93 protein-coding genes and 7 tRNA genes are annotated in these 94,566 nt (G+C 72.5%); 20 read left to right on the top strand and 80 right to left on the bottom strand.

Annotation, left to right across the window (positions count from 1 at the left end):
- The 13 genes from AB0H53_RS21285 to pyrR form a co-directional block, all read right to left on the bottom strand.
- On the bottom strand, window positions 1–95 hold a 95-nt coding region (locus AB0H53_RS21285; protein ID WP_352332740.1), incomplete at its 3' end, for an S-adenosylmethionine synthetase N-terminal domain-containing protein.
- 261 nt (window positions 96–356) lie between these two features.
- Window positions 357–1,559 carry a bifunctional phosphopantothenoylcysteine decarboxylase/phosphopantothenate--cysteine ligase CoaBC gene (gene coaBC / locus AB0H53_RS21280; RefSeq protein WP_362115430.1) on the bottom strand — a complete coding sequence of 401 codons (1,203 nt, stop codon included), beginning with the start codon at window positions 1,557–1,559 and terminating at the stop codon, window positions 357–359.
- 98 nt (window positions 1,560–1,657) lie between these two features.
- Window positions 1,658–1,930: a DNA-directed RNA polymerase subunit omega gene (gene rpoZ, locus AB0H53_RS21275; protein WP_005319902.1), complete on the bottom strand. Its 273-nt coding sequence runs from the start codon at window positions 1,928–1,930 to the stop codon at window positions 1,658–1,660.
- A gap of 29 nt (window positions 1,931–1,959) precedes the next feature.
- Window positions 1,960–2,580 (bottom strand): guanylate kinase, encoded by a 621-nt coding sequence (gene gmk / locus AB0H53_RS21270; RefSeq protein WP_362115427.1) that lies wholly within the window; start codon window positions 2,578–2,580, stop codon window positions 1,960–1,962.
- Window positions 2,581–2,617: 37 nt separating this feature from the next.
- Complete coding sequence (locus tag AB0H53_RS21265) at window positions 2,618–2,941, bottom strand: integration host factor (protein WP_362115424.1); 324 nt, start codon at window positions 2,939–2,941, stop codon at window positions 2,618–2,620.
- A 460-nt stretch (window positions 2,942–3,401) separates the two neighbouring features.
- Window positions 3,402–4,244, bottom strand: coding sequence for an orotidine-5'-phosphate decarboxylase (gene pyrF, locus AB0H53_RS21260; protein ID WP_362115421.1), 843 nt, complete (start codon window positions 4,242–4,244; stop codon window positions 3,402–3,404).
- Entirely contained in the window at window positions 4,241–5,344 is a 1,104-nt protein-coding gene (locus AB0H53_RS21255) for a quinone-dependent dihydroorotate dehydrogenase (protein WP_362115442.1), read from the bottom strand. The genes pyrF and AB0H53_RS21255 overlap by 4 nt, the downstream gene beginning before the upstream one ends.
- Window positions 5,345–5,399: 55 nt before the next feature.
- Window positions 5,400–8,711 (bottom strand): carbamoyl-phosphate synthase large subunit, encoded by a 3,312-nt coding sequence (carB, locus tag AB0H53_RS21250; protein WP_362115418.1) that lies wholly within the window; start codon window positions 8,709–8,711, stop codon window positions 5,400–5,402.
- Window positions 8,704–9,843 (bottom strand): glutamine-hydrolyzing carbamoyl-phosphate synthase small subunit, encoded by a 1,140-nt coding sequence (carA, locus tag AB0H53_RS21245; RefSeq protein ID WP_362115415.1) that lies wholly within the window; start codon window positions 9,841–9,843, stop codon window positions 8,704–8,706. Before carA ends, carB begins: the two co-directional genes overlap by 8 nt.
- Entirely contained in the window at window positions 9,840–10,421 is a 582-nt protein-coding gene (locus AB0H53_RS21240; RefSeq protein ID WP_362115412.1) for a hypothetical protein, read from the bottom strand. Before AB0H53_RS21240 ends, carA begins: the two co-directional genes overlap by 4 nt.
- Window positions 10,418–11,704: a dihydroorotase gene (locus AB0H53_RS21235; RefSeq protein ID WP_362115409.1), complete on the bottom strand. Its 1,287-nt coding sequence runs from the start codon at window positions 11,702–11,704 to the stop codon at window positions 10,418–10,420. The genes AB0H53_RS21240 and AB0H53_RS21235 overlap by 4 nt, the downstream gene beginning before the upstream one ends.
- A gap of 5 nt (window positions 11,705–11,709) precedes the next feature.
- Complete coding sequence (locus AB0H53_RS21230) at window positions 11,710–12,687, bottom strand: aspartate carbamoyltransferase catalytic subunit (RefSeq protein ID WP_362115406.1); 978 nt, start codon at window positions 12,685–12,687, stop codon at window positions 11,710–11,712.
- Between the two features lie 125 nt (window positions 12,688–12,812).
- Complete coding sequence (pyrR, locus tag AB0H53_RS21225; protein WP_362115403.1) at window positions 12,813–13,391, bottom strand: bifunctional pyr operon transcriptional regulator/uracil phosphoribosyltransferase PyrR; 579 nt, start codon at window positions 13,389–13,391, stop codon at window positions 12,813–12,815.
- A gap of 198 nt (window positions 13,392–13,589) precedes the next feature.
- Here pyrR and bldD point away from each other — a divergent pair, with 198 nt between their 5' ends.
- Window positions 13,590–14,090 (top strand): transcriptional regulator BldD, encoded by a 501-nt coding sequence (gene bldD, locus AB0H53_RS21220; protein WP_064068023.1) that lies wholly within the window; start codon window positions 13,590–13,592, stop codon window positions 14,088–14,090.
- Between the two features lie 229 nt (window positions 14,091–14,319).
- Here bldD and nusB read toward each other — a convergent pair whose 3' ends face one another.
- The 14 genes from nusB to AB0H53_RS21150 all read right to left on the bottom strand — a co-directional run bounded on the left by nusB (window position 14,320) and on the right by AB0H53_RS21150 (window position 27,575).
- A complete protein-coding gene (gene nusB / locus AB0H53_RS21215; protein WP_362115400.1) occupies window positions 14,320–14,748 on the bottom strand; it encodes a transcription antitermination factor NusB in 429 nt (142 codons plus the stop codon).
- 2 nt (window positions 14,749–14,750) lie between these two features.
- A complete protein-coding gene (gene efp / locus AB0H53_RS21210; RefSeq protein ID WP_362115397.1) occupies window positions 14,751–15,317 on the bottom strand; it encodes an elongation factor P in 567 nt (188 codons plus the stop codon).
- A 59-nt stretch (window positions 15,318–15,376) separates the two neighbouring features.
- Window positions 15,377–16,483 (bottom strand): aminopeptidase P family protein, encoded by a 1,107-nt coding sequence (locus AB0H53_RS21205; RefSeq protein WP_362115394.1) that lies wholly within the window; start codon window positions 16,481–16,483, stop codon window positions 15,377–15,379.
- A 289-nt stretch (window positions 16,484–16,772) separates the two neighbouring features.
- Complete coding sequence (locus AB0H53_RS21200) at window positions 16,773–17,588, bottom strand: Pro-rich N-terminal domain-containing protein (protein ID WP_362115392.1); 816 nt, start codon at window positions 17,586–17,588, stop codon at window positions 16,773–16,775.
- Between the two features lie 131 nt (window positions 17,589–17,719).
- Window positions 17,720–18,160: a type II 3-dehydroquinate dehydratase gene (gene aroQ, locus AB0H53_RS21195; protein WP_362115389.1), complete on the bottom strand. Its 441-nt coding sequence runs from the start codon at window positions 18,158–18,160 to the stop codon at window positions 17,720–17,722.
- Window positions 18,157–19,251 (bottom strand): 3-dehydroquinate synthase, encoded by a 1,095-nt coding sequence (aroB, locus tag AB0H53_RS21190; protein ID WP_362115386.1) that lies wholly within the window; start codon window positions 19,249–19,251, stop codon window positions 18,157–18,159. The genes aroQ and aroB overlap by 4 nt, the downstream gene beginning before the upstream one ends.
- Complete coding sequence (locus tag AB0H53_RS21185) at window positions 19,248–19,763, bottom strand: shikimate kinase (RefSeq protein ID WP_362115383.1); 516 nt, start codon at window positions 19,761–19,763, stop codon at window positions 19,248–19,250. Before AB0H53_RS21185 ends, aroB begins: the two co-directional genes overlap by 4 nt.
- Before the next feature lie 4 nt (window positions 19,764–19,767).
- A complete protein-coding gene (gene aroC / locus AB0H53_RS21180; RefSeq protein ID WP_362115380.1) occupies window positions 19,768–20,952 on the bottom strand; it encodes a chorismate synthase in 1,185 nt (394 codons plus the stop codon).
- 126 nt (window positions 20,953–21,078) lie between these two features.
- Window positions 21,079–21,921 carry a shikimate dehydrogenase gene (locus AB0H53_RS21175; protein WP_362115377.1) on the bottom strand — a complete coding sequence of 281 codons (843 nt, stop codon included), beginning with the start codon at window positions 21,919–21,921 and terminating at the stop codon, window positions 21,079–21,081.
- Window positions 21,899–23,563 carry an endolytic transglycosylase MltG gene (gene mltG, locus AB0H53_RS21170; protein WP_362115374.1) on the bottom strand — a complete coding sequence of 555 codons (1,665 nt, stop codon included), beginning with the start codon at window positions 23,561–23,563 and terminating at the stop codon, window positions 21,899–21,901. Before mltG ends, AB0H53_RS21175 begins: the two co-directional genes overlap by 23 nt.
- 101 nt (window positions 23,564–23,664) lie before the next feature.
- The gene (ruvX, locus tag AB0H53_RS21165) at window positions 23,665–24,129 is read right to left on the bottom strand and encodes a Holliday junction resolvase RuvX (RefSeq protein ID WP_362115371.1); all 465 of its coding nucleotides are present in this window, start codon (window positions 24,127–24,129) and stop codon (window positions 23,665–23,667) included.
- Window positions 24,129–26,798 carry an alanine--tRNA ligase gene (gene alaS, locus AB0H53_RS21160; RefSeq protein WP_362115368.1) on the bottom strand — a complete coding sequence of 890 codons (2,670 nt, stop codon included), beginning with the start codon at window positions 26,796–26,798 and terminating at the stop codon, window positions 24,129–24,131. The genes ruvX and alaS overlap by 1 nt, the downstream gene beginning before the upstream one ends.
- Window positions 26,798–27,130 (bottom strand): DUF6167 family protein, encoded by a 333-nt coding sequence (locus tag AB0H53_RS21155; protein ID WP_362115365.1) that lies wholly within the window; start codon window positions 27,128–27,130, stop codon window positions 26,798–26,800. Before AB0H53_RS21155 ends, alaS begins: the two co-directional genes overlap by 1 nt.
- Window positions 27,131–27,137: 7 nt before the next feature.
- Window positions 27,138–27,575 carry a DUF948 domain-containing protein gene (locus AB0H53_RS21150; RefSeq protein WP_362115362.1) on the bottom strand — a complete coding sequence of 146 codons (438 nt, stop codon included), beginning with the start codon at window positions 27,573–27,575 and terminating at the stop codon, window positions 27,138–27,140.
- A gap of 201 nt (window positions 27,576–27,776) precedes the next feature.
- On the opposite strand from AB0H53_RS21150, the gene AB0H53_RS21145 reads away from it, so the two are divergent.
- Entirely contained in the window at window positions 27,777–29,945 is a 2,169-nt protein-coding gene (locus tag AB0H53_RS21145) for an NACHT domain-containing protein (protein WP_362115359.1), read from the top strand.
- Window positions 29,946–29,969: 24 nt separating this feature from the next.
- Here AB0H53_RS21145 and rpsD read toward each other — a convergent pair whose 3' ends face one another.
- Complete coding sequence (rpsD, locus tag AB0H53_RS21140; RefSeq protein ID WP_362115356.1) at window positions 29,970–30,584, bottom strand: 30S ribosomal protein S4; 615 nt, start codon at window positions 30,582–30,584, stop codon at window positions 29,970–29,972.
- Between the two features lie 194 nt (window positions 30,585–30,778).
- On the opposite strand from rpsD, the gene AB0H53_RS21135 reads away from it, so the two are divergent.
- On the top strand, window positions 30,779–31,477 hold the full coding sequence (locus AB0H53_RS21135; protein WP_362115353.1) for a DUF2470 domain-containing protein: 699 nt from the start codon (window positions 30,779–30,781) through the stop codon (window positions 31,475–31,477).
- Window positions 31,478–31,500: 23 nt separating this feature from the next.
- Here AB0H53_RS21135 and AB0H53_RS21130 read toward each other — a convergent pair whose 3' ends face one another.
- The 4 genes from AB0H53_RS21130 to AB0H53_RS21115 all read right to left on the bottom strand — a co-directional run bounded on the left by AB0H53_RS21130 (window position 31,501) and on the right by AB0H53_RS21115 (window position 35,676).
- Window positions 31,501–32,868 carry a replication-associated recombination protein A gene (locus tag AB0H53_RS21130; protein WP_362115350.1) on the bottom strand — a complete coding sequence of 456 codons (1,368 nt, stop codon included), beginning with the start codon at window positions 32,866–32,868 and terminating at the stop codon, window positions 31,501–31,503.
- A gap of 44 nt (window positions 32,869–32,912) precedes the next feature.
- A complete protein-coding gene (locus tag AB0H53_RS21125) occupies window positions 32,913–33,533 on the bottom strand; it encodes a vitamin K epoxide reductase family protein (RefSeq protein ID WP_362115347.1) in 621 nt (206 codons plus the stop codon).
- Window positions 33,534–33,695: 162 nt separating this feature from the next.
- Window positions 33,696–34,958 (bottom strand): histidine--tRNA ligase, encoded by a 1,263-nt coding sequence (gene hisS / locus AB0H53_RS21120; RefSeq protein ID WP_362115344.1) that lies wholly within the window; start codon window positions 34,956–34,958, stop codon window positions 33,696–33,698.
- Between the two features lie 10 nt (window positions 34,959–34,968).
- On the bottom strand, window positions 34,969–35,676 hold the full coding sequence (locus tag AB0H53_RS21115) for an MBL fold metallo-hydrolase (RefSeq protein WP_362115341.1): 708 nt from the start codon (window positions 35,674–35,676) through the stop codon (window positions 34,969–34,971).
- Window positions 35,677–35,836: 160 nt separating this feature from the next.
- On the opposite strand from AB0H53_RS21115, the gene AB0H53_RS21110 reads away from it, so the two are divergent.
- Together AB0H53_RS21110 and AB0H53_RS21105 are read left to right on the top strand one after the other, a co-directional pair.
- Entirely contained in the window at window positions 35,837–36,619 is a 783-nt protein-coding gene (locus AB0H53_RS21110; RefSeq protein WP_362115338.1) for a peptidylprolyl isomerase, read from the top strand.
- Window positions 36,620–36,782: 163 nt separating this feature from the next.
- On the top strand, window positions 36,783–38,012 hold the full coding sequence (locus tag AB0H53_RS21105) for a DUF349 domain-containing protein (protein ID WP_362115335.1): 1,230 nt from the start codon (window positions 36,783–36,785) through the stop codon (window positions 38,010–38,012).
- A 107-nt stretch (window positions 38,013–38,119) separates the two neighbouring features.
- Here the strand turns inward: AB0H53_RS21105 and AB0H53_RS21100 are convergent, their stop codons facing one another.
- The 17 genes from AB0H53_RS21100 to pgsA all read right to left on the bottom strand — a co-directional run bounded on the left by AB0H53_RS21100 (window position 38,120) and on the right by pgsA (window position 54,586).
- Window positions 38,120–40,606 carry a bifunctional (p)ppGpp synthetase/guanosine-3',5'-bis(diphosphate) 3'-pyrophosphohydrolase gene (locus AB0H53_RS21100; protein ID WP_362115332.1) on the bottom strand — a complete coding sequence of 829 codons (2,487 nt, stop codon included), beginning with the start codon at window positions 40,604–40,606 and terminating at the stop codon, window positions 38,120–38,122.
- Window positions 40,607–40,828: 222 nt separating this feature from the next.
- A complete protein-coding gene (locus AB0H53_RS21095) occupies window positions 40,829–41,242 on the bottom strand; it encodes a hypothetical protein (protein WP_362115329.1) in 414 nt (137 codons plus the stop codon).
- Window positions 41,243–41,458: 216 nt separating this feature from the next.
- Complete coding sequence (locus AB0H53_RS21090) at window positions 41,459–42,004, bottom strand: adenine phosphoribosyltransferase (RefSeq protein ID WP_362115326.1); 546 nt, start codon at window positions 42,002–42,004, stop codon at window positions 41,459–41,461.
- On the bottom strand, window positions 42,001–43,086 hold the full coding sequence (secF, locus tag AB0H53_RS21085) for a protein translocase subunit SecF (protein WP_362115323.1): 1,086 nt from the start codon (window positions 43,084–43,086) through the stop codon (window positions 42,001–42,003). Before secF ends, AB0H53_RS21090 begins: the two co-directional genes overlap by 4 nt.
- A 1-nt stretch (window position 43,087) precedes the next feature.
- On the bottom strand, window positions 43,088–44,836 hold the full coding sequence (gene secD / locus AB0H53_RS21080; protein ID WP_362115320.1) for a protein translocase subunit SecD: 1,749 nt from the start codon (window positions 44,834–44,836) through the stop codon (window positions 43,088–43,090).
- Window positions 44,837–44,979: 143 nt separating this feature from the next.
- Complete coding sequence (yajC, locus tag AB0H53_RS21075; protein ID WP_362115318.1) at window positions 44,980–45,489, bottom strand: preprotein translocase subunit YajC; 510 nt, start codon at window positions 45,487–45,489, stop codon at window positions 44,980–44,982.
- 165 nt (window positions 45,490–45,654) lie between these two features.
- Entirely contained in the window at window positions 45,655–46,782 is a 1,128-nt protein-coding gene (gene ruvB / locus AB0H53_RS21070; RefSeq protein ID WP_362115439.1) for a Holliday junction branch migration DNA helicase RuvB, read from the bottom strand.
- A gap of 32 nt (window positions 46,783–46,814) precedes the next feature.
- A complete protein-coding gene (ruvA, locus tag AB0H53_RS21065) occupies window positions 46,815–47,429 on the bottom strand; it encodes a Holliday junction branch migration protein RuvA (protein ID WP_362115315.1) in 615 nt (204 codons plus the stop codon).
- Window positions 47,426–47,959: a crossover junction endodeoxyribonuclease RuvC gene (gene ruvC, locus AB0H53_RS21060; RefSeq protein ID WP_362115312.1), complete on the bottom strand. Its 534-nt coding sequence runs from the start codon at window positions 47,957–47,959 to the stop codon at window positions 47,426–47,428. The genes ruvA and ruvC overlap by 4 nt, the downstream gene beginning before the upstream one ends.
- Before the next feature lie 124 nt (window positions 47,960–48,083).
- Window positions 48,084–48,836, bottom strand: a complete 753-nt coding sequence (locus AB0H53_RS21055; RefSeq protein WP_362115309.1) for a YebC/PmpR family DNA-binding transcriptional regulator — start codon at window positions 48,834–48,836, stop codon at window positions 48,084–48,086.
- A gap of 62 nt (window positions 48,837–48,898) precedes the next feature.
- Window positions 48,899–49,489: a pyridoxal 5'-phosphate synthase glutaminase subunit PdxT gene (gene pdxT / locus AB0H53_RS21050; protein ID WP_362115306.1), complete on the bottom strand. Its 591-nt coding sequence runs from the start codon at window positions 49,487–49,489 to the stop codon at window positions 48,899–48,901.
- Between the two features lie 3 nt (window positions 49,490–49,492).
- Window positions 49,493–50,407 (bottom strand): pyridoxal 5'-phosphate synthase lyase subunit PdxS, encoded by a 915-nt coding sequence (gene pdxS, locus AB0H53_RS21045; RefSeq protein WP_362115303.1) that lies wholly within the window; start codon window positions 50,405–50,407, stop codon window positions 49,493–49,495.
- 114 nt (window positions 50,408–50,521) lie between these two features.
- The gene (locus tag AB0H53_RS21040; protein ID WP_362115300.1) at window positions 50,522–51,070 is read right to left on the bottom strand and encodes a hypothetical protein; all 549 of its coding nucleotides are present in this window, start codon (window positions 51,068–51,070) and stop codon (window positions 50,522–50,524) included.
- 11 nt (window positions 51,071–51,081) lie between these two features.
- Window positions 51,082–51,795, bottom strand: coding sequence for an N-acyl homoserine lactonase family protein (locus AB0H53_RS21035; protein WP_362115297.1), 714 nt, complete (start codon window positions 51,793–51,795; stop codon window positions 51,082–51,084).
- Between the two features lie 51 nt (window positions 51,796–51,846).
- Window positions 51,847–53,019: a glycosyltransferase family 4 protein gene (locus AB0H53_RS21030; RefSeq protein WP_362115294.1), complete on the bottom strand. Its 1,173-nt coding sequence runs from the start codon at window positions 53,017–53,019 to the stop codon at window positions 51,847–51,849.
- A complete protein-coding gene (locus AB0H53_RS21025) occupies window positions 53,016–53,927 on the bottom strand; it encodes a phosphatidylinositol mannoside acyltransferase (RefSeq protein ID WP_362115291.1) in 912 nt (303 codons plus the stop codon). Before AB0H53_RS21025 ends, AB0H53_RS21030 begins: the two co-directional genes overlap by 4 nt.
- Complete coding sequence (gene pgsA / locus AB0H53_RS21020; RefSeq protein WP_362115288.1) at window positions 53,924–54,586, bottom strand: phosphatidylinositol phosphate synthase; 663 nt, start codon at window positions 54,584–54,586, stop codon at window positions 53,924–53,926. Before pgsA ends, AB0H53_RS21025 begins: the two co-directional genes overlap by 4 nt.
- Window positions 54,587–54,813: 227 nt before the next feature.
- Here pgsA and AB0H53_RS21015 point away from each other — a divergent pair, with 227 nt between their 5' ends.
- Entirely contained in the window at window positions 54,814–57,015 is a 2,202-nt protein-coding gene (locus AB0H53_RS21015; RefSeq protein ID WP_362115285.1) for an elongation factor G-like protein EF-G2, read from the top strand.
- 207 nt (window positions 57,016–57,222) lie between these two features.
- Complete coding sequence (locus AB0H53_RS21010; protein WP_362115436.1) at window positions 57,223–58,860, top strand: hypothetical protein; 1,638 nt, start codon at window positions 57,223–57,225, stop codon at window positions 58,858–58,860.
- Here the strand turns inward: AB0H53_RS21010 and AB0H53_RS21005 are convergent, their stop codons facing one another.
- The 4 genes from AB0H53_RS21005 to AB0H53_RS20990 all read right to left on the bottom strand — a co-directional run bounded on the left by AB0H53_RS21005 (window position 58,861) and on the right by AB0H53_RS20990 (window position 63,361).
- Window positions 58,861–59,427 carry an HIT domain-containing protein gene (locus tag AB0H53_RS21005; protein ID WP_362115282.1) on the bottom strand — a complete coding sequence of 189 codons (567 nt, stop codon included), beginning with the start codon at window positions 59,425–59,427 and terminating at the stop codon, window positions 58,861–58,863.
- 82 nt (window positions 59,428–59,509) lie between these two features.
- Complete coding sequence (thrS, locus tag AB0H53_RS21000; protein WP_362115279.1) at window positions 59,510–61,492, bottom strand: threonine--tRNA ligase; 1,983 nt, start codon at window positions 61,490–61,492, stop codon at window positions 59,510–59,512.
- Between the two features lie 97 nt (window positions 61,493–61,589).
- Window positions 61,590–62,795: a hypothetical protein gene (locus AB0H53_RS20995; protein WP_362115276.1), complete on the bottom strand. Its 1,206-nt coding sequence runs from the start codon at window positions 62,793–62,795 to the stop codon at window positions 61,590–61,592.
- Window positions 62,795–63,361 (bottom strand): DUF4365 domain-containing protein, encoded by a 567-nt coding sequence (locus AB0H53_RS20990; protein ID WP_362115273.1) that lies wholly within the window; start codon window positions 63,359–63,361, stop codon window positions 62,795–62,797. Before AB0H53_RS20990 ends, AB0H53_RS20995 begins: the two co-directional genes overlap by 1 nt.
- 170 nt (window positions 63,362–63,531) lie before the next feature.
- Between AB0H53_RS20990 and AB0H53_RS20985 the strand changes: the two genes are divergently transcribed.
- Window positions 63,532–64,257, top strand: coding sequence for a 3'-5' exonuclease (locus AB0H53_RS20985; RefSeq protein WP_362115270.1), 726 nt, complete (start codon window positions 63,532–63,534; stop codon window positions 64,255–64,257).
- Between the two features lie 136 nt (window positions 64,258–64,393).
- On the opposite strand, the gene AB0H53_RS20980 is transcribed toward AB0H53_RS20985, so the two are convergent.
- The 4 genes from AB0H53_RS20980 to AB0H53_RS20965 all read right to left on the bottom strand — a co-directional run bounded on the left by AB0H53_RS20980 (window position 64,394) and on the right by AB0H53_RS20965 (window position 65,665).
- Window positions 64,394–64,465: transfer RNA gene (locus AB0H53_RS20980), tRNA-Val, on the bottom strand.
- 16 nt (window positions 64,466–64,481) lie between these two features.
- Window positions 64,482–64,955, bottom strand: a complete 474-nt coding sequence (locus AB0H53_RS20975; RefSeq protein WP_362115267.1) for an SRPBCC family protein — start codon at window positions 64,953–64,955, stop codon at window positions 64,482–64,484.
- 77 nt (window positions 64,956–65,032) lie between these two features.
- Window positions 65,033–65,107, bottom strand: a tRNA-Val gene (locus AB0H53_RS20970).
- Window positions 65,108–65,194: 87 nt separating this feature from the next.
- Window positions 65,195–65,665 (bottom strand): TIGR02611 family protein, encoded by a 471-nt coding sequence (locus AB0H53_RS20965; RefSeq protein WP_362115264.1) that lies wholly within the window; start codon window positions 65,663–65,665, stop codon window positions 65,195–65,197.
- 190 nt (window positions 65,666–65,855) lie between these two features.
- On the opposite strand from AB0H53_RS20965, the gene AB0H53_RS20960 reads away from it, so the two are divergent.
- The gene (locus AB0H53_RS20960) at window positions 65,856–66,269 is read left to right on the top strand and encodes an SsgA family sporulation/cell division regulator (RefSeq protein ID WP_003959770.1); all 414 of its coding nucleotides are present in this window, start codon (window positions 65,856–65,858) and stop codon (window positions 66,267–66,269) included.
- A gap of 247 nt (window positions 66,270–66,516) precedes the next feature.
- Window positions 66,517–67,077 carry a CGNR zinc finger domain-containing protein gene (locus AB0H53_RS20955; RefSeq protein ID WP_362115261.1) on the top strand — a complete coding sequence of 187 codons (561 nt, stop codon included), beginning with the start codon at window positions 66,517–66,519 and terminating at the stop codon, window positions 67,075–67,077.
- 20 nt (window positions 67,078–67,097) lie between these two features.
- Here the strand turns inward: AB0H53_RS20955 and AB0H53_RS20950 are convergent, their stop codons facing one another.
- Both AB0H53_RS20950 and AB0H53_RS20945 read right to left on the bottom strand, forming a co-directional pair.
- Window positions 67,098–67,250: a hypothetical protein gene (locus tag AB0H53_RS20950; protein WP_362115258.1), complete on the bottom strand. Its 153-nt coding sequence runs from the start codon at window positions 67,248–67,250 to the stop codon at window positions 67,098–67,100.
- A gap of 131 nt (window positions 67,251–67,381) precedes the next feature.
- Complete coding sequence (locus AB0H53_RS20945) at window positions 67,382–67,822, bottom strand: hypothetical protein (protein ID WP_362115255.1); 441 nt, start codon at window positions 67,820–67,822, stop codon at window positions 67,382–67,384.
- Between the two features lie 171 nt (window positions 67,823–67,993).
- Here AB0H53_RS20945 and AB0H53_RS20940 point away from each other — a divergent pair, with 171 nt between their 5' ends.
- The gene (locus tag AB0H53_RS20940; RefSeq protein ID WP_362115252.1) at window positions 67,994–68,533 is read left to right on the top strand and encodes a DsbA family protein; all 540 of its coding nucleotides are present in this window, start codon (window positions 67,994–67,996) and stop codon (window positions 68,531–68,533) included.
- Here the strand turns inward: AB0H53_RS20940 and AB0H53_RS20935 are convergent.
- Genes AB0H53_RS20935 through AB0H53_RS20925 form a run of 3 tightly spaced genes read right to left on the bottom strand, consistent with a single transcriptional unit; the run spans window position 68,530 to window position 71,286 of the window.
- On the bottom strand, window positions 68,530–69,378 hold the full coding sequence (locus tag AB0H53_RS20935) for a GNAT family N-acetyltransferase (protein WP_362115249.1): 849 nt from the start codon (window positions 69,376–69,378) through the stop codon (window positions 68,530–68,532). The genes AB0H53_RS20940 and AB0H53_RS20935 overlap by 4 nt on opposite strands.
- 43 nt (window positions 69,379–69,421) lie before the next feature.
- Window positions 69,422–70,234: an aminodeoxychorismate lyase gene (locus AB0H53_RS20930; RefSeq protein WP_362115246.1), complete on the bottom strand. Its 813-nt coding sequence runs from the start codon at window positions 70,232–70,234 to the stop codon at window positions 69,422–69,424.
- Entirely contained in the window at window positions 70,231–71,286 is a 1,056-nt protein-coding gene (locus tag AB0H53_RS20925; RefSeq protein ID WP_362115243.1) for a chorismate-binding protein, read from the bottom strand. The genes AB0H53_RS20930 and AB0H53_RS20925 overlap by 4 nt, the downstream gene beginning before the upstream one ends.
- A gap of 145 nt (window positions 71,287–71,431) precedes the next feature.
- On the opposite strand from AB0H53_RS20925, the gene AB0H53_RS20920 reads away from it, so the two are divergent.
- From AB0H53_RS20920 to AB0H53_RS20900, 5 genes are all read left to right on the top strand, one after another.
- Window positions 71,432–71,504, top strand: a tRNA-Gly gene (locus AB0H53_RS20920).
- A gap of 34 nt (window positions 71,505–71,538) precedes the next feature.
- Window positions 71,539–71,612, top strand: a tRNA-Cys gene (locus AB0H53_RS20915).
- A 1-nt stretch (window position 71,613) separates the two neighbouring features.
- A tRNA-Val gene (locus AB0H53_RS20910) sits at window positions 71,614–71,685 on the top strand.
- A 36-nt stretch (window positions 71,686–71,721) separates the two neighbouring features.
- Window positions 71,722–71,793 (top strand) — tRNA-Val (locus AB0H53_RS20905).
- Window positions 71,794–71,844: 51 nt separating this feature from the next.
- Window positions 71,845–71,916, top strand: a tRNA-Val gene (locus tag AB0H53_RS20900).
- A gap of 55 nt (window positions 71,917–71,971) precedes the next feature.
- Here the strand turns inward: AB0H53_RS20900 and AB0H53_RS20895 are convergent.
- From AB0H53_RS20895 to AB0H53_RS20880, 4 genes are all read right to left on the bottom strand, one after another.
- Window positions 71,972–72,262, bottom strand: coding sequence for a zf-TFIIB domain-containing protein (locus tag AB0H53_RS20895; protein WP_362115241.1), 291 nt, complete (start codon window positions 72,260–72,262; stop codon window positions 71,972–71,974).
- Between the two features lie 55 nt (window positions 72,263–72,317).
- Window positions 72,318–73,283: an aminoglycoside phosphotransferase family protein gene (locus AB0H53_RS20890; protein WP_362115238.1), complete on the bottom strand. Its 966-nt coding sequence runs from the start codon at window positions 73,281–73,283 to the stop codon at window positions 72,318–72,320.
- Between the two features lie 359 nt (window positions 73,284–73,642).
- A complete protein-coding gene (locus AB0H53_RS20885; RefSeq protein WP_362115236.1) occupies window positions 73,643–73,849 on the bottom strand; it encodes a hypothetical protein in 207 nt (68 codons plus the stop codon).
- Between the two features lie 110 nt (window positions 73,850–73,959).
- Window positions 73,960–74,298, bottom strand: a complete 339-nt coding sequence (locus AB0H53_RS20880) for a hypothetical protein (protein WP_362115233.1) — start codon at window positions 74,296–74,298, stop codon at window positions 73,960–73,962.
- 233 nt (window positions 74,299–74,531) lie between these two features.
- On the opposite strand from AB0H53_RS20880, the gene AB0H53_RS20875 reads away from it, so the two are divergent.
- Entirely contained in the window at window positions 74,532–75,713 is a 1,182-nt protein-coding gene (locus AB0H53_RS20875; protein WP_362115230.1) for a serine/threonine-protein kinase, read from the top strand.
- Window positions 75,714–75,833: 120 nt separating this feature from the next.
- Here AB0H53_RS20875 and AB0H53_RS20870 read toward each other — a convergent pair whose 3' ends face one another.
- The 9 genes from AB0H53_RS20870 to AB0H53_RS20830 form a co-directional block, all read right to left on the bottom strand.
- The gene (locus tag AB0H53_RS20870; RefSeq protein WP_362115227.1) at window positions 75,834–76,652 is read right to left on the bottom strand and encodes an RNA methyltransferase; all 819 of its coding nucleotides are present in this window, start codon (window positions 76,650–76,652) and stop codon (window positions 75,834–75,836) included.
- A 59-nt stretch (window positions 76,653–76,711) separates the two neighbouring features.
- Window positions 76,712–77,941 carry a uroporphyrinogen-III C-methyltransferase gene (gene cobA / locus AB0H53_RS20865; RefSeq protein WP_362115224.1) on the bottom strand — a complete coding sequence of 410 codons (1,230 nt, stop codon included), beginning with the start codon at window positions 77,939–77,941 and terminating at the stop codon, window positions 76,712–76,714.
- 444 nt (window positions 77,942–78,385) lie between these two features.
- Window positions 78,386–81,733 carry a nicotinate-nucleotide--dimethylbenzimidazole phosphoribosyltransferase gene (gene cobT, locus AB0H53_RS20860; RefSeq protein ID WP_362115221.1) on the bottom strand — a complete coding sequence of 1,116 codons (3,348 nt, stop codon included), beginning with the start codon at window positions 81,731–81,733 and terminating at the stop codon, window positions 78,386–78,388.
- Window positions 81,734–82,039: 306 nt separating this feature from the next.
- Window positions 82,040–83,254 carry a precorrin-6y C5,15-methyltransferase (decarboxylating) subunit CbiE gene (cbiE, locus tag AB0H53_RS20855; RefSeq protein ID WP_362115219.1) on the bottom strand — a complete coding sequence of 405 codons (1,215 nt, stop codon included), beginning with the start codon at window positions 83,252–83,254 and terminating at the stop codon, window positions 82,040–82,042.
- A 57-nt stretch (window positions 83,255–83,311) separates the two neighbouring features.
- Window positions 83,312–83,962, bottom strand: a complete 651-nt coding sequence (locus AB0H53_RS20850; protein ID WP_362115216.1) for a GNAT family N-acetyltransferase — start codon at window positions 83,960–83,962, stop codon at window positions 83,312–83,314.
- A 152-nt stretch (window positions 83,963–84,114) separates the two neighbouring features.
- Window positions 84,115–84,972 (bottom strand): MetQ/NlpA family ABC transporter substrate-binding protein, encoded by an 858-nt coding sequence (locus AB0H53_RS20845; protein WP_362115213.1) that lies wholly within the window; start codon window positions 84,970–84,972, stop codon window positions 84,115–84,117.
- A 78-nt stretch (window positions 84,973–85,050) separates the two neighbouring features.
- Entirely contained in the window at window positions 85,051–85,722 is a 672-nt protein-coding gene (locus tag AB0H53_RS20840) for a methionine ABC transporter permease (RefSeq protein WP_362115210.1), read from the bottom strand.
- Complete coding sequence (locus AB0H53_RS20835; RefSeq protein WP_362115207.1) at window positions 85,719–86,825, bottom strand: ATP-binding cassette domain-containing protein; 1,107 nt, start codon at window positions 86,823–86,825, stop codon at window positions 85,719–85,721. The genes AB0H53_RS20840 and AB0H53_RS20835 overlap by 4 nt, the downstream gene beginning before the upstream one ends.
- Window positions 86,826–87,145: 320 nt before the next feature.
- The gene (locus tag AB0H53_RS20830; protein WP_362115204.1) at window positions 87,146–87,805 is read right to left on the bottom strand and encodes an HAD-IA family hydrolase; all 660 of its coding nucleotides are present in this window, start codon (window positions 87,803–87,805) and stop codon (window positions 87,146–87,148) included.
- 73 nt (window positions 87,806–87,878) lie between these two features.
- Between AB0H53_RS20830 and AB0H53_RS20825 the strand changes: the two genes are divergently transcribed.
- A complete protein-coding gene (locus AB0H53_RS20825; RefSeq protein WP_362115201.1) occupies window positions 87,879–88,238 on the top strand; it encodes a hypothetical protein in 360 nt (119 codons plus the stop codon).
- A 1-nt stretch (window position 88,239) separates the two neighbouring features.
- Entirely contained in the window at window positions 88,240–88,662 is a 423-nt protein-coding gene (locus AB0H53_RS20820; RefSeq protein WP_362115198.1) for a hypothetical protein, read from the top strand.
- Window positions 88,663–88,668: 6 nt separating this feature from the next.
- On the opposite strand, the gene AB0H53_RS20815 is transcribed toward AB0H53_RS20820, so the two are convergent.
- From AB0H53_RS20815 to AB0H53_RS20805, 3 genes are all read right to left on the bottom strand, one after another.
- Complete coding sequence (locus AB0H53_RS20815) at window positions 88,669–89,145, bottom strand: GNAT family N-acetyltransferase (RefSeq protein WP_362115195.1); 477 nt, start codon at window positions 89,143–89,145, stop codon at window positions 88,669–88,671.
- Window positions 89,146–89,184: 39 nt separating this feature from the next.
- A complete protein-coding gene (locus AB0H53_RS20810; RefSeq protein WP_362115192.1) occupies window positions 89,185–89,763 on the bottom strand; it encodes a sigma-70 family RNA polymerase sigma factor in 579 nt (192 codons plus the stop codon).
- A 143-nt stretch (window positions 89,764–89,906) separates the two neighbouring features.
- Window positions 89,907–91,079 carry a glycerophosphodiester phosphodiesterase gene (locus AB0H53_RS20805; protein WP_362115190.1) on the bottom strand — a complete coding sequence of 391 codons (1,173 nt, stop codon included), beginning with the start codon at window positions 91,077–91,079 and terminating at the stop codon, window positions 89,907–89,909.
- Window positions 91,080–91,331: 252 nt separating this feature from the next.
- Between AB0H53_RS20805 and AB0H53_RS20800 the strand changes: the two genes are divergently transcribed.
- The gene (locus AB0H53_RS20800) at window positions 91,332–91,961 is read left to right on the top strand and encodes a lysophospholipid acyltransferase family protein (protein ID WP_362115433.1); all 630 of its coding nucleotides are present in this window, start codon (window positions 91,332–91,334) and stop codon (window positions 91,959–91,961) included.
- A 75-nt stretch (window positions 91,962–92,036) separates the two neighbouring features.
- On the opposite strand, the gene AB0H53_RS20795 is transcribed toward AB0H53_RS20800, so the two are convergent.
- Both AB0H53_RS20795 and AB0H53_RS20790 read right to left on the bottom strand, forming a co-directional pair.
- Window positions 92,037–93,581 (bottom strand): MFS transporter, encoded by a 1,545-nt coding sequence (locus AB0H53_RS20795; RefSeq protein ID WP_362115187.1) that lies wholly within the window; start codon window positions 93,579–93,581, stop codon window positions 92,037–92,039.
- Entirely contained in the window at window positions 93,578–94,129 is a 552-nt protein-coding gene (locus AB0H53_RS20790; RefSeq protein ID WP_362115184.1) for a helix-turn-helix domain-containing protein, read from the bottom strand. The genes AB0H53_RS20795 and AB0H53_RS20790 overlap by 4 nt, the downstream gene beginning before the upstream one ends.
- Window positions 94,130–94,566: the final 437 nt, after the last annotated feature.

Here is a 94,566-nt window from a genome sequence, read left to right as displayed (position 1 = left end):
AGCAACGCGTCGAGAATCGTGTCGCTGATCTGATCAGCGATCTTGTCGGGGTGACCCTCGGTCACCGACTCCGAGGTGAAAAGACGACGGGACACAACGCTCCCTGTGTTTGCAGCGGCTGCTGGCTGATCATTTGCGGACCGGCAGGGGGCTGCGCCCCGCGTCGTTCCGAGGACAGTTTATCGGGCACTCTCGGCGGCCGGACCAGGTGTCTCGCAACGTGGGAGTCGGATTGGCCACGGAAGCAGCCACCACCATACGGAGCCCGGCCCCGCCGAACCATTGATACACCCCATTTCTTGGGGTTTCGTCCACGTGCCGGGGCGGAACCGGGAGTGCCGGGCCCCGGCCGCACCTCAGCGCAGCCGGGGAGCGACGAGGTCCCAGACGGTGTCCGCCAAGGCCTCCTTGGGCCCGTGGGGCACCGGCGTCTCGGCCCCGTCCGACGCCAGGACCACGGCTTCGTTCTCCTCCGAGCCGAAGGTCTTGCGCTCGCCCACCTCGTTCACCACCAGGAGGTCGCAGCCCTTGCGGCGGAGCTTCTGCCAACCATTGGCCAAAACATCGTGGGTTTCCGCGGCGAAACCCACGACGACTTGGTCCGGACGGGCCCGCTCCGCGGCGATCTCGGCCAGGATGTCGGGGTTGCGGACCAGCGCGACGGGGGCCGGCTCCTCGCCGTCCCGCTTCTTGATCTTGCTCTCGGTGTACGCGGCGGGCCGGAAGTCCGCCACCGCCGCGGCCATCACCACGGCGTCCGCGTCCGCCGCCGCCTTGAGCACGGCCTCCCGCAGCTGCACCGCGGTGCGCACATGGACGACGTCGACGCCGGCCGGATCGGGCATGCCGGTATTGGCCTCGATCAGCGTGACCCGGGCGCCCCGGGCCGCCGCGGTACGGGCCAGCGCGTACCCCTGCTTCCCGGAGGAACGGTTCCCCAGGTAGCGCACCGGGTCCAGCGGCTCACGCGTACCGCCGGCGCTGACCACCACGTGGCGGCCGGCGAGGTCGGGGGCGGCGGCGCCGCGCGCCAGCACCCGGCGGCAGACCTCGAAGATCTCGCCGGGGTCCGGCAGCCGGCCCTTGCCGGTGTCCACGCCGGTCAGGCGGCCGACGGCCGGCTCGACGACCACGGCGCCGCGGCGCCGCAGGGTGGCGACGTTCTCCTGGGTGGCGGGGTGCTCCCACATCTCGGTGTGCATCGCGGGCGCGAAGACCACCGGGCACCGGGCGGTGAGCAGGGTGTTGGTGAGCAGGTCGTCGGCGAGGCCGTGGGCCGCCCTGGCCAGCAGGTCGGCGGTGGCGGGGGCGACCACCACCAGCTCGGCCTCCTGTCCGATGCGGACATGCGGCACTTCCTGGACGTCCGACCAGACCTCGGTCGAGACCGGGTTCCCGGACAGGGCGGACCAGGTGGCGGCGCCCACGAAGTGCAGCGCCGAGGCGGTCGGCACCACCCGTACGTCATGGCCCGACTCGGTCAGCCGCCGCAGCAGCTCGCACGCCTTGTAGGCGGCGATGCCGCCACTGACGCCCAGGACCACCTTCGGCTTGTGCACGCGCGTCTCCCGCTCTGCAGATTCGTACGACTACCCATCACACACCACAGGCCCGGCGGAAGTCCCGCCGGGCCTGCGAATGACGTGCTGAAGCGCGTTTACTGAGCCGGGCCCTCGATGGCCTCGGAGGTCAGCAGACCCGCGTTGATCTCCCGCAGAGCGATCGAGAGCGGCTTCTCGTGGACGTGGGTGTCCACCAGCGGGCCGACGTACTCAAGCAGGCCCTCACCGAGCTGCGAGTAGTACGCGTTGATCTGCCGCGCACGCTTGGCCGCGTAGATCACGAGGCTGTACTTCGAGTCAGTGGCCTCGAGCAGCTCGTCGATCGGCGGGTTGATGATGCCCTCGGGCGCGGTGATGGAAGAGGACACGCTCTACCTTCCGAAAAAGTGGACAAAGATCATGCAACTTGCATCAAGGCTAGCAGCTCGCGCGCCACGTCCTCGACGGAGGTGTTGACCAGGGTGGTGTCGAACTCCGACTCGGCGGCGAGCTCGATCCTCGCGGCCGCGAGCCGGCGCTCGATGACCTCCGGCGGCTCGGTGCCGCGCCCGGTCAGCCGGCGGACCAGTTCGTCCCAGCTCGGCGGCGCGAGGAAGACCAGCTGGGCCTCCGGCATCGACTCGCGGACCAGGCGTGCGCCCTGGAGGTCGATCTCCAGCAGGACGGGCTCCCCCGCCTCCAGCCGCTCCAGCACGGCACGGCGGGGCGTGCCGTAGCGGTTGCCCGCGAACTCAGCCCACTCCAGCAGCTCGCCGTTGGCGATCAGCTTGTCGAACTCGTCGTCGCCGACGAAGTGGTACTGCACACCGTCCCGCTCGCCGGGGCGCGGCTTGCGGGTCGTGGCGGACACCGACAGCCAGACCTCGGGGTGGACCGTGCGCATATGCGCGACGACCGTGCTCTTGCCGACCCCCGAGGGGCCGGAGAGCACGGTCAGCCGCGGACGTACGTCCGGGGGCTCTGGGGCTTCCCCCAGTGAAGCGAGGGGGAGGGTCGTCCCCCGGGATGTTGCAGCCATGGGGCGATTATTCCAGCTTTACGGAGTGCCCAGGACGTCAGGCTCCGGCGCTGGGGAACTCCCGCTCCAGGGACGCGATCTGGTTGGACCCGAGGCCGCGCACCCGGCGGCTCTCGGAGATGCCCAGCCGCTCCATGATCTGCTTGGCCCGGACCTTGCCCACGCCCGGCAGGGACTCCAGCAGGGCGGAGACCTTCATCTTGCCGATGACGTCGTTCTTCTGACCCTGCTGGATGACGTCGTGGAGGGAGGCACCGGAGTGCTTGAGTCGATTCTTGACCTCGGCCCGCTCCCGGCGAGCCGCGGCGGCCTTTTCGAGCGCGGCTGCGCGCTGTTCAGGGGTAAGGGGCGGAAGAGCCACGCCTACGTCACCTCGGATGTCGAACTGTCGGATACGGACCGGTGTGGGCCCTGTACGGCCCACACCAGGGGAGCAACGAGCAACGCAACGCACGTTGGCTCTGCGACGGAGACTAGCGGCCATGGCCGCCGGAGTCAGCGAGAACAGACGAAAAGTCCTGGTCAGCATCGATCCACCCCGGCATTTAGGACAAAACAACTGGGTTTCGGCTCCGAAACGCCACCCGGGGCACGGCGGGCGGCCAACACGTGAGGGACGTCACACCGGGTGAAGGGTGAACCCGCCGTCACCAGCAGGTGACGGCGGGTTCACCGGCGGGTGCGCGGCGGCGGCCGGACCGGCCGTCGCCGGTCCCCGGGTCGGTCCCCAGCGCGGCCGGTGACCGGGACGGTTCCGGACGCCGCCGCCTCCCGCGCCGGCCGCCGGGCCACCGCGGGCCGACGGACCAGCCGCCGTTCGGTCAGCCGCCGACCGCGGCCCGTACCTCGTCCGCGTACCGCAGCGCCGACTCGCGCAGCGCCGGCGTGTCCGGGCCGTGCCGCAGCACGCCCCGGCTGACGCTCGGCACCACGTTGCGCACCGCCGCGCCGAAGACGGCCGGCAGGTCGGCCGGGGTGGCACCCTGCGCGCCGATGCCGGGCGCGAGCAGCGGTCCGTTGATGTCCAGGTCGTACGAGGACAGGTCGCCCAGCGTGGCGCCGACGACCGCGCCGAAGGAGCCCATCGGGGCCGCGCCCGTGTTGTCCTCGGCGAGGTGGGCCAGCATGGTGGCGCCGACGCTGCGGCCGTCCTCGCGCCGTGCCCGCTGGACCTCGGCGCCCTCCGGGTTGGAGGTGAGCGCCAGGACGAACAGGCCGGCGCCGCTCTCGCGCGCCAGGTCGACGGCCGGCTTCAGCGAGCCGTAGCCGAGGTACGGGGAGACGGTGAGCGCGTCGGAGAACAGCGGGGAGCCCTCGCGCAGGTACGTCTCGGCGTACGCCGCCATGGTGGAGCCGATGTCGCCGCGCTTGGCGTCCATGACGACCAGCGCGCCCGCGTCCCGCAGGTCGGCGACGGCCTTCTCCAGGACGGCGACGCCCCGCGAGCCGAAGCGCTCGAAGAAGGCGCTCTGCGGCTTGAAGACGGCGACCCGGTCGGCGAGCGCGTCCACGACCGTCCCGGTGAACGCCTCCAGGCCCTGGACGTCGTCGTTCAGGCCCCAGTCGGACAGCAGGGAGGTGTGCGGGTCGATGCCGACGCAGAGCGGGCCACGGGCGTCCATGGCACGGCGCAGACGGGCACCGAACGGTTCGAGCGGGCTCACGCGGTGGCCTTCCGGGTGTCGGCGCCGACGGCCTCGGCGAGGGTGGCGTACGGGGAGGCGTTCAGCCGGGCGGCGAGGCCCTTGTGGATCGCGCGGGCGTAGCAGGGGCCCTCGTAGACGAAGGCGCTGTAGCCCTGGATCAGGGTGGCGCCGGCGAGGATGCGCTGCCAGGCGTCCTCGGCGTTCTCGATGCCGCCGACGCCGACGAGGGTGATGCGGTCGCCCACGCGGGCGTAGAGGCGGCGCAGCACCTCCAGGGAGCGCTGCTTCAGCGGCGCCCCGGACAGGCCACCGGTCTCCCGGACCAGGGCGGCCGGGGACTTCAGGCCCTCGCGGGCGATGGTGGTGTTGGTGGCGATGATGCCGTCCAGACCGAGCTCGACGGCCAGGTCGGCGACCGCGTCGACGTCCTCGTCGGCCAGGTCGGGCGCGATCTTGACCAGGAGGGGGACGCGGCGGTCGGTGACCGTACGGTCGGCGGCCTCGCGCACGGCCGTCAGGAGGGGCCTCAGGGACTCCGTGGCCTGGAGGTTGCGCAGGCCGGGGGTGTTCGGCGAGGAGACGTTGACGACCAGGTAGTCGGCGTGAGCGGCCAGCCGCTCGGTGGACTTCACATAGTCGGCGGCGGCCTCGGCCTCCGGGACGACCTTGGTCTTGCCGATGTTGACGCCGACGACCGTGCGGAAGGCTGGCACGCGGGCGCGCAGCCGGTCCGCGACGGCCGCGGAGCCCTCGTTGTTGAAGCCCATGCGGTTGATCAGGGCGCGGTCCGGCACGAGGCGGAAGAGCCGCTTCCTTGGGTTGCCGGGCTGGGCCTCGCCGGTGACCGTGCCGATCTCGACGTGGTCGAAGCCCAGCATCGCCATGCCGTCGATGGCCAGGGCGTTCTTGTCGAAGCCGGCCGCGAGGCCGAACGGGCCGTGCATGCGCAGACCCAGCGCCTCCGTGCGCAGCTCCTCGTGGCGCGGGGCGAGTACGGCGGCGACGAACGTGCGCAGCACGGGCACCCGGGCGATCAGGCGGATCCAGCGGAAGGCCAGGTGGTGGGCCCGCTCGGGGTCCATGCGCTGGAAGACGACGGTGAAGAAGAACTTGTACATGGGTGTCCTCATGAAGAGGGGGACACCGGTGTGGTGTCCCCCTCGTGGGTGGCTGCTAGTCCTCGCGGGCCGCGATCAGGTGCTGTGCGTGTTCCTGGAGGGAGCGGACGCCCACCCCGCCGTGGTTGAGGGCGTCGATGCCCTGGACCGCGGCGGCCAGCGCCTGGACGGTCGTCAGGCACGGGACGCCGCGCGACACGGCCGCCGTACGGATCTCGTAGCCGTCGAGACGCCCGCCGGTGCCGTAGGGGGTGTTGACGATGAGGTCGACCTCGCCGTCGTGGATGAGGCCGACGATGGTCCTCTCACCGTCCGGCCCCTCGCCCTCGGACTGCTTGCGCACCACCGTGGCGTTGATGCCGTTGCGCTTGAGCACCTCGGCCGTGCCGGAGGTGGCGAGCAGCTCGAAACCGTGCGCGACCAGCTCCCTGGCCGGGAAGATCATCGAGCGCTTGTCGCGGTTGGCGACCGAGATGAAGGCGCGGCCCTTGGTGGGCAGCGGGCCGTAGGCGCCGGCCTGCGACTTGGCGTACGCGGTGCCGAAGACGGCGTCGATGCCCATGACCTCGCCCGTGGAGCGCATCTCCGGGCCGAGGACGGTGTCCACACCGCGGCCGTGGACGTCGCGGAAGCGGCTCCAGGGCATCACGGCCTCCTTGACGGAGATCGGCGCGTCCAGCGGCAGGGTGCCGCCGTCGCCGTTCCTGGGCAGCAGGCCCTCCTCGCGCAGCTCGGAGATGGTCGCGCCGAGCGAGATCCGGGCGGCGGCCTTGGCGAGCGGTACCGCGGTGGCCTTGGAGGTGAAGGGGACGGTGCGGGAGGCGCGCGGGTTGGCCTCCAGGACGTACAGGATGTCGCCGGCCATCGCGAACTGGATGTTGATCAGGCCGCGGACCCCCACGCCCCTGGCGATCGCCTCGGTGGAGGCGCGCAGGCGCTTGATGTCGAAGCCGCCGAGGGTGATCGGGGGCAGGGCGCACGCCGAGTCGCCGGAGTGGATGCCGGCCTCCTCGATGTGCTCCATGACGCCGCCGAGGTACAGCTCCTCGCCGTCGTAGAGCGCGTCGACGTCGATCTCGATGGCGTCGTCGAGGAAGCGGTCGACCAGGACCGGCCGGTCCGGCGAGATCTCGGTGGACTCGGCGATGTACGCCTCCAGGCGCGCCTCGTCGTACACGATCTCCATGCCGCGTCCGCCGAGCACGTACGACGGGCGGACGAGGACGGGGTAGCCGATCTCGTCGGCGATGGCCTTGGCGCCGGCGAAGGTGGTCGCGGTGCCGTGCTTGGGGGCGGGCAGGCCGGCCTCGGCGAGCACCCGGCCGAAGGCGCCGCGGTCCTCGGCGGCGTGGATGGCCTCCGGCGGGGTGCCGACGACCGGGACGCCGTTGTCCTTGAGCGCCTGGGCGAGGCCGAGCGGGGTCTGGCCGCCGAGCTGGACGACGACGCCCGCGATGGGACCGGCCTGCGCCTCGGCGTGGACGATCTCCAGTACGTCCTCCAGGGTGAGCGGCTCGAAGTACAGCCGGTCGGAGGTGTCGTAGTCGGTGGAGACGGTCTCGGGGTTGCAGTTGACCATCACGGTCTCGTAGCCGGCCTCGCTGAGCGCGAAGGAGGCGTGGACGCAGGAGTAGTCGAACTCGATGCCCTGGCCGATGCGGTTGGGCCCGGAGCCCAGGATGATCACGGCGGGCTTGTCGCGCGGAGCGACCTCGCTCTCCTCGTCGTAGGAGGAGTAGAAGTACGGGGTCCTGGCGGCGAACTCGGCGGCGCAGGTGTCGACCGTCTTGTAGACCGGGCGGACCCCGAGGGCGTGGCGGACCTCGCGGACGACGTCCTCGCGCAGGCCGCGGATCCCGGCGATCTGGGCGTCCGAGAAGCCGTGGCGCTTGGCCTCGGCCAGCAGGTCGGCGTCCAGGCGCTCGGCGGCGGCCAGGTCGTCGGCGATCTCCTTGATCAGGAAGAGCTGGTCGACGAACCACGGGTCGATCTTCGTGAAGTCGAAGACCTCCTCCCGGGTGGCGCCGGCGCGGATGGCCTGCATGACGGTGTTGACGCGCCCGTCGGTGGGGCGGACGGCCTCTTGGAGCAGGGTCGCCTTGTCGCCGGGCTCACCGGTGAAGGCGAACTGGCTGCCCTTCTTCTCCAGCGAGCGCAGCGCCTTCTGCAGGGCCTCGGTGAAGTTCCGGCCGATGGCCATCGCCTCGCCGACCGACTTCATGGTGGTGGTGAGCGTGGAGTCGGCGGACGGGAACTTCTCGAACGCGAACCGCGGAGCCTTGACCACCACGTAGTCGAGCGTGGGCTCGAAGGACGCCGGGGTCTTCTCCGTGATGTCGTTGGGGATCTCGTCCAGCGTGTAACCGACAGCGAGCCGGGCGGCGATCTTCGCGATGGGGAATCCAGTGGCCTTGGACGCGAGCGCCGAGGAGCGGGAGACGCGCGGGTTCATCTCGATGACGATGACCCGGCCGTCCTCGGGGTTGACCGCGAACTGGATGTTGCAGCCGCCGGTGTCGACGCCGACCTCGCGGATGATCGCGATGCCGACGTCGCGGAGGATCTGGTACTCGCGGTCGGTCAGCGTCATCGCCGGGGCGACGGTGATCGAGTCACCGGTGTGCACGCCCATCGGGTCGAAGTTCTCGATGGAGCAGACGACCACGACGTTGTCGTTCCTGTCGCGCATCAGCTCCAGCTCGTACTCCTTCCAGCCGAGGATGGACTCCTCCAGGAGCACCTCCGTGGTCGGGGAGAGCGTGAGGCCCTGGCCGGCGATGCGGCGCAGCTCCTCCTCGTCGTGGGCGAAGCCGGAGCCGGCGCCGCCCATGGTGAAGGAGGGGCGGACGACGACGGGGTATCCGCCGAGCGTCTCGACGCCCTTGAGGACGTCGTCCATGGAGTGGCAGATCACCGAACGGGCGGACTCGCCGTGCCCGATCTTGGCGCGGACGGCCTCCACGACGCCCTTGAACAGGTCGCGGTCCTCGCCCTTGTGGATGGCCTCGACGTTGGCGCCGATGAGCTCCACGCCGTACTTCTCCAGCACACCCTGCTCGTGCATGGAGATGGCGGTGTTGAGCGCGGTCTGGCCGCCGAGGGTGGGCAGGAGCGCGTCGGGGCGCTCCTTGGCGATGATCTTCTCCACGAACTCCGGGGTGATCGGCTCGACGTAGGTGGCGTCGGCGATCTCCGGGTCCGTCATGATCGTCGCCGGGTTGGAGTTGACCAGGATGACGCGCAGGCCCTCGGACTTGAGGACCCGGCAGGCCTGGGTGCCTGAGTAGTCGAACTCGGCGGCCTGGCCGATGACGATCGGGCCGGAGCCGATGACCAGGACGGACTGGATATCGGTGCGCTTAGGCACGCTCGGCCTCCATCAGGGATACGAAGCGGTCGAAGAGGTACGCGGCGTCGTGCGGGCCGGCGGCCGCCTCGGGGTGGTACTGGACGCTGAAGGCCGGCTGGTCGAGCAGCTGGAGGCCCTCCACCACGTTGTCGTTGAGGCAGACGTGGGAGACCTCGGCGCGGCCGAAGGGGGTGTCGGACACCTTGTCCAGGGGGGCGTCGACGGCGAAGCCGTGGTTGTGCGCGGTGACCTCGACCTTGCCGGTCGTACGGTCCTGCACGGGCTGGTTGATGCCGCGGTGGCCGTACTTCAGCTTGTACGTGCCGAAGCCGAGCGCGCGGCCCAGGATCTGGTTGCCGAAGCAGATGCCGAACAGCGGTGTGCGGCGCTCCAGGACGGCCCGCATGACGGAGACGGGGCCGTCGGCGGTGGCGGGGTCGCCGGGGCCGTTGGAGAAGAACACGCCGTCGGGGCCGACGGCGAAGACGTCCTCCGCGGTGGCGGTCGCGGGCAGGACGTGCACCTCGATGCCGCGCTCGGCCATCCGGTGCGGGGTCATGCCCTTGATGCCCAGGTCGACGGCGGCGACGGTGTACTTCTTCTCGCCGATGGCCGGGACGACGTACGGCTCCTCGGTGGCGACCTCGGCGGCCAGGTCGGCCCCCGTCATCTGCGGGGCGGCCTTCACCTTGGCCAGCAGGGCCGCCCCGTCGGCGATCGCCTCGCCGGAGAAGATGCCGACGCGCATGGCGCCGCGCTCGCGCAGGTGGCGGGTGAGCGCCCGGGTGTCGATGCCGCTGATGCCGACGACGCCCTGCGCGGCGAGCTCGTCGTCCAGGGTGCGGCGGGAGCGCCAGTTCGACGGGACGCGGGCGGGGTCGCGTACGACGTAGCCGGAGACCCAGATCTTCCGGGACTCGGGGTCCTCGTCGTTCACGCCGGTGTTGCCGACGTGGGGGGCGGTCATCACGACGACCTGGCGGTGGTACGACGGGTCGGTGAGGGTTTCCTGGTAGCCGGTCATGCCGGTGGAGAACACCGCCTCGCCGAAGGTCTCCCCCACGGCCCCGTAGGCACGGCCGCGGAAGGTGCGGCCGTCCTCCAGGACGAGTACGGCGGGAACCCTGGTTCCCCGGGTGGAGGTCGTCATCGCGCGGTGCCTTCCGTCGTGTGTGTCGTCGTACGTGTCTGGTTCAAGGAGTTGATGGCCTCGACCCAGGCGGTGTGCTCGGCCGCCCGGTCGGAGCGGAAGCCCGAGTCGAGCAGCTTGTCGCCGTGCGCCCAGGTGACGATCAGCAGACCGCCCTCGGCGAGGACCTTGCCGGCGATGCCCTTGTCGAGCCGGGCCCCGCGGAGCCGGTCGGCCGGGATGAAGAAGTCGTTCGCCCCGGGGCGTACGACCGCCAGGCCGGCGTCGCTGAGCGTCAGCTCGGCGCGGCTGCGGGCGCCGAGGCCGTGGGCCACGATCCGGTCGAGCCACTGCCCGGCGGTGGTGGATCCGTGGTACCGCCCGCTGAGGGTCAGTCCCGCCCGTCCCGGTTCCTCCGGTACGGCGGGCAGCTCCGGCAGGTCGGACTGGAGGTTGCCGCGCCAGGTCCATCCCTGGCGCATCAGCCAGTAGACGAAGGCGATGAAGAGCACCAGTCCGGCGACCCAGCCGAGCCGCGCGGCCCAGTCGGTCACCTCCGCCGACTTCGGTTCGGCTGCGAGTTCGATCAGAGTTGTCACGCCAGCTTCCCGTCCACGACCGTCGCCCGGCCCCGCAGGAAGGTGTGGGTGACGCGACCCGGCAGCTCACGGCCCCGGTAGGGGGTGTTGCGGCTGCGGGAGGCGAAGCCCGCGGGGTCCACCACTCCACGGTATGCCGGATCGACCAGGGTCAGGTTGGCCGGTTCGCCTGCCGAGACGGGCCGGCCGTGGCCGTCGAGGCGGCCGATGTGCGCCGGGCGGAAGGACATCCGGTCGGCGACGCCGGCCCAGTCGAGCAGGCCGGTCTCGACCATCGTCTGCTGCACGACCGACAGCGCGGTCTCCAGGCCCACCATGCCCATGGCGGCCGCGGCCCACTCGCAGTCCTTGTCCTCGTGCGGGTGCGGGGCGTGGTCGGTGGCGACGCAGTCGATGGTGCCGTCGGCGAGCGCCTCGCGCAGGGCCATGACGTCGGCCTCGGTGCGCAGCGGCGGGTTGACCTTGTAGACCGGGTCGTAGGTGCGCACCAGTTCGTCGGTCAGCAGCAGGTGGTGCGGGGTGACCTCGGCGGTGACGTCCCAGCCCTTGGACTTGGCCCAGCGGACGATCTCCACCGAGCCGGCGGTGGACAGGTGGCAGATGTGCACCCGGGAGCCGACGTGCGCGGCGAGCAGGACGTCCCGGGCGATGATCGACTCCTCGGCGACGGCGGGCCAGCCGCCCAGTCCCAGCTCGGCGGAGACGACGCCCTCGTTCATCTGGGCGCCCTCGGTGAGGCGGGGCTCCTGGGCGTGCTGGGCGACGACGCCGTCGAACGCCTTCACGTACTCCAGCGCGCGGCGCATGATCACCGCGTCGTCCACGCACTTGCCGTCGTCGGAGAACACCTTCACCCCGGCGGCGGAGTCGTGCATGGCGCCCAGCTCGGCGAGCTGCTTGCCCTCCAGGCCGACGGTCACGGCGCCGACGGGCTGGACGTCGCAGTAGCCGGACTGCCGGCCGAGCCGCCAGACCTGCTCGACCACACCGGCGGTGTCGGCGACCGGGAAGGTGTTGGCCATGGCGTGGACGGCGGTGAAGCCGCCGACGGCGGCGGCCCTGGTGCCGGTGAGGACGGTCTCGGAGTCCTCCCGGCCGGGCTCGCGCAGGTGGGTGTGGAGGTCGACCAGGCCGGGCAGCAGGATCTGCCCCTCGGCCTCGACGACGGTGGCGCCCTCGGCGCCCAGGCCGGTGCCGACCGCCGCGACGGTCTCCCCGTCGATCAGGACGTCCCGGGCCTCGCCGCCGAGCACCTTCGCACCACGGATCAGGATCTTGCTCATGGGTCTTACTTCTCCTCGGTACGGGGGTGGGTGGCGGCGGGCTCGTTGCCGCCCAGCAGCAGGTACAGGACGGCCATCCGGATGGAGACGCCGTTGGCGACCTGTTCGACCACGGTGCAGCGGTCGGAGTCGGCGACCTCGGCGGTGATCTCCATGCCGCGGACCATGGGTCCGGGGTGCATGACGATGGCGTGTTCCGGCATCTTGGCCATGCGCTCGGCGTCCAGCCCGTAGCGCCGGGAGTACTCGCGCTCGGTGGGGAAGAAGGCGGCGTTCATCCGCTCGCGCTGGACGCGCAGCATCATCACCGCGTCCGACTTGGGCAGCACGCCGTCCAGGTCGTAGGCGACGTCGGCGGGCCAGCTCCCGACGCCGATCGGCAGCAGGGTGGGCGGGGCGACGAGGGTGACCTGGGCGCCGAGGGTGTGCAGCAGGTCGACGTTGGAGCGGGCGACCCGGCTGTGCAGGACGTCGCCCACGAGGGTGATGCGCTTGCCGGCCAGGTCCTGGCCGATGCCGGCGTCCCGGCCGACCAGGCGGCGGCGCATGGTGAAGGCGTCGAGGAGGGCCTGGGTGGGGTGCTGGTGGGTGCCGTCGCCCGCGTTGATGACGGTGGCGTCGATCCAGCCGGAGGTGGCCAGCCGGTACGGGGCGCCGGAGGCGCCGTGCCGGATGACGACGGCGTCGACGCCCATGGCCTCCAGGGTCTGGGCGGTGTCCTTGAGGGACTCGCCCTTGGAGACCGAGGAGCCCTTGGCGGTGAAGTTGATGACGTCGGCGGACAGTCGCTTCTCGGCCGCTTCGAAGGAGATCCGGGTGCGGGTCGAGTCCTCGAAGAAGAGGTTGACGACGGTGCGGCCGCGCAGGGTGGGCAGCTTCTTGATCGGCCGGTCGGCGACCCGGGCCATCTCCTCGGCGGTGTCGAGAATGAGGACGGCGTCGTCGCGGGTGAGGTCTGCGGCCGAGATGAGGTGGCGCATCATCGGGGGGTTCTCCGGGTGTGTGGAGGTCTGGGGTCCGGGGGTGCCCCCGGAGGGGCCCGGCAGGCACGCGGGCGTGCGGCGCGACCGCCGTACGGACGGGGCGATCGGTGCCGTACGGAGGTGCGCTAACGCTCGCCGGCCGGGGTGGTCTCCCGCACCCCGAGCAGCACGGTGTCGCGACCGTCCTCCTCGGCGAGCTGGACCTTGACCGTCTCCCGCAGCGACGTGGGGAGGTTCTTGCCGACGTAGTCGGCGCGGATGGGGAGCTCGCGGTGGCCCCGGTCGACCAGGACGGCGAGCTGGACGGCGCGCGGCCGGCCGATGTCGCCGAGCGCGTCGAGGGCGGCGCGGATGGTGCGGCCGGAGAAGAGCACGTCGTCGACGAGGACGACCAGACGGCCGTCGACGCCGTCACCGGGGATCTCGGTGCGGGCCAGGGCGCGGGCGGGGCGCATCCGCAGGTCGTCGCGGTACATGGTGATGTCGAGCGAGCCGACGGGGATGGCGCGGCCGGTGATCTGCTCGAGCTTGTCGGCGAGCCGGCGGGCGAGGAAGACGCCGCGCGTGGGAATGCCGAGGAGAACCACGTCGTCGGCGCCCTTGGCGCGCTCGACGATCTCGTGGGCGATCCGGGTCAGTACCCGGGCGATGTCGGGAGCCTCGAGAACGGGGCGTGCCGCATCGGACTGCTGGCTGGTGTCCATAGGAAACGGACCTCCTTCTCCGCCTCACGGGACGGACCTTAAAGGACGTCGGAATTGCGCCATCCACCCTACCAGGGCCGGGGACCCGCTCCGCCACCCGCCCACCGAAGAGGGTCGGTACGGACCGTTCGGCTTGACGCAGCCAAGTAACGCTGCGTAACCTCACAGTGAGTTACCAGTCTTCGTCCCGGGAGCTATATGTCCAGCGAATACGCAAAACAGCTCGGGGCCAAGCTCCGCGCCATCCGCACCCAGCAGGGCCTCTCCCTCCACGGGGTGGAGGAGAAGTCCCAGGGTCGCTGGAAGGCCGTTGTGGTCGGCTCGTACGAGCGCGGCGACCGTGCCGTGACCGTGCAGCGCCTGGCCGAGCTGGCCGACTTCTACGGCGTCCCGGTTCAGGAGCTGTTGCCGGGCACCACGCCGGGCGGGGCCGCCGAGCCGCCGCCGAAGCTCGTCCTGGACCTGGAGCGCCTGGCTCACGTTCCCGCGGAGAAGGCGGGCCCGCTGCAGCGCTACGCCGCGACGATCCAGTCGCAGCGCGGTGACTACAACGGCAAGGTGCTGTCCATCCGCCAGGACGACCTGCGCACGCTCGCGGTCATCTACGACCAGTCGCCCTCGGTGCTGACCGAGCAGCTCATCAGCTGGGGCGTGCTGGACGCGGACGCCCGGCGTGCGGTGGCCCACGAAGAGGCCTGAGGGGCATTCGCGCCCTGAGGGCCCACCCTCCAGCAGAAACGTTGCCGCCGGGTGCGGCGGAAGCCTTCGGGCGTTCCGCCGCACCCGGCGGTCTTTCGCGCGCCCTCCCGGCTCGGGTACGCGTCCTCCCGGCTCGGGTACGCCGAAGGGCCCGCCGCGCACGAGGCGCTGCGGGCCCTTCGCAGAGGTACCGGCTGGGTGGGGAGCCCGGAGCGGCCCCGCGCCCGGCTCAGTCCCGGCGGAGGCTGGGCTTGAGGTCCTTGAAGCGGCCCAGGAGCCCGTTGACGAACGACGGGGACTCGTCGGTCGAGAACTCCTTGGCGAGCTGCACCGCCTCGTCGATCACCACCGCGTCCGGAGTGCCGTCCACCCACACCAGCTCGTAGGCGCCGAGCCGCAGGATGTTCCGGTCGACGACCGGCATCCGGTCGAGCGTCCAGCCGACCGCGTAGGTGGAGATGAGGTCGTCGATGCGGCCCGCGTACTGCGCGTACCCCTCGACCAGCTCCATCGTGTACTCGTTGACCGGCGGCTGCCGGTCGTCGGACCGGGCGTGCCGGACCCAGTCCGCGAGGACCTGCTGCACGGGCGCACCGCGCTGGTCGGCCTCGAAAAGGATCTGGAAGGCGCGCTTGCGGGCCTTGTTGCGGGCAGCCACGGTTAGCTGTTCACCCGGCCGAGGTAGTCGCCGGAACGGGTGTCGACCTTGATCTTCTCGCCGGTGGTGATGAAGAGCGGCACCTGGATGGTGTAGCCGGTCTCCAGGGTGGCGGGCTTGGTGCCACCGGTGGAGCGGTCGCCCTGGACACCGGGCTCGGTCTCCTGGATGGTCAGCTCGACGGCGGCCGGGAGCTCGACGTAGAGCACCTCGCCCTCGTGCTGCGCGACGCTGGCGGTGAAGCCCTCGATGAGGTAGTTGGCGGCGTCGCCGACCGTCTTGCGGTCGATCATGAGCTGGTCGTACGTCTGCATGTCCATGAAGACGTAGTACTCGCCGTCCATGTACGAGAACTGCATGTCGCGGCGGTCGACGGTGGCCGTCTCGACCTTCACGCCGGCGTTGAAGGTCTTGTCGACGACCTTGCCGGAGAGCACGTTCTTGAGCTTGGTGCGCACGAAGGCCGGGCCCTTGCCGGGCTTGACGTGCTGGAACTCGACGACGGACCAGAGCTGGCCTCCGTCGAGCTTGAGCACCATGCCGTTCTTGAGGTCGTTCGTGGAAGCCACGGTTGCGGAATCTCCTGGACTGACGCTGGTGGACGACCGAGGCGTGGTGCTTGACGCGCCTACAGCGCGAGCAGCTCCTTGGTCGTGATGGTGAGTAGCTCGGGTCCGCCGTCCGCCTCCTGGCGTACGACGAGCGTGTCATCGATCCGGACGCCGCCCCGACCCGGGAGGTGGACCCCCGGTTCGACGGTGACCGGCACACAAGCGTCCAGTTTACCCATGGCGGCGGGTGCCAGCTCCGGGTCCTCCTGGATTTCCAGCCCCACCCCGTGGCCCAGGAAGGGCGCCAGGCCCTCGCCGTATCCGGCCGAGTGGAGGATGTGGCGGGCCGCGTGGTCCACGTCGCGGTAGGCCGTGCCGGGGGTCAGCGCCTCGCGGGCGGCCCGCTGAGCGGCGAAGACCAGGTCGTACAGCTCGATCTGCCAGTCCGCCGGAGCGGTCCCGATGACGAAGGTGCGGCCGATCTCGCAGCGGTATCCGCGGTAGTTGGCGCCCAGGCAGACGGAGAGGAAATCCCCCTCCTCCACGCGCCGGTCGGAGGGCCGGTGGCCGCCCCGCCCGGAGTGGGGCCCGGTGGCGACGGAGGTCGGGAAGGCGGGCCCGTCCGCCCCGTGGTCGACCAGCCGCCGTTCCAGCTCCAGCGCGAGGTGCCGCTCGGTGCGCCCGACGAGGATCGACTCCAGGAGCTCGCCGAGCGCCTGGTCGGTGATCTCGGCCGCGATACGGAGGCAGGTGATCTCGTCCTCGTCCTTGACGACGCGTTCCTGCTCGACGGCGGCGCCCAGGTCGGCGAGGCGCAGGCCGGCGGCGACCGACTCCATCGCCCGGTAGCGGGCGACGCTCAGGTGGTGTTCCTCGACGGCGAGCGCGTCCGCACCGGCCTCGCGGGCGAACCCGGCGGCGGCGACGACCGGATCACCTCCCCGCTCCGGGAGGACCACCAGCCGCAGCCGCTCGTCGACGCGGCCTTCGGAGAGGTCGCCGGAGGGTGCGCGGGGACACAGCAGTACGTCCGGTCCGGCACCGATCAGCAGGACCGCGCCGGCCGGGGAGCCGCCGGCGAGGTAGCGGACGTTGGCCGGTCCGGAGACCAGGGCCGCGGCGGCACCGGCCACCGCGCACCGGTCGCGCAGCCGTTCGCGGCGGTCCGCGTACACCTCTGACATGTTTCGAGCGTACGAGCGGCCGGGCCACCCGGCAGTTCGAGCGGGTCCGGACGTGTCCGCGCGGCCCGCACCCCGCGGGCACCCCGCGCCTGCCCGGCCGTGCCGACCGTCCCGGCTCACCCGGGCCGCCCTCCCCACGCCGGCTCGCACCGGGGCCCGGCGAGTGGGCCGAAGGGGCGCGTCGGCACCGGAAGGGAGAACACGCGGAGGTCGTGAGGAACGAGCGACCGAGCACGATCGACCGCCGGCACCGGCTCGCAGCGTCCCGGAGGCGAACCGAGCCCCGACCTCAGAAGGCCGGTGGGCTGGCGATGGCGCGGGCCAGGACGTCGTCGAGGACGCGGGCGGTGGTCTCCACGTCGTAGGTGGAGTTGTCGATGATCGGCAGGCCGGAGCCGTACCAGCCGGCCATCCGGCCGTGGATGCCGGCGACTTCCTCGTCGGAGAGCCTGCGGTTTCCGCTGCGCTCGGCGTTGCGCTCGAGGACGATCTCCAGGCCGGGCAGCAGGACGACGGGGAGCAGTCCCGGGCCGACGTGGCGTTTCCAGCCCCCGAGGCCGACGACCGGGCGGTCGGGGAAGACGGCGTCGTCGAGGATGCAGGAGATGCCGTTGGCGAGGAAGTTGCGGGCGGCGAAGCCGCAGGTGCGGCGGGCCAGGCGGTACTGCGCCTCGGACTGGTCGTTCCAGCCGGACCTGGGGTCGGCGAATCCGGCGCAGACCCATTCGCGTACGTCGTCCAGGCTGATGTGGGCGGTGGGTACGCGGCGGTGCGAGGCCCAGTACCGGGCGACGGTGGTCTTGCCGGCGCCGGCGGGCCCGATCAGCAGGACGGCGAGGGTCGCGTTGCCGGTGCCGGTGCCGGTGCCGGTGGTGTGGTCGGCGGGTGGCGGGACCGGCGCGGTGACCGGTGCGCCGGGCGGCAGCTGCATGTGGCCGGTGGTGTCGCGGGAGGGCGGCGGGGGCGCGTGGTGGGGCGCGGGCCCTGCCCAGCCGGGTGCGGCGGGCTGGGGGTGGGGTGGATGAGGGGCCTGGTTCGTCCACCCGGCCGCTGCGTGCCCCGGTCGGTGGGGCTGCGGCAGCGGAGCCCCCACTGCGTGCTGCATCCGGTGCCACTCCGTCTCGTGCGACTGACGCTGTCGGGCGCCCGTTCGGGTCGCCCGTTACCGAACCGTACCCTCCCCGGTGGGCAGTTCGGGAACGGCCGGGGAGGGCCGGGGGTGCGGGGTGGCCGGGGTCAGCCGTCCAGCTCTTCGGCGAGGGCGCGCAGGGCGAGCCGGTAGGAGCCGATGCCGAAGCCCGCGACGGTGCCGCTGGCGACCGCGGCGACGACCGAGGTGTGGCGGAATTCCTCGCGGGCGTAGGGGTTGGAGATGTGCACTTCGACGAGCGGGGCGGTGCGCTGGGCGGCGGCGTCCCGCATGGCGTACGAGTAGTGGGTGAAGGCGCCCGGGTTGAGGACGACCGGGAGGGAGCCGTCCGCCGCCTCGTGGAGCCAGCGGACCAGTTCCCCCTCGTCGTTGGTCTCGCGCACCTCGACGTCCAGGCCGAGTTCGTCGCCGAGCGTGCGGCACGCGTCGACCAGTCCGGCGTAGGTGGTGGCGCCGTACACGTCGGGCTCCCGGGAGCCGAGCCGGCCGAGGTTGGGGCCGTTCAGGACGAGGACGCGCCGGGTCACGCGGCGACCTCCCCGTAGGCGGCGACGAGCACCGCGGGGTCGGGGCCCTCGAGCACGGTGGGCCGGGCGAGGCCGTCGAGGACGATGAAGCGCAGCAGGTCGCCGCGGGACTTCTTGTCGACCCTCATGGTCTCCAGGAGCTTGGGCCACTGGTCGCCCCGGTAGGTCAGTGGCAGGCCGACGGACTCCAGGACGGTGCGGTGCCGGTCGGCGGTGGCGTCGTCGAGGCGTCCGGCGAGCCGGCCCAGTTCGGCGGCGAAGACCATGCCCACGGAGACGGCGGCGCCGTGACGCCACTTGTAGCGCTCGTTCTTCTCGATGGCGTGCGCGAGGGTGTGGCCGTAGTTGAGGATCTCGCGCAGTCCGGATTCCTTCAGGTCGGCGGAGACCACGTCGGCCTTGACCCGGATGGAGCGTTCGATCAGTTCGCGGGTGTGCGGGCCGGCGGGGGTCCGCGCGCCCTGCGGGTCGGCCTCGACCAGGTCGAGGATGGCCGGGTCGGCGATGAAACCGGCCTTGATGATCTCGGCCATCCCGCTGACGTAGTCGTGGACCGGCAGCGAGTCCAGCGCGGCGAGGTCGCAGAGGACCCCGGCGGGCGGGTGGAAGGCGCCGACGAGGTTCTTGCCCTCGGCGGTGTTGATGCCGGTCTTGCCGCCGACGGCCGCGTCGACCATGGCGAGCACGGTGGTGGGTACGGCGATCCAGCGCACCCCGCGCAGCCAGGTGGCCGCCACGAACCCGGCCAGGTCGGTGGTGGCGCCGCCGCCGACGCCGACGATGACGTCGCTGCGGGTGAAGCCGGTCTGGCCGAGCGCCTTCCAGCAGTAGGCGGCGACTTCGGCGGTCTTGGCCTCCTCGGCGTTGGGCACCTGGATGGCGACCGCCTCGTACCCCTGGCCGGCGAGGTCGGCGCGCAGTGCCTCACCGGTCTCGGCGAGCGCCTCGGGGTGGATCACGGCGACGCGCTTGGCCGAGGGTCCGAGCAGGCCGGCGAGCTCGCCGAGCAGCTGCCGGCCCACCAGCACCTCGTACGGGTCGGTGCCCGCCGTGCCGCCGACCTGGATACGGGTCACTGCCTGGTCAGTCACTTCTTCAGCTCCAGTGCGTCGAGGACCGCCTCGGCGACCTCTTCGGGGGTCCTGTCGTCGGTGGCCACGACCACCCGGGCGACTTCGGTGTACAGGTGGCGCCGGGCCTCCATCAGCTCGCGCCACTGGCGGCGCGGGTTGACGGCCAGCAACGGGCGGGCGGTGTTGAGGCCGACGCGCCGGACGGCCTCGTCCACCTCCATCGAGAGGTAGACCACGGGCAGCCCGGCGAGCAGCGCGCGGGTACCGGCGTCGAGGACGGCGCCGCCGCCGAGGGCGAGGACACCCGGGTGCTCGGCGACGGCGGCCCGTACGGCGGCGCGTTCCAGCTCCCGGAAGCGGTCCTCGCCGTCCTCGACGAAGATGTCCGAGATCTCGCGTCCCTCGGCGGCGACGATGTCGGCGTCGGTGTCCCGGTAGGCGCAGCCGAGCCGTTCGGCGAGGAGTGCGCCGACGGTGGACTTGCCGGATCCCATGGGTCCGATCAGGACGAGCAACGGGCTGTGGCTCACCGGATCACCGGATCCGGAGGTTGTCGAGGTACGAGCGGACGTTGCGGCGGGTCTCCGGCACGGAGTCGCCGCCGAACTTCTCGGCCACGGCGTCGGCGAGCACCAGGGCGACCATGGCCTCGGCGACGATGCCGGCGGCCGGTACGGCGCACACGTCGGAGCGCTGGTGGTGGGCCTTGGCGGGCTCGCCGGTGGCGACGTCGATGGTGGCCAGCGCGCGCGGCACGGTGGCGATGGGCTTCATCGCGGCCCGCACCCGCAGCAGCTCGCCGGTGGTCAGGCCGCCCTCGGTGCCGCCGGAGCGGCCGGAGGCGCGCTTGACGCCCTGGTCGGTGGCGAGGATCTCGTCGTGCGCCTGGGAGCCGGGCACGCGGGCCAGGTCGAACCCGTCACCGACCTCCACGCCCTTGATGGCCTGGATGCCCATCAGGGCGGCGGCGAGCCGGGCGTCAAGCCGCCGGTCCCAGTGCACGTGCGAGCCGAGTCCCACGGGTACGCCGTAGGCCAGGACCTCGACCACACCGCCGAGGGTGTCGCCGTCCTTGTGGGCCTGGTCGATCTCGGCGACCATCGCCTCGGACGCGTCGGCGTCCAGGCAGCGCACCGGGTCGGCGTCCAGCCGCTCGACGTCCGCGGGGGTGGGGTACACGCCGTAGGGGGCCTTCGCCGACGCCAGTTCCACGACGTGGCTGACGATCTCGATGCCCGCGGTCTCCTTGAGGTACGAGCGGGCCACCGCGCCCAGGGCGACACGTGCCGCGGTCTCCCGGGCGCTGGCGCGCTCCAGGAGGGGCCGGGCCTCGTCGAAGCCGTACTTCTGCATGCCGGCGAGGTCGGCGTGGCCGGGGCGGGGCCGGGTCAGGGGGGCGTTGCGGGCCACGTCGGCGAGCTCGGCCGGGTCGACCGGGTCGGCCGACATGACCTTCTCCCACTTGGGCCACTCGGTGTTGCCCACCATGACGGCGACGGGCGAGCCCATGGTCAGGCCGTGGCGCACACCGCCGAGGAAGGTGACCTCGTCACGCTCGAACTTCATCCGGGCGCCCCGTCCATAGCCGAGGCGCCGCCGGGCCAGGTGGTCCGCCACCATCTCGGTGGTGATCGGGACACCGGCGGGAAGACCCTCCAGCGTCGCCACCAGTGCGGGGCCGTGCGACTCCCCCGCGGTCAGCCAGCGCAACCTGCTCAACGGTGCTCCTCATGCTCGCGCCTGGAACTGCGACGGCGCGACCGGGTGCGCGGCCCTGGCCCGCCACCCACGATCCTCCCACGTCCCGGCGGCCGGGCTGATCGCCGGTCCAGCAGGCGGACGGGTTCAGGCGCCGGCCAGGGCCGATTCGCCGGCCGCGCGCATCGCCGCGAGCGGCGCCGGGGTGAGGCCGGTCATCTGTTCCACCTGGAGGACGGCCTGGTGCACCAGCAGGTCGAGGCCGCCGAGGACCGCGCCGCCGCGCCGGGCCCAGGCCGCCGCCAGGGCGGTGGGCCACGGTTCGTACAGCACGTCGAAGAGGGTGCCGGGCCGGTCGGGGACGAAGGAGGCGAGAGCGTCGGTGGTGCCGGCGGGTGTGGTGGCGATGACGAGCGGGGCGGTGAGGGCCTCGGCGGCGTCGGCCCATTCGGCGATGCGCACCGGTGTTCCCAGCCGTTCGGCCCAGCCGCGCATCTCGGCGGCGCGGGTCTCGCTGCGTACGTAGGCGGTCACCGGCCCGGTGCAGACGCGGGACAGCGCGGCGAGCGCCGAGGAGGCGGTCGCTCCGGCACCGAGGACGGCGGCTGCCTCCACCCGCTCCACGCCTCGCTCCCGCAGCGCGGCGATCATGCCGGGGATGTCGGTGTTGTCACCGATCCGGTGGCCGTCCTCGGTGAGGACCACGGTGTTGACGGCCTCCACGGAGGCGGCCGTGTCGCTGATCCGGTCGAGCAGCGGGATGACGGCCCGCTTGAGCGGCATGGTCAGCGACAGCCCGGCCCAGGTCCCGTCCAGTCCCTTGAGGAACCCGGGGAGGTGGGCCTCGTCCACTTCGAACCGGTCGTAGGACCAGTGGGTGAGGCCCAGCTCCGCGTAGGCCGCCCGGTGCAGCAGGGGCGACAGGGAGTGGTCGATGGGCGATCCGAGGACGGCGGCCCTACGGGCTTCACTCGCTGCCCTGGTTGTCATTGAACTTGTCCTTCAGCTCCAGGAACTCGGCGTGCGTCTTGGCGAATTCCGTCTTGTGCATGCCGTCCGTCGCCACGAAGTACATCCAGCCGTCCTTGGTCGGATTCAGCGCGGCGGCCAGGGCCTCGGCCCCGGGGTTGCTGATCGGGCCGGGGGTGAGCCCCTTCTGGGTGTACGTGTTGTACGGGTCCTTGTTGCTGTTGATCTCGGACTCGCTGATCTCGATCTCGCTCTGGCCCTTGAGGTAGTTGAAGGCCGAGTCGAATTGGAGCAGCTGGTTGGTCTCGGTGTTGGTGGGCTTGAGACGGTTGTACACGACCTCGCTCATCTTGCGGAAGTCGTCCTCCGTCTTGCCCTCGACCTGGACGAGGCTGGCGACGGTGAGGAGCTGCCACGGCCCTTCGAGGTCGAGCGACTGCGCCTTCGCCTCCAGGTTGAGCTTGCCGTACTCCTCGTTGGCGCGGGCGACCATCTTTTTGAGGACGTCCTGCGGCTTGCTGCCCTTGGCGACCGGATAACTGGCCGGGAAGAGGAACCCTTCGAGCGGGTCCTTCACGTCCGGGTGGCGGGTGGCCCAGTCGGGCAGGCCGAGGCTCCCGGCCTGTTCCCCGGCGACGGTCCTGGTGGTTCCGGCCGGGAGTTCGAGGCGCTTGTCGATCGCCGCGTACACCCAGGCGTTGCGCTTGCCCTCGGGAACGGTGAGGGAATTGCGGCTGGCCGGGCTGAGCATCAGTTCGATCGCGCTCGCCGCCGACATGCCCTTCTTGAGGGTGTAGGCGCCTTCCTGGATGGGCTTGTTCTTCGCGATCTTCTCCTGGGCGGAGACGAAGGCGCCCGTGCTCTTGACGACGCCGTTCTTGACGAGGATGCCGCCGATCTCGTAACCGCCGGCGCCCGGCGGGATCACGACCTCGACGGTCTCGCTGGTGCCGGCCCCCACGAAGTCGGGGGCCTCGCCGAACTGGCCCTGCCAGAACTGGTAGCCGAAGTAGCCGACGCCGCCCGCGCCGCCCGCCAGGACCAGGGTGACGATCAGGCAGGCGAGGCCGTTGCGGCTCTTCTTCTTCTGCTTGCCGCGCCGCTCGCGGGCGCCGCGGCGCCCGCCGTCCGGGGCGCCACCGGGTTCCTCGTCGTCGCCGCTGCCGCTGCCGCCGCCGTCGCGGTCGTCCCCTCCGTCACCGTCGGAGAGGAACGCGGGGCTCGGCTCCGGCTCCTGAGGCCGTGGCTCGTGCTCGGTCCGGTGCTGCGGTTCGGGCTGCCGCTGGCCGGGGGGTTGGGGCGGCGGGTACGCCTCGGGAGTGCTGTAGGTGTCGGGCGCGTGGCCGCCGTACGGGTCGGCCGGTACGGGCGGGGCCCCGTAGGGCATGGCCGACTGCTGGCCGGTGTCCCAGCCGGCGTCGTACGGCTGGCCGTCGTGCTCCTGGGCCTGCTGCTGGTACGCGTGCTGGGGCTGCGTCTGCGGGTGCCGGTCACCGTAGCCCTGCGGCTGCTGGCCGTACGGGTCCTGGTGGGATCCGTACGGCGCCTGCTCGTCGTGCTGCTGCCGGCCGCCGGCCTGCTGACCTTCCCATCCCGGGTCCCCGTACAACGGGTCCTCGGGATGCCACGGTGCGGAGCCGGAGCCCCGTCCATATTCAGTCATCGATCCCCAAACAGCCGCGAGGCTTCCGGACGTTCCGCCTCTACGTCGTGCGGCAACTGTTCGAACGCCACCGCATCGCGCGGAACGTTACCGTACCGCGATCAGATGACCACTTCGACGCCCTCGCCGGGAGGATTACCTGATACCCGTTCGGACTCCAGAGCCTGTTGCAGGATGATCACAGCGGCTGCCTGGTCGATGACAGTACGGCCTTTCCTGGACTTCACGCCCGAAGCGCGCAGCCCTTGCCCGGCCGTCACTGTGGTCATCCTCTCGTCCACCAGTCGTACCGGGACGGGTGCGATCGAGCGGGCCAGCTCCTGGGCGAAGGCGCGGACCTTGACCGCGGCCGGCCCCTCGCCCCCGCTGAGGGAGCGGGGGAGCCCGACCACGACCTCGATCGGTTCGTACTCCTCGGCGATCAGGCGCAGCCGCCGGTGGGCGGCCGGGACGTCACGTCCCGGCACGGTCTCCACCGGCGTGGCGAGGACCCCGTCGGGGTCGCACGAGGCGACCCCGATCCGGGCGTCCCCGACGTCGATCGCGAGTCTGCGGCCTCGGCGCATCAGGCCGTCTCGGTGACGAGGCGCTCGACGGCGTCGATGGCCTCGCCGATGGCGGCCGGGTTCTGGCCGCCGCCCTGGGCGACGTCGGGCTTGCCGCCACCGCCGCCGCCGAGGGTCTTGGCGGCCGTACGGACCAGCTCGCCGGCCTTGAGCCCGCGCCCGCGGGCGGCCTCGTTGGTGGCGATGACCGTCAGCGGGCGGCCGTTCGCCGTGGTGAACAGGGCGACCACGGCCGGGCGGTCGCCCGGGATGCGGCCCCGTACGTCGAGGACCAGCTTGCGCAGGTCGTCGGCGGTGGTGGCGTCCGGGACCTGGCCGGTCACCAGGGCCACGCCGCGGACGTCCTTGGCGCCCTGGGCGAGACCGGCGGCGGCGGCGAGGACCTTCTCCGCGCGGAACTTCTCGATCTCCTTCTCGGCGTCCTTGAGCTTGCCGAGCATGGCGGAGACCTTCTCGGGCAGTTCCTCGGGGCGGCCCTTGACCAGCTCCTGGAGCTGGGCGACGACCGTGTGCTCCCTCGCGAGGAAGTTGTAGGCGTCGACGCCCACGAGGGCCTCGATACGGCGCACGCCGGAGCCGATCGAGGACTCGCCGAGCAGCTTCACCAGGCCGAGCTGGGCGGTGTTGTGCACATGCGTGCCGCCGCACAGCTCCTTGGAGAAGTCGCCGATGGTGACGACGCGGACCCGCTCGCCGTACTTCTCGCCGAACTCGGCGATGGCGCCCTGCTTCTTGGCCTCGTCGATACTCATGACCTCGGCCTGGACGTCCAGCTCGCGGGCGAGGACCTCGTTGATCTTCTGCTCGACGTCGGTGAGGACCGTGCCGGGGACGGCGGCGGGCGAGCCGAAGTCGAAGCGGAAGCGGCCCGGGGCGTTCTCGGAGCCGGCCTGGGCGGCCGTCGGGCCCAGCGCGTCACGCAGCGCCTGGTGCGTGAGGTGGGTGGCGCTGTGGGCGCGAGCGATGGCGCGGCGGCGCCGGACGTCGATGGCGGCGTAGGCGGAGGAGCCCACGGTCACCTCGCCGACCTGGACCGAGCCCTTGTGCACGGAGACACCGGGGACCGGCTGCTGGACGTCGCGGACCTGGATGACGGCGCCCGTGTCCAGCTTGATGCGGCCGGTGTCGGCCTGCTGGCCGCCGCCCTCGGCGTAGAACGGAGTGCGGTCCAGGACGACCTCGACCTCGTCGCCCTCGGTGGCGGCGGGCGAGGGCACACCGTTGACGAGGAGGCCGACGACGGTCGACTCGCCCTCGGTGGAGGTGTAACCGGTGAACTCGGTGGAGCCGGCGCTGTCGGCGATCTCGCGGTAGGCGGTGAGGTCGGCGTGGCCGGTCTTCTTGGCCTTCGCGTCGGCCTTGGCGCGCTCCCGCTGTTCCCTCATCAGGCGGCGGAAGCCGTCCTCGTCCACGGACAGGCCCTGCTCGGCGGCCATCTCCAGGGTGAGGTCGATCGGGAAGCCCCACGTGTCGTGGAGGAGGAAGGCCTTGTCACCGGGCAGCACACTGGAGCCCTTGGCCTTGGTCTCGGTGACGGCGGTGTCGAGGATGTTCGTGCCGCCCTTGAGGGCCTTGAGGAAGGCGGCCTCCTCGGCCAGGGCGACGGTCTCGATCCGCGCGCGGTCGGTGATCAGCTCGGGGTACTGCTGCCCCATCGTCGCGATCACCACATCGACCAGGTCCTTGACGACCGGCCCGGTGGCGCCCAGCAGCCGCATGTTGCGGATGGCGCGTCGCATGATGCGGCGCAGCACGTAGCCGCGGCCCTCGTTGCCGGGGGTGACGCCGTCGCCGATGAGCATCACGGACGTGCGGATGTGGTCCGCGACCACCCGGAGGGAGACGTCGGTGTCGTGCTTGTCGCCGTACCGGACGCCGGTGAGCCCGGTGGCCTTGTCGATGACGACGCGCAGGGTGTCGGTCTCGTACATGTTCTGCACGCCCTGCAGGATCATGGCGAGGCGTTCGAGGCCGAGACCGGTGTCGATGTTCTTCGACGGCAGGTCCCCCAGGATGGGGAAGTCCTCCTTGCCGTCACCGGCACCGCGCTCGTACTGCATGAAGACCAGGTTCCAGATCTCCACGTACCGCTCGTCGTTGACGGCCGGGCCGCCCTCGGGGCCGAACTCCGGACCGCGGTCGTAGTTGATCTCCGAGCAGGGGCCGCAGGGGCCGGGCACGCCCATGGACCAGAAGTTGTCCTTCTTGCCCAGGCGCTGGATGCGCTCGGCGGGGACGCCGATCTTGTCGCGCCAGATCTGCTCGGCCTCGTCGTCGTCCAGGTAGACGGTGATCCACAGGCGCTCGGGGTCCAGGCCGTAGCCGCCCTTGTCCTGGGGGCTGGTGAGCAGCTCCCAGGCGTAGGAGATGGCGCCTTCCTTGAAGTAGTCCCCGAAGGAGAAGTTGCCGCACATCTGGAAGAAGGTGCCGTGGCGGGTGGTCTTGCCGACCTCTTCGATGTCGGGCGTGCGCACACACTTCTGGACGCTGGTGGCGCGCGGGGCGGGCGGCTTGGTCTCACCGAGGAAGTACGGCTTGAAGGGCACCATGCCCGCGTTGACCAGCAGCAGAGTCGGGTCGTCCGCGATGAGCGACGCCGAAGGCACGACGGTGTGCCCGCGCTCCTCGAAGAAGCTCAGCCAGCGGCGGCGGATTTCAGCCGACTCCATCAGTGGTCCTCATTCCGGTTGAACGAATGCTTGGGATACGGGTGCTCGGCCGCCGGGTCCAGGGCGGCGGCGCGGCGCGGTGCCGGGAGCTCCGGGGGGTCGGCCGGCGCGTCGAGACCCAGCGCCTCCCCCAGCTCGGCCTCGCGCTGGACCATTCCCGCCCGGACGTCGAGGGCGAAGTCCTTGAGCCGGTGGCCCGCTTCGACGGCCTTGTCGACGGCCTGCGCCGCCAGGCTCTCGGGGGTCAGCTGCTTGAGCTTGCGGTTGACCTTGGTGGTGGCCCACACACCGGCTGCGGCGCCGGTGGTGAACCAGAACATACGGCGGAACATCCCTGCGTCAGCCCTTCCGCTTCTTCCTGCCGGACCGGGCGGTCGGCACCGTACGGCCGACGACGACCGTGCGGCTCGACTGCCCGGCCGGCCCGTCGTCCTTGTTCCGGCTCATCGCCCGGCGTACGCCGTAGCCGAACGCCGCGACCTTGACCAGTGGTCCGCCGAAGGTCGAGGCGACCGTCGTGGAGAGCGCGGAGGCGTTGGAGGTGACTTCTTGGACGTCCGTCGCGATGGCGTCGACCCGGTTGAGCTGGGTCTGCGCGGAGCGCACGGTCGCGGAGGCGTCGGCGAGCAGCGGAACGGCCTGTTCCGTCACGTCCGCCACCAGCCGGGTGGTCGCCTTGAGCGTCTGGGCCAGCCTCACCAGCACCACGGCCAGGAAGGAGACCAGGATCGCCCAGAAGACGGCCACCAGAATCCCGGCAACCTCTCCACCGGTCACTGCGCACCGCTCTCTGTTCGCCGATCGGGTCGGGCCGATCGTGCCGAACTGGTCGAACTTGTCGGATGGACGCCTAGAAAGTCGTCCTCCGAGCCTATCGCGCCCGCGGTCGCTCCCCGTACCGCATTAGGGACGGGCGGGAACGGGAGTGGTGCACTCCAATTGTACCGAGCGCGCCCGCGTCGGTACCCTCCGTGTTCCATGCGACGGAGCAATCTCCCTGCGGAGTCGACCCGGTTCGTCGGGCGCGAGGACGAACACCGGGACCTGGAACGGATGCTGTCGGAGTTCCGGGTCGTCACGGTGACCGGGGTGGGCGGCGTGGGCAAGTCCCGGTTGGCACGGCACACGGCCGCCACCGTGGAGAAACGCTACTGCCATGGTGTCCGGCTGGCCGAGCTCGCCACACTGCGGGACCCGGGACTGCTGGACCACACCCTTCTCGACGCGCTCGGCCTGACCGACCACACCAGCAGACCACCGCGCGAGGTGCTGGTCGAGCAGCTCGCCGAACGCCGCCTGCTGCTGGTGCTCGACGGCTTCGAGCACCTCGTCGACGCCTGCGGCCCCCTGGTCCGGGAGCTGCTGCGCCGGGCGCCCGGACTGACCGTGCTCGCGGCGGGACGACGGCCGCTGCGGGTCGACGGCGAGGCGGTGCTGACGCTCGCGCCGATGGCCGACGGGGACGCCGTGCGGCTCTTCACCGACCGGGCCGAGGCCGCGGTGCCCGGCTTCCGCGCCGAGGACCCGTCGGCCGTGACCGAGCTGTGTCGGCGTCTCGACGGCATCCCGCTGGCCCTGGAGCTCGCCGCCGGACGGCTGCCCGCGCTCACCGTGCGGCAGGTGCTGCACCGGCTGGACGACCGGTTCCGGCTGCTGACCGGCGGGAAGCGCGGTGAGCTGCCGCGCCACCGGACGCTGCGCACCGCCATCGGCTGGAGCCATGAGCTGTGCACGCCCGAGGAGCGGCTGCTGTGGGCACGGCTGTCGGTCTTCGCCGGGCCGTTCGAGCTGGACGCGGTCGAGTACGTGTGCGCCTGCCCCGCGCTGCCGGCCGACCGGGTGCTGGACGTCCTGGCCGAACTGCTGGCCCAGTCCGTGGTGCGGCGCGAGGACGGCCCGGCGGGCCCGCGTTACCGGATGCTCGACACGGTCGCGGCCTACGGCGCCGAGTGGCTGGAGGCCCTGGGTGAGACCGGGCGGCTGCGGCGGCGGCACCGCGACTGGCACGTCGGCCTGGCCACCGCGTACGAGGCGGACTGGTTCGGCGCCCGACAGGCGGAGGTGGCGGCCTGCGCGGACAGCGCGCTGCCCGACCTGCGGGCGGCTCTCGAACTGTGCCTGGCGGAGCCGGACCAGGCGCACCTGGCGCAGTACCTGGCCGGGACGCTGTGGTTCCACTGGGTCGGGTGCGGGCGGCTGGCGGAGGGGCGGCACTGGCTGGACCGGGCGCTGGCGGTGGAGTCGGGTCACGACACGGCGCGGCTCAAGGCGCTGTGGGTGCTGGCCCATGTGGCCATCCTCCAGGGCGACGCGGTCGCCGCGGTGTCCGCGCTGCACGCCTGCGGCGAGGGCGCGGCCCGTAGCGGCGACGCGCTCGCGGCGGCGTACACCACGCATCGCACCGGGTGCCTCGCGCTGATCTCGGACGACATGCCGCGCGCCGAGGAGCTGCTGGGCCGGGCCCTGTCCTCGTACCGGGAACTGGGCGAGCTCAACAGCAACGTGCTGATGGGGCAGGTGGAACTGGCGATGGCGAAGGTCTTCCTCGGGGACCTGGAGTCGGCGGTGTCCCTGTGCCAGGAGGTCCGGGAGGTCTGCGAGGAGCACGGTGAGCGGTGGACACGGGCGTACGCGCTGTACGTGCTGGCGTACGCGGCCTGGACGCGTGGTGAGCACGGCCGGGCGCGCCGGCTGCTGGGCGAGTGTGTGGTGATCGACCACACCTTCCGCGACCTGGTGGGGCTGGTGCTGGCCGTGGAACTGCTGGCCCTGGTGACGGCGAGCGAGGGTGATCCGGCCGAGGCGGCGGTGTTGCAGGGTGCCGCCGCGTCGATGTGGGAGGCGGTGGGGCTGCCGCTGTTCGGGTCGGGGAACTTCGGCGCGCCCCGCGCCCTGTGCGAGGCGCGGACGGTGGAGCTGCTGGGCCTCGAACGCCACCGGGCGTGTGTGGCGGAGGGCAGGGGGCTGACGCAGGAGGCGACGGTGGAACGGGCGCTGGCCGGGCGGGAGCGCCCGGCGGCGGAGTCGGAGGCGGAGGCGGGGCCGGAGGGGACCCCGGCCCGCCGCCCCGACGGCCGCCGGACGGCCCCGGACACGCGGAAGCCCGCCGGCTCGCCCGCCGGAAAGGGCGGGGAGGCGGCGGGCTGAGACCGCGAGAGGGCTACGTCCGGGTCAGCGGGCGTAGTACTCGACGACCAGCTGCTCGTCGCAGATGACCGGGATCTCCTTGCGGTTCGGGTCGCGGTCGAGGCGGAAGGCCAGGGCCTTCAGGTTGACCTGCAGGTAGCGCGGGGTCTCACCGTCGGCGGCGAAGCCACCCTCGCGGGCGACCTGGAACAGCGGCTTCTCGCGGCTGCGCTCGCGGACCATGACGACGTCGTCGGGGCGGACGCGGAAGGACGGCTTGTCGACCTTCTGGCCGTTGACCTCGATGTGGCCGTGGACGACCATCTGACGGGCCTGGTAGATGGTGCGGGCGATGCCCGAACGCAGGACCAGGGCGTCGAGGCGGCGCTCGAGCTCGACGACCAGCGCCTCACCCGTCTTGCCCTCGGCCTTCTTGGCGCGGTCGTAGGCGCGCGCCATCTGGCGCTCGCTGATGTCGTACTGCGCGCGCAGACGCTGCTTCTCGAGCAGACGGACCTTGTAGTCCGAGTTCTGCTTGCGGCCACGGCCGTGCTCACCCGGCGGGTAGGGGCGAGCCTCGAAGTACTTGACGGCCTTCGGCGTCAGCGCGATACCGAGCGCACGGGACTTCTTGACCTTGGGACGCGACTGGTTAGGCACGTTCTCCAGACCTCCGATATAGGTTAGGTTAGGCTTACCTTAATCAAGGAGATCGCATGTCGAGCCCTGGGAACACCACGCGCATCACAGACAGCAGCACAAAGAGCGACGCTCCTGTCTCGCAGAGCGTCGATGTGACGGAGGTCCGATCAGCTCATGGTCAGCCGCGTCCCAGCGGGCCTGAAATCGCACGGATGCCGTCAGCAGCCGAGCGCACACGAACTCTCGTACAGAGTACATGCTCCGCGGTGCTGGTCGTTCCGGGGGCCGGGGGCGCCCGCCCCGACGGGCTGATGCCCGACGCCCGCGTCGTCGGCGCGGACGGCGCGGTCTTCCTGCTGTTCCCGGCCGGCTCCCCGGCCGTGGGCGCCGTCGGGCGCGCCGATGGCGGGGAACTGCCCGCCGTGCTGGAGGTCACCGACGTGGCCCCGGTGGCCGTGTTCGACCGCACCCGGGCCCGGGCCCGGGTGCGCGGCCGGCTGACGGCCGCGCCCGGCGTCGCCGGCCCCGGCCACATGATGCTGCGCCTCGACGTCGGCGAGGTGTACGTGGCGGACCTGTGGGGCGAGGGCGTGGTCGGCCCCGAGGAGTTCGCCCGCGCCGTGCCCGACCCGTTCCACGGGTACGAGACGGAACTGCTGCAGCACCTGCACTCCGTGCACGCCGAGCAGGTGCGGGGGCTGCGCGGCCTGCTCGGGGACCGGGCGGGGGCGGGCCCCTCGGCGGTACGGGAGGTGGTGCCGCTGGCACTGGACCGGTTCGGGCTGCGGGTGCGGTGCCGGGACGCGGCGGGGCGCTCGTTCGACGCGCGGTTCGACTTCCCCGAGCCGGCGGCGGACATGGGCGGGCTGCGCCGCGCCATGCACACGCTGTTCGAGGCGGCGCGGCCCTGAGGAACGGGCGGCGCCCACGGCGGTCAGCCCTGGTCGGCGCCGCTCTCGCCGCGCAGCCGTTCGCGGACCTTCTCGGCCACGTCGGCGTAGCGCGCTTCCGCGCCGTACCGGGTGGGTTCGTAGTACCGCTTTCCGTGGATCTCGTCCGGGGCGTACTGCTGGGCGGCGATGCCACCGGGGACGTCGTGCGGGTAGACGTATCCCTGGGCGTGGCCCAGCTCGGCCGCGCCCTTGTAGTGCCCGTCGCGCAGGTGCGCCGGGACCGGGCCCGCGAGACCGCCCCGCACATCGGCCCGAGCCGCCATGATCGCCAGGGTCGCGGCGTTGGACTTCGGGGCCAGGGCGAGGGCGATGGTGGCGTGGCTGAGGGTCAGCGCGGCCTCCGGGAACCCGATCATGGCGACGGCCTGGGCGGCCGCCACGGCGAGCGGCAGCGCCGTCGGGTCCGCGAGGCCGATGTCCTCGCTGGCCGAGATCATCAGCCGCCGGGCGATGAACCGCGGGTCCTCCCCCGCCTCGATCATCCGTGCCAGATAGTGCAGCGCCGCGTCCACGTCGGAGCCCCGGATGGACTTGATCAGGGCGCTCGCCACGTCGTAGTGCTGGTCACCGTCCCGGTCGTAGGTGACCGCGGCGCGGTCCACCGTCTCCTCCAGGGTGGCGAGGGTGACCTCATCCTCGCCCTTGGCGATCGCCGCCCCGGCCGCCGCCTCCAGCGCGGTCAGCGCGCGCCGGGCGTCACCGCCCCCGATCCGCAGCAGATGCGCCTCGGCGTCCTCCGGCAGCGAAACCGCGCCGCCCAGGCCCCGCTCCTCGGTCAGGGCCCGCCGCAGCAGGCCCCGCAGGTCGTCGTCGGTGAGCGGCTCCAGGGTGAGCAGGAGCGAGCGGGAGAGCAGCGGCGAGATCACCGAGAAGTACGGGTTCTCGGTGGTCGCCGCGACGAGCGTCACCCAGCGGTTCTCCACGGCGGGCAGCAGCGAGTCCTGCTGGGCCTTGCTGAAACGGTGGATCTCGTCCAGGAAGAGGACGGTCTCCTTGCCGAAGCCGCCCGCCGCGCGGCGGGCGCCGTCGATCACCGCGCGGACCTCCTTGACGCCCGCGGTGATGGCGGAGAGTTCGACGAAACGCTTGTTGGTGGCCTTGGAGACCACGTGGGCCAGGGTGGTCTTGCCGGTGCCGGGAGGACCCCAAAGGATCACGGACGAGGCTCCCGCCGGACCGCCCGCGCCCTCCCCCACCAGCCGGCGCAGCGGCGATCCGGGCTTCAGCAGGTGCCGCTGGCCGGCGACCTCGTCCAGGGTGCGCGGGCGCATCCGTACCGCCAGGGGCGTGCTGGACGGGTCCTTCTCCTGGCGTTCCTCGGCTGCTGCGGTAAAGAGGTCGGGCTCCACACCGTGCAGCCTATGTCAGCGCACTGACAGTGCCCGAGGGCCGGTCAGCTCATCCAGAAGTCCCACCAGCGGGTCAGGACCAGCATGCCGATGATCCCGATGTGCACCACCGGCACGACCCAGGTGAACTCCGCGAAGAACCGCTCGACCGCACCCGGCGCCCGCAGCAGGCCCCTGCGAACGTTGTGCGAGGTCACGTACCAGAACATGACGATGGTGGCGACCCAGGCCAGGCAGCACCAGAGGCACAGCGAGTTGATGTGGTACAGCGACTGGTACATCAGCCAGGTGCAGAAGCCGACGCCGAACAGGGTGCCCGCGTTCAGGCCCAGCCAGTACCAGCGCCGGAAGCGCGCCCCCGACAGCAGCGCCACACCGATGGCGATCACCATGCCGTAGGTGACCAGGCCCAGCATGGGGTTGGGGAAGCCGAAGACCGAGGCCTGCTCGCTCTTCATGATGTTGCCGCAACTGACGATGGGGTTCAGGCTGCAGCCGGGCTTGTAGTTCGGGTTCTCCAGGAGCCGGAACTTGTCGAGCGTGATGATCCAGGCCGCGAGCACTCCGGCCGCGCCGGTGATCACCAGCATCCAGGCGAAGGCCCGGCCGCTGCCGACCGCCGTGCCATGGTCCGAGGACACGTCGTCAACCGTCGCAGTCGTCATATCGGCGATCCATCACTAGGTGCGGGTGGGGTAGTTGAGGGCAGAGGTCATTCTGCCGTACCCGGGTGGCCGTCCGCCGTTCGATGGACATAAGCGTGCGGCGGACACGCGCGGGGGCGGTGTCCGGACCGTCCCGGACACCGCCCCGTTCCCCGCGGCCGGTCAGGCGAGCTTCGCCCGCAGGGCCGGCACCACCGCGTCCAGCGCCACCGGCTCCTGCTCACCGGACTCCATGTCCTTGAGCTGGGCCACGCCCTCGGCGAGGTCGCGCTCCCCCAGCACCAGCGCGTAGCGCGCGCCGCTGCGGTTGGCGGCCTTCATCGACGCCTTGATCCCCTTGCCGCCGTAGGCGAAGCCGGTGGCGACCCCCGCCTGGCGCAGCTCGGTGACCACGGCGAACAGCCGGCGGCGCGCCTCCTCACCGAGCGGCACCGCGAACACGCTCGTCGTGGCGGGCAGGTCGAGCTCCACGCCCTCCGCCTCCAGTGCCAGCACCGTGCGGTCCACCCCGAGGGCCCAGCCGACCGACGGCAGCGCCGGGCCGCCGATCATCTCGGACAGGCCGTCGTAGCGGCCGCCGCCGCCCACCGCCGACTGCGAGCCGAGCCCGTCGTGGACGAACTCGAACGTGGTGCGGGTGTAGTAGTCCAGGCCGCGCACCAGCTTCTCGTCGTCCTCGAAGACCACGCCCGCCGCCGTGAGCAGCCCGCGGACCTCCTCGTGGTACGCCTTGCACGCGTCGCACAGGTAGTCGCGCAGCATGGGCGCGCCCACGAGCTGCTTCTGGACGTCCGCACGCTTGTCGTCGAGGACGCGCAGCGGGTTGATCTCGATACGGCGCCGGGTGTCCTCGTCCAGGTCGAGCCCGCGCAGGAAGCCCTGGAGGACGTCCCGGTAGACCGGACGGCACTCCTTGTCGCCCAGCGAGTTGAGCAGGATGCGGAATTCGCGCAGGCCGAGCGAGCGGTACGCCTGGTCGGCCAGGATGATCAGCTCGGCGTCGAGCGCCGGGTCCTCGGCGCCGATCGCCTCGGCTCCGACCTGCGAGAAGTGCCTGTAGCGGCCCTTCTGCGGGCGCTCGTAGCGGTAGTAGGAGCCCGAGTACCAGAGCTTGACGGGCAGGTTGCCCGCCTTGTGGAGGTTGCCCTCCAGCGCGGCGCGCAGCACCGACGCCGTGCCCTCGGGGCGCAGGGCGAGCCTGTCGCCGCCCTTGGTCTCGAAGGCGTACATCTCCTTGGTGACGATGTCGGTGGACTCGCCGACACCGCGCGCGAACAGTTCGACGTTCTCGAAGCCCGGGGTCTCGACGTACCCGTAGCCGGAGCTCCTCAGCGGCGCGGCGATGGCCTCGCGCACCGCCAGGTACTTCGCGGAGTCCGGGGGCAGCAGGTCGTAGGTGCCCTTGGGGGCCTGGAAGGTACTCACGGAATTCTCGTCACATTCCTCGTCGAGGAGCGGGGGCCGCTCCCTGGCCGGCGGCCACTTCCCGCAGGTACGGGTTGGTGGCGCGCTCGCGGCCGATGGTCGTCTGGGGGCCGTGGCCGGACAGCACCACGGTCGAGTCGTCGAGCGGCAGGCACACGCGGGCCAGCGACGCGAGCATCTCGTCCATGTCACCGCCCGGCAGGTCGGTGCGTCCGATGGAGCCGGCGAACAGCAGATCGCCCGAGAACAGGACGGGCGGGACGTCCGCCGCCTCGGGCATCCGGAAGGTCACCGACCCCTTGGTATGGCCGGGCGCGTGCGCGACCGAGAACTCCAGACCCGCCAGGCTCAGCCGGGCGCCGTCGGTGAGCTCCTTGACGTCGTCCGGCTCCCCCACCGTCAGCTCGCCCATGAGGGGCATGCCGATCGACCGGCCGAGGGCCTTCCCGGGGTCGCTCATCATGTACCGGTCGGCCGGGTGGATCCACGCGGGTACGTCATGGGCGCCGCACACCGGGACGACGGAGGCGACATGGTCGATGTGCCCGTGGGTGAGCACCACGGCGACGGGCTTCAGCCGATGCTTCCTGAGCGTCTCCTCGACTCCCTGGGCGGCCTGGTGGCCCGGGTCGATGATCACGCACTCCTCGCCTGCGGCGGGGGCGACCAGATAGCAGTTGGTCCCCCAGGCCCCGGCGGGGAACCCGGCAATGAGCACGATCGTCCTTAAAGAGTCGTCCGGCAGTGGCGGCAGTCGTCCGGCGGAGGAATGCGGCAGCTCAGAGCCTACCGGCGCTGCTCGTCCCACAGCCAACCCGTATACGGTACGGGCACACCCGGCCCAGGCAGGATTCCCAGACCGACAAGGAGAAGACCCGGTGGTCAGCAGCGATCAGCGGCGGCGGCAGCTCGCCAGGGAGAAGTTCGAGCGGCAGCAGCGGCGCCGTGAGGAGCTCCGCAACAAGGCCAGGCGGCGCAATGCGATCATCGCCGCCGCACTCGCCGTGGCGCTGGCCGCCGGCGCCGCGGCGTACGCCTCCGTCGGCCTGTCGGGCGACAGCGGCACGGACCGGACCGACTCGGCCTCCGCCACCGGCAGCCCGGCCCCCTCCGGCTCCTCCGCGGAGCCGGCGATGGCCATCGACCGCAAGGCCGCCTACACCATGAGGCTGGCGACCAACCACGGTGATGTCACCGTCAGCATGCGGGCGGCCAGGACTCCGCACACGGTCAACTCGTTCAAGCACCTCGCCGACAAGAAGTTCTTCGACGGGACCACGTGCCACCGTCTCACCACCGAGGGCATCTTCGTGCTCCAGTGCGGCGACCCCGAGGGGACCGGCAGGGGCGGCCCCGGCTACACCATTCCCGACGAGAACCTGACCGCGCTGGGCAAGGCGGGCGCGGACGGCACGGTGACCTACCCGGCCGGCACGGTGGCGATGGCCAAGACCAGTCAGCCCAACTCGGGCGGCAGCCAGTTCTTCCTGGTCTACAAGGACACCAAGCTGCCCCCGCAGTACACCTCCTTCGGCACCATCGACCCGGCCGGCCTGAAGGTCGTGCAGGAGATCGCCAGGGGCGGTGTGCGGGGCGGTGCCGGGGACGGGGCGCCCAAGAAGACGGTCACCATCGAGAAGGCCACGGTCAGCAAGGTGTGAGGCGCGGCGCGGGCCACCGAATTCGGTCGCGCTGAGTGCGGACAGCCGGGCGGCCGGTCGCCTAGATTGGCGTTGTGCAGGGCGGGCGCAGCCCGCCCCAGGAAACTGTGGACGATGCCCGGGGGCTCGGAGCCCCTCAGCGGCATCATGTGGAGGAGGCGCTGTGAGCAGCGACCCGTGGGGCCGCGTCGACGAGACGGGCACCGTGTACGTGCGTACAGCCGACGGCGAGAAGGTCGTCGGATCGTGGCAGGCCGGATCCCCCGAGGAGGCACTGGCCTACTTCGAGCGCAAGTACGAGGGCTTGGTGGTCGAGATCGGCCTCCTCGAGAAGCGCGTGAAGACCACCGACCTGTCGGCCAAGGACGCGATGGCCGCCATCGACCACATCCGTCACCAGGTCGACGAGCACCACGCGGTGGGCGACCTCGACGCGCTCTCCAAGCGGCTGGACAAGCTGGTCGAGACGGTCGAGTCGCGGCGCGAGGAGCGCAAGGCGCAGAAGGCCAAGCAGGCCGACGAGGCCAGGCACGCCAAGGAGGCGCTGGTCACCGAGGCCGAGGAGCTGGCCCGGAGCGAGCAGTGGCGGGCCGCCGGTGAGCGGCTCCGGGCGCTGGTGGACATCTGGAAGGGCCTGCCGCGGCTCGACCGGAAGTCCGACGACGAGCTGTGGCACCGCTTCTCGCACGCGCGGTCGGCGTTCTCCAAGCGCCGCAAGGCGCACTTCGCGTCGCTGGACGCGCAGCGGGAGGACGCCCGGAAGGCCAAGGAGAGGCTGGTCGCCGAGGCCGAGGCGCTCTCCCGGTCCACCGACTGGGGCGCGACGGCCGCCCGGTACCGCGACCTGATGACCGAGTGGAAGGCGGCGGGCCGCGCCCAGCGTGAGCACGAGGACGACCTGTGGAACCGTTTCCGCGGTGCCCAGGACGTCTTCTTCGCGGCGCGCAGCCAGGTCTTCGCGGAGCGGGACGCCGAGCAGACCGAGAACCTCAAGCTGAAGGAGGAGCTCGCGGACGAGGCGGAGAAGCTGGTGCCGGTGACGGACCTGAAGGCGGCCCGGGCCGCCTTCCGTGCCCTCAACGAGCGCTGGGAGGCCATCGGCCACGTACCGCGCGACGCCCGCCCGAAGGTCGAGGGCCGTATGCACACGGTGGAGCGAGCGCTCCAGGAGGCCGAGGAGGCCGAGTGGCGCCGGACGAACCCGGAGGCACGCGCGCGTGCGGCCGGCCTGACGGGTCAGCTCCAGGACGCGGTCGACAAGCTGGAGAAGCAGATCGAGGCGGCCCGCGCGGCGGGCAACGACGCCAAGGCCGACAAGCTCTCCCGTGAGCTGGAGGGCCGCCAGGCGCTGCTGGACCAGGCCCTGAAGGGTCTGCAGGAGTTCGGCGGCTAGACGGGGCCCGGCCGCGCGGCCGGGCCGGGCGCCTCGGGCGCACGCGAAGGGGGCTCCCGTACACACCAGGTACGGGAGCCCCCTTCGCGGTGTCCCCGCGCCGGTGGTTACGAGGGCCTGCGGGCCGAGGTCACGCGGTACACGTCGTACACGCCCTCGACGCCCCTGACCGCCTTCAGTACGTGCCCCAGGTGCTTGGGGTCGCCCATCTCGAAGGTGAAGCGCGAGGTGGCGACCCGGTCGCGGGAGGTCTGGACGGCCGCCGACAGGATGTTGACGTGCTGGTCGGACAGGACGCGGGTGACGTCGGACAGGAGCCGCGAGCGGTCCAGCGCCTCGACCTGGATGGCGACCAGGAAGACCGAGGACTGGGTGGGCGCCCACTCCACGTCGAGGATCCGCTCGGGCTGCTGGGAGAGCGAGTCGACGTTGACGCAGTCGGCGCGGTGAACCGATACGCCACTGCCGCGGGTGACGAAGCCGATGATCGGGTCGCCGGGCACCGGCGTGCAGCAGCGGGCGAGCTTGACCCAGACGTCCTCGACGCCCTTGACGACCACGCCCGGGTCGGCCTTGGCACGGCGCTTGGCGCGGCTGCGCGAGGGCGGCGCCGACTCGGCGATGTCCTCGTTGGCGGCCTCCTCGCCGCCGAGTGCCTGCACCAGCTTCTGCACGACGCCCTGGGCGGCGACATGGCCCTCGCCGATCGCGGCGTACAGGGACGAGATGTCGGGGTAGCGCATCTCGTGCGCCAGCGTCACCAGGGAGTCACCGGTGAGGATGCGCTGGATCGGCATGTTCTGCTTGCGCATGGCCCGCGCGATGGCGTCCTTGCCCTGCTCGATCGCCTCGTCGCGGCGCTCCTTGGAGAACCAGGCGCGGATCTTGTTGCGGGCGCGGGGCGACTTGACGAAACCGAGCCAGTCGCGGGAGGGACCGGCGCCGGCCGCCTTGGAGGTGAAGACCTCCACGAGGTCGCCGTTGTCGAGGGTCGATTCGAGCGGTACGAGCCGGCCGTTGACCCGTGCTCCTATGGTGCGGTGGCCGACCTCGGTGTGGACGGCGTAGGCGAAGTCGACCGGTGTCGCGCCGGCGGGCAGCGCTATGACATCGCCCTTGGGGGTGAAGACGAAGACCTCGTTGCGGGACAGGTCGAAGCGCAGCGACTCCAGGAACTCGCTGGGGTCCTCGGTCTCCTTCTGCCAGTCCAGCAGCTGGCGCAGCCACGCCATGTCGTTGATGTGGTCGTCCTTGCCGGCCTTCTTGGGCACGTCGGTGCGCACCTTGGAGGCGCCGGCGACGGCCTCCTGCTTGTACTTCCAGTGCGCGGCGATGCCGTACTCGGCGCGGCGGTGCATGTCGAAGGTGCGGATCTGCAGCTCGACGGGCTTGCCGTTGGGGCCGATGACCGTCGTGTGCAGCGACTGGTACATGTTGAACTTCGGCATCGCGATGTAGTCCTTGAACCGGCCGGGGACCGGGTTCCACCGCGCGTGGACGGTGCCGAGCGCGGCGTAGCAGTCGCGGACCGTGTCGACCAGGACGCGGATGCCGACCAGGTCGTAGATCTCCGCGAAGTCCCGGCCGCGGACGATCATCTTCTGGTAGACGCTGTAGTAGTGCTTGGGCCGGCCGGTGACGGTGGCCTTGATGCGGGCCGCCCGCAGGTCGGCCTGGACCTCGTCGGTCACTATGGCCAGGTACTCGTCCCGCTTGGGGGCGCGCTCGGCGACGAGGCGGACGATCTCGTCGTACATCTTGGGGTAGAGGATCGCGAAGGCGAGGTCCTCCAGCTCCCACTTGATGGTGTTCATGCCCAGGCGGTGGGCGAGCGGCGCGTAGATCTCCAGCGTCTCGCGGGCCTTCTTCTCCTGCTTCTCCCGCTTGAGGTAGCGCATGGTGCGCATGTTGTGCAGGCGGTCGGCGAGCTTGATGACCAGGACGCGCGGGTCCTTGGCCATGGCGACGACCATCTTGCGGACCGTCTCGGCCTGGGCCGCCTCACCGAACTTGACCTTGTCGAGCTTGGTGACGCCGTCGACCAGGAGGGCGACCTGGTCGCCGAAGTCCTTGCGCAGCGTGTCCAGGCCGTACTCGGTGTCCTCGACGGTGTCGTGCAGCAGCCCGGCCATGAGCGTGGCGGGGTCCATGCCGAGCTCGGCGAGGATGGTGGTGACCGCCAGCGGGTGGGTGATGTACGGGTCGCCGCTCTTGCGCTTCTGGCCCCGGTGCCAACGCTCGGCGACCTGGTAGGCCCGCTCGATCTGGCGCAGCGTCGACGTCTCGATCTTCGGATCGTTGCCGCGGACTATGCGCAGCAGCGGTTCGAGGACGGGGTTGTACGGGGAGGAGCGCTGGACGCCGAGGCGGGCGAGGCGGGCCCGCACCCGGTTGGAAGAGCCGCCGGAGCGGGCCGCGGCGGGCGGCGTGGGCTTGGGGGCCGAGACGGGCGCCGGGCCCTGGGCACGCTGCGGGGCGGTGGACCCGGGTGTGCTCTGCGCGGGTTCGGACGGGGGCGTGGCTGGGGGCGCCGCGGCCTTGTCGGCCTGCTGCTCGGGCTTCGCGGCGGAGAGTGGCTGGGCCTCGTCTGGCAAGAGCGCTCCTCGTGCGGGTCCGGGTCCCCCGGTCAGGCCCGGAATCCCATGGTATCGACCTCGGGCGCACCAGCGCTCACACGGCGGCCGCTCGGCGGCCCGGGGAGGCGGCCCGGGGTCCGGGGACGGCCGAGGGGCCCGGATGCGCTCCGGGCCCCTCGGGTCATGGCAACCGCCACCCGGCACTGCCGGGCCGGCTCACGCCGTGGCCGGTGCCGTGGCTCAGGCCCAGCGCAGGAGCGCGGCGCCCTTGATCATCATTTCCTTCTCGGCGACGACGTTGCCCCACGGCACCTTGATGGAGCCGGCCTTGCCGCAACCGGCGTTGTACCAGGTCTTCTTGCCCTTGTTGAAGCCCTTGACCTTGATACAGACGCTGCCGCCCTTGAAGACCTTCCAGGAGTAGCCCATCTTCATGCCCGGCTTGCCGAAGTGGCCGCAGCCGTCCTTGGCGGTGGTCCACTTCAGCGGCAGCCCACCGGCGTTCTTCCAGCCGGTGCAGGTGCCCGCGGCGGCCCGGGCCGCCGGGGCGGCCTCCGTCTGCGGGGCGGCGCTCGCCGGAGCGGCGCCCACCGTGACGGCCGCGAACGAGAGAAGCGAGACAGCCCCCGTGGCGATCCTGCGTGTCTTCGTCATCGATCCTCCTCATGGAAAGATGCCTGGTCAGTGGCATCGTGAAGATCCAATCAGAGGACCGCCGCGACGGGAAATCGATTTGAGGATCTTTTGAGCTCCCCGAGCCGCGGCCACGGCCGGGCGGCGGTGCGGTCGGCACGGTACGGCCGGCGCGGAACGCACGAAGGCGCCCGGGGGTGTCCCCCGGGCGCCCTCGCGGGTGCGTCCGCGGTGCGGTCAGATCCGGATCAGCGCGTCCAGCGGGGCCCCGCGCAAGGCGGGCTCCAGCCGGGCGCGGCCGTTCAGGAAGCCGAGCTCCATGAGCACCGCGACGCCCGCCACCTCGGCACCGGCCCGCCGGATCAGCTCCAGCGAGGCCTCGGCGGTACCGCCGGTGGCGAGCACGTCGTCGATCACCATGACGCGGTCGCCGGGGAGCAGGTCCTCGGCGTGCACCTCGATCTCGGCGGTGCCGTACTCCAGCTCGTACGCCTGCGACAGGGTCGCGCCGGGCAGCTTGCCCGCCTTGCGCACCGGGACGAAGCCCAGCTTCGCCGTGACGGCCACCGGCGCGGCCAGGATGAAGCCGCGGGCCTCCAGACCGACGATCTTCGTCGCGCCGTGCCGGACGCACAGCTCGGCGAGGGCGCCGGTGAGGGCGGCGAAGGCCTCCGGGTCGGCGAGCAGCGGGGTGATGTCCTTGAACGTCACACCCGGGATCGGGTAGTCGGCGACGTCCCGGATCCGGCTGAGCAGGAGTTCGCGCGTGCTGACCGTCGTCATCGGCGCTTCCCCGGGGCACGGATGCCGCGCTGGCCGACGACCGCGGTGGCGGACGCGGCGCCCTGGGGCAGGCCCGCGGACGCGTCCTCGCCCGGCTCGCCGGAGCCGTCGCCGCCCTGGGCGGCGCGCTTGGCCAGGACGCGCTTCTTCAGCGCCTTCATCTGCGGGTCGCGTTCCTTGAGGTCGGCGACGAGCGGCGTGGCGATGAAGATCGAGGAGTACGCGCCGGCGGCGAGACCCACGAACAGCGACAGCGAGATGTCGTTCAGCATGCCGGCGCCCAGGAAGCCGCCGCCGATGAAGAGCAGGCCGGCGACCGGCAGCAGCGCCACGACGGTGGTGTTGATGGACCGCACCAGGGTGCCGTTGAGGCTGCGGTTGGCGATCTCGCTGTAGGTCCAGCGGGTCTGCTTGGTGATGTCCTTCGACCCCTCCTTCAGGCCGTCGAAGACGACGACCGTGTCGTAGAGGGAGTAACCGAGAATGGTCAGCAGACCGATCACCGTGCCCGGGGTGACCTCGAAACCGACCAGGGCGTACACCCCGACCGTGATGGTGAGGTCATGGATGAGGGCGATGAGCGCGGCCACCGCCATCCGCCACTCGAAGGCGATCGCGAGGTAGAGCACCACCAGGATCATGAAGATCGCCAGGCCCATCCAGGCCTTGTTGGCGATCTGCTCACCCCAGCTCGGGCCGACGAGATCGGCGTTGATCTCGTCCTGCGGGATGTTCAGGTCCTTGGCCAGCTGCTCCTCGACCTTGCTGGCCTGCTTGGTGTCCAGGCTGCTGACCTGGATGCGCAGGCCGCCGTTGCCGAGCTGCTGGACGATCGCGTCGTGGCCGGAGGCCTCCTCCGCGTGCTCCTTGGCCTGGGCGGCCGAGACGGTCGCCCGGTCGGTGGTGAAGACGGCGCCGCCCTTGAACTCGATGCCCATGTTCAGACCACGCACCGCCAGGCCGACGATGGCCGTGATGGTGATCAGGATCGAGATGCCGTACCAGATCTTCCGCTTGGCCACGAAGTCGTAGCCGACCTCGCCGCGGTAGAGCCGGGCGCCGAGGTTGCCGAGCTTCGACATCTCACGCCTCCTTCGGGTCGGTGGGGGCGGCGGTGACACGGCGGGGGCGCCGCAGCGGCGGCTGGGCGCCGAGCCGCTTCGGGTCCAGACCGGACCAGGAGCTGCCGCTCGCGAAGAACTTCGTCCGGGCCATCAGCGTCATCAGCGGCTTGGTGAAGAGGAACACCACGACCACGTCGAGCAGCGTGGTCAGGCCGAGTGTGAACGCGAAGCCCTGCACCTTGCCGACGGTGACCAGGAAGAGCACCGCGGCGGCGAGGAACGACACGAAGTCGGAGACCAGGATGGTGCGGCGGGCACGCGGCCAGGCGCGCTCGACGGCGGGGCGCAGGGTACGGCCCTCACGGATCTCGTCCCGGACGCGCTCGAAGTACACGATGAACGAGTCCGCGGTGATACCGATCGCGACGATGGCACCGCAGACGGCGGGCAGGTTGAGCGCGAAGCCGATGGCCGGGCCGAGGAGCGACATGATCGTGTACGTCAGGATCGCCGAGGCGATCAGGCTGAGGATGGCGATCAAGGACAGCCCGCGGTAGTAGACCAGCAGGTAGATGACGACCAGGGCGAGCCCGATCGCACCGGCGATCAGGCCGGCCTTGAGCTGCTCACCGCCGAGGGCGGCGGTGACGGTGGTGACGCTGTCCTCCTGGAAGGTCAGCGGGAGCGCGCCGTAGGACAGGATGTTGCCCAGGTCCTGCGCGGACTCCTGGGTGAAGCTGCCGGAGATCTCCGCGCTCGCGCTGAGGGTCGTCTGCACCGAGGGCGCCGAGACGACCTCTCCGTCGAGGACGATGGCGAACTGGTTCTGCGGCGACTGCTGCTGCGAGAGCCGGCTGGTGATCTTGGAGAACTTCTTGGCGCCGCCCTCGGTGAAGTCCATCTGGACGATCCACTGGCCGTTGCGCTGGTCGATCGCGGCCCTCGCCTTGTCGACGTCCTTGCCGTCGACCTCGGCCGGTCCGAGGATGTACTTCTCCCACTGACCGATGGTGTTCTTGCCACAGGCGACGGTCGGCTCGGTGGGCTTGGCGGACTTGCCCGCGGTGCCGCGTTGCTTGACGTCGTTGCAGTTGAGCGCGGCGAACTGCTGCTCGAGCTTGGCCGTGCCGGGCGGAGCGCTGGGCACCGGCGGCGTGCCGGGGCTCTGGGTCGCCTTCGGCGTGGGCGCCTTCTTCAGCGCCTCGGGAACCGCGCGGCCCTGGGTGGTGGCGCTCGCGGCGGGCGACGCGGAAGAAGCGCCCTTGTCCTTGGCGGACGCGGAGGCCGACGCGCTCGGCGAGGCGCCGGCGGACGGCGTCGATCCGGCGGACGGCGTGGGCGCCGGAGCCGTCGGCTCACTGCCGGCGACGGTCAGGACCGGCCGGAAGTACAGCTGGGCGGTGGTGCCGACCTGCTCACGGGCCTGCTGCTCGTTCGTCCCCTTGGGGATGTTGACGATGATGTGCTCGCGGCCCTGCGTCTGTACCTCGGCCTCGGAGACGCCCAGACCGTTGACGCGGCGGTCGATGATGCCGACCGCGGTGTTCATGTTGGTCTCGTTGACGGCGTTCTCCTGGCCGGGCTCGCTCTTGGCCTTGAGTGTGATCGTCGTTCCGCCCGCCAGGTCGATGCCCAGGCGGGGCGTGACATGGCCGGACCAGAACATCCCGCCCGTGAGCGCGACCATCGCGATCAGGATCAGAGCCAGGGCACGCCCCGGCCTGCCCTGTCCCCCGGACGGCCCTCTGCCCTTTTTCGGTGCTGCCACCTTGTCGATTCTCCCTGTCCAACCGCCCCGCGCCAGGTGTGCGGCGGGGCGGCCACGAAGTGTGTGGGGACCTGCCCCCGCAGATGTGGACGCGGTCCGGCGATCGCGTGACGCCCGGTGGCGTCCGCGATCCCCGGAGGTGACTACTTCGCGTCGTCCTCGCCGTCGGTCCTGCCCTCGGCCTTGGTGTTCTTGGCACCGGCGTCGTCGGCCCCGGCCTTCTTGGTGAGGTCGGGCCTGCCGTCCGCGGCGGTGTCCGGCACCTCGGCGGCGCCGTCGATGCCGGTGGCGCCCTCGGCGCCGGCCGGCTCGGTCAGCGAGGAGGCGTCGTCCGGAACGGCCACCGCGTCGTCCTTGCGGCCGCTCTCGCCGTCACCGTGGACGATGCGGTTGTACTCCTCGTCGTCCAGCACGGCGCCGATGGCGTTCTTCGCGTACACCGCGTGGACGCCCGGAGCGACCTCCAGGAGAACCGTGTCCTCCTGGACCTCCTTGACGGTGGCGTACATCCCCCCGATCGTCCGCACACCGGAGCCGGGCTGCATCTGGTCGCGCATGGCGAGCGCCTGCTGCTGCTTCTTCTTGGCAGAGCGTGTCATCAGGAACATGGCCCCGATGAGGACGACGAACGGGAGGAGAGTCATGATGCTCACGGGACGACAAATCCTTCACACGGTCGCGGTGAACCGCGGCCTGATCTTCGGGGGTGGGCACGCCGACCAGAAGGGTCGGCATCGGCGGAGTCTAGGCGAGTCCGCATCATTGGAACAACGCCCAGCATGGCACCGCGGTTCCTGCCCCCGCGACTGACCTCGCCGTCACGCCCCGAACAGGCCCTGTTGTCCGCTTCCCGGCCCCTGGGCCTGCGGCGGCACCAGACCGAGATGCGCCCACGCGGCGGGGGTCGCGACCCGCCCGCGGGGGGTCCGGGCCAGCAGTCCCTCCCGTACCAGGAACGGTTCGGCGACCTCCTCGACCGTCTCGCGTTCCTCTCCCACGGCCACGGCCAGGGTGGACACCCCGACCGGCCCGCCCCCGAAGAGCTTCAGCAGGGCCTGGAGCACGGCCCGGTCCAGCCGGTCCAGGCCCCGCTCGTCGACCTCGTACACCGCGAGCGCCGTGGCGGCGATGTCACGGGTGATCAGCCCGTCGGCCTTGACCTGGGCGTAGTCGCGGACGCGGCGCAGCAGGCGGTTGGCGATACGGGGCGTGCCGCGGGAGCGCCCGGCGATCTCGGTGGCCCCGTCGGGCTCGATGTCGACGTCGAGGAGCTGGGCGGAGCGGTGGACCACGCGCTCCAGCTCGGCCGGGGCGTAGAACTCCATGTGGGCGGTGAAGCCGAAACGGTCACGCAGCGGGGGCGGCAGGAGCCCGGCCCGGGTGGTGGCGCCGACCAGGGTGAAGGGCGGCAGCTCCAGCGGGATGGCGGTGGCGCCCGGCCCCTTGCCGACGATGACGTCGACCCGGAAGTCCTCCATGGCCATGTAGAGCATCTCCTCGGCGGGCCGGGACATGCGGTGGATCTCGTCGAGGAAGAGCACCTCCCCCTCCTGGAGGGAGGAGAGGATCGCGGCGAGGTCGCCGGCGTGCTGGATGGCGGGGCCGGAGGTGATCCGGATGGGGGCGCCCATCTCGGCCGCGATGATCATCGACAGGGTGGTCTTGCCGAGGCCGGGAGCGCCGGAGAGCAGGACGTGGTCGGCGGTGGCGCCGCGCGCCAGGGCCGCCTTGAGGACCAGGTCGAGCTGCTCGCGGACCCGCTCCTGGCCCACGAACTCGGCCAGCGACTTGGGGCGCAGGGCCGCCTCGACGGCCTGGTCCTCGCCGTCGGCGGACGCGCCGACGAGCCGCTCCGCCGCGTCGGCCGCGCCGCCGGGGCCCGTGCCGTCGGGGCCGTACCCGTCCGGCGGGGCCGGCGGCCGGCTGCTGGTGTCGTCCCAATCCATGAGGTCTGCCTCGCGGTCTGTCGTGTACATGATCAGCGGGTGCGGTTGAGCGTCTGGAGGGCCGCCTTGAGCAGCTGCCCGATCTGCGGCTCGCCGCCCGCCGCCTCGGCCCGCGGGGCGACCGCGGCGACCGCCTCCTCGGCCTCGCGGGTGGCGTACCCCAGGCCGATCAGGGCTGCGTGCAACTGGTCGCGCCAGGACGCGGGGGCGGCTTTGGCGCCCTGCCCGCCGATGTGCGCGCCGGCCGGCTCGCCGAGCCGGTCCTTGAGCTCCAGCAGCAGCTTCTGGGCGCCCTTCTTGCCGATGCCGGGGACGGCGGTGAGCGCCTTCTCGTCGCCGGAGGCCACCGCGGCGCGCAGCGCGTCCGGGCTGTGCACGGCGAGCATGGCCTGGGCCAGCCGCGGCCCCACCCCGCTGGCGGTCTGCAGCAGCTCGAATACCTGGCGCTCGTCGTCGTCGGCGAAGCCGTACAGCGTCAGTGAGTCCTCCCGGACCACCAGGGAGGTGGCCAGTCTGGCCTCCTGACCCACTCGCAGGCCGGACAGGGTGTTCGGTGCGCACTGGACGGCCATGCCGATGCCGCCCACCTCGATCACCGCGGTGGTCGGGGCGAGGGCGGCGACCGGGCCGGAGACGAAGGCGATCATGCGGTGCGGCCTTTCCTTGCTCGTTGGGCGGCGACCGCCTGCTGGAGGCGGTTCTGCGCGGGGGCGCGCCAGATGTGGCAGATGGCGAGGGCGAGGGCGTCGGCCGCGTCGGCGGGTCTGGGCGGGGCGTCGAGCCGCAGCAGCCGGGTGACCATGGCTCCCACCTGCGCCTTGTCCGCGCGGCCGCTGCCGGTGACGGCGGCCTTGACCTCGCTGGGCGTGTGCAGGGCGACGGGGATGCCCCGCCGGGAGGCGCACAGGATGGCGACCGCGCTGGCCTGGGCGGTGCCCATCACCGTACGCACGTTGTGCTGGCTGAACACCCGTTCCACGGCGACCAGTTCGGGCCGGTGGGCGTCCAGCCACTCCTCGATGCCGCGCTCGATGGCGACGAGCCGGTGGCCGGTCTCCGCCTCCGCGGGCGTGCGGACCACACCCACGCCGAGCATGGCGAGCGGGCGGCCCGCGACGCCTTCGACCACGCCGACGCCGCACCGGGTCAGCCCTGGGTCCACCCCGAGAACGCGCACGCTGCCCCTCCCTGGCCCGACTTCGTTCATGTGTTTGTGCAGGCTATCGGCAGGCACTGACAACGGCCGACAACGCGGCGGGCCGACGGGGGATGTTCCCGTCGGCCCGCCGTGGGTGCGTGGGTCAGGCGTCGACCTTCGCCATGACGTCGTCGGAGATGTCGAAGTTGGCGAAGACGTTCTGCACGTCGTCGCTGTCCTCCAGGGCGTCGATCAGCTTGAAGATCTTGCGCGCGCCCTCCTCGTCCAGCTCGACCTGCATGGTCGGGACGAAGTTGGCGTCGGCCGAGTCGTAGTCGATGCCGGCCTCCTGGAGCGCGGTACGGACCGCGACCAGGTCGGTGGCCTCGCTGAGCACCTCGAAGGTCTCACCGAGGTCGTTGACCTCCTCGGCCCCCGCGTCCAGGACGGCGCCCAGGACGTCGTCCTCGGTCAGCTCGCCCTTGGGGACGATCACCACGCCCTTGCGGTTGAACAGGTAGGACACCGAGCCCGGGTCCGCCATGGATCCGCCGTTGCGGGTCATCGCCACCCGTACGTCGGAGGCGGCGCGGTTGCGGTTGTCGGTCAGGCACTCGATGAGCACCGCGACACCGTTCGGGCCGTACCCCTCGTACATGATCGTCTCGTAGTCGGCGCCACCGGCCTCCAGGCCGGCGCCGCGCTTGACGGCGGAGTCGATGTTCTTGTTCGGTACTGAGCTCTTCTTGGCCTTCTGGATGGCGTCGAAGAGGGTCGGGTTGCCGTCCGGGTCGGCGCCGCCGGTGCGGGCCGCGACCTCGATGTTCTTGATCAGCTTCGCGAAGAGCTTGCCGCGCTTGGCGTCGATCACGGCCTTCTTGTGCTTCGTCGTAGCCCATTTAGAGTGGCCGGACATCTGCCTGTCTCCTTCGCGTAACCAATTTCTGGACGAACCCCAGAGATCCTACCGGGATCGCGTCAGCGCGCCGCCCGCACCATCTCGACGAACAGGGCGTGCACCCGGTGGTCGCCGGTCAGTTCCGGGTGGAAGGAGGTGGCCAGGGCGTTGCCCTGCCGTACGGCGACGATGTGACCGCCGTGCTCGGCCACGACCTCGGCGCGGGCGCCGACCGACTCGACCCACGGGGCGCGGATGAAGACGCCCTCGACGGGGCCGCCCTCGACGCCGGCGACCTCGACGGCCGCCTCGAAGGACTCGTTCTGCCGCCCGAAGGCGTTGCGGCGCACGATCATGTCGATGCCGCCGAAGGTCTCCTGGCCCGAGCGCGGGTCGAGGATCTTGTCGGCGAGCATGATCAGGCCGGCACAGGTGCCGTAGACGGGCAGGCCGGCGCCGATGCGCTCACGCAGGGGCTCCAGCAGGCCGAACAGCGCGGCCAGTTTGGAGATGGTGGTGGACTCGCCGCCGGGGACGACCAGGCCGTCCACCTCGTCGAGTTCCTCGGGACGCCTCACCGGCCTGGCCACGGCGTCCGCCGCGGCCAGGGCGATCAGGTGCTCCCGTACATCGCCCTGGAGGGCCAGGACGCCGATGACCGGAGTGCTCATGTGTTACCAGCCGCGGTTGGCGTAGCGCTCGGCCTCGGGCAGCGTGTCGCAGTTGATGCCGACCATGGCCTCGCCCAGGTTGCGGGAGGCGTCCGCGATGATCTTCGGGTCGTCGTAGAAGGTGGTGGCCTTCACGATGGCGGCGGCGCGCTTGGCCGGGTCGCCCGACTTGAAGATGCCGGAGCCCACGAAGACGCCCTCGGCGCCGAGCTGGCGCATCAGCGCGGCGTCGGCCGGGGTGGCCACACCGCCGGCGGAGAAGAGCACGACCGGCAGCTTGCCGAGCTCGGACACCTCCTTGACCAGCTCGTAGGGGGCGCGAAGCTCCTTGGCGGCGGCGTACAGCTCGTTGTTGTCGAAGCCGCGCAGCTTGGCGATCTCGTTCTTGATCTGGCGCAGGTGGCGGACGGCCTCGACGACGTTGCCGGTACCGGCCTCGCCCTTGGAGCGGATCATGGCCGCGCCCTCGGCGATACGGCGCAGGGCCTCGCCCAGGTTGGTGGCACCGCAGACGAAGGGGGTGGTGAAGGCCCACTTGTCGGAGTGGTTGACCTCGTCGGCCGGGGTGAGGACCTCGGACTCGTCGATGTAGTCGACACCCAGCGACTGCAGGACCTGGGCCTCGACGAAGTGGCCGATGCGGGACTTGGCCATGACCGGGATGGAGACCGCTTCGATGATCTCCTCGATCATGTTCGGGTCGGACATCCGGGCCACGCCGCCGTCCTTGCGGATGTCGGCGGGGACCCGCTCCAGGGCCATGACGGCGACGGCGCCGGCGTCCTCGGCGATCTTCGCCTGCTCGGCGTTGACCACGTCCATGATCACGCCGCCCTTGAGCTGCTCGGCCATGCCGCGCTTCACACGGGCGGTGCCGGTCTCGGGGGTCTGGGGGGTGGTGGGAAGCGTGCTGGACACGGAGGGAACCTCACTCGGGAAGAACGGGGTGGTGACGACTCTCCCGAGGAAACCCGGACCGGGGGGCCACAGCAAGGGCCAATGGTGAGGCGGTGGCTCGTTCTGGTGGAACGATCAGCCACTGCCGGGGCGGTCGGCCAGGGCCACCGGTGGCTCGTCGTCCATCTCGAAGGCCATCGGGAACGGGGCGTGGCCCGCCAGCCGGAACCAGCGCACCGTGCGGTGCCTGCGCAGGGCGCGCGCCGCCCGTACCGCGTCGTTGTGGAAGCGGCGGGCCATGGGCACCCTGCGGACCGCGGCCGCCAACTCCCCGGCCGCCTCCTCGCCGCCCGGTGCCTCGCCCACCGCCTCCATCTGCTCCGGCTCGCCGAACACCGCCCGCAGCGCCTGGCTCAGCTCGCTCTCCGCGACCTCCCGATGTTCCTCGTCGGCCTGCCGGGCGGCGTGCGCGGCCTCGTAGAGCACGATCGACGCGGCCGGGTCGAGCACCCCCGAGGTCGCCAGCTCCTGGGCGACCGAGGCCCGGCGGAGCAGTTGGGCGTCCAGCGCGGCACGGGCGGCGTCGATCCGGGCGTGCAGCCGGTCGAGCCGCCCGGCGGTCCAGCTCAGGTACAGGCCGATGGCGAACAGGGCTACGGCGATCCAGATGAGGGTTGCGGTCACGGGCGGCAAGGCTACCGGGGCACCGGCATGCGCCCTTCCCACACCGAGCGGTCATGGGCGAACAGCACCCGGTGCGGGCCGAAGGCCGCCAGCCGGTCCAGCCACGGGCGGTACGGGGCCGGTGGTGGGCCCACCGTGCCGAGTGCGGCGCGGCGGGCCATCTCGGCGGAGGCGAAGTGGGAGGCGAAGTCGTACGCCTGCCCGGCCAGCACCACCGTCCCCTGGCGCCCGGAGACCACCAGCGACTGGTGCCCCGCCGTGTGCCCGGGCGTCGGCACGACACGCACCCCCGGCCAGACCTCCGCCTCGCCGTCGGCCTCCTCGTACCGCGCGCCGGGGAAGTCCACCAGGGCCTCGATGGTGTACCCGCCCGCCCGGGCGGCGGCCAGTTCGGCGCGCTGCACGAAGACCGGGCGGCCGGGGAGGAGGGGGTTGCCGCCGCAGTGGTCGAAGTGCAGGTGGCAGTTGACCACGACGTCGATGTCGCCGAGGCCCAGGCCCTGGGCGGCGAGCGCGGCGGCGAGGTCGTTGCGCCGGGGCCGGTAGTGCGCGTCGGCGTCGGGGGAGCCGGTGCCGACGCCGCTGTCGAAGAGCAGGACGCCGGCGTCGTGGCGTACCAGGTACGCCAGCACCGGCTCCACCCGCGGGTGCTCCCCACCCGCCTCGGCGGCGGGCCGGACGAAGTGGCCGAGGTCGAGCCTGCGTATCTCCCAGTGGTGTCCCATGGGGGTCATGCTGCCCCCGGAGCGCCGCCCGGGGGCAGGTTCCGGCCGGTCTCAGGGGCGCTCCTGGTCCCGAGCCAGCCCCCACCGCGCGCGCAGGCCGAGCCGCTCGTCCGTGGCGACCGACGCCGCCCCGTCCGTGACCGTCTCGTACACCGCGAGGATGTCCGCGCCGACCGTCGACCAGTCGAAGCGGCGGACGTGCGCACTGCCCCGTTCGTGGAGTTCCTGGCGCCGGTCGGGGTCGCCGAGCAGCCGGATCGCGGCCGAGGCCAGCGCGTCGGCGTCCTCGTTGGCGAACAGCTCCCCCGCCGCGCCCTGGTCCAGCACCTGGGCGAACGCGTCCAGGTCGCTGGCCAGCACCGGAGCGCCCGCCGACAGGGCCTCGACCAGGATGATGCCGAAACTCTCGCCGCCGGTGTTGGGCGCCACGTACAGGTCGACGCTGCGCAGCAGCCGCGCCTTGTCCTCGTCGCTGACCATGCCGAGGAACTCCACCCTCCGCCGCATGTCGACGGGCAGCGAGGCGACGGCCTCCTCCTCGTCGCCGCGCCCGGCCACCAGCAGCCGGGTGCGCGGCCGGGCCGCGAGGATCGCGGGCAGCGCCTTCATCAGCACCGGCAGGCCCTTGCGGGGCTCGTCGATCCGGCCGATGAAGCCCAGGGTGTCGCCCTGCCACTCCGGTCTGGGGTCGGCCTTGGCGAAGAAGTCCACGTCGACGCCGTTGGGGATGACCACGGCGTCGCCCCCCAGGTGCTCCACCAGTGTCCGGCGGGCGTACTCGCTCACCGCGATCCGCGCGCTGATCTTCTCCAGCGCGGGCTGGAGGATCGGGTACGCGGCGATCATGGCGCGGGAGCGCGGGTTGGACGTGTGGAACGTCGCCACGATCGGCCCCTGCGCCGCCCAGCACGACAGCAGGCCCAGCGAGGGGGAGGCCGGCTCGTGGATGTGGATCACGTCGAACGTGCCGTCGTGCAGCCAGCGCCGCACCCGGGCCGCCGAGAGGAACCCGAAGTTGAGCCGGGCCACCGAGCCGTTGTAGGGCACGGGCACCGCGCGCCCCGCCGACACCACGTACGGCGGCAGCGGCGTCTCGTCGTCGGCCGGTGCCAGCACCGACACCCCGTGCCCCAGCCGGATCAGGTGCTCGGCCAGGTCGCGGATGTGGAACTGGACGCCGCCCGGCACGTCCCAGGAGTACGGGCAGACGATGCCGATCCTCACCGCTTCACCCGGTTCTCGTCGAGGTCCGCCGTCCACAGCCGCTGGAGCATGTGCCAGTCCTCCGGGTGGTCGGCGATACCGCTCGCGAAGGCGTCGGCCAGGGCCTGGGTCATCACGGCCGACTTCTCCGCCCGGGTGCCCGTCGCGGGCACCTCGACGGGCGGGTACACCTGCCCGGCCATCGTCGCCGGGCCGTCGTACCAGAGCGTCGCCGGAAGCAGCAGCGCCCCGGTCTGCTGCGCCAGCATCGCCGGGCCGGCCGGCATCCGTGCCGTCTCGCCGAAGAACGTCACCTCGACGCCCGAGGCGGACAGGTCCCGGTCGGCGACCAGGCACACCAGGCCGCCGGCCCGCAGCCGGCGCGCCAGGGTCCCGAAGGCCGCGCCGCCGGTGTGCGGCAGCACCTCCATGCCCAGGGACTCGCGGTAGGCGACGAACCGGTCGAACAGCGTCTCCGGTTTGAGCCGCTCGGCCACCGTCGTGAACGGCACGCCCATGGCGCGGGTCAGGAAGACGCCCGCCAGGTCCCAGTTGGCCAAGTGCGGCAGGGCCAGGATCACGCCCTTGCCGGCGGCCAGCCCGTCGGTCAGCCGGTGCAGGTCCTTGACCTCGACGGACTGCCTCACACGCTGCGCGCTCCACGCGGGCAGCCGGAAGGACTCCATCCAATACCGCAGGTACGAGCGCATGCCGGCCCGCGACAGCTCCGCCAACCGCTCGGGCGTGGCGTCCGGCAGCACCCGGGCCAGATTGGCCTCCAGCCGCAGCACGCCGGTACCGCGCCGGCGCCACGTGGTGTCCGCGATACGCCGGCCCAGCGCCACCGCGACCGGCTCGGGCAGCTTCTTGACGGTGCTCCAGCCGAGCCCGTACAGCCCGTCCGTCACCCGGTCCCTGAGCGTGCTCATGAGGTGGCCCCGCTTCCCCTGGGGCCGGTCGCGTCCGCCTCGGCCGACTCGCGGCGGACGGTCACCACGCGCTGCCCCAGCGTGACCGCGCTGCCGACCGCGACGATCCACAGCGCGATCGGCAGCAGGACCTGGACGCCCGGCACACCGAATCCGTGCAGTCCGGCCAGACCCGCCGCGACCAGCGAGATCACCAGCCGCTCGGCCCGCTCCACCAGCCCGTTCACCGCCACCGGCAGCCCGATCGACTCGCCGCGCGCCTTGGTGTACGACACGACCTGCCCGCTCGTCAGGCAGAAGATCGCCACGGCGCACAGCACGTTGTCGTCGCCGCTGCCCGCGTACCACAGCGCGAAGCCTCCGAAGACGGCTCCGTCGGCGACCCGGTCCAGCGTCGAGTCCAGGAAGGCGCCCCAGCGGCTGGAGATGCCCGCCTGCCGGGCCATGTTGCCGTCGACGAGGTCGGAGAAGACGAAGAGCGTGATGACGATGGTGCCCCAGAAGAACTCCCCCCTGGGGAAGAAGACCAGCGCACCCGCCACCACACCGGCCGTGCCGATCAGGGTGACGGCGTCGGGGCTCACTCCGCGGCGGAGCAGAAACGCGGCGAACGGTGTGAGGACACGCGTGAAAAACGCACGCGCGTACTTGTTCAGCATGGCCTTCCCGAGGGGTCGGTGGGCCGCGCGGCCCCAACGGCCACCGGCTGGCCCATCGTAGCCAGGACGCCGGCACGGCAGCGCCGGCACCCGCCCTCCCCTCGCGGTGTCGGACGTATGGACGCAACCTGGCCTGAGTGGAAAGCTCGGAAGACCAACGCGGGCATCACCGGAGCCACCGCGCGCTCCCCCACCTCACCGAGCATTCGCGACCGGGAGGACGAGTCATGGGCGACAAGGCGAACACACACCCCGGGGCCGCCGGCAGGGCGGTAACGGCCGACCAGCCCGCATCGATACGGAACGTGGTGCTGGTCGGCCACAGCGGCTCCGGCAAGACGACCCTGGTGGAGGCCCTCGCACTGACCGCCGGAGCGGTCAACCGGGCCGGCCGGGTCGAGGACGGCGGCACCGTCTCGGACTACGACGAGATCGAGCACCGCCAGCAGCGCTCCGTACAGCTCTCCCTGGTCCCCCTCGAATGGGACGGCCACAAGATCAATCTGCTGGACACCCCCGGATACGCCGACTTCGTCGGGGAGCTCCGGGCCGGCCTGCGCGCCGCCGACGCGGCGCTCTTCGTCGTCTCGGCCGCCCAGGAGGCCGACGCGGTCGTCGGCTCGACCCGCGCGGTGTGGGAGGAGTGCGCGGCCGTCGGCATGCCCCGCGCCATCGTCATCACCCACCTCGACACCGCCCGCACCGACTACGACGAACTGACCCGGCTGTGCGGCCGCGTCTTCGGCGGGGACGACCCCGACGCCGTGCTCCCGCTCTACGTGCCGGTCCTGGGCCCCCAGACACCCGACGGCCACGCGCCCGCCACCGGGCTGGTCGGACTGCTCACCCGCAAGGTCTTCGACTACTCCTCCGGCCGGCGGACGGAGAACCCCCCGGACGACGCCCAGCTTCCGCTCATCGACACGGCGCGCGACCGGTTGATCGAGGGGATCATCGCCGAGAGCGAGGACGAGACCCTCATGGACCGCTACCTCGGCGGTGAGGAGATCGACCTCAAGACCCTCGTCGAGGACCTGGAGAAGGCCGTCGCCCGGGGTACCTTCCACCCGGTCCTCGCCGCCGCGGCCGCCGCCCCCGGCGCGAGCCAGGGACTCGGCACGGTGGAACTGCTGGACCTGATCACCCGTGGCTTCCCCAGCCCCCCGGAGCACGAGCTCCCCGCCGTCACCACCCCCGACGGCCGCCCCCGCCCGCCGCTGACCTGCGACCCGGACGGACCGCTGGTCGCGGAGGTGGTCAAGACCTCCTCCGACCCGTACGTCGGCCGGATCTCCCTGGTACGGGTCTTCTCCGGCACCCTGCGCCCCGACCAGACCGTCCACGTCTCCGGGCACGGGCTCGCCGACCGGGGCCACGAGGACCACGACGTGGACGAGCGCGTCGGAGCCCTGACCGCGCCCTTCGGCAAGCAGCAGCGCCAGCTGAACCACTGCGTCGCCGGTGACATCGCCTGCGTCGCCAAGCTGAACCGCGCGGAGACCGGCGACACCCTCTCCGCCAAGGACGACCCGCTGCTGGTGGAGCCCTGGGCGATGCCGGACCCGCTGCTGCCGCTGGCCGTCCAGGCGCACAGCAAGGCCGACGAGGACAAGCTGTCGCAGGGGCTGGCACGCCTGGTCGCCGAGGACCCCACCATGCGGCTGGAACAGAACCAGGACACCCACCAGGTCGTCCTGTGGTGCATGGGCGAGGCCCATATGGACGTGGCGCTGGAACGGCTGCGCAGCCGCTACGGCGTCCAGGTCGACGTCGTACCGCACAAGGTGTCCCTGCGGGAGACGTTCGCCGGCCGGGCGACCGGACGCGGCCGCCATGTGAAGCAGTCCGGCGGGCACGGCCAGTACGCGATCTGCGAGATCGAGGTCGAGCCGCTGCCGCCCGGCTCGGGCGTCGAGTTCGTCGACAAGGTGGTGGGGGGCGCGGTACCGCGCCAGTTCATCCCCTCCGTGGAGAAGGGCGTACGGTCCCAGGCCGCACGCGGCGTGGCCGCCGGCCACCCCCTGGTCGACGTGCGGGTCACGCTCGTGGACGGCAAGGCCCACTCGGTGGACTCCTCCGACGCCGCCTTCCAGACCGCCGGCGCGCTGGCGCTGCGCGAGGCGGCGGCGGACACCAGGATCAGCCTGCTGGAGCCGGTCGCCGAGGTGCGGGTCCTGGTGCCGGACGAGTACGTCGGCCCGGTGATGAGCGACATGTCCGGGCGGCGTGGCCGCGTCGTGGGGACCGAACAGGCCGGTCCGGGCCGCACACTGGTACGGGCCGAGGTGCCGGAGATCGAGATCGGCCGGTACGCGATCGACCTGCGCTCCATCTCGCACGGAACCGGCCGGTTCGACCGCGACTACGCCCGCCACGAGCCGATGCCCCCACAGATCGCCGAGAGGATCCGCGAACGCGTGGGCGCCTGACCGGCGTTGACCTGCCGCCCGTCCAACTCCCCCGGGGCGGGCGGCACTCCGTTGTCCACGGCCCGCGGCATCCACTGACGCGCGGCGCGCCACCCCGATACTCTGTAGTGCCCAGCTCACCAGGTGTGCGCACCACAGTGATGGGGAAGAGCCGCAGAGCGGGGAGATGCGGCAGCGGTACAGGCGGCGATGGGGGCGGCAGTGACCATGGACAGTTTCGGCCCCGGGGCTCAGGTCCCGCTCCAGGGCTCGGCCGGACAGACGGTGGCGACGCACGCGCTCGCCTCCGCCGCGTACCGCGACGGCCCCGTCGAGGAGATCCTCAAGGCGAACAACGAGCGGCACGAATCCACGGTGAAGAAGGGGAAGTTCAGCCTCTTCGAGCCCAACCTCGGGGAGGCGTTCTCCCGGGCCGTGCAGGTGCGCATGCTGGGCGGCGCCCGCAAACCGCTGATCCAGTCCTTCGGCACCGAGCCGCAGACCATCGTCGAGCACTGCCTGGCCGCCACCCGCATCCGCAAGCAGCGCGACAAGCTGCTGACCCTGGTGACGCTGGTCTTCGGGGTGGTCTTCCTGCCCGGACTGCTGATCTGGCTCGCCGTGTTCCAGCTGCGCCGCAGCCTCGCCGGCGCCGCCAACAAGCGGGCCGGCGCCCTGGGTTCCGCGCTGCTCCTGGCCGTCGGCGTCCTCGCCGTGATCTTCCTGCTGAAGCTGCCGTTCACCGGCCTCCTGGCGCTCTACCTGCGGGTGATGGTCGTCGCGCCCGTCGCGGGGTGGTTCCTCGCCAAGCGGATCTGCGAAACCACCGCCAGGGATCTGCGCGCCCGGTGGGAAGGCCTGCTCAGCGGCGGCGGCGTCGGCCCGAAGATCCCCGAGGCCGTTCCGCACGACCCCAACGAGACCGCCGCCGAGGAACTGCGCCAGTCCCTGGAGAAGCTCAGCGCCGAACAGCGCTCCAACGTCGTCTTCTACGCGGGCCCCAAGGGCATACTCGGCATGGGCACCCGCTGGGGCGGCTGGCACCTCGCCGAGGAGCTCGTCCCCCGCGAGGGCAAGGAGATCCACGCCTTCCGCACCTGGGACGTCATCAGGCCCATCCACGACCAGCTGAAACTGCTGGAGCGCGGCACGCTCAAGACCGGCTTCCCCACCCCGTCGGTCAACCACTGGATCGTCGTCCCGGTCGGCGAGGGGGCCAAGGAGGTCGCCCGCCCCGACGGCGAGGACGTCGTGGCCTACCAGGTGAAGCCGCACGAGATACAGCGCGTGTGCAACGAGAACCAGTTCGGCAAGGGCAACCGCCACTACCTGGGCGTCCAGTTCGTCCTCTGGGACGGTCAGCTGGTGCTCACCATGATGGTCACCGTCACCGCGCTGCTGCACACGCTGCGCATCGAGGTCACCGGCCATGCCCTGGGCCCGGTCCACCCGCTGTTCACCACCAAGCCGGAGCCCAAGAAGAAGGAGGTCTCCAAGACCGTCCGGTTCTGGGAGACCAAGGAGATCATGCTCCCGCTGGTGGAGACGAACGAAGTGGTCCGGCTGGCCGTCCGCGCGCCCCTGACCTGGTTCCCGCCGGTCCTGGACTTCCTGGGCGGCAAGCTGGTCCTGCCCGAGCCGTTCGGCCTGCGGCACGCCTGGGCCGACCAGCCCTGGCGCCACCGCTTCATGGCCGACGACGCCATCCGCGCCGCGACCCCGGTGATGCGGGCGGTCCACACCGCGACCATCAAGATGCTCGAGGAGCACGGCGTGGACACCGAGCGCTTCAGCAACCGGTCCATGGTGCTGAGCGGCTTCGTCCAGGACCCGATGCCGAAGAAGGCGGACGTCTACGACGCGTGATCAGCCGGTCGCCCCGGGCCACGCCCCGGCGAGCATCCTGCGGGTGTCGGCGAGGAGCTGTGGCAGGACCTTGGTGTGGCCGATGGCGGGCATGAAGTTGGTGTCGCCGCCCCACCGCGGCACGACGTGCTGGTGGAGGTGGGCGGCGATACCGGCGCCGGCGACGCTGCCCTGGTTCATCCCGAGGTTGAACCCGTGCGCCCCGGACGCGGCCCGCAGCGCGGTCATGGCCTGCTTGGTCAGCCGCGCGAGCTCGGCGGTCTCGGCCTCGTCCAGCTCGGTGTAGTCGGCCACGTGCCGGAAGGGGACGACCATCAGGTGTCCACCCGTGTACGGATAGAGGTTGAGCACGGCGTAGACCTTGTCGCCGCGGGCGACGATCAGCCCGTCCTCGTCCGACTTCGAGGGGATGGCGCAGAACGGACAGCCGTCGTCGGCCCCCGGGCCGGTGGGCTTGTTCTCGCCCTGGATGTACGCCATCCGGTGGGGCGTCCACAGGCGCTGGAACGCGTCAGGCGTCCCGACTCCGATCTGCTGCTCCGGCTCAGTCGTCATGTCGGCCAGCATATTCGCTGGGGGTGACGTCGATACGGCGAGGGGCGGCCCCGGCCGGGACCGCCCCTCGCCCCCCGCTCACGCGGGGATCACCTCACGCCTGTTCGCGGCGCTCCACCACCTCAACGAGCTTCGCCAGCGCCTGGTCACGAGGAATGCCGTTCTCCTGTGATCCGTCGCGGTACCGGAACGACACCGTACCGGCGTTCATGTCGTCGTCACCGACGATGATCATGAACGGGACCTTCTGCTTCTGGGCGTTCCTGATCTTCTTCTGCATACGGTCGGAGGAGGCGTCCACCTCGACCCGCAGGCCCTTGGCCTTCGCCTCGGCGGCGAAGTCCCGCAGGTACCCGACGTGGGCGTCGCCCACCGGGATGCCCAGCGCCTGCACCGGGGCCAGCCACGCCGGGAACGCGCCCGCGTAGTGCTCCAGCAGCACCGCGAAGAACCGCTCGATGCTGCCGAACAGCGCGCGGTGGATCATCACCGGCTGCTGCTTGGTGCCGTCGGCCGCGGTGTACTCCAGGCCGAACCGCTTGGGCTGCTGGAAGTCGACCTGGATCGTCGACATCTGCCAGGACCGGCCGATGGCGTCCCGGACCTGCACGGAGATCTTCGGCCCGTAGTAGGCCGCGCCGCCCGGGTCGGGCACCAGCGGCAGCCCCTGCTTCTCGGCGGCCAGCCGGAGGGCCTCGGTGGCCTCCTCCCACTCCGCGTCCTCGCCGATGAACTTGTCCGACTCGGGGTCCCGGGTGGACAGCTCCAGCTCGAACTGGTTCAGGCCGTAGTCCCGCAGCAGGTCGAGGACGAAGGTGAGCAGCGAGTCGAGCTCGTCCGCCATCTGCTCCCGGGTGCAGTAGATGTGGGAGTCGTCCTGGGTGAAGCCGCGGGAGCGGGTCAGCCCGTGCACCACGCCCGACTTCTCGTACCGGTAGACGGTGCCGAACTCGAACATCCGCAGGGGCAGCTCACGGTACGACCGCCCGCGCGCCTTGAAGATCAGGTTGTGCATCGGGCAGTTCATCGCCTTGAGGCGGTAGTTCTGCTCGTCGAACTCCAGGGGCGGGAACATCCCGTCGGCGTAGTTCGGCAGGTGGCCCGAGGTCTCGAAGAGCTTCTCCTTCGAGATGTGCGGGGTGTTGACGAACTCGTACCCGGACTCCTCGTGCCGGCGCCGCGAGTACTGCTCCATCTCCTTGCGGATGACCCCGCCCTTGGGGTGGAAGACCGCGAGGCCGGGGCCCAGCTCGTCCGGGAAGGAGAACAGGTCCAGCTCGGCACCGAGCTTGCGGTGGTCGCGCTTCTCGGCCTCGGCCAGGAAGTCCAGGTACGCCTTCAGCTCGTCCTTGGACGGCCAGGCGGTGCCGTAGATCCGCTGGAGCTGGGGGTTCTTCTCGCTGCCCCGCCAGTACGCGGCGGCCGAGCGCATCAGCTTGAACGCGGGGACGGCGCGGGTGGTGGGCAGGTGCGGGCCGCGGCAGAGGTCCTTCCAGCACAGCTCGCCGGTCTTGGCGTCGAGGTTGTCGTAGATGGTCAGCTCGCCGCCGCCCACCTCGGCGTCCGCGCCCTCGGCGGCGTTGGCCGCGTTGCCCTTGAGGCCGATGAGCTCCAGTTTGTACGGCTCGTCCGCCAGCTCCTGACGGGCGTCCTCGTCGGTGGTGACCCGGCGCGAGAACCGCTGCCCCCGCTTCTGGATCTCCTGCATCTTCTTCTCGATGCGCTTGAGGTCCTCGGGGGTGAAGGGCTCGGCCACGTCGAAGTCGTAGTAGAAGCCGTCCCGGATGGGCGGGCCGATGCCCAGCTTGGCCTCGGGGAAGAGCTCCTGCACGGCCTGCGCCATGATGTGGGCGGTGGAGTGGCGCAGGATGGCGAGGCCGTCGTCGGAGGAGATCTCGACCGGCTCGACGATCTGGCCGTCCTCGATCCCGTACGCGAGGTCCTTCAGCTCCCCCGCGATGCGCGCGGCCACGACGGTGCGCTCGCCGGCGAAGAGATCGGCGGCCGTAGTGCCCGTCGTCACCACGCGCTCTTCCCGCTCGGAATCGCGTTGGATGATCACACGGACGTCTGACACCGGTCTCTCCTGACTGAAGGGGAAGCGCCGCGTACGTATCGCACGGCACGACGGAATCGTACCGAGCCGCCGCCCCCGGCCGCGAAACGGTTGTTCCTCAGTCCGCCCGGTCGCCGAATCCCGGTGGCTCGCGCAGCGACTTCATCAGCCGGTCCCGTTCCGCCTCGTCCACCCGCACCGGGACGACGTCACAGGCGTCCGTCAGCCGGCGGAAGCCGCCCCGGCTCTCCAGCCGGCCCGCCACCCGGACGGGCAGCCCGGCCAGGTGGGCCTGGCCGGCCGTGCGGTAGGCCACCTCGTCCAGGGCCACCCGGACGTGCGGCACCTCGGCCCCGGCGAGCACCCGCAGGCGCACGGTCCCGGGGCCGCGCGGCCCCTGCCGGCGCATCCGGACGACCGTGCCGGTGAGCAGCACCGGAACCGACGGCTCGTCCCGGAGGTAGCGGGCGCCCGCCGCCCGCAGCGCCGGCAGGTCGCCCGGTGAGAACTCCACGGGTTCCGGCCGTGCCGCGCACCCCGCGGGCACTCCGGCGGCGGGCGCCCATTCCAGGGCGATCCCCGCGCCTTCCGCGCCGCGGACCAGCGCGATGAGCGCCTCGGTCAGCTCACGGCTCACGCCGGCCCGGACCGCGGCCCCGAAGGCCTCCGTCCTGCCGGTGGCCCGCTGGTAGTCGACGGCGTCCCGGGCCGCGTACAGGGCGTGGTGGAGCGCTACGGTCAGGGCGCGGCCCGGGTCCACCGGGACGAAGGCGGTGAGCCCCCGACCGGCGGGGGCGGTCGCCACGAGGACCCCGTCCAGGGCGGCCCGGGCCTTCCGGCGGTGGCGTGTGCCGTGGTAGCCGGCCCGCCCGTGGACCGCGAGGGCGCCGGCCAGGAGCACCTGGCGGGCGGCGGCGCGCAACTGTTCCTGGACGGGCCACGGAACGGTTCCGCCGGGGCCGGCGGGGGCCTCCTGCCACCAGCGGATCTCGTCGCTGGGCACGGTGAGGCCGGCGAGCACCTCGCGGGCGGAGGGCGTGGCGCAGCGGGCGAGCGCGGTGAGGGCCTCGCCGATCAGGTCGTCGCAGTCCGGGAAGGAGCGGCTCTCGGGCACCAGCAGGCTGGCGGCGCCCGTGCCGGGGCCGGGCGGGGTCCAGCGGGCGTAGCGTCCGGCGGCGCCGCCGCGGCGGCGCCAGCCGTGCCGGTCCAGCAGGGCGCCCAGCACCAGCGGGTCGACCCGGCCGGGGTCGGGCACCCCGTCGAAGGCCGTCGGGGGGTGGCCGGCCGGGAGGGGCCGGGCGGTGTCGTCGGTCGGCCATGGCATCAGGGGCTTCCTCCCGCGCCGACCCGGGTCATGATCTCGCACAGTGCCCGGTCGTCGAATATCCGTGTCGTGGGGACGCGTACGGTGGTGCAGCGCCGGCCGGTCACGGCGTGGCCGGCGAGGTTGGTCCAGTAGCAGCAGTGCCGCAGGTCCAGGCGGTCGTGGCCGGCGCGCAGCCATTCGTCGCGGGCCCTGGGCACCAGCATCACGACCAGGATCTTGTGCACCGAGACGGGAGTGCGGGCGAGCTTCACCAGGTGGTCGTTGTCGAGGGTGAAGGAGAACGCGGGGCCCGGCGGGCGGGGCGGGATCTGGTACGTGCTCTTGAGCTGGATTTTGATGGTGACTTCGTCGTCGACCGTGTGCCCGGGGGCGCTGTGGCTGACGTGCCAGTCGATGCCGTTGTCGGGAAAGGGCTGGGACAGCGAGCAGCCGGCGGCGGCCGCGACGGCGTGCAGGTAGCCCACTTGCAGGGTCTCCATGCACGCGGTGGTGGCGAGTGCGCCCCGCAGCGGTGTGACCCGCCGGGGCAGCAGCCCGCCGGGTTCGGGCTGCGCGAGCGCCATGGCTCCTCACGCCTTCCGGGCGTCGTGTGGTGAGTGGGGGCGACGGGGCGTCAGTCGGCCTGCCCGTCACTTGTGTTGTCGCCGGGTTGCGTACGGCGCAAACAGCCCGGGTATCACCGATTCGGGCAGGGCATCACGCCATCTGCCCGGCTGGTGCGAGGAGTTCGGGGATGACGCTCTGGTACGAAGGCCCCCTGGCCGCGTTCGACACGGAGACGACCGGTGTCGATGTCGAGGAGGACCGGATCGTTTCGGCCGCCGTGGTGGTGCAGGACGCGGCGGGCGGACGGGTGCGGGTGACGCGCTGGCTGGTCAATCCGGGCATACCGGTACCGGCCGGTGCCACCGACGTGCACGGCCTGACGGACGATCACCTCCAGCGCAACGGCCGGTGGCCGGCGCCGGTGATGGAGGAGATAGGCCGGGTCCTGGCCGAGCAGTGCGCGGCCGGGCGGCCGCTGGTGGTGATGAACGCGCCGTTCGATCTGACGCTGCTGGACCGGGAGTTGCGCCGGCACCGGGCTTCGTCGCTGTCGCGGTACCTGCGCAACGCGCCGCTGTGCGTGCTGGACCCGCGGGTGCTGGACAAGCACCTGGACCGCTACCGCAAGGGCCGTCGGACCCTGACGGACCTGTGCGAGCAGTACGGGGTGGCGCTGGAGGGCGCGCACGACGCGGCCGCGGACGCGCTGGCGGCGCTGGACGTCGTACGGGCGGTGGGGCGGCGGTACGCCGCCCGCCTGGACCACCTGTCGCCGGCCGAGTTGCACACCGCGCAGGCGGTGTGGCACGCGGCGCAGGCGCGGGGCCTGCAGGCGTGGTTCGCGCGCAACGGGTCACCGGAGGCGGTGGATCCGGCCTGGCCGCTGCGGCCCGAGCTGCCGGCGGCGGCCTGAGGAGCGCGGCGCCCCACGGGCTCAGCCGGCGCGGGCGGCGCGGGCGGCGCGGGCGGCGCGGGCGGCGCGGGCGGCGCGGGCGGCGCGGGGGCAACGCAGAAGGCCGACCCGTGTGACACGGATCGGCCTTTCCCGGTGGGCGATACTGGGTTCGAACCAGTGACCTCTTCGGTGTGAACGAAGCGCTCTCCCACTGAGCTAATCGCCCGGGAACGCACTGAACCTTACAGGTCCCGGCGCCCTGTGTTCAAACCGCCCGCCAGCCCGGCGGCCAGGCCGCGGCGTCCGGCGCGCATCATCAGCCGGTGGTTGACCAGGAAGGCGGGCCGGCCCGGTACGGCCAGGCGCCGCATGAGGGGCCGGCGCACCTCCACCTCCTGCTCGTAGAGCGCTCGGGCGCCGCCGGTCCCGTGCCCGGTGACGGTCCAGCGGGCCCACCCGCGCAAGTCGCCGTCCAGGGTGGTCTCCAGCACCCGGGCGGCCGGGTCGCGGCGCCGCTCGGCGAGCGTGACGACGATGTCGTACGGGAGGACGGATCGGATGCGGACGACACCGGTGCGCTCGTCGAGGAGGACGGTCCGGCGCACCTGGGGCCACCAGCGGGGGTACTCCTCGGGCCGCGCCAGGACCGCGTAGACGGTGTCCGGCGGGGCGGGCAGGTCCCAGACGCTGCGGAAGCGGTAGTGGTTCCAGTTCATGGCCCCAGTCTGCGGGCAGGGACGCCGAAGGCCCCGGAGAGGGGTCTCTCCGGGGCCTTCGGTCCGGCTGATCCGGGTGGTGGGCGATACTGGGTTCGAACCAGTGACCTCTTCGGTGTGAACGAAGCGCTCTCCCACTGAGCTAATCGCCCGGGCGCACCGCAAACATTACCGCATGTCCGGGGCACCCCCGGCCGGGGGCGGCCCGAGGGCGCCCCGGCCGTTTCCCGGGCCGTGGATCACTCCTCGATGTTCCAGGGCAGCGCCAGCCCGAACCGGTAGAGGTAGTAGCCGGCCAGGGCGGCGACGATCACCAGACCGGTCGTGGTCAGGACGATGTTGCGCCGCCGCACCTTGGGATCGAGCGCCCGCTGCGCCGCCGCGGTGACCTTCCGCTTCGTCCAGCGCAGCACCAGCTGGGCCCAGACGAACTCGGTCGCCCAGATCGCCATGCCGCCGAAGATCACGACCCAGCCCGGTCCGGGCAGCACCAGCATGGACACCCCGGCGGCCACCACGGCCAGACCGACGACGAAGACCCCCACCTGCCAGCTGAGGTGGAGCGTCCGCCGTGCCTTGATGAAGTCGGGCGCCCGCGATCCCAGCGCCGGCTCGGCCGCTGCCGCCGAGCTCCCCGTCACGTCCCCCGTCGCGGGCGCACCGGCCGCCTTCTCGGCGACCCTGCCCCGCTCGTCACTCTCCGCATTCATGAGGCCCAACCTACCGGACGTCGGCGGGGTACCGGAATGGCCCTATAAGCACCGGTTGCATACCGCCATACGAGCTACCTCAAGGCCCACAAAACAGACAGAGGGGTTTACAACGGCACCGTAGGTGGCATGTCGATTTCGCCGACGTGCGAATCCCCGAGCGCACACTGAGCGAAAGGCCCTGGCGCTTATGAACACCACGGTCAGCTGCGAGCTGCACCTGCGCCTCGTTGTGTCGAGCGAGTCCTCACTGCCTGTACCGGCGGGCCTGCGGTATGACACGGCCGATCCCTACGCCGTGCACGCCACCTTCCACACCGGAGCCGAGGAGACGGTCGAGTGGGTCTTCGCCCGCGACCTTCTCGCGGAGGGGCTCCACCGACCCACCGGAACCGGCGACGTCAGAGTCTGGCCGTCCCGCAGCCACGGCCAGGGCGTCGTCTGCATCGCCCTGAGCTCCCCCGAGGGCGAAGCCCTGCTCGAGGCCCCGGCGCGGGCCCTGGAGTCGTTCCTGAAGCGGACCGACGCCGCGGTGCCGCCCGGCACCGAGCACCGGCACTTCGATCTCGACACGGAGCTCTCCCACATCCTGGCCGAAAGCTGAGCCAGGCAGAGAGCCGCACGGCGCCGTCCGACTCGGGGCGACGGCGCCGCGCGGATGACACATGGCCATCCACCGGCGCGGCCACCTGTGGCGCCCGCCCGCGCCGTCACCGCGACAAGCCGTCGCGCTGGCGGCGCGGGGGCGTTTTCGGCCCCGTTCCGGCGCGCTCGGGGCGCCTGGCACGGAAGCGGCTAGAGTCAGCGCAATTCGGCGGGCACCGGCCCGCAGCCTGCCAGGGAGCGAATTCGTGCTGATCCCCCACGACACCCGGATCGCCCTCGACACCGTCGTCGACCTGATGAACACCGCCCCCGAGGGCGGCCGGGGCGAGGAGCTCGGCGACATCGCGTCGCTGTACGCGTTCGTACGGAGCCACAGCCTCAGCGGCGTGGACGAGCTCGGCGAAGCGGATCTGCGGGCGGTCCGGGAGGTGCGGAACCGGTTCACCGAAGTGTTCTCGGCCACCGACGCCCGCACCGCGGCGGAGCTGATCAACCAGCTGGTGGCCGCCGCGGGCACCACGCCGCAGCTGACCGACCACGACGGCTACGACTGGCACGTGCACTACTTCGCGCCCGGCGCTTCGGTCGCCGACCACCTGGCAGCCGACTGCGGGATGGCGCTGGCCTTCATCGTGGTGGCGGGCGAACAGGAGCGGCTGCGCCGGTGCGAGGCGCCGGACTGCGGGCGGGCCTTCGTGGACCTGTCCCGCAACCGCTCGCGCCGCTACTGCGACAGCCGTACCTGCGGTAACCGACTGCACGTCGCGGCGTACCGGGCACGCCGCAAGGAGGCGGCGGCCCGCTGAGGTAGCGGCCCCGACCGGCCCTACAGCAGGAAGAGGTCGTGCACGGCGGCCATCAGCAGCAGGAAGCCGATCACCGCGAGGAAGATCATCAAGGGCGGCTGGGAGAGCGCGAACAGACATCCGCGCGGCTCCTGGGCGGGGGCGGGTGGTTCATCCCGCGAGGCATCGAGCATGTCGGGGTGATGATGGCGCAGCGCGCCGCCCGCCGAGCGCCCAACGCGATTTCTCCGGGGGGCGGTTCACCCCTTCCCGTGGTCCCTGCCGCGTGTCCCGCCGGGGCCGGGGGCAAAGGCGGTATCGGACGTCAGATGCCGTGCTTCTTGAGGATGGCCTCGATGTCGCTGAAGTCGTCGCCGGACGCGGCCCGCTCCGGCCCGGCGCCGCTGCCGGCACGGCCGCCGGCGCGGTCGGCGGCGGCCGGACCGCTGCCCCCGCCGGTGGCCGTCGCGGTGCGCGGCTCCCGCCCCGCCCCGTCCCCGGCCCGGCCGCCCCGGCGCCGCTCGACGGCCCGGGTGAGCGCGAAGAGCAGCCACGCCGCGCCGAGCAGCCCGAACCCGGCCCAGGCCACCGGGCTGAACGCGGTGCGCGCCAGCCATTCCACGGCCCCCGTCAGCACCAGTCCGAGCGGGACGAGCGCGTACGCGGCGAGGCGGCCCGCGGTGAGGAACCGCCGCCGGTACGCCGTGATGGCCGCGATGCCCAGCCCGGCCGCGGACACCGCTGAACAGATCGTCTCGGCAAGCATCCGGTCCTCCAGGCACACGGGGCGGTACGTCCCTTCCATCCTGCACCGGACAGGGGTGCGGCGGCCATGGTGCCGGCCCGCCGCGGGGACATCTCCGGGGACGTCTCCGGGTCGGGATCCCGCCCGGGTCCCCGGTTGGGCCGGCCGCGCCGCGGCTGGGAGACTGCTGGCATGAACGACCCCACGACCGACCGCACCACCGGCCCCGCGACCGGCACCCCCCTCGTCCTCGATGTCTGGTGCGAGCTGCAGTGCTCCGACTGCCACGCCGCCCTGGCGGACCTGCGCGCGTTGCGCGCCCGCTACGAGGACCGCCTGGAGGTGCGGCTGCGGCACTTCCCGCTGGAGAAGCACCGGCACGCCTACGCCGCCGCCCAGGCCGCCGAGGAGGCCGTGGCGCAGGGCAAGGGCTGGCCGTACGCCGAGGCCGTGCTCGCCAGGACCGAGGAGCTGGCGTCCCGGGGTGAGCCCGTCCTGCTGGAGGTGGCGGCGGAACTGGGCCTTGACGCCGAGGAGTTCGACACGGCGCTGATCGACGGCCGGCACCTGCTGATCGTCGACGCGGACCAGGCCGAGGGCAGGGCGATCGGCGTCACCGGCACGCCCACGTACGTGATCGGCGGGGAACGGCTGGACGGCGGCACCAGCCAGGAGGGCCTGCGCGGGCGGATCGAGGAGATCGCCGACCGGCTGCTGGCCGCCCGCCCCTAGAGCAGCCGCTTGTAGGCGTCGACCCGGGTCGTCGCGTAGCCGAGCGACTCGTACAGCCGCAGCGCCGGGGCGTTGTCCGCGAAGACGTGCAGCGCCACCGCGCGCTCACCGCGCTCCAGGGCGATCCGTTCGGCGAACCGCATCAGCGCGCGTCCGTACCCCCGGCCGCGCCGGCCCTCGACGACCTCGATGTCGAAGACGTACCGGCCCGTGGCGTCGGGGGTGTCGTGGTGGCGTCCGGTCCACAGGTGGCCGACGACCGCGCCGTCGTGTTCGGCGAGGTGGAAGGTGGCGCCCTCGGTGACCGGGCCGTCGGGGAGGTTCTCCCGGCGGCCGGCCTCCGCCCGGGACCTGGCCTGGGCCTCGGACGCGCCCCGGTCGGCCCAGCCGCGGGCGTACGCCGCCAGGGACCTCGCGGACCAGACGTCGAACTCCGCCCCGGTCATGGGCCGGAAGGTCACACCCGGAGGCGGGGCCGGGCGCCCGGCGGAAGCGGGGTCGAGCCGCTTGGCCATGGCGCGGCCCCGCTCGGTGTAGCCGAGGGCGGTGGCCATGCGCAGCGCGACCCCGGCGCCGGCGGGGACGGCGATCAGGACCTGGTCGCAGCCCCAGCCCCGCAGCACCTCCTCGGCGGCGAGGACGGCCACGGTGCCGCGCCCGCGCCCCCGGTCGGGCTCGTCGACGCGCAGCGAGCGGATCACCCCCGCCGTCGGCCCGAACCCGGGGTCCGTCGCCAGGTCGATCCGGCCGACGGGGCGGCTGTTGACGCAGATGTCGTACGCGCGCGAGCGGCTGCCGTCCGTGGTCTGCTGAAGCGGCCCGGCCGGCCGCAGGGTGGTGGTCATCACCGGTGTTCTACCCACCGCGCGACCGGGGCGCCCCCGGCTCTCACATCTGTGCGGCGCGCTCGGCGAAGACGCGCATGGCCTTGGCCGTGACCGGGCCCGGGGCGCCGGGCAGCTCGCGTCCGTCGACCCGGTGGACCGCCTGGACGTCGCGGAGGGTGGAGGTCAGGAAGATCTCCTCGGCGTGTTCCAGGACGTCCATCGGCAGGTCGGTCTCACGGGCCCCGGTCCACTCGACGGTCAGGGCGCGGGTGATCCCGGCGAGGCAGCCGGAGGAGACCGGCGGAGTGTGCGGCTCGCCGTCCAGCACGACGAAGACGTTGGAGCCGGTGCCCTCGCACAGCCGGCCGGCGGTGTTGGCGAAGAGGGCCTCGGAGGCGCCGCGTTCCCGGGCCTTCGCGAGGGCGACGACGTTCTCCGCGTACGAGGTGGTCTTCAGTCCGGTCAGGGCGCCGCGCTCGTTGCGGGTCCACGGGACGGTGATCACGGCGGTGGTGTCCGGGCGGGGAGCGGCCGTGCCGAGTGCCACGACGAGGGTGGTCCCGGCCTCCCCCCGGTCGGAGCCGAGCGGGGAGACCCCGCCGGTGTAGGTGATGCGCAGCCGGCCCAGGGCCATGGGGTTGGCGGCCAGGACGGCCGCGCAGGCGCGGCGCACCTCGTCGAGGTCCGGGTCGGGCAGCCCGAGGCCGCGCGCGGACCGGACGAGCCGGTCGAGGTGCGGCTCCAGCGCGAACGGCCGGCCGTGCACGGCCTTGACCGTCTCGAAGACCCCGTCGCCCACGGTCAGGCCGTGGTCCAGCACGGACACCCTGGCGGTGTCCGCGTCGTGCAGCCCGCCGTCGACCCACAGCTTCATTTCCCGATGGTCCTTCCGCTCGCCCGGTAGGCACCCGACGCTACCGCGAGCAGCCGGGACGCCTTGAGCTCGGTCTCCGCCCACTCCCGTTCGGGATCGGAGCCCCAGGTGATGCCGGCGCCGGTGCCGAAGCGCAGGAGGGCCGGGCCCTCGGTGCGGTCGATCCAGAACGTGCGTATCCCCACGGCCAGCTGCGCGGTGCGCCGGTCGGCGTCGACCCAGCCGATGCCGCCGCAGTACGGGCCGCGCGGCGCGGTCTCCAGTGCCTCGATGATCCGCAGCGCGCTGGTCTTGGGCGCGCCGGTCACCGAGCCGGGCGGGAAGGTGGCCCTGAGCAGTTCCGGCCACCCGGCCCGGGCGGTCAGCTCGCCGCGCACGGTGGAGACCAGGTGGACCAGGCCGGGATGGGCCTGGAGCGCGCACAGTTCCGGAACGGTCACGGAGCCGGCGGCGCAGACCCGGCCCAGGTCGTTGCGGACCAGGTCCACGATCATCACGTTCTCGGCGTGGTCCTTGGCGAGGAGGTCCCCGGGGGTCCGGCCGGTGCCCTTGATCGGCCCGGATTCGACGGTGCGGCCGTCGCGTCGCAGATAGAGCTCGGGCGAGGCGGTGGCGATCTCCACGCCGTGGGCGGGCAGCCGGATCGTGCCGGCGTAGGGGGCGGGGTTGCCGCGCGCCAGCAGCGCGGTCAGGGCGTCGATGTCGGCGGCCGGGTCGGGCAGCGGCGCCGAGAGGACCCGGCAGAGGTTGGCCTGGTAGACGTCGCCCGCCGCGATGTGCTCGCGGATCCGACGCACGCCGGCGGTGTACGCCTCGCGGTCGAGCGACGACAGCCAGTCGCCGGGGGCGGGCCCGCGCCAGGCGCCCGGGACCGGTTCGGGAACCGGCCCGGGGCGGACGTCGCCGAAGCGCGCACAGGTCAAGCGACCCTCGAAGTCCGCGGCGACGACCCAGAATCCGGTCGAGTCGAGGGCCTCGGGGTCACTGGTGACGTCCCGCAGATCGGTTGCGACGAGGCCGCCGAAGCGGGCCAGAGGAGCGAGGTGGTGCACGTCTGTGAGTCTATGGCGGGGACCGGCGGGGTGCTGCGGACCGAGGTCAGCGCAGCACGCTGGGCAAACGCGTTTTTGTGCTGGCCCAGGAATCCGCTAGAGTTCAACACGTCGCCGGGACGCGAAAGCGGATCGGAAACGACAAGCGGACGTGGCTCAGTTGGTAGAGCATCACCTTGCCAAGGTGAGGGTCGCGAGTTCGAATCTCGTCGTCCGCTCGACGTGGGGGATCTTCCCGACCCCCGCACTCCGGGTGGAGTGGCCGAGAGGCGAGGCAACGGCCTGCAAAGCCGTCTACACGGGTTCAAATCCCGTCTCCACCTCCAAGGACGATTAGCTCAGCGGGAGAGCGCTTCCCTGACACGGAAGAGGTCACTGGTTCAATCCCAGTATCGTCCACTGATCCGCAAGGATCTCCGATCCATCAGGATCCCCGCGCGATTAGCTCAGCGGGAGAGCGCTTCCCTGACACGGAAGAGGTCACTGGTTCAATCCCAGTATCGCGCACGCAGTGCCCATGATCGTCCGGTGGTCCGGATGTACCGATCATGGTCCCGAGGACGATTAGCTCAGCGGGAGAGCGCTTCCCTGACACGGAAGAGGTCACTGGTTCAATCCCAGTATCGTCCACAACCCCGGAGCCCCCGGCCGCCTCACGCGGCCGGGGGCTCCGTCGTTGTCCCGGTCAGGACGAGAAGAGCATCCGGCCGAAGCCACGGTGGTGGCTCTGGTGACCGTGATGGCCGTGGTGGCCGTGCTGCGGTGCGCCCCAGGCGGGCGCGGGCGGGGCGGCGGGGTACGCCTGCGGAGGCGCCTGCGGAGGCGGCGCCTGCTGGGCCCACTGGGCCTCCAGGCGGGTCAGCGACTCCAGCTCGCCGTAGTCCAGGAAGATCCCCCGGCAGCCGCTGCACTGCTCGATCTGGACGCCGTTGCGGTTGTACGTGTGCATGGGCGCACGGCACTTGGGACACTGCATGCTCGGCTCAACTCCTCGCCGTTCGGATGGTGGGTTCACCCTACGACGGTGCCTTCTACCCCAACTCGCTCGGGAGTGTCGCGATTCGGGCACAGGAGTCGACCACGGCCAGCTCGACCTCGTCCAGCTCGCGGCCGGCCGCGGTGGCCTTGGCGAGCGCGAGGGCCGCCGTCTGGACCGTGAGCGCCCGGGCCGGGACGTCCAGGGCGGGCCACGGGTCGCCGTGGGGCGGCACGGCGGGCCCGGCCGCCGCGCGGTACGCGCCGAGGAACCGCGTCCACACCTGGGCCGGCAGCACCCCGGCCGCGTACCAGGCGGCGGGGCGGGCCAGGTCCCAGGCGGGGTCGCCCAGGCCGAGGTCGTCCACGTCGATCAGCAGCCAGGGGCCGTCGGCGGCGGGGTGGCGGACGAGCTGGCCGAGGTGGAAGTCCCCGTGGCAGACGGCGTCCGCCCGCAGCGCGGGCACCTCGGCACGGGCCCAGGCGGGCAGGCGGCGCCAGGCCGCGTGCACGGCGGCGGTGCCGGGGTGGGCCGCCGCCCCGGCGGCCTGCCGCAGCCGGGTCATGGCCCTGACCACCTTGGCGGGGCCGCGCATGGGCGGCAGCGGACCGGGGAGTCCCGGGGCGGGTACGGCATGGAGGCGGGCGAGCAGGGTCGCGGCCTCCTCCCAGGGGGCGGCCTCCGGCTCGGCGGGGTCGACCGGGGTGCCGTACGGCCACGCGGACACCGGGCGGCCCCGTACATCGGCGGTGGACACCGGCAGGGGCGGCAGCAGGATGCCGGCCAGGCGCGGGTGGGCGGCGACGGCGAGCCTCGCCCGGTGGGCGACGGGGTCGGTGCCCGGCGCGTGGGCCTTGGCGACGGCCCGCCCGTGCCGTACGACGGTGCCGCCGTCCCGGTCGGCGAGCACCCCGCCGCCCGCCGAGCCGCAGCCGTGGCAGGCGTGCGGGGGCGCGGGCGGATGCGCGGCGTCCCGGGCGACATCGGCGAGCCCGCGGAGGAGAGCGGTGTCCTGCTGCACCCCGCGACCCTACGCGCCGACGTCCCGCCGCCCCGGCAGCGGGCCCGGCGGCGGGACGCCGAGTGTCCCCGGCGTGCGGCGGGACCGGGCCCCGGCGGGCCCCCGCACTCGGGGGGCACCGCGCCGGGGCGGGCGCCGGCCCGGACCGGGGCCGGAAGCCGGTCTCCGCGCCGGACCGGGGCCACTTCAGCACTTCAGCGACGGGCGCCGGTCAGCGGGGGCGTCGCTCGGAAGAACAAAGCGGTGGCCGGCAGCTCCCCAGCTGCCGGCCACCGGGCCGTCCGCCGCACCCCCCGTCCCCACGGGGTTGGCCTGGATGTCGTCGGGTCTGGGCCGCTCTCCCGGACCCGGGGCGCCGCTCAGCGCCCCAGCATCACGCCCACGGACGACGCCTGTGTGACCACCGCGTCCCAGCCGCCGAAGGCGACCACGAGGAGCGCGGCCAGGGGGAGGACCATCGCCGTCGCCACCAGCGGGTGACGGCGGCCGGAGGAACGGCCGCCGGACAGGGCGACCGACTTCCACCCCTGCCTGCGGATCGCCATCCGCGGTGCCGTGTCCGCCATGGTCCTCTCCTGTCACATCGTGTCCAGTGGCGGCGGGTGCTTGACCTCGGGGGACGAGTACCGCACCCGCCGCTCGACCTCTACGTTAGGCAAGCGGCGCGGCCCCGGCGTCATGCCCGCGTACCGATTGACGGGCCTCCAGGAGGATGACGCCCCACGGGCGGTGTACTCCTCAGGGTGGAGAGGCGGCGCTGCACCTCGGGGTCGTCCCGCAGGGGACGCTCCGCGGCGGCGCCCCTGGGCACGGGCTGCTCGACCGGGGCCGGCACCCGGGTGGCCGTGCAGCGGGCGGTCCGCACCAGTGTGCCGTTTCGGGTGACTTCTCTCACTTCGACCACCCCCCGTCGTACTGCCGTCTCCACCCCCCGGCCCGCCCCGCTCGCCACCGCTTCGCCGGTCCGGGCCGGGTCTCCGGCGACCACGACCGTCGCCACCCGGTCGCCCCGCATCGGGCCAATCCCCGTTCCGCTACGCGCCTTTGGGAATCCGCCGCGACCAGCAGGCCCGCGTCCGCCGCCTCCTGACCACTCCTCACGTTTTCCGCCCGCCACCGACAATCGATCGGACGGCGAGGGCGCGGCCTATGAGCACACCGGGGCGCGGGTACGTAAGCTGTGCCACGTCAAACGGACGACCGCGGCAGCGGGGTGGGGAGCTCCCCCACCGTAGGTAGGGGACGGACATGGCGATGATGCGGCTCCGGCGCGAGGACCCGCGTGTCGTCGGCTCGTTCAGGCTTCACCGGCGGCTGGGCGCGGGCGGGATGGGGGTCGTGTACCTCGGCTCCGACCGGCGAGGTCAGCGGGTGGCCCTGAAGGTGATCCGGCCGGATCTCGCCGAGGACCAGGAGTTCAGGTCGCGTTTCGCCCGTGAGGTGTCGGCCGCCCGGCGGATCCGCGGCGGGTGCACGGCGCGGCTGGTGGCGGCCGACCTGGAGGCGGACCGACCGTGGTTCGCCACCCAGTACGTGCCGGGCCCCTCGTTGCACGACAAGGTCGCCGAGGAGGGCCCGCTGGGCGCCGCCGACGTGGCCGCGATCGGGGCGGCGCTCTCCGAGGGGCTGGTGGCCGTGCACGAGGCCGGCGTCGTGCACCGCGACCTGAAGCCGTCGAACATCCTGCTCTCCCCCAAGGGGCCGCGGATCATCGACTTCGGCATCGCCTGGGCGACCGGCGCATCCACGCTCACGCACGTCGGTACGGCGGTGGGCTCACCCGGGTTCCTCGCGCCCGAGCAGGTGCGGGGCGCGGCGGTCACGCCCGCCACGGACGTCTTCGCGCTGGGCGCCACACTGGCGTACGCGGCGATGGGCGACTCGCCCTTCGGGCACGGCAGTTCCGAGGTGATGCTCTACCGCGTGGTGCACGAGGAGCCGCAGTTGCAGGGCGTGCCGGACGCGCTGGCCCCGCTCGTGCGGGCCTGCCTCGCCAAGGACCCGGAGGAACGTCCCAGCACCCTGCAACTGTCCATGCGCCTGAAGGAGATCGCCGCCCGGGAGGCGCAGGGGCTGCCGGACGCCAGGCCGTCGCCCCGCCCGGCGCGGGCCGTGGACGACCGGCCGTCGGGACGGCTGACCGAGCGGTACACCGGGCGCGGTGCCGAGCGGACCACCCAGGGGCGGGCGCACCGCACCCCGGCGCCCCGCTCGCAGGCACCGCGCGCCTCCTCGCCGCGCCAGCCGGCCCGGACGGGCGGGCGCACCGGCACCGGCGGGCGTCCGGTGTCGCGGCCGGGTACGGGGACCGCGCCGGGGCGGCTCAGGCCGGCGAACCCCCGGCTGCTGCGTCAGCGGATCTTCGTCTTCGTCGTGGTCACCCTGATCGTGCTGCTGGGCATCGCGGCGGCGCAGGGCCTGAAGGGCTGAGCAGCCCGCCCAGGAGCGCCGGGTCCCACCCGGGCGGACCGGCGGGACGGCGCCGGACAGGACGGACGCGGCCCGGAGCGGACGCGCCCCCGAGCGGACGCGGCCCGGAGCCGAAGCGGTCTACGAGCCGGGGCGGCCGGTGGCCACCGCGTAGAAGGCGACCGCGGCGGCCGCGCCGACGTTCAGCGAGTCGACACCGTGCGCCATCGGGATGCGCACCCATTCGTCGGCGGCCCGCAGGGCCTGGGCGGACAGTCCCTCGCCCTCGGCGCCCAGCATCAGCGCGACCCGCTCCAGGCGGTGCGGGGCCGCGGCGTCGAGAGCGGTGGCCTTCTCGTCCGGGGTGAGCGCGAGCAGCTTGAACCCGGCCTCCCGTACCGCCCCGAGACCCCTGGGCCAGGTCTCCAGCCGGGCGTAGGGGACGGAGAAGACCGCGCCCATGGAGACCTTCACCGAGCGGCGGTAGAGCGGGTCGGCGCAGTCCGGGGAGAGCAGGACCGCGTCCATGCCGAGGGCGGCGGCGCTGCGGAAGATGGCGCCGATGTTGGTGTGGTCGTTGACCGACTCCATGACGGCCACCCGGCGGGCCGGGCGCAGCAGCTCGTCCGCCGTCGGCAGCGGCTTGCGCTGCATGGAGGCGAGCGCACCCCGGTGCACGTGGTAGCCGGTGACGCGTTCGGCGAGGCCGGGGCTCACCGCGTACACGGGAGCCTGGGCCTCTTCGATGACGTCGCGCATGACGTCGACCCACTTGGCCGAGAGCAGCATCGACCGCATCCGGTACCCGGCCTGCCCGGCGCGGCGGATGACCTTCTCGCCCTCGGCGATGAACAGGCCCTCGGCCGGCTCGCGCCGGCGCCGCAGTTCGACGTCGGTCAGGCCCGTGTAGTCGCGCAGCCGCGGGTCGTCGGGGTCGTCCAGGGTGATGAGTTCTGCCACGGGGTGATACTGCCTTGTCCGGGGTGGGTGTCTGCGGTCGGTGCGGGAGCGGGTCCCGTTCAGGGCCTTTTGTGCGGGCCCTCGTTCACCACCGGGCCGACGACGATGACGGCCGGCGGGCGGACGTCCTCAGCGGCGACCCTCTCCGCCACCGTGGCGAGCGTCGCGTCCACCCGGCGCTGGGTGGCGGTGGTGCCCTCCTGGACCAGGGCGAGCGGTGTGGCGGGCGCCTTGCCGTGGGCGATGAGCGCCTGGGCGATGGCGCCGATCTTGTCGACGCCCATCAGGATCACCAGGGTGCCGCGCAGCTTGGCCAGCGAGGCCCAGTCGACCAGCGAGCGCGGGTCGTCGGGCGCCACGTGCCCGCTGACCACGGTGAACTCATGGGCGACGCCCCGGTGGGTGACCGGGATGCCGGCGGCGCCCGGGACGGAGATCGAGCTGGAGATGCCCGGTACGACCGTGCAGGCGATGCCGGCCTCCGCGAGGGCCTGGGCCTCCTCCATGCCCCGCCCGAACACGAACGGATCGCCGCCCTTGAGGCGCACCACGGACCTGCCCGCCTTGGCGTGCTCGATCAGCGCGTTGTTGATGGCCTCCTGCGCCATGAAGCGGCCGTACGGGATCTTCGCCGCGTCGATCACCTCGACGTGCGGCGGCAGTTCGTCCAGGAGGTCGCGCGGGCCCAGCCGGTCCGCGACGACCACGTCCGCCTCGGCGAGCAGGCGGCGGCCCCGGACCGTGATCAGGTCCGGGTCGCCGGGTCCGCCGCCCACCAGGGCGACGAAGGGCGCGCGGGCGCGGTGCTGGGGCGCCGCGATGGACCCGTCGCGCAGGCCCTCCACGATCGCGTCTCGCACGGCGGCCGAACGGCGCGGGTCGTGGCCGGTCAGCACCGCGACGGTGACGCCCTCGCCGCGGCCGGTCGCCGGCGTCCAGGCGGTGGCCGCCTCGGCGTCGTCGGCGCGCACGCACCAGGTCCTGGTCCGCTCGGCCTCGGCGGAGGCGCGGGCGTTGGCCGCCGGGTCGGTGGTGGCGACCAGGGCGTACCAGGCGTCGGCGATGTCGCCCTCCTCGTACCGGCGGCGCTCCCAGCGGATCTCGCCCGCCTCGGCCATGGCTTCCACGGACGCGGTCGCGGAGGGTGAGACGAGGGTGATGTCCGCGCCGGCCGCGATCAGCGCGGGGAGGCGGCGCTGGGCGACCTGGCCGCCGCCGATGACGACGACACGGCGCCCGGCAAGGCGAAGACCGACGGGGTAGGCGGGCTGCTCGGCGTACTCGACCATGGCGGTGCGGGCTCCTCGGGAGGGGCGGTGCGGTGTGGGTGCGGGGCAGGCCGGCCGCTGCGACGGTGAAGCGGCTGGTGGGGCGCGGTGGCGATGCTGCGGACCACGATACGGGGCGGATGCGGGGCGGCCCGGGCCGGTGCCCCGCCCCGGCGGGGGTCCCCCCGCCTCCGGTCCGGTCCTTGCCGGGCCGTGGCGGCTCCTTCGCCACGGACGGTTCCCGGCGCGCGTGGTGCGGGGCCCCTCCCTGTTCGGGGCCGGCCCGTGGGACGGGGGCGCCGTACGCCCCGGGCGCCGGGCGGGCGCCTCGCGGTGCGCGGGCGGGAGCGGGGCCGTGACGGGTGGTCCGGGCCCCGGGGCCGTGGCCGCGCGGCGGTGCGCGCACCGCCGCGCGGTCCTCCCCCGGCCCGTGGGCGCCGGCGCGGGGCGCGGGGACCGGCCGGTCTACTTCTCCGTCACGCCCGCCGAGTCGAACGTGGCCACCTCGTGCATGGCACGGGCCGCGCTCTGGACCACCGGGAGGGCCAGCAGGGCGCCCGTGCCCTCGCCCAGGCGCAGGTCGAGGTCGACCAGGGGACGCAGGCCCAGCTTGTTGAGGGCCGCCACATGGCCCGGCTCCGCGCTGCGGTGGCCGGCGATGCACGCGGCCAGTGCCTCGGGGGCGACGGCCCGGGCGACCAGCGCCGCCGCGCCCGCGCTCACCCCGTCGAGGATCACGGGGGTGCGCAGGGACGCGCCGCCCAGGATGAAGCCGACGAGCGCCGCGTGCTCCAGGCCGCCGACGGCCGCCAGGACGCCGATGGGGTCGGCGGGGTCCGGCTGGTGGAGTTCCAGCGCACGGCGTACGACGTCGACCTTCCGCGCGTGCATCTCGTCGTTGATGCCGGTGCCCCGGCCGGTGACCTCCGCCGGGTCGACGCCCGTGTAGACGGAGATCAGCGCGGCCGACGAGGTGGTGTTGGCGATGCCCATCTCTCCGGTGAGCAGGCCCTTGTTGCCCGCCGCCACCAGGTCGCGCGCCGTCTCGATGCCGACCTCCACGGCCGCCAGGACGTCCTCGCGGCCGAGCGCCGGACCGGTGGTGAAGTCGGCCGTACCGGGGCGCACCTTGCGCGGGAGCAGGCCGGGGGTGGCGGGCAGGTCGCCGGCGACACCGACGTCGACCACGCAGACCTCGGCGCCGACCTGGTTGGCGAACGCGTTGCAGACCGCCCCGCCGCCCAGGAAGTTGGCGACCATCTGGGCCGTGACCTCCTGGGGCCAGGCGGTGACGCCCTGGGCGTGCACGCCGTGGTCACCGGCGAAGATGGCGACCGCCGCGGGCTCCGGGATGGGCGGCGGGCACTTCCGGGACAGGCCGGACAGCTGCGCCGAGATGATCTCCAGCATGCCGAGCGCCCCGGCCGGCTTGGTCATCCGCTTCTGCCGCTCCCACGCCTCGCCGAGCGCCTTCGCGTCCAGCGGACGGATGTTGGCGACGGTCTCCTGGAGAAGGTCGTGCGGCTCCTCACCGGGCAGCGCGCGGCGACCGTACGTCTCCTCGTGGACGACCCACGACAGCGGACGCCGCTTGGACCAGCCCGCCTGCATCAGCTCCGGCTCCTCGGGGAATTCGTCGACGTATCCCACACAGAGGTACGCCACGACCTCCAGGTGCTCGGGCAGGCCGAGGGCGCGGACCATCTCCCGCTCGTCGAAGAAACTGACCCAGCCGACGCCGAGTCCTTCGGCGCGGGCGGCGAGCCAGAGGTTCTCCACGGCGAGCGCGGAGGAGTAAGGCGCCATCTGCGGCTGTGTGTGACGGCCGAGGGTGTGCCGGCCGCCACGGGTGGGGTCGGCGGTGACGACGATGTTCACCGGGGTGTCGAGGATGGCCTCGATCTTCAGTTCCTTGAACTGCTTGGCCCGGCCCTTGGGCAGCGACCTGGCGTACTCCTCGCGCTGGCGCTGGGCGAGTTCGTGCATCGCGCGGCGGGTCTCCGCCGAGCGGATGACCACGAAGTCCCACGGCTGCGAGTGGCCGACGCTGGGCGCGGTGTGCGCGGCTTCCAGCACCCGGAGGAGGACCTCGTGCGGGATGGGGTCGCTGCGGAAGCCGTTGCGGATGTCCCGGCGTTCGCGCATGACGCGCAGCACGGCCTCACGCTCGACGTCGTCGTAGCCGGGCGCCGGCGGGGAGGCGGGCTCGGCCGCGTGTGCGGGCTCCGGGGCGGCGGACTGGGGCGCCTCCGCCACGGGGACGGGCTCGGGCCGGACCTCGGACGGGGGTTCCGGCTCGGCGGCCGGGGCGGGTACGGCCTCCGGCGCGGGCGCGGGTGCCACCGGGGACTCGGGCGCCGGTTGCTCGACGACGGGAGCGGGCTCCGCCTGGGGCACGGGCTCGACGGCGGGCGCGGGTTCCGCCTGAGGCGCGGACACGGGCACGGGCTCGACGGCGGGCGCGGGTTCCGACTGAGGCGCGGACACGGGCACGGGCTCGGCGACTGGAGCGGGCTCCGCCTGAGGCACGGAAACGGGCTCGGGCACGGCGGCGGGCGCGGGTTCCGGCTGAGGCACAGGCTCCGGCTGGGGCGCGGACACGGGCTCGGGCTCGGGCACGGGCTCGGGCACGGCGGCGGGTACGGGCTCGGGCACGGCGGCGGGTACGGGTACGGGCACGGCGGCGGGTACGGGTACGGGTTCCGCCATGGCGGCGGGGGCCTCCGGCGCTGGGGCGTCCGGCGAGCCCGGTGCCCCGGCCTGCGGTGCCCCAGCCTCCGGCGTCCCCGGCGCCTCGGCGGCCGGCTCGGGGAGCTCCGCCGCCTCGGGCCCCACCGGAGCGGGCTCGGCGGGCTCCGGCGTCCCGGCGACCGGCTCGGGCTCCGGGGCCTCGGGCACCGGCTCGGGGGCGGGCTCGGCCGGGGCCTGCGCGGCGGGGGCGCCGTCGCGCTGGGCCGGTACGGCCACCGCTGCCTCGGGCTCGTGCCGCGGCTCCGGAACGACCGTTTCTGCTGGGGCGTGCGCCGGCGCCGGCTGGGGCTGGGACCACGGCTCGGCGCCCTGCGGCGGGGTCTCGCCCAGCTGCGGCTCGCGCGGCACGTCGAGGTACTCGTGCCCGGGCACCTGCGGGCTCGCGGCGCGCACCGGCGCGGGATGCTGCGGCGCGCCGGCCGGCCCCCGGTCCGCGAGCGAGCGGACCACGCCCGCCGTCGCGTCCGGCACCGGCGGGCCCATGTGGAGCGGACGCCGGGGGGCCTGCGCCGCCTGCGGGGCGGGTACGTGCGGAGGCATCCGGACACCGCTCAGGTCGACGGAGCCCGTGTCGCGGCCACCGGCCTCGTGGGCTCCCGCCTCGTGCGCGGTCGCCTCCGGGGCGACCGCCGCCTGCGCGACCGCCCCGGGGGTGTTGGTCTCGTGCGCGGCCGGCTGGTGGGCCGGCTGCTCGTACGCCTGCTGGACCGGCTCGTGGACCGGCTGACCGGGCGGAGCGGTCCGGGACACGGGCTGCTCGTAGCCCGGCGCGGGCAGCGGTTCCTGGGCGACCGGCGCGAAGGCCGGGGCGGGAGCGGGCTGCGGCTGCTCGGCGGCCGGGGCCGGCTCCGGCGCCATCGGCGTGGCCTGGGCCGGACCGGACTGCGCCTCGCCACCCCAGGCGCCCTGGGCACCCGGCATCAGCAGCAGGTCGTCGTCCTCGGCAGTGCTCTCGGAGGGGTCGAGGAAGGTGTACGCGCCCGGAGCGGGGATGCCCGGCTGCTCCACCATGCCTGCGTTCTCGGGCTGCCCCTCGCCCGGGACCTGGCCGGTGTCAGTCATGCGTACCCCTCGCCCATCGGTTGTGCTCCTTCAGACCTTCGCCCGCCAACAAGAACGAGCGTGCGCGCCGCGCGGCACGAACGGCCGCGTGCACCTGGCATTCTCGCGGCCTTCCGTCGCCCTGGCAGCGAGATGCGCCACGGCCGGCTGTGGACTGCGCCACGTCGCGCGTCCCCCTCGGTTCGCCATACCACGGCGTACCCCGCCAAAGCGGGGCACTTTTCCGGATATTGACGAACGAATCGCCGAACCTCCGGCTGCGGTACAACGGTCGGCCAGCCTACCTGGCGTTGCGTGGCGGCGCAGTCACGGGGCGGGCGCCGGCCGGCGCCCGGACAGCAGGAAGACCACCGAGCGGTCACACTCGGACCAGTGGGCGGTGTCGAGTTCGACGGACTGGAGGAGAGCGCACTCGACGGCGTATCCTCCCTCGGCCAGGGCGGCGCCGATGGCCTCGGCCCCGTCGCGGGTGGTGGCGTGCGCGACGATCCGTTCCGGGCGGCGGTCCGCGCAGGCGGCGACGACGGCCGCTCCCCCGCCGCCGATCCGTACCACGTCGGGCTCCGGCAGCCGTTCCAGGACGTGCGGGGCGTGCCCGGCGACGGTCTGGACCTGGACGCCGTACTCGCGGGCTGCCGCCTCGGTACGGGTCCGGGCGCCGGGGTCGTCGTCCACCGCGATCACGGCCGCGCCGAACCGGCCGGCCTCCACCGCGAACGCCCCGGAGCCGCAGCCGATGTCCCAGACCAGGTCGCCGGGGCGGGGCCCGAGCCGGGCGAGCTGGGCGGCGCGCAGGTCGGCCGACTCACCGGTGCCGAGGTCACCGCCGTACGCCCGCGCGGGCAGGCCCCAGCCCCGTACCGGGCCGGGGTCCCGGCCCATCAGCCACGCCCCCCGGGGGCCGGCGCCGGGCGGCTGGGCCGCTCCGACGACGATGACGACGTTGGGGTCGCGCCAGGCGTGGTCGGCGGCCTTGTCGGAGGTGAGCACCGTGACCTGTTCGCGCTCGGTGCCCAGCTCCTCGCAGATGACGAAGGTGCGGTGCACCCCGTCGAGCAGCAGGGCGAGTTCGGCCGGCCCGGCACCCGGGGAGGTGAGGACGGCGACCTTGGGGTGGGCCCGGCAGATGTTGACGGCCCGGCGCAGCGTACGGCTGTGCGCGACCACGATCTCGGCGTCGTCCCAGGGCATGCCGGCCCGGGCGAAGGCGGCGGCGACGGACGAGACCGCGGGCACCACCTCGACCTCCAGGCCGTGGCGCGGGGCGCGCAGGGTGCGTAGGACGCCGAAGAAGCCGGGGTCGCCGTCGGCGAGGACCACGGCGGAGCCACGGTGGCCGGCGATCCGGCGGGCGGCGAGGTCGAGGCTGCCCAGGCGGACGCGTTCGGCGGTGCCCGGGATCTCCGGGAGCGCCAGGTGGTGGGCGGCTCCGGCGACCAGGGTCGCGGCCGACAGGGCGGATCTGGCGGCGGCGGTGAGGGGCGAGCCGTCCCAGCCGATCACCGTGACCCGGTCGGCCATCTTCGTCTGTCTCCTGGTGTGTTGGCGCAGGTGGGGGCAGGGTGAGAGTACCTGGAATCAGTTCCAGTCCGGATAGGCCGGGTAGCCGGTGTCGGCGTTCCGGTCGCTGGTGGCGCCTTCGAGGTCCTCGGGGAGCAGGCTCCACACGATCAGGTCGGTCCTGATGTCGGTCCAGCCGCCGTCCTCCGTCCGGCTCCGCGCTATCCAGGCGTTGCGCAGGATGCCTTCGCTGATGCAGCCCATCTTCTGGGCGACCTGCTGCGCGGCGGTGTTGTCGGCGGCGGTGCGCAGTTCGAGGCGTTCGAACCGCTGGGTCCGGAAGAGCCATTGGGCGACGGCCAGGACGGACTCGGTGGCGTAGCCCTCGCCGCGCGCCCAGGGGGCGGTGATGTAGGCGGCCTCGGTGGCGCGGACGCGCCAGTCGGTGTTCCGCAGGTGGACGGTCCCGACCAGGCGCTGGGTGAGGAACTCGGTGACGGCCAGGGCGAGGCCGCGCCCCCCGGTGCGCTCCGCCGGGGCGATCCTGCGCACCCAGTCCTCGGCGTCGGCCGTGGTGCAGGGATGGGGTGCCGCGGTCCAGGCGACGACCGTCTCGTCGTTCATCATCTCGGTGTACGCGGGGATGTCGGACTCCTCGAAGGGGCGCAGCACCAACCGTTCCGTGCTGATGGAGATGTCCGGAAAGGTGGTAGTCATGCGCTGCTCCATGCCGAAGACCGTCCGTAGAGGTAGAGGCCGTGAACCGACAGCATGCAGCATGAGGAGCGGCCCGCGCATGGGCGGGTCGGGACGGTCGCGTCGGTACGCCGAAGGCCCCGCGCACCACAGGGTGCGCGGGGCCCGGGGCAGCGGCCGGGTGGTTACTCGGCCGGGCCGAACGACGGGACCACCGAACCGGCGTAGGTCTTCTCGATGAACTTCTTCACCTCGGCCGAGTTGAGGAGCTTGGCGAGCTTCTGCACGCGGGCGTCCTGCTCGTTGCCCTTCTTGACGGCGAGGAAGTTGGCGTACGGGTTGCCTTCGGCCTTCTCCAGGGCGAGGGAGTCCTGGGCGGGCTTGAGCCCGGCCTCGATGGCGTAGTTGCCGTTGATGACGGCGGCGTCCACGTCGTTCAGGGCGCGGGGCACGGTGGCGGCCTCCAACTCCTTGAACTCCAGGCCCTTCTTGTCCGTGATGTCGGACAGCTTGGCCCCGGCGCCGACCCCGGCCTTGAGGGTGATCACACCGTTGTCGGCGAGCAGCTTGAGCGCCCGGCCCTCGTTGGTGGTGTCGTTGGGGACGGCGATGGTCTGGCCGGGCTTGACGTCCTTGAGGGACTTGACCTTCTTGGAGTACAGGCCGAGCGGCTCCAGGTGGACGTTGACCACCGGGACGATGGTGGTGTCGTTCTTCTTGTTGAAGTCGTCCAGGTAGGGCTTGTGCTGGAAGTAGTTGGCGTCGACCTGGCCGGTCTGGGTGGCGGTGTTCGGCAGGACGTAGTCCGTGAACTCCTTGACCTCCAGCTTGAGGCCCGCCTTCTCGGCCAGGTTGTCCTTGACGAAGGTCAGGATGTCGGCCTGCGGCGTCGGGGACGCGGCGACGACCAGCGGCTTGGCCGGGTCGGCCTTGCCCGAGCCGTCCGAGGAGGACGGGTCGGACGCCGTGCCGCAGGCGGTGAGGCCCAGGGTGAGGGCGGTGATGCCGGCGAAGGCGGTGGTGAGCTTGATGTTGTTACGCACGAAAAGTGCCTCTTTCTGGTGATGCGGGTTACGCCCGGACAAGGAGTGCGGGCTTCTTCGTGAACGAAGTGACGAAGTTCAGGAGGCGGTCCGGCCCCGGCGGGCGAGCAACCGGACGATGCCGTCGCCGATCAGCTGGATGACCGTGACGATCACGATCAGGACCACCACGGTGACCAGCATGAACTGGGTGTCGAAGCGCTGGTAGCCGTAGGTGATGACCTTGGCGCCCAGGCCCTCGCCACCGACCGCGCCGGCCATCGCGGAGTAGCCGATGAGCACGATCAGGGTGGTGGTGACGGCGGACACGAGCGACGGCAGGGCCTGCGGGAGGAGCACCTTGCGGATGATCGTCGGGATGGAGCCGCCCATCGACTGCACCGCTTCCACCAGCCCGTGGTCGACCTCGCGGATCGCGGTCTCCACCAGGCGGGCGAAGAAGGGGATGGCGCCGATGGCGAGCGGCACGATCATCGCGGTGGGCCCGATGAAGGTGCCGACCACGAAGGTGGTGAAGGGGATCAGGGCGACCAGCAGGATGATGAACGGCAGCGAGCGGCCGACGTTCACGATCGCGCCGACGACCTTGTTGACCACGGTGTTCTGCAGCAGCCCGCCCTTGTCGGTGAGGACCAGCAGGATGCCGAGGGGCAGCCCGCCGGCGACCGAGGCGACGGTGGCCCACAGCACCATGTACAGGGTGTCGATGGTTCCCTGGGTCAGCAGGGGCTGCATCTCCGACCAGCTCACTTGGCACTCTCCTTGACCGGCGCGGAGCTCTGCGCCGGTACGGCGGTCCGCTCCTCGTCCACCACGACGACCTGAAGGCCCTGCTCGCGCAGGAAACCGACCGGGACGACGTTCTCCTCGTAACGGCCGGGCAGCTCGAAGCGCATCCGGCCGACCTGCTTGCCTCCGACGGTGTCCATCGCGGCACCGAGGACCGAGATGTCGATGTTGTAGGTGCGCGAGAGCTGGGAGATCACCGGCCGGGTCGCGGCCTCGCCGTGGAAGGTCACGTCGATGACCGTGCGGTCCGGGCCGGAGGCGGAACCGCCGACCGGGAACAGTTCCTGGGCCAGTTCGGAGCCGGGGGTGGCCAGCAGTTCGGCGACCGTCCCCGACTCGACGACCCGGCCCTTCCTCATCAGGGCGGCGGAGTCGCAGATGGTCTTGACGACGTCCATCTCGTGCGTGATGAGCAGGACGGTCAGCCCGAGCTGCTGGTTGAGGTCGCGCAGCAGCTGGAGGATCGAGCGGGTGGTCTCCGGGTCGAGGGCGCTGGTCGCCTCGTCGGAGAGCAGCACCCTGGGGTTCCCGGCCAGGGCGCGGGCGATGCCGACGCGCTGCTTCTGGCCGCCGGACAGCTGCCCGGGGTAGGCCCTGGCCTTGTCGGCGAGGCCGACCAGGTCGAGCAGTTCCAGCGCGCGACGGGAGCGCTCGGCGCCGGAGACGCCGAGGATCTCCAGGGGCAGTTCGATGTTGTCCTTGACGGTGCGCGAGGAGAGCAGGTTGAAGTGCTGGAAGACCATGCCGATACGGCTGCGCGCGCGGCGCAGGTCCCGCCCGGCGCGACGGCCCCGGCCGGCCAGCGCGGTGAGGTCGACGCCGTCGACGGTCACCGTTCCGGCGGTGGGGCGCTCCAGGAGGTTGACGCAGCGGATGAGCGAGGACTTCCCGGCGCCGCTCTGTCCGATGACGCCGAAGACCTCGCCCTCGCGGACATGCAGGTCGACGCCGTCCAGAGCGGTGACCTGGCGGCCTCTCGACTCGTAGACCTTGGTCAGGCCCGAAGTGGTGATCACAGGGGTTTCCGTCACTGTCGAGTGCGCGGCGCGGAGTCCGCCGGGCACGGGGCAATCGTCGTTCCGACGTGTGGCACGGCTGGTTCGGCGGGTGGCCGGGAGGCGGCGCGTGCGCGGGGCGGGAGCGGTCCAGCGTTCAACGGGTGCGGGGACATGGCTCGGCTGTCGGCTGTCGGGGCTCGCTTCGGGGCGCGAGGCTCAGGCAGGGGCCCTCAGGAGGCGCACATTCGACACAGACAACGAGCACCGGGCGTCGTGATCGCCTCGGTCGCAAGGATGCGGCTGCTCGTCGTGGTCATGGCTGTCAGTAAACCAGACCCACCGTCGGCCTCCGGAGGGGTGTCCGAATAGCGGACCGCTCCGGTACGTCATACGGACAGCGCGCCCCCCGCGGTGAGCTCCACCCCGTCGGCCGTGGCCTGCGCGGACACGGCCGACAGGTCGGGGACGACGGCGTCGGCGGTGAGCTGGGAGCGGTCGTGGGTTGTGGTCAAGGCCACGGTCGTCATACCGGCCGCGCGGCCGGCCGCCAGCCCGGCCGGGGCGTCCTCGAAGACCACGCACGCCGAGGGCTCGGCGCCGAGCCTGGCCGCGGCCAGCAGGTACGGCTCGGGATCGGGCTTGCCGCGGGTGATGTCGTCGGCGGCGACGACGACGGGGGCGTCGATACCCGCCTCGCGCAGCCGGGCCTCCGCCAGCGGCCGGGTGGCGGAGGTGACGACGGCCCACCGGTCGCGGGGCAGCGCGGACAGCAGCTCCAGCGTGCCGGGCAGCAGCGTCACCCCGCCGGGCACGTCCTCGACCTCAAGCTGCTCGATACGGGCCAGCGCCCCGGGTATCCGGTCGGCCGGCAGCAGGTCCGCGATGATCTCCACGGCCGGGCGGCCGTGCAGCTCGACACGGGCGAACTCCTCGGGCGCGATGCCGTACTCCCCCGCCCACCGGCTCCAGCAGCGGTCGACGGAGGCGAGGGAGGAGACGAGGGTCCCGTCGTTGTCGAAGAGGAGGGCCTGAGCATGGATCTTCATGGTCGCCGACCCTACGTTCGCGCCGCCGGGGGCGGTCGCACCGGGGCCTTCGTCCCGTAATAGTCTCGGGGCCATGCTCGACGCCCTGACGGTCGCGGTCTCCGTGGCCGCGCTCGCCCTCGCCGCCTGGTGCGGTTTCGCCGCGTACCGCGACCAGCCGACCAAGGACTGGCACTTCATCGGCATGGCGGTGGTGACCCTGCTGGCGCTGGCCCAGCTGGTGGTGGGGATCGTCCGGCTGGCGGGCGGCGAGCGGGCCGACGAGGGCACGGCGATCTTCGTGGCGTATCTGATCGGGGCGCTGTGCGCGGTTCCCGCGGCGGGTTTCATGTCGCTGGCGGAGCGCAGCCGGTGGGGCTCGGCGACGGTCGCGGCCGGCGCGGTCGTGCTGGCGGTACTGGAAGTACGCCTCTTCGACATCTGGGAAGGCTGAGATGACCCGCACCGCCACGGACAGGACGCCCGGGACCCGGCTGGTGCGGGGCCCGGGCGTGCTCGTGGTCTGGCTGTACGGGGTGATGTCGGTCGGCGCGGTCTCGCGGTCGGCCTACCAGATCGCCACCGAGTTCGGCCGGGCGCCGCTGGCCTACTCGCTCTCCGCCGTCGCGGCCCTGGTGTACGCGTTCATCACCTACACCCTGGTGCGCGGCGGGGAGCGGGCCCGCAGGGCGGCGCTGGTGTGCTGCGCCGCCGAGCTGGTGGGCGTGCTGACCGTGGGCACCTGGACCCTGCTGGAGCCGGGTGCCTTCCCGGACGCCACGGTCTGGTCGGACTACGGGTACGGGTACGTCTTCATCCCGGTGCTGCTGCCGGTCACCGGGATCCTCTGGCTCCGCGGGGCCCGGAGCGCTGCCTAGCCGGCCTCAGGCGGCCTTCTCCAGGGTGACGAGCTTCCGGCGCGGTCCGGCGTCCCGGGTGGCGACCGCCTCGTAGCCCTTCGCCCGGTACAGACGCAGGTCGCCCTCGCTGCGGTGGCCGGTGAAGAGCTGGAAGCGCCTGGCCGCGGGGTCGGCCGCGAACCGCTCCTCGATCGCGTCCAGGAGACGGCCGCCGAGACCGTGCCGGCGCAGCCGGGGGTGGACGATCAGCTTGGCGATCCGGGCGGTGCCGGCGTCGTCGATCTCCCCGCGCACGGAGGCGACGACCTCGTCGCCGAGGCGGGCGACGAGTGCGTGGCCGCGCGCGAGTTCGGCCTTCAGGTCGTCGAGGGTCTGGGTGAGGGGCTCGATGCTGTAGTCGCCGTACAGCTCCGCCTCGCTCTGGTAGCACAGGTACTGCAGTTTGAGGATGTGCTCGGCGTCCCGCTCGCTCGCCGCTGAGATGGTCACGCTCATGCCCATGTGTGCATGCCTCCGGCTCACCTGTCCGCCCTGAACGGTCTACCGCCCCTTTCCCCGGTGTTCAGGAGCGGCAACCTCTGCCGTGAGCATTCTGCGCAGGCATCCCAGGCAACGGGAACGCATCGGCCCCAGACTTCCCTGTGAGATACCCAACTCCCCTGCGATTTCTCGGTAAGTGGGGTCCTTGGGCGACACCATCGCGGTCAGCAGGCGGCGGCAGCGGACCGGGGTGCGGCCGATGGCCGCGCGTACGGCCCGGCGCCGCTCGGCGTCCAGTACCGCGGGTTCGGGTCCGGCGTGGGAGGCGGGCCCGTCGTCCTGGTACGGCAGCTCGCGCACGGCGGTGCGGCGGGCGCGTCTGGCCTCGGCGCGGACGGTGCGGCGCAGCCAGTCGGCGGGGCGGGCGGGGGCACCGCCCGGCCTGTCGTCCAGGCGCTCCAGGAGTCTGAGCCACACGGCCTGTTCCAGGTCGTCGGCGTCCACTCCGGCCGCCGCCGCCTCGGCCTGCGACTCGGCGGCGAGCAAGGGGGCCAAGGCGCCGACGAGTTCGGGAAGGGCGGGCGCGGGGGAGGCGGCCGCCGGAAAGGCCCCGGCGGCTTCTCGGGTGCGTGTCGTCATGCCCGGCACGACACCCGCCGGGTCGCGGCGGTTGCCTCCCGGCCGGGTAAACCGCCCGTCCGGGCGGGCCCGGTGGGAGCGGCGCTGACGCCCGGGCCCGCGCCCCGCGCGCGGCGCCTCGCGCGGGGCCGGTACCGGTGGGGTCAGCGGGCGCGGAAGTCGGCTGCCGCCAGCAGGCCGGTGTCCGGCTGGTCGGTGAAGATGCCGTCGATGCCGGTGGCGAGGTAGGTCCGGTACGCGCCGAAGACGTCCCCGTAGGCCGCCGGGTCGGTGCCGCGCCGGAAGTCGGCGGGCAGGAAGGTGTTCTCGTTGCGCATCGTGTACGGGTGCACGATCAGGCCCTGCGCGTGCGCGTCCCGTACCAGCGTCGTCGGCCTGCCCAGCCGGCCGTCGGCGCCCTTGGGGATGACCAGGTCCAGCAGCGGGCCGACGCCCTGGGCGAAGGAGGCCATCCACCGCAGGCCCTCGGGTGTGATCAGGTCGGCGACCGTACGCGGGTCGCCGGCCTCCCGGAAGTCCCAGGGGCGGTCGTCCGGCGTCCACAGCAGCACGACACGCGGCGTGGAGACGAGCTCCGCCATCCGCCGCATGCTGCCCGGCTCGAACGACTGGAGGAAGACCGGCGAGTCCGCGCGGTGGCGTCCGTACCGGCGCAGCAGCCTGGCGAGCGGTTCCTCCAGGCCGAGGCCCAGCTTGCGGAAGTAGGTGGGGTGCTTGGTCTCGACGTACAGCCAGACCGGGTGCCCGCGCCGGCGGCCCTCCCGGTCGGCCCAGCGCAGCACCTCCTCGAAGGTGGGGATGGTCCAGCGCCCGTCGTACAGGGTGTTCTCCTGCCGGGTACCGGGGATGCGCTCCTTGGCACGCAGCGTCTTCAGTTCGGCGAGGGTGAAGTCCTCGGTGAACCAGCCCGTCAGGGACGTGCCGTCGACCGTCTTGGTGGCCTTGCGGGAGGCGAACTCGGGGTGGTCGGCGACGTCCGTCGTGCCCGTGATGTCGTTCTCGTGCCGGCAGACCAGGTGCCCGTCCTTGGTGGGCACCAGGTCCTGCTCTATGACGTGCGCGCCCATGTCGAGGGCGAGCTGGTACGAGCCGAGGGTGTGCTCGGGGCGGTAGCCGCTGGCCCCGCGGTGGGCGATGACCGTCGGCACCGGCAGGCCGTGGCGCGGCGCCGGCCGGCCGGCCCCGGCCCGTCCCGGGGACTGCTCGGGTGTGCCGGCCTGCGCCGTGCCGCCCGTGGAGAGGGCGACGGCCGAGCCGAGCACCGCGGCTCCCAGCACACTGCGCCGGCCCGGAGTTCTGCGCGCACCCTGTGTCATGAAGGCTCCTTCGTGGACTGCTGAAGTGGCCTGATCGTAAGCGGCCGGAACTCACCGGGGGGAGACCCCGGGAGAACGCGGGGAAAACGTGGGTCAACACTCTGTATCGACTCGGTGAACCCGATGTGCGATCCGAGGTGACCCGCGAGTATCGTCCTCACCTGCACAGACCGCGCCGGCCGTGCCGGCCGCCCCACATCGGAGGACTCGTTGTCCCGCTTCGCGCTCATCAAGGCAGTGCTCGGCCCGGTCATGCGGCTGATGTTCCGCCCACAGGTGGAGGGCGCCGAGAACATTCCCGGAACCGGTCCGGTCATCCTCGCGGGCAACCACCTGACCTTCATCGACTCGGTCGTCCTGCCCATCGTCTGCGACCGGCAGGTGTGCTTCATCGGCAAGGACGAGTACGTCACCGGAAAGGGCCTGAAGGGCCGTCTGATGGCCTGGTTCTTCACGGGCGTCGGCATGATCCCGGTGGACCGCGACGGTGCCAACGGCGGCGTGGCCGCGCTGATGACCGGCCGCCGGGTGCTGGAGGAGGGCCGTATGTTCGGCATCTACCCGGAGGGCACCCGCTCGCCCGACGGGCGGCTGTACCGGGGCCGTACCGGTATCGCCCGGCTGACCCTGATGACCGGGGCGCCGGTGGTGCCGTTCGCGATGATCGGCACGGACAAGCTCCAGCCGGGCGGCGCGGGCCTGCCGCGCCCGGGCCGGGTGACGGTGCGTTTCGGCGAGCCGATGGAGTTCTCGCGGTACGAGGGCATGGACCGCGACCGCTATGTGCTGCGCGCGGTGACGGACTCGGTGATGACCGAGGTCATGCGGCTGTCCGGCCAGGAGTACGTGGACATGTACGCCACCAAGGCGAAGGCCGCCTAGCCCGTACCGGGCGGCGCACGGCGAAGGGCCGCACCCCGCGCGGGGTGCGGCCCTTCGCCGTGCGGACGGCGTGCCTCACGGGTGCTCGACGCCCTCCGCGAGCTTCTGGCCCCGCAGCAGGAACCAGGCCGCGACCGCGGTCGCCAGCAGGACCGCGGCGCCGGCGCCCGCGGCGATGCGCAGGCCGTCGACGAACGCGTCCTGCGCGGCCGAGACCAGCGCGGCCGCCGTCGCGTCCGGCAGGACACCTGATGCCTCCACCGCACCGCCCAGCGACTCGTGCGCGGCCGACGCCACGCCCGCCGGGACGCCCTGGGGCGTGACGAAGTCCCGGTAGACCCCCGTGACGACGGAGCCGAGCAGCGCGATGCCCAGGGCCGCGCCCAGTTCGTAGGCCGTCTCCGACACCGCGGAGGCGGCGCCGGCCTGTTCCTTGGGGACGCTGGAGAGGATCACGTCCGCCGTGACGGTGAAGGCGAATCCCGCTCCGACACCCACGACGAGCAGGACCGCGCCGAGCATCGGGTAGCCGGTGGTCCGGTCGAGCGCGGTCAGCGCCGCCAGCGCCAGGCCGACCGCGGCGAGACCTCCGGAGACCACCGACCGTACCGAGAAGCGGCGGGCGGCGTAGCCGGCGATCAGGCCGGCCGTCACCGCGCCGACGGCCGCCGGGAGTTCGGCGAGGCCCGCCTCCAGGGGACGGCGGTCCTGCACCAGTTGCAGGAACTGGGAGAGGAAGAAGACCAGCCCGGACAGGCCGAGGATGGTCAGCAGGTCGGCGAGGACCGCGCCGGAGAACCCGCGGTGGTGGAACAGTCGCATGTCCAGCAGCGGCGCGGCCAGGGTGAGTTGCCTGCGGACGAACCAGGTCAGCGCGCCCGCGCCGATGACCGCCGCGATCAATACGTCCGGGCGCGGTCCGTGCGCGGCCGCCTCCTTGACGGCGTACACCACAGCGATGATGCCGGTGAGGGAGAGCCCCACGCTGGGCAGGTCCCACGGGCCGGGCGCCGGGTTCTTGGACTCGGGGATGTACTTCGCGCCGACCAGGACGAGGACCACCATGACCGGCAGGTTGATCAGGAAGACCGAGCCCCACCAGAAGTGCTCCAGGAGGAACCCGCCGACGACCGGGCCGACCGCCGCGCCGGCGGACGCGGTGGCGCCCCAGATGCCGATGGCGAGGCTGCGCTCGCGGGGGTCGTGGAAGAGGTTGCGGATGAGCGCCAGCGTGGACGGCATCAGCGTCGCACCGGCGACGCCGAGCAGCGCGCGGGCGACGATCATCGTCTCGGGGCTGGTGGCGTAGGCGTTGAGGACCGAGACGGCACCGAAGGCCGCGGCGCCGATCAGCAGCAGCTTCTTGCGGCCCACCCGGTCGCCGAGGCTGCCCATGGTGACCAGGAGCCCGGCGATGACGAAGGAGTAGACGTCGCCGATCCACAGCAGCTGGGTCGCGGTCGGCCGGAGGTCCTCGCTGAGGAAGGGCGTCGCCAGGCCGAGGACCGTGGCGTCGACCGCCACGAGCAGCACCGCCAGGAGGAGCACCGCGAGCGCCAGCCACCTGCCGGGGCGGCGTATGACCTCCGCGTCCTTGGTGAACTGATCGGTACGGCTCATTCCTCCACGCTCCTGCGGGCTCCACCGAGCAGCAACTCGGCGATCATGTACTGGAAGTCCTTGGCGGCGACCCGCCCGTCCTGCACGGCCCAGGCACAGGTGCCGATGAGGCCGTAGAGCGCCTCGGTGAGCCAGGCGGGCGTCAGGTCGATACGGAACTCGCCGCGCTCCTGGCCGCGCCGGAAGAGCGCGGACACCCGGGCGTCCAGACGGGCCCAGCCCTCGTTCATCTGGTCGCCCTCGAAGAGCTGGTTCTCGGTGACGAGGAACGCGAGCAGTCCGGCGACGGGCTCCAGCCCGGCGATCAGCCGGCGCAGCGCGCCCGCGGCGCTGCCGTCGTCGAGCCCGGCGGCGTCGATGGCCTGCTCGAACTCCTGGATGCCCAGCTCCTCCAGCGCTCTCACCAGCGCGTCCCGGCCGGCGAAGTGCCGGTGCAGGGTCGCCCGGCCGATTCCGGCGGCGCGGGCCACCTCGTCCATGGTGGCGGTGGCCTTGCGGGAGAGGAGGGCGGCGGCGGTGCGCAGCACCTGCTCACGATCGACGGTCATGAGACAACACTAACCCAGATGAGACATGCATGTCTCATTCGAAAGGATCGCGGCTCACTGGAGGGGGAAGCTGAAGAGGGACCCGCTCGGACCCGGGGAAGCCCCCGGTTGTGGCTCGGCGGCGCACGGCGGTGACCCGGCGCCGGCGGCCACGGCCATGAGCCGGGCCGGGCGACGACCTGGAAGGGCGGGGCTCCGGAGGGGCGGGGCTCCGGAGGGGCGGGGCCAACGAAGGGCGTGGCCCGCGAGGCGGGGCCGCGGAAGGGCGGGGCCGGCGAGGGCGCCGGCGGGCGGCGGCACCGTCGCCGCCCGGTCCGGAGCGCGCCGGAGCCGGGCCGGGCCCGGCCGCGCGGGGGGGCCCGGGGGCGCAGGGGTGGGGGGGCGGGGGGGTGGGGGCTGTGGGGTGGCGGGAGATGGGGAGAGCGGGGGGGGGGGCC

It is taken from the genome of Streptomyces sp. NPDC050856 (assembly GCF_040653855.1).
Classification (GTDB): domain Bacteria; phylum Actinomycetota; class Actinomycetes; order Streptomycetales; family Streptomycetaceae; genus Streptomyces.
The sequence above is the reverse complement of the archived record's forward strand: the minus strand, read 5'-3'. Positions and strand labels throughout refer to the sequence as shown.

Bases quoted from the DNA above. Each gene is read 5' to 3' on its own strand.
- gmk (WP_362115427.1), bottom strand. From the start codon at position 2,580: ATGGCTGCAACATCCCGGGGGACGACCCTCCCCCTCGCTTCACTGGGG.
- AB0H53_RS21255 (WP_362115442.1), bottom strand. From the start codon at position 5,344: ATGTACAAGTTCTTCTTCACCGTCGTCTTCCAGCGCATGGACCCCGAG.
- carA (WP_362115415.1), bottom strand. From the start codon at position 9,843: ATGACGACCTCCACCCGGGGAACCAGGGTTCCCGCCGTACTCGTCCTG.
- AB0H53_RS21235 (WP_362115409.1), bottom strand. From the start codon at position 11,704: ATGAGCAAGATCCTGATCCGTGGTGCGAAGGTGCTCGGCGGCGAGGCC.
- AB0H53_RS21230 (WP_362115406.1), bottom strand. From the start codon at position 12,687: ATGATGCGCCACCTCATCTCGGCCGCAGACCTCACCCGCGACGACGCC.
- pyrR (WP_362115403.1), bottom strand. From the start codon at position 13,391: ATGGACACCAGCCAGCAGTCCGATGCGGCACGCCCCGTTCTCGAGGCT.
- bldD (WP_064068023.1), top strand. From the start codon at position 13,590: ATGTCCAGCGAATACGCAAAACAGCTCGGGGCCAAGCTCCGCGCCATC.
- AB0H53_RS21205 (WP_362115394.1), bottom strand. From the start codon at position 16,483: ATGTCAGAGGTGTACGCGGACCGCCGCGAACGGCTGCGCGACCGGTGC.
- AB0H53_RS21200 (WP_362115392.1), bottom strand. From the start codon at position 17,588: ATGCAGCACGCAGTGGGGGCTCCGCTGCCGCAGCCCCACCGACCGGGG.
- AB0H53_RS21175 (WP_362115377.1), bottom strand. From the start codon at position 21,921: ATGACAACCAGGGCAGCGAGTGAAGCCCGTAGGGCCGCCGTCCTCGGA.
- mltG (WP_362115374.1), bottom strand. From the start codon at position 23,563: ATGACTGAATATGGACGGGGCTCCGGCTCCGCACCGTGGCATCCCGAG.
- ruvX (WP_362115371.1), bottom strand. From the start codon at position 24,129: ATGCGCCGAGGCCGCAGACTCGCGATCGACGTCGGGGACGCCCGGATC.
- alaS (WP_362115368.1), bottom strand. From the start codon at position 26,798: ATGGAGTCGGCTGAAATCCGCCGCCGCTGGCTGAGCTTCTTCGAGGAG.
- AB0H53_RS21155 (WP_362115365.1), bottom strand. From the start codon at position 27,130: ATGTTCCGCCGTATGTTCTGGTTCACCACCGGCGCCGCAGCCGGTGTG.
- AB0H53_RS21145 (WP_362115359.1), top strand. From the start codon at position 27,777: ATGCGACGGAGCAATCTCCCTGCGGAGTCGACCCGGTTCGTCGGGCGC.
- AB0H53_RS21135 (WP_362115353.1), top strand. From the start codon at position 30,779: ATGCCGTCAGCAGCCGAGCGCACACGAACTCTCGTACAGAGTACATGC.
- AB0H53_RS21125 (WP_362115347.1), bottom strand. From the start codon at position 33,533: ATGACGACTGCGACGGTTGACGACGTGTCCTCGGACCATGGCACGGCG.
- AB0H53_RS21095 (WP_362115329.1), bottom strand. From the start codon at position 41,242: ATGACGAAGACACGCAGGATCGCCACGGGGGCTGTCTCGCTTCTCTCG.
- AB0H53_RS21090 (WP_362115326.1), bottom strand. From the start codon at position 42,004: ATGACGACGGTCAGCACGCGCGAACTCCTGCTCAGCCGGATCCGGGAC.
- secF (WP_362115323.1), bottom strand. From the start codon at position 43,086: ATGTCGAAGCTCGGCAACCTCGGCGCCCGGCTCTACCGCGGCGAGGTC.
- ruvB (WP_362115439.1), bottom strand. From the start codon at position 46,782: ATGGATTGGGACGACACCAGCAGCCGGCCGCCGGCCCCGCCGGACGGG.
- ruvA (WP_362115315.1), bottom strand. From the start codon at position 47,429: ATGATCGCCTTCGTCTCCGGCCCGGTCGCCGCCCTCGCCCCGACCACC.
- AB0H53_RS21055 (WP_362115309.1), bottom strand. From the start codon at position 48,836: ATGTCCGGCCACTCTAAATGGGCTACGACGAAGCACAAGAAGGCCGTG.
- pdxT (WP_362115306.1), bottom strand. From the start codon at position 49,489: ATGAGCACTCCGGTCATCGGCGTCCTGGCCCTCCAGGGCGATGTACGG.
- AB0H53_RS21035 (WP_362115297.1), bottom strand. From the start codon at position 51,795: ATGGGACACCACTGGGAGATACGCAGGCTCGACCTCGGCCACTTCGTC.
- AB0H53_RS21025 (WP_362115291.1), bottom strand. From the start codon at position 53,927: ATGAGCACGCTCAGGGACCGGGTGACGGACGGGCTGTACGGGCTCGGC.
- pgsA (WP_362115288.1), bottom strand. From the start codon at position 54,586: ATGCTGAACAAGTACGCGCGTGCGTTTTTCACGCGTGTCCTCACACCG.
- AB0H53_RS21015 (WP_362115285.1), top strand. From the start codon at position 54,814: ATGGGCGACAAGGCGAACACACACCCCGGGGCCGCCGGCAGGGCGGTA.
- AB0H53_RS21010 (WP_362115436.1), top strand. From the start codon at position 57,223: ATGGACAGTTTCGGCCCCGGGGCTCAGGTCCCGCTCCAGGGCTCGGCC.
- AB0H53_RS21005 (WP_362115282.1), bottom strand. From the start codon at position 59,427: ATGCTGGCCGACATGACGACTGAGCCGGAGCAGCAGATCGGAGTCGGG.
- AB0H53_RS20995 (WP_362115276.1), bottom strand. From the start codon at position 62,795: ATGCCATGGCCGACCGACGACACCGCCCGGCCCCTCCCGGCCGGCCAC.
- AB0H53_RS20990 (WP_362115273.1), bottom strand. From the start codon at position 63,361: ATGGCGCTCGCGCAGCCCGAACCCGGCGGGCTGCTGCCCCGGCGGGTC.
- AB0H53_RS20985 (WP_362115270.1), top strand. From the start codon at position 63,532: ATGACGCTCTGGTACGAAGGCCCCCTGGCCGCGTTCGACACGGAGACG.
- AB0H53_RS20975 (WP_362115267.1), bottom strand. From the start codon at position 64,955: ATGAACTGGAACCACTACCGCTTCCGCAGCGTCTGGGACCTGCCCGCC.
- AB0H53_RS20965 (WP_362115264.1), bottom strand. From the start codon at position 65,665: ATGAATGCGGAGAGTGACGAGCGGGGCAGGGTCGCCGAGAAGGCGGCC.
- AB0H53_RS20960 (WP_003959770.1), top strand. From the start codon at position 65,856: ATGAACACCACGGTCAGCTGCGAGCTGCACCTGCGCCTCGTTGTGTCG.
- AB0H53_RS20950 (WP_362115258.1), bottom strand. From the start codon at position 67,250: ATGCTCGATGCCTCGCGGGATGAACCACCCGCCCCCGCCCAGGAGCCG.
- AB0H53_RS20945 (WP_362115255.1), bottom strand. From the start codon at position 67,822: ATGCTTGCCGAGACGATCTGTTCAGCGGTGTCCGCGGCCGGGCTGGGC.
- AB0H53_RS20940 (WP_362115252.1), top strand. From the start codon at position 67,994: ATGAACGACCCCACGACCGACCGCACCACCGGCCCCGCGACCGGCACC.
- AB0H53_RS20935 (WP_362115249.1), bottom strand. From the start codon at position 69,378: ATGACCACCACCCTGCGGCCGGCCGGGCCGCTTCAGCAGACCACGGAC.
- AB0H53_RS20930 (WP_362115246.1), bottom strand. From the start codon at position 70,234: ATGAAGCTGTGGGTCGACGGCGGGCTGCACGACGCGGACACCGCCAGG.
- AB0H53_RS20895 (WP_362115241.1), bottom strand. From the start codon at position 72,262: ATGCAGTGTCCCAAGTGCCGTGCGCCCATGCACACGTACAACCGCAAC.
- AB0H53_RS20885 (WP_362115236.1), bottom strand. From the start codon at position 73,849: ATGGCGGACACGGCACCGCGGATGGCGATCCGCAGGCAGGGGTGGAAG.
- AB0H53_RS20880 (WP_362115233.1), bottom strand. From the start codon at position 74,298: ATGCGGGGCGACCGGGTGGCGACGGTCGTGGTCGCCGGAGACCCGGCC.
- AB0H53_RS20875 (WP_362115230.1), top strand. From the start codon at position 74,532: ATGGCGATGATGCGGCTCCGGCGCGAGGACCCGCGTGTCGTCGGCTCG.
- cobA (WP_362115224.1), bottom strand. From the start codon at position 77,941: ATGGTCGAGTACGCCGAGCAGCCCGCCTACCCCGTCGGTCTTCGCCTT.
- cobT (WP_362115221.1), bottom strand. From the start codon at position 81,733: ATGACTGACACCGGCCAGGTCCCGGGCGAGGGGCAGCCCGAGAACGCA.
- cbiE (WP_362115219.1), bottom strand. From the start codon at position 83,254: ATGGCCGACCGGGTCACGGTGATCGGCTGGGACGGCTCGCCCCTCACC.
- AB0H53_RS20850 (WP_362115216.1), bottom strand. From the start codon at position 83,962: ATGGAGCAGCGCATGACTACCACCTTTCCGGACATCTCCATCAGCACG.
- AB0H53_RS20830 (WP_362115204.1), bottom strand. From the start codon at position 87,805: ATGAAGATCCATGCTCAGGCCCTCCTCTTCGACAACGACGGGACCCTC.
- AB0H53_RS20825 (WP_362115201.1), top strand. From the start codon at position 87,879: ATGCTCGACGCCCTGACGGTCGCGGTCTCCGTGGCCGCGCTCGCCCTC.
- AB0H53_RS20820 (WP_362115198.1), top strand. From the start codon at position 88,240: ATGACCCGCACCGCCACGGACAGGACGCCCGGGACCCGGCTGGTGCGG.
- AB0H53_RS20815 (WP_362115195.1), bottom strand. From the start codon at position 89,145: ATGGGCATGAGCGTGACCATCTCAGCGGCGAGCGAGCGGGACGCCGAG.
- AB0H53_RS20810 (WP_362115192.1), bottom strand. From the start codon at position 89,763: ATGACGACACGCACCCGAGAAGCCGCCGGGGCCTTTCCGGCGGCCGCC.
- AB0H53_RS20805 (WP_362115190.1), bottom strand. From the start codon at position 91,079: ATGACACAGGGTGCGCGCAGAACTCCGGGCCGGCGCAGTGTGCTGGGA.
- AB0H53_RS20800 (WP_362115433.1), top strand. From the start codon at position 91,332: ATGCGGCTGATGTTCCGCCCACAGGTGGAGGGCGCCGAGAACATTCCC.
- AB0H53_RS20795 (WP_362115187.1), bottom strand. From the start codon at position 93,581: ATGAGCCGTACCGATCAGTTCACCAAGGACGCGGAGGTCATACGCCGC.
- AB0H53_RS20790 (WP_362115184.1), bottom strand. From the start codon at position 94,129: ATGACCGTCGATCGTGAGCAGGTGCTGCGCACCGCCGCCGCCCTCCTC.